Source organism: Sphaerisporangium aureirubrum, assembly GCF_042658925.1.
Lineage (GTDB): Bacteria > Actinomycetota > Actinomycetes > Streptosporangiales > Streptosporangiaceae > Sphaerisporangium > Sphaerisporangium aureirubrum.
In genome coordinates this window covers 56725-144036 of sequence record NZ_JBHSRF010000014.1, presented here as the reverse complement: position 1 = coordinate 144036, position 87312 = coordinate 56725, and the positions used below count along the sequence as shown (strand labels likewise).

At 70.8% G+C, this 87312-nt stretch carries 77 protein-coding genes, 1 tRNA gene, 3 pseudogenes and 1 riboswitch (1 of these 82 only partly in view); of the genes and pseudogenes, 35 read left to right on the top strand and 46 right to left on the bottom strand.

The window, feature by feature from the left end; translation table 11 throughout:
- From ACFP1K_RS13425 to hppD, 13 genes are all read right to left on the bottom strand, one after another.
- A partial coding sequence (locus ACFP1K_RS13425) for an amino acid adenylation domain-containing protein (protein ID WP_380751556.1) occupies positions 1-6025 on the bottom strand: 6025 nt, incomplete at its 3' end.
- 47 nt (positions 6026-6072) lie between these two features.
- The gene (locus ACFP1K_RS13420) at positions 6073-6300 is read right to left on the bottom strand and encodes a hypothetical protein (RefSeq protein WP_380751550.1); all 228 of its coding nucleotides are present in this window, start codon (positions 6298-6300) and stop codon (positions 6073-6075) included.
- Positions 6297-8174 (bottom strand): HAD-IIIC family phosphatase, encoded by a 1878-nt coding sequence (locus ACFP1K_RS13415; RefSeq protein WP_380751547.1) that lies wholly within the window; start codon positions 8172-8174, stop codon positions 6297-6299. Before ACFP1K_RS13415 ends, ACFP1K_RS13420 begins: the two co-directional genes overlap by 4 nt.
- A gap of 49 nt (positions 8175-8223) precedes the next feature.
- A complete protein-coding gene (locus ACFP1K_RS13410) occupies positions 8224-10317 on the bottom strand; it encodes an ABC transporter ATP-binding protein (protein ID WP_380751544.1) in 2094 nt (697 codons plus the stop codon).
- A gap of 34 nt (positions 10318-10351) precedes the next feature.
- Positions 10352-10576: an MbtH family protein gene (locus ACFP1K_RS13405; RefSeq protein WP_380751536.1), complete on the bottom strand. Its 225-nt coding sequence runs from the start codon at positions 10574-10576 to the stop codon at positions 10352-10354.
- A gap of 111 nt (positions 10577-10687) precedes the next feature.
- A complete protein-coding gene (dpgD, locus tag ACFP1K_RS13400) occupies positions 10688-11479 on the bottom strand; it encodes an enoyl-CoA-hydratase DpgD (protein WP_380751529.1) in 792 nt (263 codons plus the stop codon).
- The gene (dpgC, locus tag ACFP1K_RS13395) at positions 11476-12792 is read right to left on the bottom strand and encodes a (3,5-dihydroxyphenyl)acetyl-CoA 1,2-dioxygenase DpgC (protein WP_380751524.1); all 1317 of its coding nucleotides are present in this window, start codon (positions 12790-12792) and stop codon (positions 11476-11478) included. Before dpgC ends, dpgD begins: the two co-directional genes overlap by 4 nt.
- Entirely contained in the window at positions 12789-13469 is a 681-nt protein-coding gene (gene dpgB, locus ACFP1K_RS13390) for an enoyl-CoA-hydratase DpgB (RefSeq protein WP_380751521.1), read from the bottom strand. Before dpgB ends, dpgC begins: the two co-directional genes overlap by 4 nt.
- A gap of 23 nt (positions 13470-13492) precedes the next feature.
- Positions 13493-14626 carry a 3,5-dihydroxyphenylacetyl-CoA synthase DpgA gene (dpgA, locus tag ACFP1K_RS13385; protein ID WP_380751518.1) on the bottom strand — a complete coding sequence of 378 codons (1134 nt, stop codon included), beginning with the start codon at positions 14624-14626 and terminating at the stop codon, positions 13493-13495.
- Between the two features lie 72 nt (positions 14627-14698).
- A complete protein-coding gene (locus ACFP1K_RS13380) occupies positions 14699-17116 on the bottom strand; it encodes an aminotransferase class I/II-fold pyridoxal phosphate-dependent enzyme (protein WP_380751515.1) in 2418 nt (805 codons plus the stop codon).
- A 215-nt stretch (positions 17117-17331) separates the two neighbouring features.
- Positions 17332-18141, bottom strand: coding sequence for an alpha/beta fold hydrolase (locus ACFP1K_RS13375; RefSeq protein ID WP_380751512.1), 810 nt, complete (start codon positions 18139-18141; stop codon positions 17332-17334).
- 120 nt (positions 18142-18261) lie between these two features.
- A complete protein-coding gene (locus tag ACFP1K_RS13370) occupies positions 18262-19209 on the bottom strand; it encodes a ParB N-terminal domain-containing protein (protein ID WP_380751509.1) in 948 nt (315 codons plus the stop codon).
- Positions 19210-19525: 316 nt separating this feature from the next.
- A complete protein-coding gene (hppD, locus tag ACFP1K_RS13365; protein WP_380751507.1) occupies positions 19526-20605 on the bottom strand; it encodes a 4-hydroxyphenylpyruvate dioxygenase in 1080 nt (359 codons plus the stop codon).
- Here hppD and ACFP1K_RS13360 point away from each other — a divergent pair.
- Positions 20598-20747 carry a hypothetical protein gene (locus ACFP1K_RS13360; RefSeq protein WP_380751504.1) on the top strand — a complete coding sequence of 50 codons (150 nt, stop codon included), beginning with the start codon at positions 20598-20600 and terminating at the stop codon, positions 20745-20747. The genes hppD and ACFP1K_RS13360 overlap by 8 nt on opposite strands.
- A 22-nt stretch (positions 20748-20769) precedes the next feature.
- Here the strand turns inward: ACFP1K_RS13360 and ACFP1K_RS13355 are convergent, their stop codons facing one another.
- From ACFP1K_RS13355 to ACFP1K_RS13330, 6 genes are all read right to left on the bottom strand, one after another.
- Positions 20770-21717, bottom strand: a complete 948-nt coding sequence (locus tag ACFP1K_RS13355; RefSeq protein WP_380751501.1) for a streptomycin biosynthesis protein — start codon at positions 21715-21717, stop codon at positions 20770-20772.
- A 278-nt stretch (positions 21718-21995) separates the two neighbouring features.
- A complete protein-coding gene (locus tag ACFP1K_RS13350) occupies positions 21996-22754 on the bottom strand; it encodes an AfsR/SARP family transcriptional regulator (protein ID WP_380751499.1) in 759 nt (252 codons plus the stop codon).
- A 257-nt stretch (positions 22755-23011) separates the two neighbouring features.
- Entirely contained in the window at positions 23012-24214 is a 1203-nt protein-coding gene (locus tag ACFP1K_RS13345; RefSeq protein ID WP_380751496.1) for an ABC transporter permease, read from the bottom strand.
- Positions 24211-25014, bottom strand: a complete 804-nt coding sequence (locus ACFP1K_RS13340) for an ABC transporter ATP-binding protein (RefSeq protein WP_380751493.1) — start codon at positions 25012-25014, stop codon at positions 24211-24213. Before ACFP1K_RS13340 ends, ACFP1K_RS13345 begins: the two co-directional genes overlap by 4 nt.
- Positions 25011-26171 carry an efflux RND transporter periplasmic adaptor subunit gene (locus ACFP1K_RS13335; protein WP_380751491.1) on the bottom strand — a complete coding sequence of 387 codons (1161 nt, stop codon included), beginning with the start codon at positions 26169-26171 and terminating at the stop codon, positions 25011-25013. Before ACFP1K_RS13335 ends, ACFP1K_RS13340 begins: the two co-directional genes overlap by 4 nt.
- A 421-nt stretch (positions 26172-26592) precedes the next feature.
- Positions 26593-29022 carry a glycoside hydrolase family 3 N-terminal domain-containing protein gene (locus ACFP1K_RS13330; RefSeq protein WP_380751488.1) on the bottom strand — a complete coding sequence of 810 codons (2430 nt, stop codon included), beginning with the start codon at positions 29020-29022 and terminating at the stop codon, positions 26593-26595.
- Between the two features lie 387 nt (positions 29023-29409).
- On the opposite strand from ACFP1K_RS13330, the gene ACFP1K_RS13325 reads away from it, so the two are divergent.
- The 4 genes from ACFP1K_RS13325 to ACFP1K_RS13310 are packed head-to-tail and all read left to right on the top strand — an operon-like array spanning position 29410 to position 33319.
- Positions 29410-30714 (top strand): extracellular solute-binding protein, encoded by a 1305-nt coding sequence (locus ACFP1K_RS13325; RefSeq protein WP_380751485.1) that lies wholly within the window; start codon positions 29410-29412, stop codon positions 30712-30714.
- Entirely contained in the window at positions 30711-31646 is a 936-nt protein-coding gene (locus ACFP1K_RS13320; protein ID WP_380751482.1) for a carbohydrate ABC transporter permease, read from the top strand. The genes ACFP1K_RS13325 and ACFP1K_RS13320 overlap by 4 nt, the downstream gene beginning before the upstream one ends.
- A 4-nt stretch (positions 31647-31650) precedes the next feature.
- A complete protein-coding gene (locus ACFP1K_RS13315) occupies positions 31651-32541 on the top strand; it encodes a carbohydrate ABC transporter permease (protein WP_380751479.1) in 891 nt (296 codons plus the stop codon).
- A gap of 49 nt (positions 32542-32590) precedes the next feature.
- Positions 32591-33319 (top strand): phytanoyl-CoA dioxygenase family protein, encoded by a 729-nt coding sequence (locus ACFP1K_RS13310; RefSeq protein ID WP_380751476.1) that lies wholly within the window; start codon positions 32591-32593, stop codon positions 33317-33319.
- Positions 33320-33359: 40 nt separating this feature from the next.
- Here ACFP1K_RS13310 and ACFP1K_RS13305 read toward each other — a convergent pair whose 3' ends face one another.
- Positions 33360-34067: an HAD family hydrolase gene (locus ACFP1K_RS13305; RefSeq protein ID WP_380751473.1), complete on the bottom strand. Its 708-nt coding sequence runs from the start codon at positions 34065-34067 to the stop codon at positions 33360-33362.
- Positions 34068-34374: 307 nt separating this feature from the next.
- On the opposite strand from ACFP1K_RS13305, the gene ACFP1K_RS13300 reads away from it, so the two are divergent.
- The 4 genes from ACFP1K_RS13300 (at position 34375) to ACFP1K_RS13285 (ending at position 40985) form a co-directional block, all read left to right on the top strand.
- Complete coding sequence (locus tag ACFP1K_RS13300) at positions 34375-34737, top strand: CU044_2847 family protein (RefSeq protein WP_380751470.1); 363 nt, start codon at positions 34375-34377, stop codon at positions 34735-34737.
- Between the two features lie 61 nt (positions 34738-34798).
- Entirely contained in the window at positions 34799-38413 is a 3615-nt protein-coding gene (locus ACFP1K_RS13295; protein WP_380751467.1) for a trypsin-like peptidase domain-containing protein, read from the top strand.
- Between the two features lie 28 nt (positions 38414-38441).
- Complete coding sequence (locus ACFP1K_RS13290) at positions 38442-40103, top strand: hypothetical protein (RefSeq protein ID WP_380751464.1); 1662 nt, start codon at positions 38442-38444, stop codon at positions 40101-40103.
- A 63-nt stretch (positions 40104-40166) separates the two neighbouring features.
- Entirely contained in the window at positions 40167-40985 is an 819-nt protein-coding gene (locus ACFP1K_RS13285) for a sulfotransferase (RefSeq protein WP_380751461.1), read from the top strand.
- A gap of 12 nt (positions 40986-40997) precedes the next feature.
- Here the strand turns inward: ACFP1K_RS13285 and ACFP1K_RS13280 are convergent, their stop codons facing one another.
- Both ACFP1K_RS13280 and ACFP1K_RS13275 read right to left on the bottom strand, forming a co-directional pair.
- Complete coding sequence (locus ACFP1K_RS13280; RefSeq protein ID WP_380751458.1) at positions 40998-42539, bottom strand: WD40 repeat domain-containing protein; 1542 nt, start codon at positions 42537-42539, stop codon at positions 40998-41000.
- A gap of 319 nt (positions 42540-42858) precedes the next feature.
- Complete coding sequence (locus ACFP1K_RS13275; RefSeq protein WP_380751455.1) at positions 42859-43812, bottom strand: helix-turn-helix transcriptional regulator; 954 nt, start codon at positions 43810-43812, stop codon at positions 42859-42861.
- Positions 43813-43874: 62 nt separating this feature from the next.
- Here ACFP1K_RS13275 and ACFP1K_RS13270 point away from each other — a divergent pair, with 62 nt between their 5' ends.
- Positions 43875-44447: a DinB family protein gene (locus ACFP1K_RS13270; protein ID WP_380751452.1), complete on the top strand. Its 573-nt coding sequence runs from the start codon at positions 43875-43877 to the stop codon at positions 44445-44447.
- A 1-nt stretch (position 44448) separates the two neighbouring features.
- On the top strand, positions 44449-44886 hold the full coding sequence (locus ACFP1K_RS13265) for a VOC family protein (protein WP_380751449.1): 438 nt from the start codon (positions 44449-44451) through the stop codon (positions 44884-44886).
- Here the strand turns inward: ACFP1K_RS13265 and ACFP1K_RS13260 are convergent.
- From ACFP1K_RS13260 to ACFP1K_RS13240, 5 genes are all read right to left on the bottom strand, one after another.
- A complete protein-coding gene (locus ACFP1K_RS13260) occupies positions 44784-45431 on the bottom strand; it encodes a hypothetical protein (RefSeq protein WP_380751446.1) in 648 nt (215 codons plus the stop codon). The two genes, ACFP1K_RS13265 and ACFP1K_RS13260, sit on opposite strands and share 103 nt — an antisense overlap.
- Complete coding sequence (locus ACFP1K_RS13255) at positions 45380-45592, bottom strand: hypothetical protein (RefSeq protein WP_380751443.1); 213 nt, start codon at positions 45590-45592, stop codon at positions 45380-45382. The genes ACFP1K_RS13260 and ACFP1K_RS13255 overlap by 52 nt, the downstream gene beginning before the upstream one ends.
- The gene (locus ACFP1K_RS13250; RefSeq protein WP_380751440.1) at positions 45577-45942 is read right to left on the bottom strand and encodes a hypothetical protein; all 366 of its coding nucleotides are present in this window, start codon (positions 45940-45942) and stop codon (positions 45577-45579) included. Before ACFP1K_RS13250 ends, ACFP1K_RS13255 begins: the two co-directional genes overlap by 16 nt.
- A 372-nt stretch (positions 45943-46314) precedes the next feature.
- Entirely contained in the window at positions 46315-46491 is a 177-nt protein-coding gene (locus tag ACFP1K_RS13245) for a hypothetical protein (protein ID WP_380751437.1), read from the bottom strand.
- Between the two features lie 106 nt (positions 46492-46597).
- Positions 46598-47293 carry a TetR/AcrR family transcriptional regulator gene (locus ACFP1K_RS13240; RefSeq protein ID WP_380751434.1) on the bottom strand — a complete coding sequence of 232 codons (696 nt, stop codon included), beginning with the start codon at positions 47291-47293 and terminating at the stop codon, positions 46598-46600.
- 88 nt (positions 47294-47381) lie between these two features.
- Between ACFP1K_RS13240 and ACFP1K_RS13235 the strand changes: the two genes are divergently transcribed.
- The 6 genes from ACFP1K_RS13235 to ACFP1K_RS13210 all read left to right on the top strand — a co-directional run bounded on the left by ACFP1K_RS13235 (position 47382) and on the right by ACFP1K_RS13210 (position 52788).
- Positions 47382-48245, top strand: a complete 864-nt coding sequence (locus ACFP1K_RS13235) for an SDR family oxidoreductase (RefSeq protein WP_380751431.1) — start codon at positions 47382-47384, stop codon at positions 48243-48245.
- Positions 48246-48384: 139 nt separating this feature from the next.
- Complete coding sequence (locus tag ACFP1K_RS13230) at positions 48385-48699, top strand: mycothiol transferase (protein ID WP_380751428.1); 315 nt, start codon at positions 48385-48387, stop codon at positions 48697-48699.
- Between the two features lie 131 nt (positions 48700-48830).
- The gene (locus tag ACFP1K_RS13225; RefSeq protein ID WP_380751425.1) at positions 48831-49907 is read left to right on the top strand and encodes a low temperature requirement protein A; all 1077 of its coding nucleotides are present in this window, start codon (positions 48831-48833) and stop codon (positions 49905-49907) included.
- A gap of 135 nt (positions 49908-50042) precedes the next feature.
- Positions 50043-50966, top strand: coding sequence for a CPBP family intramembrane glutamic endopeptidase (locus tag ACFP1K_RS13220; RefSeq protein ID WP_380751422.1), 924 nt, complete (start codon positions 50043-50045; stop codon positions 50964-50966).
- Positions 50918-52162: a sensor histidine kinase gene (locus ACFP1K_RS13215; RefSeq protein ID WP_380751419.1), complete on the top strand. Its 1245-nt coding sequence runs from the start codon at positions 50918-50920 to the stop codon at positions 52160-52162. Before ACFP1K_RS13220 ends, ACFP1K_RS13215 begins: the two co-directional genes overlap by 49 nt.
- Positions 52150-52788 (top strand): LuxR C-terminal-related transcriptional regulator, encoded by a 639-nt coding sequence (locus ACFP1K_RS13210; RefSeq protein WP_380751416.1) that lies wholly within the window; start codon positions 52150-52152, stop codon positions 52786-52788. Before ACFP1K_RS13215 ends, ACFP1K_RS13210 begins: the two co-directional genes overlap by 13 nt.
- A gap of 11 nt (positions 52789-52799) precedes the next feature.
- On the opposite strand, the gene ACFP1K_RS13205 is transcribed toward ACFP1K_RS13210, so the two are convergent.
- On the bottom strand, positions 52800-53351 hold the full coding sequence (locus ACFP1K_RS13205) for a hypothetical protein (RefSeq protein WP_380751413.1): 552 nt from the start codon (positions 53349-53351) through the stop codon (positions 52800-52802).
- A 21-nt stretch (positions 53352-53372) separates the two neighbouring features.
- Positions 53373-54539 (bottom strand): integrase core domain-containing protein, encoded by a 1167-nt coding sequence (locus ACFP1K_RS13200; RefSeq protein WP_380751410.1) that lies wholly within the window; start codon positions 54537-54539, stop codon positions 53373-53375.
- 694 nt (positions 54540-55233) lie between these two features.
- Here ACFP1K_RS13200 and ACFP1K_RS13195 point away from each other — a divergent pair.
- Positions 55234-55731, top strand: a complete 498-nt coding sequence (locus ACFP1K_RS13195; RefSeq protein ID WP_380751407.1) for a SigE family RNA polymerase sigma factor — start codon at positions 55234-55236, stop codon at positions 55729-55731.
- Positions 55728-57038 (top strand): TolB family protein, encoded by a 1311-nt coding sequence (locus ACFP1K_RS13190; RefSeq protein WP_380751404.1) that lies wholly within the window; start codon positions 55728-55730, stop codon positions 57036-57038. Before ACFP1K_RS13195 ends, ACFP1K_RS13190 begins: the two co-directional genes overlap by 4 nt.
- 507 nt (positions 57039-57545) lie before the next feature.
- On the opposite strand, the gene ACFP1K_RS13185 is transcribed toward ACFP1K_RS13190, so the two are convergent.
- The 5 genes from ACFP1K_RS13185 to ACFP1K_RS13165 are packed head-to-tail and all read right to left on the bottom strand — an operon-like array spanning position 57546 to position 61014.
- Entirely contained in the window at positions 57546-59120 is a 1575-nt protein-coding gene (locus ACFP1K_RS13185; RefSeq protein ID WP_380751401.1) for a glycosyltransferase family 39 protein, read from the bottom strand.
- Positions 59092-59709 (bottom strand): ABC-2 transporter permease, encoded by a 618-nt coding sequence (locus tag ACFP1K_RS13180; protein ID WP_380751398.1) that lies wholly within the window; start codon positions 59707-59709, stop codon positions 59092-59094. The genes ACFP1K_RS13185 and ACFP1K_RS13180 overlap by 29 nt, the downstream gene beginning before the upstream one ends.
- Positions 59706-60119: a hypothetical protein gene (locus tag ACFP1K_RS13175; RefSeq protein ID WP_380751395.1), complete on the bottom strand. Its 414-nt coding sequence runs from the start codon at positions 60117-60119 to the stop codon at positions 59706-59708. Before ACFP1K_RS13175 ends, ACFP1K_RS13180 begins: the two co-directional genes overlap by 4 nt.
- A 3-nt stretch (positions 60120-60122) precedes the next feature.
- Complete coding sequence (locus tag ACFP1K_RS13170) at positions 60123-60608, bottom strand: ATP-binding cassette domain-containing protein (protein WP_380751392.1); 486 nt, start codon at positions 60606-60608, stop codon at positions 60123-60125.
- A 4-nt stretch (positions 60609-60612) separates the two neighbouring features.
- Positions 60613-61014: a GntR family transcriptional regulator gene (locus ACFP1K_RS13165; RefSeq protein WP_380751389.1), complete on the bottom strand. Its 402-nt coding sequence runs from the start codon at positions 61012-61014 to the stop codon at positions 60613-60615.
- A gap of 340 nt (positions 61015-61354) precedes the next feature.
- On the opposite strand from ACFP1K_RS13165, the gene ACFP1K_RS13160 reads away from it, so the two are divergent.
- The gene (locus ACFP1K_RS13160; RefSeq protein WP_380751386.1) at positions 61355-61615 is read left to right on the top strand and encodes a hypothetical protein; all 261 of its coding nucleotides are present in this window, start codon (positions 61355-61357) and stop codon (positions 61613-61615) included.
- A gap of 111 nt (positions 61616-61726) precedes the next feature.
- A pseudogene (locus tag ACFP1K_RS13155) lies at positions 61727-61831 on the top strand (hypothetical protein); the annotation flags it as partial.
- A 207-nt stretch (positions 61832-62038) separates the two neighbouring features.
- On the opposite strand, the pseudogene ACFP1K_RS13150 reads toward ACFP1K_RS13155, so the two are convergent.
- Positions 62039-62248, bottom strand: a pseudogene (locus ACFP1K_RS13150) (HsdM family class I SAM-dependent methyltransferase); the annotation flags it as partial.
- Positions 62249-62398: 150 nt separating this feature from the next.
- On the opposite strand from ACFP1K_RS13150, the gene ACFP1K_RS13145 reads away from it, so the two are divergent.
- Entirely contained in the window at positions 62399-62875 is a 477-nt protein-coding gene (locus tag ACFP1K_RS13145; protein WP_380751383.1) for a tyrosine-type recombinase/integrase, read from the top strand.
- Positions 62875-63500, top strand: a pseudogene (locus ACFP1K_RS13140) (site-specific integrase). Before ACFP1K_RS13145 ends, ACFP1K_RS13140 begins: the two are co-directional and overlap by 1 nt.
- A 330-nt stretch (positions 63501-63830) precedes the next feature.
- On the opposite strand, the gene ACFP1K_RS13135 reads toward ACFP1K_RS13140, so the two are convergent.
- The 3 genes from ACFP1K_RS13135 to ACFP1K_RS13125 form a co-directional block, all read right to left on the bottom strand.
- A tRNA-Lys gene (locus tag ACFP1K_RS13135) sits at positions 63831-63904 on the bottom strand.
- Between the two features lie 59 nt (positions 63905-63963).
- On the bottom strand, positions 63964-64404 hold the full coding sequence (locus ACFP1K_RS13130) for a hypothetical protein (protein WP_380751380.1): 441 nt from the start codon (positions 64402-64404) through the stop codon (positions 63964-63966).
- 460 nt (positions 64405-64864) lie between these two features.
- Positions 64865-65027: riboswitch (cyclic di-AMP (ydaO/yuaA leader) on the bottom strand.
- Positions 65028-65231: 204 nt separating this feature from the next.
- Positions 65232-65777 carry a TetR/AcrR family transcriptional regulator gene (locus ACFP1K_RS13125; RefSeq protein WP_380751377.1) on the bottom strand — a complete coding sequence of 182 codons (546 nt, stop codon included), beginning with the start codon at positions 65775-65777 and terminating at the stop codon, positions 65232-65234.
- A gap of 109 nt (positions 65778-65886) precedes the next feature.
- On the opposite strand from ACFP1K_RS13125, the gene ACFP1K_RS13120 reads away from it, so the two are divergent.
- On the top strand, positions 65887-66729 hold the full coding sequence (locus ACFP1K_RS13120; RefSeq protein ID WP_380751374.1) for an SDR family NAD(P)-dependent oxidoreductase: 843 nt from the start codon (positions 65887-65889) through the stop codon (positions 66727-66729).
- A gap of 1342 nt (positions 66730-68071) precedes the next feature.
- Here ACFP1K_RS13120 and ACFP1K_RS13115 read toward each other — a convergent pair.
- On the bottom strand, positions 68072-68470 hold the full coding sequence (locus ACFP1K_RS13115; RefSeq protein WP_380751371.1) for an OsmC family protein: 399 nt from the start codon (positions 68468-68470) through the stop codon (positions 68072-68074).
- Between the two features lie 30 nt (positions 68471-68500).
- A complete protein-coding gene (locus tag ACFP1K_RS13110) occupies positions 68501-68776 on the bottom strand; it encodes a hypothetical protein (protein WP_380751367.1) in 276 nt (91 codons plus the stop codon).
- Positions 68777-68926: 150 nt separating this feature from the next.
- Here ACFP1K_RS13110 and ACFP1K_RS13105 point away from each other — a divergent pair, with 150 nt between their 5' ends.
- Positions 68927-69304 (top strand): phage holin family protein, encoded by a 378-nt coding sequence (locus ACFP1K_RS13105; protein WP_380751364.1) that lies wholly within the window; start codon positions 68927-68929, stop codon positions 69302-69304.
- 19 nt (positions 69305-69323) lie between these two features.
- On the opposite strand, the gene ACFP1K_RS13100 is transcribed toward ACFP1K_RS13105, so the two are convergent.
- Entirely contained in the window at positions 69324-70334 is a 1011-nt protein-coding gene (locus tag ACFP1K_RS13100; RefSeq protein WP_380751361.1) for a LacI family DNA-binding transcriptional regulator, read from the bottom strand.
- Positions 70335-70544: 210 nt separating this feature from the next.
- Here ACFP1K_RS13100 and ACFP1K_RS13095 point away from each other — a divergent pair, with 210 nt between their 5' ends.
- Both ACFP1K_RS13095 and ACFP1K_RS13090 read left to right on the top strand, forming a co-directional pair.
- Positions 70545-71474, top strand: coding sequence for an amidohydrolase family protein (locus ACFP1K_RS13095; RefSeq protein WP_380751358.1), 930 nt, complete (start codon positions 70545-70547; stop codon positions 71472-71474).
- Positions 71471-71980, top strand: coding sequence for a cysteine dioxygenase (locus ACFP1K_RS13090; protein ID WP_380751356.1), 510 nt, complete (start codon positions 71471-71473; stop codon positions 71978-71980). Before ACFP1K_RS13095 ends, ACFP1K_RS13090 begins: the two co-directional genes overlap by 4 nt.
- Positions 71981-72085: 105 nt before the next feature.
- Here the strand turns inward: ACFP1K_RS13090 and ACFP1K_RS13085 are convergent, their stop codons facing one another.
- Both ACFP1K_RS13085 and ACFP1K_RS13080 read right to left on the bottom strand, forming a co-directional pair.
- Positions 72086-73297 carry a CynX/NimT family MFS transporter gene (locus ACFP1K_RS13085; protein WP_380751353.1) on the bottom strand — a complete coding sequence of 404 codons (1212 nt, stop codon included), beginning with the start codon at positions 73295-73297 and terminating at the stop codon, positions 72086-72088.
- Positions 73298-73430: 133 nt separating this feature from the next.
- Positions 73431-75782 (bottom strand): thiamine pyrophosphate-dependent enzyme, encoded by a 2352-nt coding sequence (locus tag ACFP1K_RS13080; protein ID WP_380751350.1) that lies wholly within the window; start codon positions 75780-75782, stop codon positions 73431-73433.
- A 540-nt stretch (positions 75783-76322) separates the two neighbouring features.
- Between ACFP1K_RS13080 and ACFP1K_RS13075 the strand changes: the two genes are divergently transcribed.
- The 5 genes from ACFP1K_RS13075 to ACFP1K_RS13055 all read left to right on the top strand — a co-directional run bounded on the left by ACFP1K_RS13075 (position 76323) and on the right by ACFP1K_RS13055 (position 82182).
- Complete coding sequence (locus ACFP1K_RS13075; RefSeq protein WP_380751347.1) at positions 76323-77108, top strand: IclR family transcriptional regulator domain-containing protein; 786 nt, start codon at positions 76323-76325, stop codon at positions 77106-77108.
- 64 nt (positions 77109-77172) lie between these two features.
- The gene (locus tag ACFP1K_RS13070) at positions 77173-78189 is read left to right on the top strand and encodes a LacI family DNA-binding transcriptional regulator (protein WP_380751344.1); all 1017 of its coding nucleotides are present in this window, start codon (positions 77173-77175) and stop codon (positions 78187-78189) included.
- Positions 78190-78254: 65 nt separating this feature from the next.
- Positions 78255-79223, top strand: coding sequence for a zinc-binding dehydrogenase (locus ACFP1K_RS13065; RefSeq protein WP_380751341.1), 969 nt, complete (start codon positions 78255-78257; stop codon positions 79221-79223).
- Positions 79224-79845: 622 nt separating this feature from the next.
- The gene (locus ACFP1K_RS13060) at positions 79846-79989 is read left to right on the top strand and encodes a hypothetical protein (protein ID WP_380751338.1); all 144 of its coding nucleotides are present in this window, start codon (positions 79846-79848) and stop codon (positions 79987-79989) included.
- 132 nt (positions 79990-80121) lie between these two features.
- Positions 80122-82182 (top strand): ABC transporter ATP-binding protein, encoded by a 2061-nt coding sequence (locus ACFP1K_RS13055; protein ID WP_380751335.1) that lies wholly within the window; start codon positions 80122-80124, stop codon positions 82180-82182.
- Between the two features lie 28 nt (positions 82183-82210).
- Here ACFP1K_RS13055 and ACFP1K_RS13050 read toward each other — a convergent pair whose 3' ends face one another.
- Positions 82211-82636, bottom strand: a complete 426-nt coding sequence (locus ACFP1K_RS13050; RefSeq protein WP_380751332.1) for a MerR family transcriptional regulator — start codon at positions 82634-82636, stop codon at positions 82211-82213.
- Between the two features lie 81 nt (positions 82637-82717).
- Between ACFP1K_RS13050 and ACFP1K_RS13045 the strand changes: the two genes are divergently transcribed.
- On the top strand, positions 82718-83650 hold the full coding sequence (locus ACFP1K_RS13045; protein WP_380751330.1) for an aldo/keto reductase: 933 nt from the start codon (positions 82718-82720) through the stop codon (positions 83648-83650).
- Positions 83651-83761: 111 nt separating this feature from the next.
- Here ACFP1K_RS13045 and ACFP1K_RS13040 read toward each other — a convergent pair whose 3' ends face one another.
- A complete protein-coding gene (locus ACFP1K_RS13040) occupies positions 83762-84418 on the bottom strand; it encodes a TetR family transcriptional regulator (RefSeq protein WP_380751327.1) in 657 nt (218 codons plus the stop codon).
- Between the two features lie 72 nt (positions 84419-84490).
- Between ACFP1K_RS13040 and ACFP1K_RS13035 the strand changes: the two genes are divergently transcribed.
- Positions 84491-85819: a GH1 family beta-glucosidase gene (locus tag ACFP1K_RS13035; RefSeq protein WP_380751324.1), complete on the top strand. Its 1329-nt coding sequence runs from the start codon at positions 84491-84493 to the stop codon at positions 85817-85819.
- Positions 85820-85831: 12 nt separating this feature from the next.
- Here the strand turns inward: ACFP1K_RS13035 and ACFP1K_RS13030 are convergent, their stop codons facing one another.
- Positions 85832-86728 carry a coiled-coil domain-containing protein gene (locus ACFP1K_RS13030; RefSeq protein WP_380751321.1) on the bottom strand — a complete coding sequence of 299 codons (897 nt, stop codon included), beginning with the start codon at positions 86726-86728 and terminating at the stop codon, positions 85832-85834.
- Positions 86729-87119: 391 nt separating this feature from the next.
- On the opposite strand from ACFP1K_RS13030, the gene ACFP1K_RS13025 reads away from it, so the two are divergent.
- Positions 87120-87312, top strand: the 5' end (the start) of a protein-coding gene (locus ACFP1K_RS13025; RefSeq protein ID WP_380751318.1) for an aldehyde dehydrogenase. The gene runs 1244 nt beyond the window's last position; 193 of the gene's 1437 nt are visible here — the first part of the coding sequence; it begins with the start codon at positions 87120-87122; its stop codon lies beyond the right edge, outside the window.

Here is an 87312-nt window from a genome sequence, read left to right as displayed (position 1 = left end):
CCCGCAACTCCCCCACATCCAGCCCCACACCCACCCCCGCCAGGGCACCCCCCCGCTCCAAGCCCGGCCCCGCCGGGACGCCGCCCTGCTCCACGTGCACATCCCCCTCATCCCGGCGCCGAGACGGCGGGACGTGGTGCGGCGAATCCGGCGCCGTCGTACGGCGGCCCGCCGGAACCACATACGCGACGAGACGCTTGACGCCGGAGTGGTCCTCACGAGGAACCACGGCGGCCTGCGCGACGCCGGGATGCGAGGCCAGCACGGCCTCGATCTCCCCCAGTTCGATGCGGAAGCCGCGGATCTTGACCTGTTCGTCGGCCCGGCCGGCGAACAACAACTCACCGTCGGAAGTCCAGCGAACGAGATCCCCGGTCCGATACATCCGTCCACCGGACGGACACGCCACAAACCGCTCGGCGGTCAACCCAGGACGTCCGGCGTACCCACGCGCCAGCCCATCCCCGGACACATAAAGCTCCCCCACCACCCCAGGAGGAACAGGACACAGAAAGTCGTCCAGAACATAGACGCGGGTGTTCCAGATCGGCCCCCCGATGGCAACCGAGGTACGCCCGGAAAGAGGCGACAACGCCTGAGTCATGGTCGCGCAGACAGTGGTCTCGGTAGGCCCATAGGCGTTGAACATCCGCCGCCCCCCGGCCCACCTCTCGACAAGCTCCGGCGGACAAGCCTCCCCAGCCACCACCAGCGACACGAGGTGACCAGGCAACTCCTCGACCTGCGCCAGCACCGACGGCGGCAACGTCACATGTGTAATGCCAAAGTCGACGAGCAGATCCTCCACCCGCCCGAACGGCGGCATCCGATCAGCAGGAGCAAGAACAAGCGTCGCCCCACCCAGCAACGCCATACAAATCTCCGACACCGCAGCGTCAAACCCCAACGCCGCGAACTGCAACACCCGAGCCCCCAACCCCACCCCAAACCGCTCAACCTGCGCCCCAGCCAACCCCCCAAGACCCGCATGCGACACCACAACACCCTTGGGAACCCCCGTCGAACCAGACGTATAGATCACATACGCCGCCAACGCAGAATGCAGAACCACCCCATCAAGATCCGGAGAACACCGCGACACTTCCGCCACCACCACCGGGTCATCCCAAACAACCCGAACAACACCCTCAGGCAGAACCCCAGCGGTACCAGCCGTACAAACCACCAGCACCGGAGCCGCATCCCCCACCACGAACCCGATCCGCTCAGCCGGATACGACGGATCCAGCGGCACGAACGCCGCCCCCACCTTGACCACCCCGAGCAGCACCGCGACAAGCTCGGCCGACCGCCCCATCACCACCCCGACCCGATCCCCGGCCCGCACCCCCCGCCCCGCCAACCACCGCGCCACCCGCCCCGCCCGCTCGGACAACTCCCGATAAGTCCAGGTACCGTCCTCCGCCACCACCGCCACCGCGTCAGGAGTACGCCCCGCCACCTCGGCCACAAGCTCGCCCAACGTGGCACCCGAAACCGCCCGAGCGGTGTCGTTCCACGTCTCGACGACCGTCCGCCTCTCCCCTTCGCCCAGCAGCTCCAGCCGCCCCACCCGCAGATCCGGATCGGCGGCGACCTGCTCCAGCACCCGGCGCAGCCGCTCCAGCAGCAGCACGACGGTCGAGTGGTCGAACAGATCGGTGGCGTACTGAACGACACCACCGATCCCGGCAGGCGCCCCACCCGCGTCCCGCCGTTCGCTCAGATCAACGGACAGATCGAACCGAGCGGGAACCACCTCGGCAGGCAGATCGGCCTCGTCGAGCGCGGTGACATCCAGCCCCGGAAGCTCCCACCGCGGCCCGGGAACGTTCTGCAGCACCAGCATGACCTGGAACAACGGATGCCGAGCCAACGACCGCGCCGGACTCAGCTCATCCACCAACCGCTCAAACGGCACATCCTGCCGCGCAAACGCCGCAAGATCCGCCTCACGCACCCGCGACAACAACTCACCGAACGACGGATCCCCACCCACATCCGTCCGCAGCACCAAGGTGTTGATGAAGAACCCAGCCAGATCCTCCAGCGCCCGATCCCCACGCCCGGCGACCGCCGTACCCACCGGAATATCGGTCCCCGCCCCAAGCCGCGACAACAGCGCCGCCAGCGCGGCCTGCACGACCATGAACGTCGTGGCCCCACCCCGCCGCGCGACCGTCACCAGCCCCGCATGCACTTCCGCCGAAAGCTCGAACGGCACCGTCCCACCCCGGAACGAAGCGACGGCAGGCCTACTCCGATCCGCCGGCAACGCCAACTGATCCGGCATCCCCGCGAGCGCGTCCCGCCAGAACGCCAACTGCCCGCTGAGCAGGCTCGCAGGATCGTCCGCCTCCCCAAGCACCTCCCGCTGCCACACCGCGTAGTCCGCGTACCGCACCGGCAACGGCTCCCATTCCGGCGCCTCCCCCCGGCACCTGGCCCCGTACGCCACCCGCAGATCCCGCGCCAGCACCCCCTTCGACCACCCGTCCACCGCGATGTGATGCACCACCATCACAAGCACGTACTCACCCTCACCCACCACCACCAGCTCAGCCCGCCACGGCAACTCCCGCGCCAGATCGAACCCCTCCCCGGCCACCCCGGCCAGCACCACTCCCAAATCGAGACCCCGACGATCCTGGCGCAGGTGGGGGTGGGCGGAAGGGCCGGTGAGGATCTGCTGGTGGGGGGTGCCGTCGATGTGGGGGTAGATGGTGCGGAGGGGTTCGTGGCGGTCGGCGAGGTCGGCGAGGGCGGCCTGTAGGGCTGGGATGTTCAGGGGGCCGGTGAGGTTCAGGACGATGGGGACGTTGTAGGCGGCGGTGGTGTCTGTCTCCTCCAGCTGGTTGAGGAACCACATGCGTCGCTGGCCGAAGGAGAGGGGGGAGCCGCCGTCGGGGTGGGGGGCGGGGGTCACGGGGGGACGGACGGGGGCGCCCTGGAGGGTGTCGATCAGGTGGGCGAGGGCGGCGGCGGTGGGGGTGCGGAAGATGTCGCGGATGGTCAGTTCGGTGGTGAGGGCCGAGCGGACGCGGGAGGTCAGGCGGGTGGCCAGCAGGGAGTCGCCGCCGAGGGTGAAGAAGGATTCCTCGGCGCCTACGCGGTCCAGGCCGAGGACTTCGGCGAACAGGCCGCACAGGACGTCCTCAAGCGGGGTGGCGGGGCCGCGGCCGGTGCCGCCGAAGTCGGGGGCGGGCAGGGCGGCGCGGTCCAGCTTGCCGTTGGCGGTGACGGGGAGGGCGGGAAGGACCACCACGGCGGAGGGGACCATGTACTCGGGGAGGGTGCGGGCGGCGTACTCGCGCAGGGTGCGGGGGTCCGCGGGCCCGGCCGACGGGACGGGCTCGCGGGCCGTGTCCGTGGCCGTGGACGACGGGACTACGTAGGCGACGAGGCGTTTGACGCCGGGCTGGTCCTCTCGGGCCAGGACGGCCACCCGGGCGACGGATTCGTGGGTGGCGAGGGTGGCCTCGATCTCGGACAGCTCGATGCGGAAGCCGCGGAGTTTCACCTGGTGGTCCGTGCGGCCTATGTAGAGGAGGTCGCCTTCGGGGGTCCAGCGGGTGAGGTCGCCGGTGCGGTACATGCGGCCACCGAAGGGGGAGGCCACGAAGCGGTCCGCGGTCAGGGCGGGGCGGGACGCGTAGCCGTGGGCCAGCTGAATGCCGGACAGGTACAGCTCGCCGGTCACGCCGGGGGGGACGGGGCGGAGGTAGGCGTCCAGGACGTGGACCTGGGTGTTCCAGACGGGGCGGCCGATGGGGGTGGCCGACGGGGACGGCGTGCAGGTCCAGGAGGTCACGTCCACGGCCGCCTCGGTGGGGCCGTACAGGTTGGAGAGGGTGGCGGGGAGGAGGCGGTGGAAATCGGTCACCAGGTCGGGGGGAAGGGCTTCGCCGCTGCAGACCACGTGGCGGAGGGTGGGGCAGTCGCCGGGGCGGAGTTCGCCGAGGAACGAGCCCAGCATGGAGGGGACGAAGTGCATGACGGTCACGGCGTGGCGCTCCACGGCCTCGACCAGGTAGGCCGGGTCGCGGTGGCCGCCGGGGCGGGCCATGACCAGGCCGGCGCCCACCAGGGACGGCCAGAAGAACTCCCACACCGAGACGTCGAAGCCGGACGGGGTCTTCTGCAGGACGCGGTCCCCGGCCGTCAGGCGGAACTCGTGCTGCATCCACAGCAGGCGGTTCACGATCGCGGCGTGGCTGATCACGGTGCCTTTGGGACGGCCGGTGGAACCTGAGGTGTAGATCATGTACGCGGGCAGCCCGGACGGGAGGTCGAGGTCCAAAGGGGCCTCGGAGCAGGAGGCGACGGCCGCGACGGTCTGAGGGGACGACCACAGTTCCTCGGTGCAGACGACGGGCGGGGACGCGTCGGTGAGGATGTACTCGATGCGGTCGGCGGGGTACTCGGGGTCGACAGGCACGTACGACGCGCCGGCCTTCAGCACGCCCCACAGCACGACCATCAGGTCGGCCGACCGTTCCATCAGGACGGCGACCCGGCCGCCGGGGAGCACACCCTGGTCGCGGAACCAGCGCGCCGCCTGGTTGGACCGGGCGTCGAGCCGGGCGTAGGTCAGCGAGGTGTGCTCGTCGAGGACGGCCACGGCGGACGGAGTGCGTTCCACCTGGGCGCGGAACAACGCGGGCAGGGTCGTGGACGGCACGGGGGCCGCGGTGTCGTTCCACGTGGACAGGACCTGGGTGAGCCCGGCGGGGTCCAGCACGTCCAGGTGCCCGACCGGCGCGCGGGGCGCGGCGACGGCGGCGGCGAGGAACGTGGCGAAGGCCCGCTGGTGGGCGGTGAGGTCGTCGGGGGAGGACACGTCGCCGTCGAAGTCGATCCGCATCCGGCCGTCGCCCGAGCCGCCGCGCACGGTGATCATCAGGTCCTCGACGGGCGGCACGGACAGGTCGTGCGCCACCGCCCGGGACCCGGCGAAGTCCAGGTCGCGATCGAAGGTGACCACGTTGACCAGCGGCCCGAAGTGCCGCTTCCCGGCGGGCCAGTCGAGCTCCCTGCGCAGCTCCTCGCCGCGGTACCGCTGGTGCCGGGCGATTCCGCGCAGCTCGTCGCGCACCCGCCGCGCCAGGGTCAGGATGTCCTCGGACGGGTCCACCCGCAGCCGCATCGGCACGATGTTGGCGGTCGTCGCGGGGGTGCGCCCGGCGAGGGCGGTGACCCGCCCGGTGACCACGACGCTGAACACGACGTCGCGCACGCCGGCCGTGCGGGCGAAGTACGCCCCGGCCGCGGCGAGCACCACGTTGGGCCATCCGATGTCGGCGGTGCCCGCGGCCTCCCGCACCCGCCGGGCGTCCGGCTCGGCGAGGTGGGTGGTGCTCCGGCGGAACGTGGCGCCCGCGGCGCCGCCGACGGGCAGGCTCACCGGGTCGGGCCGGTCGGCGAACCGCGCCGTCCAGTGGTCGCGGTCCGCCAGGTGCGCCGGGGACCCGAGGTAGGCGTCCTGCTCGGCCAGCAGCTCCTCGACCGTGCCGAACCGGGCGGCGGAGCATTCGGTGCCGCGGGCAAGGGCCGTGTACAGGTCCGCCACCCGCCGCCCGAAGATGGACCAGCCGTAGGCGTCGGTCACGACGTGGTTGTACCGCTGGTACCAGAACCACCGATCGGCCGAGATCTTGAACAGCGCCTGCGCGAACAGCGGGTACGCCAGCGGGTCGGCCGGGCGCGACATCTCCTCGCGCATCCAGGCGAGCGCCTCCTCCTCGGGCCGGTCGGCGCCGGTGAGGTCGAGCACCGGCAGCGGCCAGCCGGCCGGCTCGGCGACCTGCCAGGGCCCGTCCGTCTCCTCCACGACGCGGAGGTTCAGCGACTCGGTCTCCGCGACGGCCCGCCGCAGCGCCTCCTCGAACAGCACCGGGTCGACGGGGCCGTCGATCTCCAGGTACTCGCCGGAGTTGTAGACCGGGCTGGGGTCACCGATGCGCTGGGCGAGCCAGATGTCGTACTGCGCCGCGGACAGCCGGAAACGACGGTTGCGCTGAGCCATGCGAGCCCCTCACTACAACAGGTACGTGCGTGCGTTGCGGTCCGGCGTCAGCCGGTCGTCGCCAGCCGGTAGATGGATTGCAGGTCCGGCGCGTCGAGCAGGTCGATGACGCTGATGTTCCGTCCGGTCCGTGCTTCGAGGACGGTGACGAGCCACAGCAGGTGCAGGGAGTCCCAGCCGGGGATGTCGTCCAGCACGCGGCCGGCGTCGGAGACGGTCAGCGGCAGGGAGAGTTCGTCCCTGACCAGGGCGATGAAGTCTTCGATGGTGTTCACGCGGGGTCACCTTCGGGGGTCTGCAGGCGGATGTGCGCCGGCGGGGGCGCGATGTCCGCCAGCCCGTGCCGGTAGGTCGCCGTGTCCCCGCCCGGGCCGACGGGCGCGAAGCCGTTGCGCGGGTAGAAGTCCGCGACGCGCCGGTTCTTAGGGGTCGCGCGGTAGGTGCCGAGCACGGCGGCGGCGCCGGTGTCGCGGGCGTGCCGCAGGAGCCAGTTCAGGCAGGACTCCTCGATGGAGCGGGAGAAGACCCGGCAGCTGAGCAGGAAGTTGTCGATGCGCAGCAGGTCGCCGTCCCGGCGGGCCAGCACCGCGCCGACCAGGCCGTGGTCGCCGAACCTGTCGCCGGCGCGCACGGCGAGCGGCAGGGCGGACGTGTCCCCGGTGAGCTCCAGCACGTCCCTCGGCTGCAGGCGGTGCCCGGTGAGGTTGAACTGGTTGGTGCGCAGGGTGAGCTGGGACACCCGGGCCGCGTCGGCCTCGGTGACCGGCTCGATCCTGACGTGGATGCCGAGTTCGCGCAGGTAGTCCTTCGTGGAGGCGAAGCCGTCGAGGAAGCTGAGGCGCGCGGCCTCGTCCCGGTAGCGGCGGGTCCTGGCGCGGTCGTCGGCGGTGACCTCGCGCGCGTCGAACCATCCGTCGCGCAGCAGGGCGCGGACGTGCCAGGCCGGGTCGGCGTCCAGGTCGACGACGGCCACGCCGGGGTGCTCGCGGCGCACCAGTTCGCGTTCGAAGGCGCTGTCGTCCACGAACACGAAGCTGTCGGGGGCCAGCCCGAGGTTCTCGGCCAGCCGCGCGATGTTGTCGTGCTTGGGCTGCCAGTTGGCGACGATCCGCACGAAGTCCGGCTCGCCGAGCGCCATGCGGGGGTGCTCGCGCAGCGCCTGGTCCACCAGGGCGCGTTCGTTCTTGCTGACCACGGCGAGCAGCACGCCTTGAGCGCCGAGCTGCTTGACGACCCGCTGGAAGGCCAGGAACGCCTCGCCGCGGCGGCCGTCGCCGATCTCGATGCCCTCGACGCCGTCGTCGCCGAGCACGCCGCCCCACAGGGTGCCGTCCAGGTCGAGCACCAGGCACTTCTTGGTGCGCCCGGTGAGCTGCCTGGCCAGGTGGCCCACGTCGGCGGCGTACGCGGCGAGCAGGTCGCCGGTGAGGTGCATCTTGGCGTAGACGCTGAGCCGGTCGTCGGCCACCTGGACGCCCTCGGCGACGATCGGGTCCAGGTCCAGCACGACCACCGAGGGGTGGTGCTCGGCGATGCGCAGCAGCCGGGTGTTGGCCTCGCGCCAGGCGACGCCGAGCGCGGCCCTTGAACGGTGGTCCACCAGCTGGGCGGCGTACCGGCGCGGCAGCGGCATGGTGTTGAGGACCAGCGTGCCGCGGCCGGCCTCGTCGAAGCGCGCGGCCAGCCGTTCGATCAGCTCGACGCGGCCGGCGGCGGCGCGCCGCACGTCGTCCGGCCGCCACGGCACCGGGACCTCGTCGAACACGACGTTCGGGTCCAGGACGCACAGGACGAGGCCGGGGCGGGCCCGGTGCAGCTCGCTGCCGGGGTCGAGCAGGTCGAAGACGTAATTGCCGAAGTCGGTGGGCACCGGCCGGAGCACCAGGCCGTGCCGGGCGAACTGCGCGGCCAGCGCGGGGATCAGCGGCGCGAGGGTGCCGTGCCCGGTGACGCCGACCGTGACGGACGGCAGCGCCGGGTGCTCGCGGGCGATCTCGCCGGGGTCGAGCCGGGCGAGGAGCCGCCCGGCCCGGTCCAGTTCCGGCCCGGTGAGCCGGTCCACGAGCCCGCCGGCCCTGGGGTACTCCGCGATGAGACGTCCTGACTCGGCCAGTGCGCGCAGCTCGGCCGCCGCGTCCTGCGCGGACACGTTCATGGTCCTCGCGCCCTTCTCGTCCGTTCGGGGGGTGACGGCCTGGTCACATGCCGGGGGGCAACGCCGCGCCGCCAAGGATCTGCAGCGGAGGGGGGCCGGGCGGCAGCCCGTGGTCGTCCGGCGACCCGGGGGGCGGGCCGGGCGGGCGGCCGTAGGACACGCCGGGGCCGTCCGGCAGCGGGGGCAGGTCGGCGCCGTTCCGCGGCGGGCCGCCGTTGAGCTGGAGCACCGGCTCGGCGGGGACGGGCCGTCCCGTGGCGAACTGGGTGCGGTACAGCTCGGCGTAGAGGCCGTTCATGGCGAGCAGTTCGTCGTGCACGCCCTGCTCCCTGATCTCGCCGTTCTCGATGACGAGGATCAGGTCGGCCTCCCGGATCGTGGACAGCCGGTGCGCGATCACCAGGGATGTGCGCCCGGCGAGCGCGGTCTTCAGCGCGCGCTGCACGGCCGCCTCGGACTCGGAGTCCAGGTGGGCGGTGGCCTCGTCCAGCACGACCACCGAGGGGGCCTTCAGCAGCAGCCGGGCCAGCGCGATGCGCTGCTTCTCGCCGCCGGACAGCCGGTAGCCGCGGTCGCCGACGACGGTGTCGAAGCCGTCGGGCAGCGAGGAGATCAGCTCCCAGATCTGCGCGCCCTTGCACGCCTCGACCAGGTCGTCCTCGGTGGCGCCGGGGCGGGCGTACATCAGGTTGCCGCGGATGGTGTCGTGGAACAGGTGGGCGTCCTGGGTGACCATGCCGATGGTCTCGCGCAGCGAGTCCAGGGTCAGGTCGCGCACGTCGACGCCGCCGATCCGCACGGTCCCGGAGTTCGGGTCGTACAGCCGGGGCACCAGGTGGGTGATGGTCGTCTTGCCGGCGCCGGACGGGCCGACCAGGGCGGTGAGCTTCCCGGCGGGGGCGCGGAACGACAGGTCCCGCAGCGTCCAGGCGTTGTCCCGGCGCTCCTGGGACGGCAGCGCGATCGCCTCCAGGGAGGCGAGCGAGACGTCGCGGGCGGCGGGGTAGCGGAAGGTGACGCGTTCGAACTCGACCTCGGGGGCGATGCCGTTCTTGGAGGGCCGGTCGGGCAGCGCGACGGCGCCCGGCTTCTCGGCGATGAGCGGCTTGAGGTCCAGCACCTCGAAGAGGCGGTCGAAGCTGACCAGGGCGGTCATCACGTTGGCCTGCACGCTGGACAGCTGGTTGATCGGCCCGAACAGCCGGGTGAGCAGGGCGGCGAGGGCCACCAGCGTGCCGATGGCGAACGCGCCGTTGACGGCGAGCGTGCCGCCGATGCCGTACACCACCGCGGTGGCGATGGACGCGAGGAAGGTCAGGGTGACGAGCAGCATCTTGGTGTAGACGTTGAGCACGATGCCGATGTCCCGCACCCGGCCCGCCTGGTTGCGGAACAGCGCGGCCTCGGAGGCCGGGCGGCCGTACAACTTGGCCAGCAGGGCGCCCGCGACGTTGAAGCGCTCGTGCATGAGCTGGCCCATCTCGGCGTTCAGCTCCATGGACTCGCGCATGAGCCGCTGCATCCGCCGCCCGATGATGCGGCCGGGCAGGATGAACAGCGGCAGTGCGAGCAGGGCGAACAGAGTGATCACCCAGGACAGGTAGAACATCGTGCCGAGCACCAGCGCCAGGGCGAGCGCGCTGGACACGACCGTGGAGAGCAGCGTGGTGAGGGCCTGCTGGGCGCTGACCACGTCGGTGTTGAGGCGGCTGACCAGCGCGCCGGTCTGCGCCCGGGTGAAGAACGCCAGCGGCTGCCGCTGCACGTGCTCGAAGACCTCGGTGCGCAGGTCGTAGATCATGCCCTCGCCGATGCGGCCGGAGAGCCTGCTCTGGAGGTACTGCGCCAGCAGCTCGAGCACGGCGAGGCCCGCCACGGCCCCCGCGACGGCGGCGACGACCCCCACCTGGCGGGGCATGATGCCCTCGTCGATGAGGATCTTCAGCAGCATGGGGCTCGCCACGGTGATCGTCGCTTCGGTCACGGTGACGAGCATGAGGAATCCGATGATCACGCGGTACGGCCGTGTGTAGGGCAGGACCCGCTTCACCGTGCCGGACTTGATCTTCTGGCGGGCCGACCCTGATTCCTCGCCGATCCCGTGTATCACGAACTGCGGGCCCGAGCCTCCGATCATGACGCGGAACCTCCTTAAGTCTCGTCAGACCGGATTATTGGGCCCGCTCGAACTGCGCCATTTCCTCGATGAGGCTCTTCGGCCGCATGTCGGTCCAGTTCTCCTCGATGAAGTCGAGGCACTCCTTGCGTGTGGCCTCGCCGAACACGGTTTCCCAGCCGGCGGGGACGTCGGCGAAAGCGGGCCAGAGGGAATATTGGCCCTCATCGTTGATGAGCGCGAAAAAGGTACCGTCTTCATTGTCGAACGGGTTGGCCATGTTCGCTCCTCGGGGGTTGTTTCGAAAAACATAACCCCTATGGCGAAACGCCGTAAGGCCGTCCAGCCGACCATTTCCCGCACCTGGACACGGCCCGGGAAAATCGCCGCGTCAACCGTCGATCCACACCGGATCCCGCTTTTCCACGAACGCTCGTGGACCCTCCGTGGCGTCACTGCTGTACATACGCCGCTCTTCCCACACATAACGGGTGGAAAATGCCCTTTCCAATGGCATATCGACCGAGGCGAGCGCCGCCTCCTTGATGGCGCGCACCGACAACGGGGCGGCGCGCACCAGGTCGCGGGCCCATTCGGCGACGCATTCGTCGAGCCGCTCGACCGGCACCACTTCGTTCACCAGCCCGTGGTGCAGAGCGGTGCGCGCGTCCATCCGCCGGCCGGTGAGCAGGTAGCCCATCGCGGTGCGCAGAGGCAGCTGCCGGGCGAGCCTGAACACCCCGCCCGCGCCGGGGACCAGCCCGAGCGTGGCCTCGGGCAGGCCGAAGACGGCCTGCTCGGAGGCGACGATGACGTCGCAGGCCAGCGCCAGCTCGAAGCCGCCGCCGAGCGCGTAGCCGTGGACCCGCGCGATCACGGGCTTGGACAGCGAGAAGCGCTCGGTGAGCCGGGGCCAGCCGGGCTGGTCCCGGCTGCCGAACGTGGTGGGCGGGGCGCCCGCGGTGTTGAGCCGCACCCGTTCCTTCAGGTCCTGGCCGACGGAGAACGCGCGGTCCCCGGCGCCGGTGAGCACCACCACCCGGACCTCGCCGTCCTCCTCCACCAGGTCCCAGACGGCGGCGAGCTCCTCGTGCGTGCGCGTGTCCATCGCGTTCAGCACCTCGGGCCGGTGCAGCGTGACGTGGGCGACGTGGCCCTCGCGCTCGTACCCGACCCTGTTCACGCGCCGCCACCGAAACGGCCGGCCTTCTCGATCACGTCCTCCGCGTACAGCCTCAGCACCTGCTGGAGCGCGAACTCGGCCATGTAGGCGCGGAACGCCTCGACGGGTTCCTCGGCGAGGTTCAGCATGCGCCGGTTGGGCACGACCGCGGGGCCCTTCAGCGCCTCGGCGGCCCGCTCGGCCGCCGCGCCGACCTCGGCGGGCTCCACGACCTCGTCCACCAGCAGCCTGGCGTCCGGCTCGGCGGCCTGGATCCGGCGCCCGCCGAGCACGACCTGGCGCGCGAGCCGGGGCCCCGCGACACGGCCGAGCCGGAGGTTGGACGCCCCGGGCACGATGCCCTCCTTGGCGGCGGGCAGGCTGAGGTAGGCGTCGGAGGCGGCGACCACGTGGTCGAAGACGAGCAGCAGCTGCGCGCCGCCGCCGATGGCGAAGGTGTCCACGGCGGCCACCCACGGCTTCTCCACGGTGCGCGCCCGCCACGAGCCCTCCTCGCCGGTGAGCACGCCGCGCACCAGCTTGGCGATGTAGCCGAGCTCGCGGCGCAGCAGGAAGCCCACCAGGGAGATGTCCCCGGCGTGCAGGCTCTTGAGGTTGATCCCGGCGCTGAACACCCGCCTGCCCTTGTAACGGGGGTGGGTCATCTCGCCGCCGCGCAGCACCCCGGCCCGCACCGACGGGTCGAGCAGCGCGAGGTCCACGGCGGTCTCCATGTCGTCGACCTGGCGCTCGTCCTCGGCGTTCAGGCAGTCGTCGCGGACCATCGTCAGGTGGGCCACGCCGTCGCGGCGCTCCAGCCGCACCGACCCGGTCTCGATCAGGCCGGTGCCGGTGAACCTCGGCAGCAGGCGCAGCGCCCGGGGCGTCGGCCGGAGCATGGCGTCGAGCAGGTGCGGGCCGGCGACCGGGGAGCGCAGCACGCCCCGCAGGAAGATGCCCTGGTCGATCTCGTGGCCCTCCTTGGCGGCCTGGGGCCTGGCCCGGTCCTCGGCCAGGCGGTCCGCGGCCGGGACCAGGCCGGGGAACTCCCCGGCCGCGGCCTCGGCCAGCTCGCCGATCCGGAGGAAGGCGGTACGGCCGTCGGTGAGCCGGTCGTAGACCTCGTCGGCGTACCGGTCCATGAAGCGGGTCCGCAGGTCCCTGGCCGCGTCCAGCGCCGCCGCGGCCTCGGCGCGCTGCTCGTGGGTGCGCGCGGAGGGCTCGGGCAGCGCGGCGAGCAGTTCGTCGACGCCCGCGGCGGCGTCGGCCAGCGAGGCCAGGGCCTTGCCCAGGTCCGCGGGCGCGACGCCGCCGGGGCCGGTGCCTGGTCTCACGACGCGGCTCTGGCGGGGGTCTGGCGCAGCGCGCGGTCGCAGGCCGCGAGGTGCGCGCCGAGGGCGTTCTCGAAGCTGGTGACGGCCGCCTCGTGCATCAGCTGCCGCCGGATGGCCAGCTCGCGGCCGGACAGGGCGGCGGCGGCCTCGGTGGCCACCACGAGCGCCTTGGCGGGGTCGTCCGTCACCTCGTGCACCAGGCCCATGGCCTGGGCCTCGCCCGCGCCGATCGGATGGCCGAACAGCACCGCGCGGCGCACCGGCGCGATCCCGGCCTGGGCGGTGAGCCGGTAGGCCGCCATGCCGGGCCAGGTGGCCCCGCCGTCGACCGAGACCAGCAGCCGGGTGTCCGGGGTGACGATCCGCAGGTCGGTGGTGAGCAGGACGTCCAGGGCGAGCCCGCCGACGTCGCCCTCCGCCGTCGCGACGGTCGTCATGCCGAGGCGTTCCAGCCGCCGCACCGCCCGCTCCCACTTGGTCACCAGGGCGACGTCCGCGTCCGCGGTCCACGACCCGGCGGGGGCGCCGGACAGCATCACCGGCAGGACTCCCACGCCGCCGAGCGCGTCGGCCCGCGCGCAGACGGCCTCGACCGCCCGCACCGCCGCGAGCGACAACGGCTCGGTGCCGTCGATCCGCAGGACGAGCTCCTCGCCGTCCACACCGTTCACGGACATCTCGTTCGCCTCCTCGGCCGCGGTCACCACTGGACCAGCGCGGTCTCTAGCGTGGAACCGGGTCCCATCGTCATCAGCACGCCGTAGTCGCCCGGCCTGGTCACGCCCTCGTCGAGCAGCCGCTCGTAGGAGAACAGGAAGGAGCCGCTCGACACGTTGCCGTAGTCGCGCAGGACCCCGATGGTGTGCCGCACGTCGTGGCGGCTGAGGCCGAGGTTGACCACCACGGCGTCGATGACCTTCTTGCCTCCCGAGTGGACGAGCCACTGGCTGATGTCGCTCCGGTAGAGCCCGGTCCCGGCGAGCAGCCGGTCGACGACGATCTCGGCGTGCGCCCCCACCACGTAGGGGATCTGCGGGTCGAGGAAGAAGCTGAAGCGGCCGAGGTCGCGGTCCCAGTCGTACCGCATGGCGTCGACGGCGTCGGGGATGATGCAGCTGGCGAACTTCAGCACCCGCGGGCCGTCCTTCCCGGCGGGCGGCCCCGGTGGGGTGCCGTCGTCGGCGACCAGCGCGACGGCCGCCGAGCCGTCGCCGAACAGGCTGTTCACCACCGCCGTGCGCATCGTGGAGTCCATGGCGTACGCCGAGGAGCACGCCTCGGAGCACAGCACGACGGCCAGCTCGCCCGGGTTGGCGACCGACCAGCCGGCCACGACGTTGAGGGCGTTGAGCCCGGCGTTGCAGCCCATGCCGACGATGTCGGAACGGCTGCAGTGCCGGTCGATGCCGAGTTCCTTGATGATCAGGGCGCTGAGACCGGGGGTGAGGAACCCGGTCGAGGTGACGCAGCACAGATGGCGCAGGTCGGACAGGGAGGCGTCCGTGCGCTTCAGGCAGGCCTCCAGCGCGCGGATCCCCACCTCGACGGCCTGGGACTTGTGCCTGTCCAGCAGGTCGCCCTGCGCCTCGGGCAGGCGCCTGCCCCCGGCGTCCCGGCCGGGCAGCACCAGGTGCCGCCGGTCGATCGCGCTGTTGAGGAACACCGACCGCACCCTGGGGTCGGTGATGGCGAAGGCGTCCAGCACCTCCTGCTGCGTGTACGACGTGCCCGGGACCGCGGTCCCCACGCCGACGATCCGCGCCCTTACGGCCGGGGCCGCCCGTTCCGCCACGGACTGCGCCGCGATCACGGGCCGTTCCATATGGATGGTCACCGGAAAGTCCACCCCCACATTCGCCGCTTACTGCGAATGAGTCGTTTGATGTCCAGCTCGGTCATTTCCTGTTCACCTTTTCGGGTCCGTGTTCTCCGACTCGACGAATCGAGCCAGCCGTGTGACACCCTCCTCGATGTCGTGTGGGGTGAGGTAGCTGATGGAGAGCCTGATCTCCTGTTCTCCACCGCCGTGCGGGTAGAAGTACGACATCGGCGTCCAGATGACGCCGAATTCCTCGGCGGAACGGATGAGGGCCGCGTTGTCGGCCGGGAAGCCGACGCGCAGTCTGAGGAAGAAGCCGCCGCTCGGGGCGTTCCAGGTGACGCCGAGCCGCTCGCGGGTCTCCGGCGGGAACACCTCGGCGAGACGGTCCAGGGTGGCCCGCATGGCGGCGCCGTAGTGCTTGGCGGTCCGGCGGTTGAGGTCGGCGACGCCGCCGGCGGAGCCGAGCAGCGCGCCCGCCACCGCGGCCTGGCCGAGCGGGGAGGTGTTCACCGTGATCATGCTCTTGATCTTGGACAGCTCGTCGGCGAGCAGGCCCGTGCGGCCGTCCGGGGTGACGACCTCCTGGTCGGCGACGACGTAGCCGACCCTGGCGCCGGGGAAGACGGTCTTGGAGAACGAGCCGAGCTGGACCACCCGGCGCTCGGTGTCGAGGCTCTTCAGGGTCGGCAGCTGGACACCGGGGCTGACCAGCCGGTACGGGCTGTCCTCCATGATCAGGAGGTCGTGACGGGACGCCAGGGCGAGCAGGTCCAGCCTGGCCCGCAGGGACATCGTGACGCCCGAGGGGTTGGAGTGGTCGGGCACGACGTAGATCATGCGGGGGCGCCTGCCGCGGGCGAGCTCGGCGCGCAGGGCGGCCTCGGCGTCCTGGGCGGACAGGCCGTCCTCGCGTTCGCGGACCGGCACCACGCCGACGTCGAGCAGCCGCGCGGCGCCGGTGATCCCGACGTAGCAGGGGGTGGACAGCAGCAGCACGTCCTCGGGCCCGGCCATGACCGCCCGCAGTACCAGGAACATGGCCTCCTGGGCGCCGACGGTGACCACGATCGACTCCGGCGGCACGTCCACGCCCTCGTCCGCCCGCAGCGCGCCGGCGATGACGCCGCGGATCCGGCCCGCGGTCGGGCCGTACTGGAACATGGCGTCCCGGATGCGCGCGGGGCTCTCGCCCTGGTCGGTCAGGTGGCCGAGGTAGCGGCGGATGTGGCCGAAGATCTGCTCGACGTCGAAGAACCCGTCGTAGGGACGGCCGGGCGCGAACGAGACGGCCTCGGGGTAGCGCGCGGTCACCTCGTTGAGGAAGTTCATGGTGTCCATGACCGGGTCGGCGACCCCCGAGTGCAGGTCCGCCAGGCGCAGCGCGGGCCCCGCGGCGCGCGTGCGCGGCTCCCGCGCGGCGCGCACCAGCTCGGGCCGGACGCCGGTGACCGAGGCGGTGCCGGTGAGGGCCATCGCGTCGGCCAGTTCCTCGGTGAGCAGGTCGAGCACCCGGCGCACGCCGGCCCGGCCGTGCACCGCCAGGCCGTGCAGCACGGGGCGGCCGACCAGGACCGCCGAGGCGCCGAGGGCGAGGGCGGCGAGCACGTCGCTCCCCCGGCGCACCCCGCCGTCCAGCAGCACCGGGCAGGCGCCGTCCACGGCGGCGACGACCTCGGGCAGCGCGTCCAGCGTCGCCGGGGCGGCGTCGAGCTGGCGGCCCCCGTGGTTGGAGACGACGACGCCGTCCACCCCGGCCGCGGCCGCGCGGGCGGCGTCCTCGGCGGTGAGGATGCCTTTGAGCAGGATCGGCAGCCGGGTGACCGAACGCAGCCACGCCACGACGTCCCAGTCGAGCGAGGGGTCGAACTCGGCGGCGGCGTGCGCGGCCGGCCGGGCGTAGCCGGGGCCGCCGGGCCCGGCGGGTCCGAGGTTGACGGGTTCGACGCCGGGCGGCAGCCGGAAGTCGTTGCGGGTGTCGCGCAGCCTGCGGCCGAGGCGCGGCGCGTCACAGGTGAGGACCACGGCCTCGAACCCGGCGCGTTCGGCGCGCTCCACCAGGCGGCGGCTGAGGTCCCTGTCCCTGAAGCAATACAGCTGGAGCCACAGCGGGGCCCCGGCCGCCGCGGCGAGGTCCTCGAAGGTGTGCCCGGCGAAGGTGCTGACGACGACCGGGGTCGCCGTCTCACCCGCGGCCCGGACGGTGGCGAGCTCGCCTTCGGGATCCGCCACCGTCTGGTAGCCCATCGGCGCGACCGCGAACGGCGCGCCCCAGGTGCGGCCGAGGATCTCGGTGGCGAGCAGGGGTTCGGCGGCGCCGGTCAGCACCGAGGGCCGCAGCCGTACGCGGTCGAACGCCCCGGTGTTGGCGGCGAGGGCGCGTTCCTCGCCCGCGCCGCCCTCGATGTAGTCCCAGACCGGGGCGTCCAGCCTTTCCCTGGCCAGTCGCGCGTAGTCGCCGAGCGTCAATGCTCCCGGTTCCGCCACCAGGATCGGGTCGCTCATCTGGCCTCACAGTGCCGGACGTTTATTGGCGCCTCATTGTTGGCCGGGCCCTGTCTGTCCAGCAACAGGAATCGGCTCCATTGAGGCGCCAGCGGAAATCCAGCGGAGAAAACAGAGAAATCCCCATCCAGGGGAAAAACATGAGACCCGTTCGGCCGTACCGGGAAATGCGAGCCTAATTCGTATTCATCGGGGCGGCCCGGCGGAAACCGCGATCATCGCCCGCCGCCCCGGAAGAACCCGATGATGGCCGCGTTCACCGTGTGCGGATCCTCGATGTGGCCGAAGTGCCCGCACTCGGCGATCTCGCGGAACTTCGCGCCGGGGATGGCGTCGGCCACCTCGCGGCACAGGTGCGGCGGGGTCAGCATGTCCTCGCCGAAGGCCAGCACCAGCGTGGGGGTGGTGATCCGCCGGTAGTCCTCCCGCCGGTCCGGGATGCGCTCCAGCTCCAGTTGCGAGCGGCTCGGCTCGGAGCTCTCGACGGACATCTCGAAAAGGTCCAGCCAGTTGCGCACGCCCTGCTCGTCGCGCTGGGTGCGCCGGGAGAACCCCGTGTACACACGCATCGCGGCCTCGAACCGGGGCGGCAGCTTGACGCCCCGGTCCAGCATCGCCAGCTCACCCTCGGTGTGGGCGGCGCTCAACGCGTCCGTCCTGCCTCTGGTGGCCATCAGCACCGCCTGGGACACCAGGCCGGGCCTGGCCACCAGCAACTCCTGCACCACGATCGCGCCCATGGAGAAGCCCACGACGCGGCACGGCCCGGCGCCGAGGTCCTCGATCAGCGCGGCCACGTCCCCCACCATGTCGCCGAGGGCGAATCCCTCCTCGCACCGGTCCGTGGGAGGCACGCCCCTGTTGTCGACGGTGACCGCGCGGAAACCCGCCGCGACCAGCGCCGGCACCTGGTGCGCCCGGAAAATGGACCCGCGCGCCCCGGTGCCGGGGATCAGCACCACCGGCTCACCGGTTCCGTACTCCGCGGTATTCAAGTCGATCCCGTTGATCCTGCGAACCGCCATCCGTCATCCCTCCACGATCATCAGCGGCGAAACCTCGCCGAAACCTCAAGTTCAGCATCCTGATGAGCGTCGGGGCGAGTGTCAGGACCGAGCCGCCGAGGAGGGATGCGGATGCGTACGTCAGACGACCTCCCTGTCGCATTCGATCCGGTCGGCGAACTCCTCCCAGATCCGGCTGCACTCCAGGGCGAGCCGCGCCACGGTGCTGCTGCGGTGCGCGGGGATGCCCTCGGCCAGCCGTTCCCAGTTGTTCGCCTCGGGGGTGTGGGACAGCAGCAGCCTGAGCAGGGCCCGGCCGCCCGCGGAGTTGCGGAAGTCGGGGTCCTGCTGGAGCCGCTGCACCAGCAGGGACCGCGCGTCGGACGGCTCCCCCTGCCGCTTCTGCGGCGCCGGCTGCGGCTCGGTCTCCGCGCGGGCGCGCCTGCCCCGGTCGGGGATGGGGCTCACGCCCCGGCTCAGCCGGTTGCGGACGTCGCGGGCCGTCTCCGGGGATATCCCGGCGAGCTGCGCCACCTGCCGCAGCGACAGCTCGGGCTGCCGCTCGATGAACTCGGCGGCGACCCTGCGGCCCTCGGTGCCGTCCACCGGCCAGGCCCGGCCGTCGCGCCCGAGCCGCACCTGGCCCCTGGCCGCCGGGCCGCCGACCTTCGCGCGCAGCCCGGCGACGGTCCGGGCGGAGATCCCGGCGATCGAGGCGATCACCCGGTCCGACCAGTGCGGGTGCGTGCCGACGATCCGCGCCGCCGCGGCCGTGCGCTCCCGCAGGGTCAGCGGCAGGCCATGCCCGATGTTCAGGGTGACCGCGAGCACGAACGCGTCGTCCTCGGAGCCGTCGAAGAACCGGGCCTCGATCGTCTGCCGGCCGCGCTCCCTGGCCGCGGCCACCCGGTGCCGTCCGTCGATCACGCGCATCGTGGGCCGGTGCACGACGATCGGGGGGAGCCTGCTCTCGGTCACGACGAGGAGGCGCAGGTGTTCCGGATCCTCGCCGCCGATTCTCGGCGAATCGGCTGTGGACAGGGAGGCGATGGCGACCGGCATCGCCTCGGTCTCCTCATGAAGGGTCAACGACTGAAGATCAATGGTCATGACGTGATTCACCCGTTCACTGACTCTCAGCGGTGATCATTAAAAAGATCATCAGGGTGCAGGTCTCGCTCACGCACCGTGAACGAACAATGCAGCGCCCCGACACAGCGGCGGCCCGTGGTGTCGGGCCGGAGATGGCGGCCGACGTGTGGGACGGCCGCCGCGTGATCGGGACCAGTGCTGACCGCGAGGGTGTCACCCTGCCACGCCAGCCCGGGATTCCGGTGTGGGTGGGCCGTGCGGAGCCGCATGGGCTCCGGCTCACGGCCTTCGTCGTCGCGTCAGGTCGACGACCTCAGGTCCGGCGGGCCTGTCCGGAGGAGTCGCCCTGCCGCTCGACCGCCTCGTACAGCGCCTTGATGTTGTTGCTGCCGAACGTCCGGGCCCCCCGCCGGTCGATCAGCTCGTAGAACAGGGTCCGCCGGGGGTGGTCGGACTCGGTGAAGATCTGGAGCATGACGCCCCAGTGGTCGCGGTCGGCGAGGATGTTCAGCTCCCGCAGGGTCGCGAGCGGCACACCCACCGCGCCGAGGCGGCCGTCGAGCGCGTCGTAGTAGCTCGGCGGCGTCACCAGGAAGCGCACCCCGGCGGCCGAGACGCTGCGCACCGACTCGGTGATGTCGCCGGTGCGGAACGCGACGTGCTGCACGCCGGCCCCGCCGTGCGCCTTGAGGAAGCCGTCGATCTGGCCCGGGTCGCGGGTCGTGTCCGGCTCGATGAGGGTGAACGTCACGGTGCCCGACGCGTTCGCCACCACCTTGGAGTCCATGGCCTGCCTGCCGACCTGGATGCGCTCCTCGAAGGTCTGGGTGAAGCCGAAGACCTCGAGATATTGGCGGACGGTCTTCTCCAGCTCCCCGGCGGGCACCAGGACCGCGAGGTGGTCGACGGCCTCCAGCAGGCCGCCGGGCGGCGCCGCGGCGCCGGTCTCGCCGACGACGCCCGGCGCGAACGGCGTGCCGGGCGCGTCGCGCGAGGTGAACCGGAGCTCCACGTCGCCGAAGCCGTGCACCGAGGCGAACGTGGCGGCGGCGCCCCGCGGCCCGTGGGCGGCGGGCGGGGCCACCGGGTGCGCGCCGCGCTCGACGGCCTCGGTGAAGGCGGCACGGGCGTCGGCGACGGCCACTCCGATGACGGCGACCCCGTCGCCGTGCCGCCGGACGTACTCGGCGGCGCGGTGGCCGGGGTCTGTCGCCTCGGTGACCAGAATGGCGATGTCCCGCTGGCGCAACAGTGTCGAGCGGCACCCGGTCAGTCCGGTCTCCGGGCCCCCGCGCCCGTGCACCGTGAAGCCGTACGCCTCGCACAGGTGGACGGCGGTGCGCTCGCCGTCCTCGACGTATAACTCAAGATGGTCGATCGAGGTGATGTCCATTGCATTGCCCTCCCTGGACACGTTCTGTGTGGTGGAGCGTTCGTGCATGGCGGTGAGTCAACTGATCGATGCGATGCCCTCGGGCGTCCAACCGGCCGATACCGGCACTTGGACGGCGGCGCTCGACGTCGCGCCGGGGTGACGAAGGCATCACGTAGGGGCCCCTACGCCGTGCTGGCGATCCTCCCGTCGACCTGCGTGGCGAACTCCGCCCATATCTCGGCGCACCCCCGCGCGAGCTGGGCCACGGCGCCCCGGCAGTGCGGCGGGACGCTCTCGATGAGGCTCTCCCACTCGTCGGTCCTGATCATGTGGATGTTCAGGAGCCGCAGCAGGTCCCGGCCGGTGACGCTGAGGCGCAGCGCGGGGTCGGCCTTCAGCCGCTGCACGACCGCGGCGCGGTCCTGACGGCGCCCGCGCCCGGCCGCGAGGTCCACCGGACCGGACTGCCCGTCCGGGGCCGTGCCCCCGGGCCAGCCGGGCTCCGCGCCGGCCGGGGATTCGGCCCGCCGCAACCGGTTGCGCAGGCTCCTGACCGTCTCGGGGGACACGCCCGCCGCACGGGCGATCTGGCGCAGCGACAGCTCCGGCTTCTCGACGATCAGCTCGGTGGCGATGCGCCGCCCCTCGGCCCCGTTGATCGGGCGCACCTTGCCGTCCCGGCCGACCCGGACGTCCCCTTCGCCCGGATCACCGAACATCTTCCTGCGGATCTCGGCGACGGTGCCCGGGGAGACTCCCACGGTCGCGGCGAGCCGCCGGGCCGACCACTGCGGATGGGTGCGGATGATGCGCTCGGCCGCCCGCTTCCTGTCCGCGAGGGACAGCGGCAGCCCGTGCACGGCGTTCGACTGAACCGCCAGCACGAAGGCGTCCTCCGGGGCGCCTTCGAAGAACTTCGCCGCGATGGTCCTGCGGCCCTGGAGCTTGGCCACCTCCAGCCGGTGCACACCGTCAATGACCTGCATAGTTGCTCGATGCACGATGATCGGCGGGAATTCCTCCCCCATCGCCGCCAGTGCCTCCACGTGTTCTGGATCCGCGCCGGACGTCCGCGGCGAGCCGACGACCGACAGGGCACTGACCGGTACTTCCACCACCTGATGGTCCATGGTTCTCCTGCCCCCCCATATGTCATGGTCCTCATGGTTCTGATGGCCCAGATCGCACCGCCGCAATGATCCCGGCGGCAACATTCCCCTTATCAACGAACTCCCCAATCGACCGCCCCGAGGGTGTGGAGCTGCTAAATTCATCTTCTCCTAACCCCAGGTTTTGACTGGGCCACCAAGAGACTGCCAACACTCGGGCGATGATACTTGGACGACGTGTGAGGAACGTAATCATTCAGCTGGCATCTCACTGGCATTTCGCTGGAGTCTCGCTGGAGCTAATGCGGCAGCATGATCCTCGTCGACGGCACCTGTCCCAAGATGGCCTTTTGCAGTTCACGGAGATCGGGACCGGGCTCGATGCCGAGCTCGTCGTGGAGCCTGCGCCGCAGAACGGAGTAGTTGTGCAGGGCGTCCGCCTGCCTGCCGGACCGGTAGAGCACCAGCATGAGCTGGGCTCGTAAAAGCTCGTGGAACGGGTTCGCCGAAACGAGTTTCTGCAACTCAGGAATGATCTGGCGATGGTTGCCCAGCTCGATTTCGGCGTTGAACAATTCTTCGTAGACCGCTATCCTCTCGCCCTCCAGGAAGCGGGCCTCCTGCCTGATCAACTCACCTGGAATTCCGGAGAGAGCGTTTCCACGCCAAAACGCGAGCGCCCCTCTGAGTGCTTCCACGGCGGTACCCAAAGAATGCTTCGCGAGCTCGCGCGCCTCCGCGGCCCGCTGCCGGAACACCTCAAGATCGACGGCACCCGGGTCAACACTCAGCACGTAGCCGTCCGAACCCGTCTGCAACTCCACACCCCGGACGGGCCGCAGCAGCCGACGGAGCCGGTACACGTACGACTGCAAGGTGGTCTGCGCGGCGGCCGGCGGCCGTCCGTCCCAGATGTAGCGGATCAGATGGTCACTCGGCACCTCGTTGTTGGCGTCGAGCAGGAGCGTCGCCAGGACCACCCTCTGTTTCGGCGCGGTGATCGGAATCCTCCGGGCCGAAAATCTCACCTCAAGATTGCCAAGCACATAAAAGTACACGGTGGCCGTTCCCCTCTCACGTATGAACGCAGGCGCCCGGGCCTCCTCCTGGGGCGCCGGGCGTGAACGGTGATCCTCATTACTGAGGCCCGGATTGTCGCATCCGGTCATGCCCGTAATCCAGACACGGACTTCCGCGCGACCCCGTGAACGATCGTGTCCCGAGACATCCACCCGCCCCCCGTAGATAGATGAACTTCCGTTCGGTGCGCACCGGTTCCCGCGACCGGCCGCTGCAGCCGGTCGCGGGACCGGGGTCAGACGGTGCGCAGGGCCTCGGTCGGCGCCATCCGCGCGGCGCGGATCGCGGGCAGCAGCCCGGCGATCGCCCCGATCAGGATGGCCACGACCAGTCCCCCGCCCCAGGCCAGGCCCGGGACCACGATCGCCCAGCCCTTCACCGTGGCGTACACGGCGGTGGCCGCCGCCCCGATGACCACCCCGAGCACGCCGCCGACGCACGACAGCAGGACCGCCTCGGACAGGAACTGGATGCGGATGTGCCCCTTGGTCGCGCCGAGCGCCCGGCGCAGCCCGATCTCCGAGCGGCGCTCCAGCACCGAGATGATCATCGTGTTGGCCACGCCGATCCCGCCGACCAGCAGCGCCACCGCGCCGAGGCCGAGGAACAGGCCGTTCAGCGCCGACTGGGCCGCGGCCCGCGCCACCAGCGCGGCCGACGGCTGGCTCACCGTGACCTGGTTGGGGTTGCGCGGGTTCGCGGTGGCCGCCAGCACCCCGTGCACCGCGCCGACCTGCTCGGTGTCGGAGCGGACGTACACGACGGACGGGTGGCCGTTGAACCCCAGGTACTTCTCCGCCGCCGCGTAGCCGACCAGCACGGAGTTGTCGATCTCGGGGGCCAGCGCGGCCGGCCGCAGGATCCCGTTGACGTAGAACCACTGGCCGCCGACCCAGAGCCGCTGCCCGGGGAAGATGCGGTCGATACCGAGCCGCCGGGCCGCCGCCGAGCCGAGCACGACGACCGGCTGCCCCGCCGTGGCGGCGTCCAGGAACCTGCCGCGCGCGACGCTGGTGCTCACCGCGGCGGGGAGGCCGAGGCTGCTCGCCGCCACGGTAAGTCCGTTGGTGTTGATCGCCGGGATCAGCGGGCTGCGGTACACCCTGGCCTTGGTGGAGCCGGTCGACTGCACCTCCGTCACCGGGCCGATCCGGGAGATCATCCCGGGGGCCTCCTTGGGCAGCTCCGCGGTGTCGCCGAACAGCGTGGTGCCCTTGGAGACGGTCAGCAGGTTGGTGCCCAGCCGGTCGATCTCGGCGAGCAGGCCCGCCTGCGACGACGCGGACAGGCCCAGCACCGCCACCATGGCCGCCACGCCGATGGCGATGCCGAGCGCGGACAGCGCGGCGCGCATCCGGCGGCTGCGCAGCCCGACGCTGGCCACCCGGGCCAGGTCGGACGGCCGGAGCCGGTACGTCATCGTCATGGTGCCGCTCATCGGTGCTCCCTCATGTCGGCCGCCCAGCCGGGCGCAACCTCGGGGTCGAGCAGCCCCGCGGTGTCCTGGGCGACGTCGGTGACGACCTTGCCGTCGAGCACCTCGATGCGGCGGGGCAGCCGCGCGGCCAGCTCCCGGTCGTGGGTGATGACGATGATGGTCGCGCCGCCGTTGTGCAGCTCCCTGAGCAGGGCGAAGATGGCGGCGGCCGAGTTGCTGTCCAGGTTTCCGGTCGGCTCGTCCGCCAGCACGATGTCCGGCGAGCCGATCAGGGCGCGGGCGATCGCCACCCGCTGCCGTTCGCCGCCCGACAGCTGGGGCGGGCGGTGGTCCATCCGGTGGGACAGGCCCACCTTCGTCAGTGCCTCGGCCGCCGCCTCGCGGCGGTCGGCGCGGCTGATCCCCGAGTACAGCAGCCCGTCGGCGACGTTCTCCAGCGCGCTGTTGTACTCGGCCAGGAAGAACTGCTGGAACACGAAGCCGATGCGGCTGGCCCGCAGCTCGGCCAGCTCACGGTCCGACATCAGCGCGACGTCGGACTCCACGATGCGCACGCTGCCCTTGGTGGGCCGGTCCAGGGTGCCCATCACGTGCAGCAGGGTCGACTTGCCGGAACCCGACGGCCCCACGATCGCCACCAGCTCGCCGCGGCGGATGGTGAAGCTGACGTCGTTCAGCGCCTTGACCGGTGTCGCGCCCGGGTAGACCTTCCACACGTGCTCCAGTTCCAGGACACGCTCGCGCGTGTCCGGCGGCCCGGCGGCCTGGACGTGTCCCATCGTCTGCACGTCCCCGCTCATGCCGCGGGCACCACGATCTTCTGCCCCGCGGTCACGCCCGCGCCCTCGATCTCGACCATGCCCGCGCTGTCGTCGAACAGCCCGAGCGTCACCGGGTACAGCTTGTGGGTGTTGTCGGGCTGCACGACCTCGATCGCGTACCCGCCGCCGGCCAGGGCCAGCAGCGCGTTCACCGGCACAGCGAGGACGTCGTCGGCGCTGGCGCTGACGATGGCCACCTGCACCGGGGCCTGGTCCAGGCGCCCGGTGTCGCGCGGCCGCGACAGCTTGATGCGGACGTCGACGGTGGGCGAGCCCGAGGTCGCCTTCTTGGCCACCGTGCCGATGGAGGCGACCCGGCCGGGGGTCTCCTTGAGGGTCGGCAACGTCACCGTCACCTTGTCCCCCACCTTGATCCCGCTGACCTGCGAGGTCTCCAGCGCGACGGTCACGTGCCGGTCGGTCGAGCTGGCCTCCATGATCGGACCGGACGGCGCGGTGGCGCCGTAGGAGGCGTTCACCTTGGTGACCCTGATCTGCTTGGCGGGCAGGAACACCGCCTGGCCGAGCTCCAGGCCGCCGGTCCTGCTCAGGCCGAACTTCTTCTGCAGCTTCAGCATCGCGTAGTAGGTGGACCAGCCGAAGTACTGCGACTTCGGGTCCAGGTCGTCCTTGTCCGCGTAGCCGAGCGCGACCAGCGCCGCGTTGAGCTGCCGCACGTCCGCGCCCTTCATGGTGCGCCACAGCGACCGGTACGCCGGGACGGCCGCGCCGCGCAAAAGGATGACGGGCTTGCCGTCCACCCGGTACAGCACCCGGCCCTGCCCGATCACCTGCCCGACGGCCGGCAACCTGGTGATCGTCCCGCTGGCGCGGTTGACCACCTCGTACAGGCCCGCGTAGCCGAGGGTGCCGTTCACCCGTGTCTGCGCGGTCAGCTTCTTCTGCTCAACGGCCGCCAGCGCCGTGGGGGCGGTGTTGGTGCTCTCGCCCGTGCCGGTCTTGTCACCGCCGCCACCGGCCATGGTGCTCGCCACGAAGCCGCCGCCGGCGGCCACCACCACGAGGACAAGCCCGCCGACGACGGCACGGCCCCGGCGCCGGCGCCGTATCCGCGGCGGTCGCGGCACGTCACGGTTCGTCTGTTCTTCTCTCACCTGAGTGGGAATGGTGGACATCACTCAGCACCTCCTGGTCAGTTCGCTCCTGGGCGCGGAACTCACGCGGGCCGCGTCTCCGGCTTCAATTCGGTGGAACAGGTCGTTTCGCGGACGGCGCGGGGGACACGGAGGGCACATCGGGAAACGGCTCGGCGATCGCCGGTCACCGCCTGAATTCCCGAGCGCCGTTCTGGCGCTTTTTCTCGCATCGCGTCTCCATCCACGCGGAATCTCCGCTTGGAGACCGTTCTACGGGAGTGACGGTTTCGGAAGAGTATCGCCGCCTGAGAGGACGTCCCGGCCCCGCCGATTAGCGGCACGGTGGAACGCCGGGCGCTCCCCGGAAGTGCTTCCCAAAGAGCCCACAGAGCGCACAGTGCCCATAACACGCAAAAAGCCCGGCCGCCGATAACGGCGGCCGGGCTTTTTCACGGGCAATTCACCCGGCGGCGCTCACCTCCACGGGAGTGCTGAGCCGACGGTCGTGTCCCGCCTCGCGCAGCGGGCCGGTCAGCCGTACGGTGCCGCGGCAGGGCAGATCGGTCGCCGAGGTGCCGACGAGCACCTCGACGTCCCCGGGCTCGACGACGCGCCGCAGGTCCCGGCCGGCGAAGGCCGTGCGGTCGGTGTGCACCTGGAAGCGCACGTCCTTGCCCTCCCCCGGCTCCAGGTGGACCCGGGCGAAGCCGGTGAGCTGCCGCACCGGCCGGGTGACCTGGGCGAGCACGTCGTGCAGGTACAGCTGGACGACCTCGTCCCCGGCGCGGGCGCCGGTGTTGCGCACCGTGACCGTCACGGTGAACTCGCCGTCGGTCGGGACTTCGGTGTCGCTGATCCGCAGATCGCCGACCTCGAAGGTGGTGTAGGAGGTGCCGTAGCCGAACGGGAACAGCGGGGTCGGGTCGAGGTTGCTGATGCCGTGGCTGTTGGCCCCGAGCGGCGGCTGAAGGTAGGTGCCCGGCTGGCCGCCCGGCCCGCGCGGAATCTGCACGGGCAGCCTGCCCCCGGGCTGCACCCGCCCGGACAGCACGCCCGCCACCGCCGACGCGCCCTCCTGGCCCGGCATGAACGCCTGGACGAGCCCGGCGGCCGAGGCGTGCGCCTCGCCGAGCGCGTACGGGCGGCCGGAGACGACCACCACGACGACCGGAGTGCCGGTGGCCGCGAGCTCGGCCAGCAGCTCCGCCTGTACCCCCGGCAGGCGAAGATCGTCGGCGTCGCAGCCCTCACCCGAGGTGCCGTGGCCGAACAGCCCCGCGAGGTCGCCCACGACGGCCACGCACAGGTCGGCCGCGCGGGCGGCGTCCGCGGCGGCAGCGAAGCCCGAGCGGTCGTGCTCGCGGACGTCGCAGCCCTTCGCGTAGGTGATCTCGGAGTCGGGCAGCTCCGCCCGCAGCGCGGCGAGCACGCTGGGCGCGTCCACGCCGAGCCCGAGGTCGGGGTAGCGGGGCAGCACGTGGTTGGGGAAGGCGTAGCACCCCATCAGGGTGCGCGGGTCGTCGGCGACCGGCCCGACGACGGCGACGCGGCGCGGCGCCTCCCGGCCCTCCCCGAGCAGCGGCAGCGCGGTGCCCGCGTCGAGCAGGATGACCGAGCGCTCGGCCATCTCGCGGGCCAGGGCGCGGTTGGACGGCGAGTTCAGGTCCGTGCCGCCGGCCTCGGCCACCGAGCCCTCGGGCGTCCAGTCCGGGTCGAGCAGGCCGAGCTCCACCTTCTGGGCGAGCAGGCGGCGCGCCGCGCGGTCCACCAGGGACTCGGGCACCTCCCCCGCGCGCACCCGCTCGACCAGGTGCGGGCCGAAGCCGAGGGTGTCGGGCAGCTCGACGTCGACCCCCGCGGCGAGCGCCTGGACGCCGGCGTCGTCGGTGTCCCGGGCGACCCCGTGCATCGTCGCGAGGAACGGGACGGCCCAGTAGTCGGACACGACGGTCCCGGTGAAGCCCCACTCGCCGCGCAGCACCTCGGTCAGCAGCCAGGAGTCGGCCACGGCCGGGACGCCGTCCACGTCGGAGTAGGAGTTCATCACCGAGCGGGTGCCGCCCAGCACGACGGCCGTCTCGAACGGCGGCAGGATCATGTCGATCAGCTCGCGGCGGCCCATCGGGACGGGGCCGTGGTTGCGGGCCGCGCGGGAGGCGGAGTACCCGGCGAAGTGCTTGAGGGTCGCGACGACCCCGGCGCTCTCCAGGCCGTGCACGTACGCCGAGCCGAGCATGGAGACGAGATAGGGATCCTCGCCCATGGTCTCCTCGACCCGGCCCCAGCGGTAGTCGCGCACGACGTCCAGCACCGGGGACAGGCCCTGGTGCGCCCCGACGGCGCGCATGTCACGCCCGATGGCGGCGGCCATGCGCTCCACCAGCTCGGGGTCGAACGTCGCGCCCCAGGCGATGGCGGCGGGGTAGACGGTCGCGCCGTACGTGGTGAAACCGGTCAGGCACTCCTCGTGCACCAGCGCGGGGATGCCGAGCCGGGACGCCTCGACGACCTGACGCTGCAACCGCACCACCTCGGCCGCGCCCTCGGCCGCGGTCAGCGGCACGCTGCCGAAGACCCGGGTCAGGTGGCCGAGCCCGTGACGGATCGACTCCTCGAAAGGCACCGTACCCGAGGCCGCGAAGACGTCCTGCATCGGGGCGACGTTCAGCGCGCCCGGGTCCTCCTCGTCGGGGCCGGCGGGGTCTTCGACCTGGCCGGACTCGGCGGACTGCATGTCGTTGCCGACCCACCGGCTGCCGAGCTGGGCGACCTTCTCCTCAAGGGTCATCTCCTCAAGGAGTGCTTCGACCCTGTCGGCCACGGGTAGGGCCGGGTCCTGCCACGGGCGGAGGATCCCGTCCGCCGCGGGTGTCCGATCTAGAGCCGTCATCTTGCTGCACTCCTTACGTGAACGTCCCAGCCACGATTTCCGAAACATTTCGGTGCCGTTGAGCGACCCGAGCGCGACCTTCTCTCCATCACAAGAGTGTCCGGGGGTCTGTGCAAAAGTACCCCTACCTGCACATCGGGCGCGCCCGGCGCAGGAGGGCTCATAGGCCTTGACACGCCAACTGCCGAAACCTAGATTGCGTGCCGCGCGGTCATGTCGCAAATGTTTCGACAAACCAACTCAGGGAGGACCGGACAGCGGCATCGGGTACTTGGCCCTGGACCGCCGGCCACCGTGATCGAGCCGCGGCCAGCCCCCGGCATTTGGAGTACGGAGATAAGCGTGGAGCCCAGGACAACCTCTCGCCGCAACTTCCTCGCCCTATCCATGGGTGTCCCACTGGGAGCCGCGCTCGCCGCGTGCGGCACCTCCGGCCCGAGCACCGGTGGCGCCAGCAGCGGCACCGGCGGCAGCGCCGGCGCCAAGGCCACCTACTGGTACATCACGGGTCAGCCGCAGGAAGGCATCCGCGGCAACACCCTGAAGCGGTTCAACACGGCGAACCCCAACACGAAGATCGCGGCGACGACCTTCCAGAACGACGCCTACAAGACGAAGATCAAGACGGCGATCGGCGCGGGCCAGGCCCCCACCATCATCTTCGGCTGGGGCGGCGGCACGCTGCGCAGCTACGTGCAGGCCAACCAGGTCGAGGACCTCACCTCGTGGTTCGACTCGAACCCCGCGGTCAAGGACCGCCTGTTCGACTCGGCGTTCGGCGCCGCGACCATCGACGGCAAGATCTACGCCATGCCGTGCGAGGCCGTCCAGCCGATCATCTTCTACTACGACAAGCGGGCCTTCGAGAAGATCGGGGCCGAGCCGCCGCAGTCGTGGGGCGACATCATGGACCTGGTGCCCAAGTTCAACGCCAAGGGCATCGCGCCGTTCTCGCTCGGCGGTCAGTCGCGCTGGACCAACATGATGTGGCTGGAGTTCCTGTTCGACCGCATCGGCGGCCCCGAGGTGTTCCAGGCCGTGTTCGACGGCGAGAAGAACGCCTGGTCCAACCCCGCCTCCATCGACGGCCTCACCAAGGTGCAGGAGCTCGTCAAGGCCAACGGCTTCATCAAGGGCTTCTCCTCCATCACCGCCGACTCCAACGCCGACCAGGCGCTGCTGTACACCGGCAAGGCGGCCATGATGGTGCACGGCAGCTGGACCTACGGCGGCATGGCGCAGGACGGCGGCGACTTCGTCTCCGGCGGCCACCTCGGGTACATGAACTTCCCGCCGGTCGACGGCGGCAAGGGCGACCCGAGCAACACCGTCGGCAACCCCGGCCAGTACCTCTCCATCTCCTCCAAGGCCACCCCGGAGGCCAAGGAGATCGCCAAGAAGTACTTCGCCACCGCCATCCTCGACCAGGCCGAGACCAAGGAGTGGATCGACACCGGCTCGGTGCCGATCGTCAAGGGTGTCGAGAGCTCCTACGCCACCGTGAAGGACGCGGCGTGGCAGCAGTTCCTCTACGGCATCGCCAGCAACGCCAAGACGTTCGCCCAGTCGTGGGACCAGGCCCTCAGCCCGACGGCGGCCGAGGTGCTCCTCGACAACATCTCCAAGCTGTTCCAGCTGTCGATCTCTCCGCAACAGTTCGCCGACAACATGAACGCGGTCATCGGCAAGTGAGCACAACGCTCGCGCCCTCCGCCACGCGGAGGGCGCCGGCGGCCACCACGCGAGGCCGTCGCAGCGTCGGCCTCGCGTGGCTGGCCGTGCCGGCGCTCCTGTTCTTCATCGGGTTCGGCGTCATCCCGCTGTTCGGCGTACTGGCGCTCAGCTTCGCCACGTGGGACGGCATCGGCGACATCACGTTCTCCGGCTTCACCAGCTGGAGCGCCGTCCTCGCCGACCCGGGCCTCCCGCACGCCCTCTGGGTGACGTTCCTGGTGATCGCCCTGTCATGGGTGGTGCAGACTCCCGCGAGCATCCTGCTCGGCGTGTTCCTGGCCGGCGCCCAGCGCTACCGGGCCGTGCTCTCGGTGCTGTACTTCATCCCTCTGCTGCTCAGCTCGGCCGCCATCGCCATCACCTACAAGGCGCTGCTGGACCCGAACTTCGGGCTCGGCGCCGGGCTCAACATCCCGTTCCTCGTGCAGGACTGGCTGGGCGACCCCGTTCTCGCGTTCGGCGTCGTCATCTTCGTGGTGTCCTGGCAGTTCATCCCGTTCCACTCGCTCATCTACCAGGGCGGGGTCCGGCAGATCCCGCGCTCGATGTTCGAGGCCGCCGAGATGGACGGCGCGGGGCGGATACGCCGGTTCTTCAGCATCACGCTGCCGCAGCTCAAGTACACCATCATCACGTCCTCGACCCTCATGATCGCCGGATCGCTGACCTTCTTCGACCTGATCTTCGTGCTGACCGCGGGCGGCCCGGCGGACGCGACCCGGGTGCTCGCCGTGGACATGTGGAAACGGGGATGGCAGGCCAGCCTCATGGGCCCGGCCAGCGCGATCGCCCTGATCCTCGTCCTCGTCGGTCTCGCGGTGGCGCTGTTGCTGCGCCGAGTCGGCGGCGGCGCCGCCAACGCCGGCGCCAGCCAGCAGGAAGGGGTCTGACACCATGGCGACCACCACCGCGGCCCGGCCACGGCGTGCCAAGCACGCGACCTCCCGGGACAACCGCACCGTCGCGAGCCACCCCAACTGGGTCGCCGGCGTGACCGCTGTGCTCTGGCTGCTGATCGTGATCGTGCCCATCTACTGGATCGTGATCACCAGCTTCAAGACGCAGAGCAACTACTACGCGACCAACCCGCTGGCCCCGCCCGGCGAGCCGACGCTGGACAACTACCGGCTGGTCATCGAGTCGGACTTCATCCAGTACTTCATCAACAGCCTGATCGTCACCGTCGGGGCGGTGATCCCCGCGGTCGCGGTGTCCTTCATGGCGGCATACGCGATCGTGCGGAGCAGCGGCAGGAGCCGTTTCCTGCGGTCGGTGAACTCGCTGTTCCTGATGGGCCTCGCCATCCCGCTCCAGGCGACGATCATCCCGGTCTACCTGATCATCATCAAGTTGCAGCTGTACGACAGCCTGACGGGGATGATCCTGCCGTCCATCGCCTTCGCGATCCCGCTGTCGGTGCTCGTGCTGTCCAACTTCCTCAGGGACGTGCCGAAGGAGCTGTTCGAGTCGATGCGCCTCGACGGCGCGACCGAGCAGAGCATGCTGTGGCGCCTCGCGCTGCCGCTGACCCGCCCCGCCGTGATCACCGTCATCATCTACAACGCGCTGCAGATCTGGAACGGCTTCCTGCTGCCTCTGATCCTCACCCAGGACCCGAGCAAGCGCACCCTGCCGCTGGCGTTGTGGACCTTCCAGGGCCAGTACAGCATCAACGTGCCGGCCGTCCTCGCCTCCGTCGTCCTCACCACCCTGCCCATCCTCCTGCTCTACATCGTCGGCCGCCGCCAGATCCTCAGCGGGCTGACCGCCGGTTTCAGCAGATGACGGTGCGTGGGACATACCGAGGTGGACGACACCCGTGCGGGAGGCTGGCATGGTCGATTCATCCTCGGTCGCGTTCTACCAGGAGAACGGATATCTGCTGATAAAAGGCCTGCTCACCGGGCAGGAAGCCGACGCCTACCGGGCGGAGTGCCACAAGGTGCTCGCCCGGCTGGCGCCCGGTGACCCCACCTGGGGCAGCGCCCGGCGGCTGACCGCCACCCGCACCGAGCTGAGGCACTGCCACGACGCCCAGTTCCACTCGGCCGCCTTCAGCCGCCTCATGCTGGACCCGCGCTTCACCGGGGCCGCCACCGCACTGCTCGGCAGGCCCGACCTCCAGCTCCACCACACCAAGATCTTCGTGAAACCCCCGGAGAAGGGCTCCCCGTTCCCCCTCCACCAGGACGCGGCCCACTTCCCCCACACGAAGCACACCGTCACCGCCGCGATCTTCCATTTCGACGACGCCCCCGAGGAAAAAGGCTGCGTCCGCGTCATCCCCGGCAGCCACCGGCGAGGCCCTCTCCCGCACGTCGAGGAGGGCGGCTGGCACCTCCCGATCACCGAGTGGCCGCTGGACGCCGCCACCCCGGTGGAGGCCGAGGCCGGCGACGCGTTGTTCATCAATTACCTGACGGTCCACGGTTCCGGCGTGAACACCTCCGCGGAGCCCCGCACCACCTTCCTGATCCAGTTCCGCGCCCCGGACGACCACCCCGCCGACGACGTCCACCACTCACGGGGTCAGGGCATGATGCTCCACGGCACCGCCTCCTGAGCCGCCCCTTTCGCATGACGAGGGCACACCGGCAACCACCTCAGGCCGGGAGATCACCCTTCCAGCCGGAAGGCCCCTCTCCCCGGCCCAGGAGATGACGCACGACCTGCTCCGCGAGCTGGTCCGGATCCCGCACGATCCCGCTCGCCCCCGCCTCCACCAGCGCGTCCTCCGAATGGAACCCCCACGTCACCCCCAGGCTGCACACCCCCGCCGCCCGCCCGGCCAGCATGTCGTCGGGCCCGTCCCCCACGAAGACCGCGCGCCCCGGCGCCACCCCGAGCATCCGCAACGCCGCCCGCACCCCGTCGGGAGCGGGCCTGGGCCGCTGCACGTCCTCGTGCGCGATGACCGTGTCCACCACCCCCGCGAGCTCCGGAGGCAGGAGCATGCCGATCCGCCGCCGCGCCTGCGCCGTCACCACCGCGACGGACGCGTGCGCGGCCGCCAGCCCCGCGACGGCCGCCACCACCCGCGCGAACACCACCATCTCCGCCAGCGAGGCCCGCAACGCGTCGTCGAACCCACGCTCGTAGACCAGATCGGCGTCCACCACCCCGAGCCGCCTGAGCGCCTCCGGCGGCGACCCCCCGGCGCACGCCCGGCACTCGTCGGCCGAGACCCTCCGGCCCAGCGCGGCACCGGCGACGACCGCGATGGCGGCATCGGTGGCCGGGAGAGAGTTGATGATCACACCGTCGAGGTCCAAGAGAACCGCGTAATCGCGCAGATCGACGTCCGACGCCACAACTCTCCGAAGCGAGATCGATTCCCGAAGAACTCCAGTGTCATCTCCCCCACCCCCGCACGCAAGCCGCGTCGGCCCCGGTTGACCTGGACTCCGGTCCAGCCCTCACCGCAGCTCCCCGCAGACCTCAGCGAAGCCCCACCTGACCGGCCCGCAACCTGATCCCCTGAGCCGGCCGGGCCCCGTGCGACCTCAGCCGGACGAAACCGGCGGCGAACCACGTCCCGGTGCGGCCGGTGACAACCACGCCGTGATCACACACGTCTCAGAAACGGTTACGCGGTGCGGCGGCAGGAAGGGGCGAACGGTGATCGTGCAGACCATTCCCGTCCGGGTGGGCGATGTCACGCTCGACCTGGAGGTGTCGCAGAAGGCGGGTTCCGAGCCCCTGTCCCGTCTCGGCGACGCGGCGCACGCCGCCCACGACGCGTTCGTGCGCGCCCAGGACGCCATATTGGAGGTGGCGGCCTCCACCGCGGCGACGATGACGGCCGCCAGGTCGAGGGGCGCGGCACCCACCGTCATGGAGGTCGAGTTCGGGCTGAAGTTCTCGACGACGGGCAGCGTCGTCATCGCCGGAGTCTCCGGCGAAGCCACGATCACGGTCAAGATGACCTACGACAGCGCGAAATCCCCTTCGCCCGGCGCGGCCGCCCCCACGACGGCCTAGGAAGGCATAGGTGGAACCGTTCCCGTCGTCGTCACCGCCCATCCCGGGGTTTCTGGGGCGGGTGCTCAATTCCGACGGTGTCTCCGGCGGAACCTGCTTTCAGGTCGCACCGGGCATATTGGTCACCGCCTTCCATGTCCTGGCGCAGCTGGACCACGGCGAGCCAGGGAATGTGGTCGAGGTCGACACGCTCGAACCCGGGGCCCAGGCCGCCGAACTCGCACGAGTCATCGCCACCGATCCGGTCCGGGATCTCGCGGTCCTGCATCGCCTCGGCCCGCTCCCGGGCGTGGTGGAGGGTTTCGCCCTCTCCTTCGCCGAGCCGCTCGGGACCCCATGTCATGTCGTCGGCGACGTGCGGGTGCCGGACTCGGTCGACTACGGCTACCTGACCGCCACCGGCACCTGGACGGGATCCACGCGGCGTAACCACGTCTCCATGGGACAGTTCCGATCACCGGATGTCCTGCCCGGGATGAGCGGCGCACCGCTCCTGCGCAATTCCGACGGAGCCGTCATCGGGGTGGCCAGCCACCGCTACCAAAGCTCCGCCGAGTTGCGGGGCATGGCGTGGATGGCCTGCACCGAACATGTCATCGAGCTCCTGGGCCGTCTGCCCGGCGTCGCCGTGGAACCGCAGTTCGTCCTGAGGGACGGAGAGGCCACCGTCCTGCATGTCGTGACGGCGCTCAGGGCACTGCCCGGCACGGACCAGGCGGCGGGTTCGTCACCGGCCTGGGTGAAAGAGGCCGCCAGAGAGGCGGCCTCCATCCTGATCGCCCTGCACCGTGCGCGCCGGCCGGACGCGCTGATGGGCCTGATCGACCGCCTGGCCGCGGAGACCGCGCTGCCGGGCGAGCGCGGAGACGCGGGCAGGCAGGAATTCCTCGCCCGGATCCGCGTGTGCGGCCTCGACCCCCGCGCGCTTCTCCCGGGCCTGCCGTCGCACCAGGAGGCGCTGAACGAATGGACGTCCCCGCTGGGGGACCGGGGACACGAGACATGGGACGCCGCCGCCATGATCGCGGATTTCACCGGTGTCCTGCTGCGCCACCTCGACGGCACGCTGTTCGCGCGCACCTCCCGCATGTGCCGGGAGCGGCTGAAAGGAGCGCTGACAGCGGACGGCTCGCTGGCCACGTCGCGCTTCCTGCTGGAACTCGCCGCACATCTCCCACGACGCCCGGGACCCCCCGAAATCTACCGGCCGCCTGTACGCGCCCGGCGGTCTCTCGGGCAGGGCGAGGAGGACACCGGTCGCCGTGAGGCCCCGAGTCCGTACCAGCAAGTGATCAGTTCGACCGCGCGGCGAATGTGTGTGGTTCCGCCCGCCGATCCTCCCTTCACCGGCCGCGACGGTCTCGTCTCCGAGGTCGCCGGCGCGATACGCGAGGCGATGACCGCCAGAGGCAGCGTCATCGCGTTCCTGTCGGGACAACCCCGGGTGGGAACCAGCGAAGTGGCGCGTGAGGTGACCAGAAGCCTCACCGCGTCGTTCCCCGGCGGCGCCTACTACGTCGACCTGCACGGCCTCAGCCCCGAGCCGAAGCGCCGCACGCCACGCACGGTCGTCCGTATTCTCACCGAGGCACTGGGCCTCGACGTCGGCGGCGACGCGCTCGACGAGGCCGAGGCGCTCGACCGCTTCTTCGACCAGCTCGCCGGACGCGGCGTTCTGCTGCTGCTCGACAACGCGCGGAACGCCGAGCACGTCGCGCTCCTGGCCCGGCGCGCGCCTTCCTGCGCGCTCGTCATCACGTGCCGTGACGGTTTCCAGAACTATTCCGACCCAGGACTCGCCTTCCGGGTGCCGCAACTGGAACGCCCCTTCTCCATCGAACTCCTGACGGCGCACTGCCGCCAGGAGCCGCCCGGCAACGCGGACCTCGACGCGATCGCGGCGCTGTGCGGCGACGTCCCGCTCGCGCTGCGGATGATCGGCGCGCGCCTGGCCACCCCGGACGTGACCCCGCGCGAAATGCGGAAGGCGCTGGAACGCGAAACCAAGCGGCTGGCCTTCATGGAGCCGAAGGGTGCCACCCGTCTGGATCTCATGGACCCCGGCGAACTAGGCATCAGGGCCGCGATCAGGCTGAGCTACGACCTGCTGGAAGAAAGAGCCCGTCGCTCGCTGCGGCTGATCCCGGCCTTCCCCGGGGAGGTGGTCGACGCCGATTCACTCGGGCACTGCACCGAGTACGACCTGTTCGAGCAGGAACTCATCCTCCTCCGGCTCGCCGACCACAATCTGGCGGCACACCGCCACGACAGATCGCCGGCCGGCTTCAGCCTGCTGGAACTGATCCGGGTGTTCGCGGCGGAGCGGCTGGCGGAGGAGGAGGACCGGGACCAGCTGAAGGGATTCCGGTCACGGGCACTCCGGTATCTGCTCGACCGTCTGATCGAGATCAATGACCAGTCGGTGGAGGCCGAGGTGAGCGGAGAGCTCGACCCGGCCGTCTTCCACGAGGCCGAGCGGCTCGCCGAGGAACTGGACCAGCTCGACGTCGCCACCGCGTTCGCGACGAACCTCTGGACGCTGTACTCCTCCCGCCGCGAGCTGGACGGCATCGTCGCCGTCAACGCCGTCCGGGTCGACCTGTACCTCCGGCGCGGCGATCCGGCGGGCGCCGCGCGAGCCGCTCTCGGCAACGCCGCCGGCCTGCGTCACCTCAAGGCCTGGCAGCACGCGGAGACAGCCTGCTATGAGACCCTTCGGATCGCCCACGAACACGACCTGCCCACGTTCCGCGCCAAGGCGCTGTTCGAGCTGAACGTGCTCCGAGGTCGGCTCGAACGCTGGGAGGAGAGCCTGGATCCCGGCGACCGGGCCGCCGACCTCTTCCTTGACCTCGGCAGGGACGGAGACGCCGCGTCGGCGCTGCTCAACAACGCCCGGTTCGCCGCGCGAATGGGCGATCACGGCAAGTCGGCGGAATGGGCCGAGCGGGCCGCGAAGGTGGCCGATCGGATCGGTGACCGCGACAAACGTGCCCACGCGGCGTTCCAGATGAGCGCGGCGTACTCCCAGCTGGAGGACTTCGGCAACGCCTCGCGGGCAAGCCTCCTGGCCGAACGGCTGAGCGAGGAACTGCGGTACTGGTGGAACGCGTCCATAGGCGCCCAAGACGCGGCGAACGTCGCCTTGGCGCAGGGCGACACCGGCACCGCGGAGGCCGCGCTGACCCGCGCGGCCGCCCACCTCGAACACGGGCCGGAACTGCTCGCCCGCCGGGTCCAGGTCCTCATCGAGCTCAGCGCCGTGCAGGTCCAGCGCGACGAACTCACCCACGCGGCCGAGACCCTGACGCGAGCCGTGAACGACGGCGACGACACCGTCCCCCCTCTCCTTCGATGGGAGGCGGCGGTCCGGGCCACGATCCTGCACGCCTACCTGCGCGAAGATCCACCGATCACGGCAACCTCACACGACGCCGGCCAGGACTCCGATCCCTTCTTGGCGGAAATGCTCGACGAGCTGGAAAGCTGGCGATCGGGCGAATCGACCGACACGCACGCATGGAGCCGCTTCGCCGAACTTCTGACCGCACACGCGCGCCACCACGCCAAAAACCCGGATTTCTGGTTCTACACGGAACTCGGCGAAGACCCCGAGCCCCGTGGCAGGCAACTCGATCTGCGAAGCCCTCACCCCGGCCCAATAGATGCGGGGTAGGGACGGCGCATCGGCGGAGGAGGATTCTGTGCTCGATCGGCTGTCCAGTGGAGTGCGGCGGATGCTCCGGGCGGCGGTGCCGGACGCGGTCCGCAGTGGGGTGAGTGTGGCGCGTGGGGCCGCGGCTCTGCGGCAGGCGCAGGCCGTCAAGGATCCCGCCAAGCTCGATCACGCCGTCGAGTTGCTGCGCCGGGGAATCCGGGAGCTGCCCGACGACCACCCGGCGCAGACGATCTACCAATCCGAGCTCGGTGCCGCGCTGCTCACCCGGTACGAGCGCTCCGGCCGTGACGACGATCTCGACGAGGCCGTAGCCGCGCTCCGGCTGGCCGCCTCCACCACCCGCCACGCCGAACGGCTGGAGTACGCGGCGAACCTCGGCACGGCCCTGCGTACCCGGTTCGAGCGGCTCGGGCGGATGGCGGACCTCGACGAGGCGATCACGGTCATGCGCGCGACGCTGGACGCCGTGCCGAGGGAGTACCGCCACCGGGCGGCGATGTCGACGAATCTCGGCAACGCCCTGCTGGACAGGTTCGAGCGTCTCGGGCAGCCGCCCGACCTCGACGCCGCGATCGAGGCCGGCCGGGAGGCCGTCGACCTCACCCCGGACCGGGCTCCGGAAATGCCGCGCCACCTGTCCAACGCGGCGAACATCCACACGACCCGGTTTCAGCGGTTCGGCGCCGCCGCCGACCTGGACGAGGCCGTCCGGCTGCTGCGGACGGCCGTCGACGCCACGCCGCTCAGCCATCCCTCCCGGGCCGTGTACATGGCCAATCTGGCGACGGCGCTGAGCATCCGGTCGTCGGAACGCGCGGACCAGGCCGACCTCGCCGACGCGGTCGCGGCGAACCGGGGGGCGGTCGAGGCGGCCCCCGCCGATCACCCCGACCGCCCGGGGATGCTCGCCGCGTTGTCGAGGTCGCTGATCCTCCAGTACGAACACACCGGGGCGGCGCCGGACCTGGAGGAGGCGGTGAGCGCGGCGCGGGCCGCGGCGGACGCGTCGCCGGCCGCTCACCCGGCCCGCGCGCGCGTCCTGACGGCACTCTCCGCCGCGCTCTGGCTCCGTTTCACTCGATCCGGAGCCCAGGACGACCTGGAGGGCGCCCTCACGGCCTCCCGGGAGTCGGTCGACACCACCCCCGACGATCATCAGGCGCTGGCCCCCCGGCTGTTCCAGCTGGGACTGTCGCTGAACACGCGGTTCGACCACACAGGCGAACGCCCGGACGCCGACCAGGCGATCGCGGCCTGGCGCCGCGCCGCGTCGGCGCCCGCGGCGGCGGCGGAGTCCCGCCTCCAGGCCGCACGCGCGGCGGGCGGGCTGACCGCCCAGCTGGGCGACGGCTGGCCGGACGCGGCCGGCGCGTACCGCGAGGCCGTCGCCCTGTTACCCCTCCTGGCGTGGCAGGGCCTCCACCGTCCCGACCAGGAACGCCGCCTGGCCCGCCACGACGATCTGGTGTCCGACGCCGCCGCCTGCGCCCTCGCCGCGGACACGCCGGCGCTCGCCGTGGAGATGCTGGAACAGGGCAGAGCCGTCCTGTGGTCCCGGCAGCTGGAGATCCGCTCGGACCTGACCCTGCTGAGCGAGGCCGCCCCCGCCCTGGCCGCCCGCCTCGCCCAGGTCCGCGGCCTGATCGACACTCCGCCGACCAGACTCCGTCCCCCAGGTCGCGGCTGATCGAAGGACCACCTCGCCCCGCGGACGATGTTCCCCCGCGTCCGCCGCATGTAGAGAGGGGAGATGACGACACCGCACACGCCGTTGCTCATCCTCGCCGCCGGCCAGCGCTGCGGGAGCACGCTCCTGCAACGGCTGCTGACCTCCCACCCGGGCGTCCTCATCTGGGGCGAGAGCGGCGGCCGGCTCGGCCGCATCCTGGAAGCCGCGGAAGGCCTGCTGTACTGGTCGCAGGAGTACGGTGGCGAAGCCCGCACAGAGTTCTCCCAGCACGCCCACCAGGGCTGGATGGCCAACCTCACCCCCGACCGCGACCTGATCCTGCACGCCCTCCACCGCTTCATCGACACCCTGTACATCACCCCCGCCACCGACCTCGGCCGCCCCGTCTGGGGCTTAAAGGAGGTGCGCTACACCCTGGCCGACGCCCGCCGCCTGCAGTCCCTCTACCCTGGCCTGGCCGTCATCCTGCTGATCCGCGACCCCCGGGCCATCCTGAGAAGCCTGGACGAATGGGAACGAAACACCGGCGGCCGCTGGACACGCGAGCTGACCGAGGACGCCATCCACAACTGGCAACGCGTCGCGGAAGACTTCCTGGCCCCACCCGACCCCGACCTCCCGGTCCTCCGCCTCCGCTACGAGGACCTCCTCGCCGACCCCACCGGCACCAGCGACACCATCGCCAAACACACCGGCCTGAACAGCGAGTCCTTCGACCCCGACGTCCTCACCACCCGCGTCTACGCGGGCGAGGACTACGCCCGCCTCCCCCGCGACCTCCGCGACTGGCCCACCCTGCCCGCGTCCTTACGCCGGTTGCTCGACCCCCTGCGGATCAGGTCGCTCATCCACGCGTGCGGCTACCCGGCCCCGGAATAGCGGTCACGCCGCTCACCTCGGAGTCGGCTCCGCGGGCGGCACCAGGCTCCACACGCGTGCCGTGTGGTCGCGGCTGCCGGAGACCACGATGGGCGCGCCGTCCAGCGTGCCCGGCGCGAGCGATCCCACGCTGTCGGTGTGACCGACGAAGGGACCGCCGATCTGTGTGGCGGTGTAGGGGTCGAAGACGCGGACGACCATGTCCCCGCCCGCGGAGACGATCAGCGGACGGCCCTCGATCTCGACCACCGCCACGACGTCGACGTTCGAGCGGTGGCCGGTGAAGGGCCGGCCGAGTTCGGTGCGCGTGCGCAGATCCCAGACCCGTACCGTGTGGTCGCTCCACCCCGCTGACACCGCGACGGGACGGCCGTCCACCTGCCCGACCGCGACGCACACCAGCACGCCGTCTCCCGTCGGGATCGGGTCGCCGATCTGCGTGTGCGTGCGGGGATCCCACACCCGGACGGTGCCGTCCCAGGCACCCGAGACGATGACCGGACGGCCGTCGACCTGGGTGAGCAGCGCCGATTCGACACGGTCGGTATGACCGGTGAAGGGGGTCCCCACCTGGCTGCCGGTCCGCAGGTCCCACAGGCGGATCGTCCGGTCGCCGCTGGCGGAGATCACGACGGGACGGCCGTCCAGCGTCGCCACCTGGACCGAGTAGACCCAGTCCGAATGCCCCAGCAGGGGCCGTCCGACGCGGCTTCCGGTACGCAGGTCCCACACGCGGATCGTCGTGTCCACACCGCCGGAGACCACGACGGGGCGGCCGTCCATCTGCCCCACCGCCAAGGCCAGGGCTCCGCTGCCGTTGCCGGACAGGGGCCGGCCGATCTGCCGGCGGGTGCGCAGATCCCAGACCCGGACCATCGCGTCCCCGCCGCCGGAGACGGCGACGGGACGGCCGTCGATCTCGCCGAGCGCCACCGACTCCACCTCGCCGGCGTGACCGAGGAACGGCTCCCCGATGGCCGTACCGAACGCCGGCGGACGCGTCGCGGGGGCCGGCGCCTGCGTGCTCTGTATCCAGGCGAACACCGCCATGAGACCCGCGATGGTGCCCGCGACGACGGCGACCACCGTCGGCAGGCGCCGCCGCACCCCGGTGGATGACGCTCCCGCGCTCTTGATGTACACGACACCGGTCAGCACCACGGCCAGGACCGCCGCCGCGACGCCGAACACGATGTTGGTCGCCTCGGTGACCAGGTTGGTCACCACGCCGGACGCGACGGTGAGGACCGGTATGACCAGCCACGGCGGGACCGGGCGACGGGCGACGGGAGCCGGCTGCGTCTGCGGCTGGAGACGGGTGAAGGTGACGACCTCGTCCGGGAGGTTCACCGCGTCCACCCGCCAGCCCGCCGCGAGCCAGGCACCGGCCTGGCGGTTGTGGCGGTGGTTGGCCCACCAGGTGCGGTGGACGTAGGCGCTGTTGGGCAGGCCGGACACGGCTTCAGCGATGGCGGTGAAGCTCAGGCGTATGGTGCTCTGGCTGACGGGAACAGCCGCCAGGAGTTCCGTGATCGGCTGATATTTGGTGCGCATGAACCCGCGCCATTCTTCGCCGGCGAGGCGGCGTGCGGCGCTTCAGCCTCGCCGGCCCTGGACCTTGGAGAACGTTCAGTTCTCGACGATGATCGTCCCTTCGGTCGCCGAGGCGGGCGACGCGAAGAATACGGACAGGGAGAAGAGAGTGGCAATGGTGATTGCCAGCGCGACGATGGCCTTTCTCATGGCATATGAGGCTAACAGTCGAAAGTACGGCCCGTCTGTAGCGTCATCATCGAGATAAAGGCCGGACATTTTCCGGGCATGTCCTAAATGAGCTATACGGCGAACCATTCACCCGGCGTTCCAAGTAAGGTCAGCCGGTCATCGCCGCGAGGCGGCGCGCGAGCCGGGCGATGGCCTCGCGCAGCTCCGGAGGATCCAGCACCTCCAGCTCGAAGTTCAGCCGGGCCACGTGGACGGCGAGCCAGTCCAGGTTCTCGCCGCCGACGTTGAGCACGCACCAGCCGTCGTGGTCGTCCTCGACGCGGCCCACCTGGGGCGGCACCAGTTCTCGTATCCGGTCGGGGTGGGCGTGCACCCGGATCCTGGCGAGATACCGGTACGGGGCCTCGGTCACGGAACGCTGGACGTAGGCGACCGGGTCCGGATGTTCCCTCGGCCGGAAGCGCCAGGTCGTGGCCGTCGCCTCGCGCATCCGGTCCAGGCGGAAGGTGCGCCAGTCGTCGCGGCCGGTGTCCCAGGCCATCAGGTACCAGCGGCGGGCGGTGGCGACCATCCGCACCGGCTCCACCGTGCGTTCGCGCTCCTCGCCGTCGCGGGCGGCGTAGCGGAACCGCACGCGCACGGCGTCGCGGCAGGCCCGTGCGAGCGTCACCAGCAGCTCCGGGTCGATCTCGATGCCGGGGCCGACCAGGGTCTCGGTGGCGCCGTGCACGGCCCGCACCTCGGCGCGCAGCCGGGGAGGCATCACCTGGTCGAGCTTCGCCAGCGCGCGCAGCGCCGCCTCCCCCGCCCCGGCGACCGTGCCGCCCGCCGCCAGCCGCAGGGACACCGCGGTCGCGATCGCCTCCTCGTCGTCGAGGAGCAGCGGGGGCAGCCGGGTGCCCGCGCCGAGGTGGTAGCCGCCGCCGACGCCCGCGGTCGCGTGCACGGGGTAGCCGAGCGCGCGCAGCCGCTCCACGTCGCGGCGCACCGAACGGTCGGTGACCCCCAGTTCGGCGGCGAGCTCGGCGGCGGTCCAGGACGGCCGGCGCTGCAGCAGCGCCAGCAGCCGCAGCACCCGCTCGGTCGTCGCCTCGACGGTCACGGGCTCATCGTTCCACAGATCTAGGAACGTATCTGTCCGCTATAGGCGCCAAGATGAAGACCATGAACGACCAGAACTGGAACTCTCTGCTCCGGGATCAGATCGCCTGGCACTGGACCAATCAATTGCGCGATCGCCTCGACGGGCTCACCGACGACGAGTACTTCTGGGAGCCGGCGCCCGGCAGCTGGAACGTGCGCCCGCGCGGCACCGGCACCGCGCAGGTGCAGGCCGGAGCCGGCGCGATGACCATCGACTTCGCGATGCCGATGCCCGAGCCGCCGCCGTTCACGACGATCGCCTGGCGACTCGGCCACGTGATCGTCGGCGTCCTCGCGATGCGCAACGCCGCCCACTTCGACCGCAAGCCCACCGACTACCAGTCGTTCGAGTACGCTCCGACCGCGACCGCGGCGCTGGCCCAGCTCGACGCCGAGTACGCCACGTGGATGGCCGGAGTCGAGTCCCTCGGCGACACCGGCTTGGCCCGTCCGTGTGGGGAGGCGGAGGGACCGTACGCCGACCATCCCCTGGCGGCACTGGTGCTCCACATCAACCGCGAACTCATCCACCACCTGGCCGAGGTATGCCTGCTCCGCGACCTCCACCTGCACACCCGACGGAAGGCGAGCTGACATGACCCGCGAGATCCAGATGACCTTCGACTGCGCCGACCCCGCCAGGCTCTCGGCCTTCTGGGCCGAGGCCCTCGGCTACCGGCTGCAGGACCCGCCCGGCGGCTTCGAGTCCTGGGACCAGGCCCTGGAGGCGTTCGGCATCCCCCCCGAGAACCGCAACGACGCCTCGGCGGTGATCGACCCCGAGGGCTCCGGCCCGCGGCTGTTCTTCCAGCGGGTCCCCGAGCCCAAGCAGACCAAGAACCGCCTGCACCTCGACGTGCGTGCCGCCCCCGGCCTCAGCGGCGACGAACGGATGGAAGCCCTGGAGAAAGAAGCCGCCCGGCTCATCTCCTACGGCGCCACCCGCCTCCAGCGGCACGAGCCCGCTCCCCCGCTCGAGGCCGGGCACATCATCATGGCCGATCCGGAAGGCAACGAGTTCTGCCTCGACTGATGAAGTACGCACCTGGCAACGTGCCGCAGAGCCGGGTGACCGACTCCCTGCCGGACGGGGTGGGCGGGTCCCGATCCAGGGCGTGGTAGGCGGCGGCCCGCAGCCGACCGAAGCGGGGCCAGCCCGGCCACCATCGCCTCCACCGAGGGGGCGTCCAGTGCCGCCAGCAGCGGCCAGGTGGCCGTGGCGAATCCGTCCCGGGCGTAACCCGCCGCCCAGGTGTCACCGTCCGGCAGACCGCCGAGCGTACGGACCAGTTCGTGCGCGCGCAGTGCGGTGACCAGTTCCCAGAGCACGAGGTCGTCCACGGCCTCGGCGTAGTCCAGGAGCCGTTCGGGGGCCGGCAGCAGAGCGGTGATCGGGCCGGGATCGCCCCTGCTGCCGCCGACGGCCAGTAGTTCCAGGATCTCGTCGATCATGGCGGGTGGGCCGGCGCAGACCTCCTTGCCCGTCTGGCCGACCAGCATGGCGCTGTTCTCCGCGACCTCGGCCATCACGCGCGGGGCGACGCGGATCCGGTCGTACGGACGGCCCAGCGCCACCACGCGTGCGCCACCCCGGCGGGCACCACCAGGTAGCGCAGCGGGGACGGCCGGAACTCATGGGTGATCTCCCTGTGCAGCGTGGGCGAGCCTTCCCGGCAGTCGATGAACCGGATCACCGCCCGCTGATCGGCCGGTCCCACGAAGGTCAGCCGGTCCCCCACTGCTGGTGGATGCCGTACGCGTCCGTGGAGTACGGAGCCGTGCCGTGATCGATCACCTGCAACGGCGCCGGGTCGGTGAGTGCGGCGTAGCCGACCGTGTCACCCGACCACACCACCAGATGGCGCCGCCAGCCCAGCCCGTCGATGCCGTCGATCGGTTCCCAGTCGGGGCCCTGCTGCACCGCGGTGAGCTGCTTCCTGAACATGAGGGTGGAGGCGATCCCGTCGGCGAACACCACGTCCTGGGTGGTCGGGTACTCGTGATCCACCAGGCCCAGGGTCTCGCTCTGCATCGCGCTCAGCAGCTCGTGGAACCGTTCCGAGGCCGGGTACGGATTGGGCCGCGCCACCGGGAGCTCCTCGTCCCGCGCGGTATCCGTGCGCGACCTGTCCAGGGGGCCCGAGAAACGTCAGACGGTCTTCGAGACCCAGGTGGAATCCGTACTGGCCGTGCGCGAAGGGCCGGTCGCCGTGGAAGACGATGTGCACCAGGTGCGTGGTCGGAAAAGGCACGACGGACGACCCGCCGCCATTATCGATCGATTGGGTTGGCGACCATTCCAATCCGGCGATACCAGTCGACGACATCATCGGCCCCTCATGAATTCTTCGTTTGTCTGCCCGAACGATTTCGCCTCTGCCCGGCCCGAGGGGTCTTTTCCACTCGGAACCGGGCAGACGTCTCCCGCCGGTTCGCCCCGGCGTTCTCCCGACGCGGCCGTCTACCGCCCGACCACGGAGCGCGGCAGCCCGAGCGCCCGATCCCCCGGCGCCGCCGAGGTGTCGACGCGAGCGACCAGACGGATCGCCGCCGACTCGAACTCGTTGAGATCCGGAGTGGCCGCCCTGTCGTAAAGCGACCCGAAGAACTCCTTGGCCTGTTCCTTTCTGAGGGGCATTCTCTACTTCCCTTCGGAGAGCCACGCCATCGCGCCTACGGACCCCGAGCCCGGATTTATGAAGTGGAATGTGCTGTAAATATGGCTAAATGCGGAAAGATAGCCGTCACCGGTCCAGCCACTCGGACAGCAGGGCGCGCTCGCCGCCGGTGAGCATCGGCAGCGCCGGGACGAGGGCCCGGAACGTGACGGCGGCCGCGATCACGTCGTCCGCGGGAAGGGCCGGCGTTTCGGTGAGGATCGATCGCGCGACCGCCTCGTACATCGCGTCCGCGAGGCCCGGGTCCCGGTGTTCCGGCGGGGTGGCGAGCAAGGCGAGGACGGCGCCGGTGCCGGCGGCGTGGATGAGTTCGACGGCGCGTCTTTCCGGGACACGGAGCCGGCCGGCCGCCGCGACGCGGTGCACCCGGGCGCGCAGGACCTCCTGGCCGGCGGCCGCCGCCGGTGAACGAGCGCCGCGGGCGGGGTCGGCGAGGAGGCCGAACAGCGCCGCGTTGGCGAGACCGAAGCCGATGTGCGTGTCCCACCCCGCCCGGAGATCCGCGACCGGGTCGCCGGCGTCCCCGGTGAGTGCCTTCCCGGCGACGTAGGTGGCGAATACGTGTTCGGCGACGGCGTCGAGCAGCGCGTCCTTGTCCTCGAAGAACCGGTAGATGGTCGGCGCCTGCATGCCGGCCGCCTGCGCGACCGCGCGGGTGGTGACCGCGCTCGCGCCCTGCTCACGCAGGAGCTGCGCCGCGCACTCCACGATCTTCGCGCGCGTCTTGTGCCTGCCGTCGCCGTCCGGCCTAGCGTCTGCCATGTTTCCAACGATAACGCATCTGTGCTATCTCTGTTGCTAACGCTGATAGCGTCCAATAGGTTCCATCGTTAGCAAAGAGAGGGCGAACATGATCATCATCACCGGCGGCACCGGCCTGCTCGGCTCCCAGATCGTCGACCGGCTGCTCGACCGGGTCCCCGCGGACCAGGTCGGCGTCAGCGTCCGCGACACGGCCCGCGCCGCGAACCTGGCCGCACGCGGCGTACGCGTGCGGCGCGGCGACTTCACCGACCCCGGCTCCCTCGCCGGCGCGTTCGAGGGCGCATCGCAGGTGCTCATCGTCTCGACCGACCGGACGGGCGAGGAGGCGGTCGCCCAGCACGTCGCGGCCATCGACGCCGCTCGCGACGCCGGCGCTAAGCGCATCCTCTACACCAGCCACCAGGCCGCCGCCGAGGATTCGGTCTTCGCGCCGATGCCCGACCACGCCGCCACCGAGCACTACCTGTCGAAGACCGGCACACCCTTCACCGCCCTGCGCAACGGGTTCTACGCCGGCACCGTCCGGCACCTGCTCGGCCGCGCCCTCGAAACCGGCGAGCTCGTCGCGCCGGCCGACGGCCCCGTCTCCTGGACCACACACGCCGACCTGGCCGAGGCCGCTGCGACGATCCTCGCCGACGAGGGCCGCTTCGACGGCCCGACCCCGCCGCTGACCGCACCGGACGCGCTCGACCTGGCGGACATCGCCGCCATCGTCACCGAACTCACCGGCCGCCCCATCCGCCGCGTCGTGGCCGACGACGCGGCGTGGACGCCCACCATGATCGGGCACGGCGTACCCGCGGACCAGGCGAACATGCTGCTCGGCATGTTCCACGCGTCCCGCCGCGGAGAGTTCTCCACCACCGGCCCCGACCTCGAAACCCTCCTCCGGCACCCGGCCACCCCGATCCGTTCGATCCTGGAGGAACTCACCGTCCGGCCCTGACGCACCGGCGCCCGGGAATGTCGGCGCCGTCCGCTAGCGTGCGGCGCGCTCCGGTCGGCGAGACGACCGGCACGCGTCTCGATCCTCGCGAGGCCTCGCGGCGGCTCTTGGCGCCCTGATCGGCAAGGGAGTGGGCCCGGTGGACGACAGCGAGAAGAACGCGTTACTGATGTTCCTAGAGGCGCAGCGCGCCAGCGTGCTGGCGATCGTCGACGGGCTCGACGACAAGGCCCTGACCACCGCCGTCCTGCCCTCGGGATGGACACCGCTGGGCGAGGTCCTCGCCGCCACACCGCTGTCGGCGCCCCCGCGGGGACATCACCCCCCTCCGCTCGGGGACGAGATCACCGACCTGCGCCGGATCGTCCTGCACATGATCGAGGAGACCGCACGTCACGCCGGCCACCTCGCACGTGAGCTGCTCGACGGAAAGACGGGGCTGGGCCCTCGCTAGCCTCCCCGGGTCAGGTGTGATCGGTGGGCGGCCGTAACCTCATGTCCCTAATATGCCGACTGTCACAAGATCCCGACCCTCGCGAGGCTGGAAGGACCGACATGGCGGCCGCCTCAGGACCCGTGGCGCGGGTGAGCACGCTTGAGCTCTTCTTCGACCTGGTCTTCGTGTTCACCGCGACCCAGTTGACCGCTGTGCTGGCCGACCACCTGACCTGGACCGGCGTCGCCGAGGTCGTGCTCATGCTGACCATGATCATGTGGATGTACGGCGGGTACGCCTGGCTGGCCAACGCGATCGTCCCGAACAGCACGTCCCGCCGGGCCCTCATGCTGGTCGGGATGGGCGGCTTCCTCGTGATCGCGCTGGCCGTCCCGGACGCCTTCGCCTCGACCGGAGTGGCATTCGGACTCGGGTACTTCACGGCCATCGCCGTCCACACCGCGCTGTTCGGGTTCGCCGGCGGCCCCGAGATATTCCGGGCGTTCCGGACGCTGGCCCCGCTGAACCTCGTCAGCGCGACGCTCGTCCTCGCCGGCGGGTTCGCCCCGGACGGCTGGCGCTGGGGCCTGTGGCTCCTGGCCGTCGCGGTCCAGCGGGCCGCGCCGTACATCGACCCGATCGACAAGTTCACCATCGCGCCGTCACATTTCGTGGAGCGCCACGGCCTGATCATCATCATCGCGCTCGGCGAGTCACTGGTGGCCATCGGGGCCGGGGCGGAAGGCGTGGAGCTGAACCTGCCGGTGGTGCTGGTCGCCCTGCTCGGCCTGTCGCTCGCGTACCTGATGTGGTGGGTCTACTTCGGCGGCGACGACACCCGGGCCGAGTCCGCCCTCGACGCGGTAGAGCCACGTCAGCGGGTCCGCGCCGCCTTCAACGCCTACGGCCTGGCCTACCTCGGGCTCCTGGCCGGCATCGTCGCGGTCGCGGCCGGCATCAAGAAAGCAGTCGGCCACGCCACCACCCACCTGGAGCTCCCCCAAGCGGCATTCCTGGCCGGAGGCCTGGCCCTGTACCTGTCAGCCGACGTGGCGTTCCGGCGCGTCCTCCGCATCGAACGAGTCCACTACCGAGCGGTGGCCGCGGTAGCGGCCCTGGCCACCATCCCGCTGGGAATCTTCCACGCACTCGCCCAGCTCACCGCACTGGTCGCCGTACTGTCCGGAATGCTCTACCTGGAGTCCCGCGCCGACGCGAGACGGTAGTCGCGTCTTGGACGCTCCGCTCCGGCGAGGACGGCGGGGCGCTTCGCGCTGGCCGGCTGGTACAGCAGGCTGTAGTCCGAACTCGGTGGCGGCCTGTATATCGCGCGATGTCCGCGGCGCGGAAACATTTCAGGCGTGCCCCCAGACAAGAGCAGACCCGTTCGGACATTTCTCCGCCGGCATCCTTTGACCGGATTCTTTCTCCTCGCTTACGGCCTCAGCTGGCTGGCCTGGCTGCCGTACATGCTTTCCGAGGACGGGCTGGCGGTTTTTCGCTTCCGCTACCCGTCGGTGCTCGGCACGTCGCAATTCCTGGGCGTCATGCCGGGGGCGTATCTCGGCCCCATCTTCTCCGCGTACCTGATGACCCGGCTTCTCGAAGGGCGGCCGGGAGTCCGGCGGTGGCTGCGCGCGTTCCTCAGGTGGCGGGCCGGCGCGCGGTGGTACCTGCTCGCCCTCGCCGGGGTGCCCGCGATCATGGTGACGGCGACGTTCGCGCTGCCGGGGGCGGCCGGCGCGCTGAGCCTGCCCGCGGCACCCGCCGTTCTGGCGTTCCTGCCGATGCTTCTCGTGCAACTCGTCACCACGGGACTGGCGGAGGAACCAGGGTGGCGGGAATACGCTCTTCCCCGCGTACAGCAACGGTACGGCCCCATGGCCGGCGCGCTCATTCTCGGGCCGCTCTGGGCCGGGTGGCACCTCCCGCTGTTCCTCACCGGCTGGAGAATGGGCGCATCCGCGCTCGGGACGGTGGTGGAGTTCCTTCTCTTCACCCTGGTGCTCAACATCGTGGTCACCTGGCTGTTCAACAGCACGCGGGAAAGCCTTCCGGTCGTCATGCTGTTCCATGCCAACATCAACAATTTCGGCTCCGTGCTGTGGCCGGCGTTCTTTCCCGCGATCCCTGTGCTGGACAGCAGGTACCTGGTCGGGTTGATCGGCTTCGGCGCTCTCGCCCTGGTGATCGTCGTCGCGACGCGCGGCAGACTGGGCTATCGAAGGATGGAGACATGCGCGAACGCTGGGCAGAGGTACGGCGCGGCGGCCGATATCTGTTGATCGGCCTGCCGACGGCGGTGGCGACGATGCTCGTCCTGCCGGTTCTGGCCGTCTGCGCGCTCCCGGCGGTGGCGTGCGGGCTCAGATCGACGGTGTTCTACCGGATCCCGGCAGGCCTGCGACGGTGGGCCGAATGGCACCGGCGCCGCGCCGCCGCGTCACTGGGCATTTCCATTCCCGCACGCCCGGCGGTCCCGCTCCCGTCCCAAGGAGTTCGTACGCGGTGGCGGCTGTTGCTGGACGACGCGGAGACCGCGCGGGACCTGCGCTGGACGCTGTGGCAGGTGGCGATCGGCGTCCCTCTGGGGCTCTTGGCGCTGGCCTGCGTGGGCGGAGCCGTGTTCCCCCTGGTGGGGGCACCGTTGTGGTGGGTGTTCCCGGCCGAGGAGCCGCAACGGTTCATCGGCGTTCCTGTGACCGGGTGGAGTGGCGCACTGGCCATGGGCGCGACGCAGGCCGTCGTCGCCGGGGCGGTGTCGTGGTGGGCCGTACCGTGGCTCGCACGCCGGCATGCGCGCGGTTGCCTGGCGGTGCTGGCGCCGTCGGCCGAGGAACGGCTGACCGACCGGATCGGCGAGCTGGCGCAGAGCCGGGCCGGCGTGCTGGACGCGCACGCCGCGGAGCTGCGCCGCATCGAACGTGACCTGCATGACGGCACGCAGGCCAGGCTCGTCGCCATCGCGATGCGGCTGGGCCTGGCCAGGGAGTCGCTCCCCGGCGGAGCGGACGCGCTGGCCAGGTTGCTCAAGGAGGCCCACGAGGGTGCGGAGGAGGCCATGACCGAGCTCCGCGACGTCGTCCGCACGATCTATCCGCCGATCCTCGCCGACCGGGGGCTGGCGGGCGCGGTATCGGCGCTGGCCGCGCGGGCGGGGATCCCCGTCGAGGTGGAGCTCGGCGAGCTCGGCAGGCTGCCCGCGGCGGTCGAGACCTGCACCTACTTCATCGTCGCCGAAGCGCTCACCAACGCCGCCAAGCACAGCGGCGCCGGCCGGGTGCTGGTCAGGGTGGCACGGCGCGACGACCGGTTGCTGATCGAGGTGACCGACGACGGCAGAGGCGGGGCGGACGAGAGTTCGGGCACCGGCCTCGCCGGCGTCCGCCACCGGGCGGCGGCCCTCGATGGGACCGTACTGGTGTCCAGCCCGCCCAGCGGGCCCACCACCATCACCGCGGAGCTACCGTGCGCGTCGTGATCGCCGAGGACAACGTCCTGCTCGCGTCGGGCCTGGAACTTCTTCTGGGCAGCAGGAACATCGAAGTCACGGCCCTCGTCACCGACGTGCCCGGACTGCTGGACGCCGTGGAACGGCACCGGCCGACCATTGTGATAGCCGACGTGCGGCTGCCCCCGTCATTTCGCGACGAGGGAATCAAGGCGGCGCTGGAGCTCCGGCGGCGGCACCCCGGCCTGCCCGTACTGGTGCTGTCGCAATACGTGGAGAAGGTGTACGCCCGCGAACTGCTCTCCGACGGCACCGGCGGCGTCGGCTACTTGCTCAAGGACCGGGTGAGCCGGGTGGGCGAGTTCATCGACGACCTGCGCCGGATCGCCGGGGGCGGCACCGTCATCGATCCCGAGGTCGTCGCCCAGCTCATGGGTACAGGCACCGTCTGCTCACTGAGCGATCGAGAACGCCAAGTGCTGGCACTGATGGCGGGGGGACTCGGCAACACCGAGATCGGCGAACGCCTGTTCATCACGGACAACGCCGTGCACAAGCACATCGGCAACATCTTCGGCAAGCTCGGACTGCCGTCGACCCACACCGGCCATCGCCGCGTCCTGGCCGTGCTCGCCTACCTCGACGAGGGCCGGTGAGCTTCGGCGCCTCACCAGAGCGAGAAGAAGCTGCGTAGCGGGTGGGGATGGTACGAGTCGAACAACGCGAAGTTGATGAAGGGGGTGGACGCCACCGCGAGCAGGGCGAAGGCGCGGTTGAGCTCGGTCATCGATCGCAGACGACGGCGATTGCCCTCGGTGTCGGTGGCCGCGTCAGCGGACGCGTTCTCCGCCCCGGAGACGGACGGGCCGGCCGGGGATTCGCCGCGTGAGAGCAGCTTGCCGACCAAGGCCGCGGCGCCGGTGAGAACCGTGCCGGCGACGAGCACGTCCTTGGCGGTCACCATGAACTTCGCGTCCCTGCCCAGGGACCGGCCGTACAGAGTTCTTCGCTCACTCAGCCATCCCGCCGCGATGGCGGCGTTGACGAGCAGGTCGTACATGGAGTCGCTCATGCCGGGCCGGACGCCGGTGGCCGTCTCGGCGGGCTCACCGGCGGCTTCGGGCCGTTCGCCGTTGCGGGCGAACTCAGGTCTGCCGAACGCGGCGGCCGCCAAGCCGAGGCGGCCCACCGAAGCGGTCGCGGTCTGCGCGATCGTCATTGTCCTCACCGCCGGTTTCCGTCAGGTGAACAGCCGGAAGATCGCTCCAGGCCGGTAAGAGCGCAGGACTTTGAAGTTCACGCTGGGAGTGAGACCGATCGCACCGGCCGCGAAAGCTCGGTTCAGCCTCTTCATCACCGTGAACCAGCGGTAGTAGCGTTTCCCGCGCCGGGACGCGCCGGAGGCGAGATTGCCCTCCGCGTCCAGCGGCAGCCCCTGTGGGAACTCATGCTTCACGAGCTGACCGGCCGCGACGGTCGCGATGTTCGTGAGCGCGGATCCGATGACGGCGAGATCCTTCAGCCTGACCGCGTCATCGGTCGCCTGATCAAGGTGGCGTTGCGTCCTCAGGGTGTGCTGCTCGATGAGCCAGCCCCCCGCGAGCATCGTGTTCGCCGCGACATCGTACCTGCTCCACAGTCCCCTGCCCCCGGCGTGCCCTGCCTCGCTGGCTCGCAGTCCTTCACGACCGCCGACGAGCGCGGCGGCAGCGCCCAACTGATGGATGGACGCCGCGGAAGTCGTGAGCAACCGTCGGTGTACGTTCAGGTCGGCGACTGTGGCCGGATCTGTGGTTGGGTCCGGGCTGGCGCGTAGTGGAGCCACCTGGTCCAGGGCTTGATGGGGTCTGTGCTGGTTGTAGAACTCCTCATACTCGCGCAGGGCATGCCGTAGGTGGCGTTCGTTCCAGAGCAAGCAGCAGTCCAGGAGCTCGCGGCGGCACGACTGCACCCACCGTTCCATGACCGAGTCCATCCGCGGGATACAGATACCGGTAAGCACCGTGTGGATGCCGGAGTCGGCGAGGATCTCCTCCATGAGGGCCGGGAACTTCCCGTCCCGGTCCCTGATCAGATAGCGAGCCCGGCAGCCGGCGTCCTCCAGGTCCATCACGAGATTCCTGATCGCCTGGATGACCCGGGTGGCGGTCGGCTGGGCAGTGGTGCCCAGCACACGGACCCGCCTGGTGGCGTGCTCGCTGACAGCCAGAATGTATTGCCGCTGCCCGTTCAGGATGACGGTCTCGATGAAGTCGCAGGCCGGCAGCGCGTCGGCTTGGGAACACAGGAAATCGGCCCACGTAGTGGATGCCCGCGCCGGGGAGGGATCCACGCCTTCCTGCTTGAGGATCTCCCAAATGGTGGAAGGCGCGATCTTGATGCCGAGAGTGGTGAGCTCGCCGTGCACTCGCCTGTAACCCCACGAGGGATTCTCCCGGACCAACCGCAGAATGAGCACACGGATGGAGCGCACGGTGGGCGGGCGCCCCTGCCGCTTGGGCCGGCAGGTACGGGCGTGACGCCGCTTCAGCAGATCGCGGTGCCAGCGAAGGACCGTATCCGGACGCACGAGCAGGCGCAGTCGGCGTAGGACCTGGCGGGGCAGAGATGCCAGGAGCGCGGCGAGGAAGGCGCGATCCTCCGGAGCGAACCTCACTTCGGTCTCCGCGCCGAGCTGTCTTTCAAGAATGGTGATCTAGTGGCGCAGAGCAAGAATTTCGACGTCCTTGTCCCTATCCCCCATCGGCAGCAGCCGCAGCGCGGCAAAGGCGTTCGTGACGGTCAGATAGGCCAGGCGAAGGAGCACAAGTGATCATCCTGCCTCACTCGGTCCCCGCTCAGATGGCTGGAGATCGCGTCACGCCAAGCGAAACCCTACAAGGCTATGACCTGGCCAGATGGCAATATCGGCAGGCGCAGTGTGCGCATCGTGGGCGCCCCCATCCACCCACACCCCTTCGCAGCCTGCCTGGCCTCCGGCGGAGGCTTATCGTTCAATTCCGGCCGGGGCAATCCACAAGACCCCGAGAAAGCATTCGCCGAGTGATGCAACATCTTCGTCCCTTCGGCCGTCTGGAACGTGACTACCGAAGGGACTACAAGTGGATGACGAACCCGGCTTCGACAACTTCGTGGCCGAGCAGACGGACGCGCTGCTCCGCTACGGATACGTCCTGACGGGAAACCCACATGACGCCGCCGACCTGGTCCAGGAAGCACTGGTACGGCTGTGCAGCGCCTGGCCGAGGGTGAGACGCAAGGACAGCCCGCACAGCTACGTCCGAACCACGATGGCGCGGTTACACATCAGCGTCTGGCGGCGGCACAGGCGTGAACACCTCATCGGAGAGCCGCCGGACCGGGTTCACCACGAAGTCTTCCCTCTCGATGAGGACCAGGGTCTCTGGGAAGAGCTGGCCGCGCTGCCCCGCAGACAGCGTGCCGTGCTGGTGCTGCGCTACTACGAACAGCTCAGCGACGCCGAGATCGCCAAGGTGCTCGGCATCTCTTCCGGAACCGTGCGCAGCCAGGCCTTCCGGGGCCTGGACAAGCTGCGTTCCTCCCTCGTCTCCTCACCGATCCACAGGAGCATGCGATGACCGATCTGGAAGACAAACTGAGCCGTGTCCTTTCTGGGGCGGCGCATCGTGCGCCGCAGGCGCCGGCCGGGCTGCTCGCGACGGTCAAGACGCGCCATCGCCAGCGGCGGGCCCGGACCGCCGCCGTGCACGCGGCCGCGGCCGTGGTCCTGGTGGCAGGCGGGGTGGGCGTGGCGGTGAGGGCCCTGGGCGCGGCGGCCGAGCCGCACCCAGCGGTAAGCACGACCGGCGACGCCGAGCCGCCGGCGGACAAGATTCCGCCGCCCGTCGAGAAGGTGTGGCCGCAGGCTGTACACAAAATCCCGGCCAAGCTGCCCGATGGCCGCGCGTACTACCCGCAGCTACTCCTCGACGATCGCACGCTACTGGTCATGACGGGCGTGAGTGACGGAAAGCGTCAGTTCCTGTGGAGCTACGACCTGCGCACTGGCCAGCCCAGGCAGATCGCCGAGATCCCCCCGACCAAGGGATCGGCGATCTTCGCCGACGGTGTCGCCGCCGGTAGCGGCAGCATCGTCTGGTGGGCGTCCTATAAGGAGGCGGGCGGCCCGCGGGTCGCCCGGATCTGGACGGTGCCGGCCGCTGGCGGCCAGCCTCGGCCGGTGACCGACGTCCCCCTCGGAAACGTCATGAAGCAGGGGCACATCAACGGGCTGACGGTGACGAGTTCGGACGTGGTCTTCGCCTACGAGAAAGGCGGGGTTTACCGGGTACCCCTGAGCGGGGGCTCGCCGCAGCCGGTGAAGGGCGCCGAGCAGCACCACATCCTGCAATGGCCATGGGTGGGCATCCACCAAGGAAAGGCGATCTTCCGCGAGCTGCTCAACGTCGAGACCGGTGAGCGGCGCGACGCCGTGGTCAAGGCCGACGAGGAGGTCAGGTGCGGCGTCGACCGGTGCACGGGCGTGGCCGTGCGATACAAGACCGTCAAGGTCAAACGCCCCCGCGACAGCTCCGGCAAGGAGATCAAGTGCGGCACTCGCCGGTGCCCGGACACGGTGCAGACCCAGACCATCCTGCGTAGGTTCGTCCGCGACCGAGACGGTTCTCACGAGCGCCACCTGCCAAGCACCTTCCAGCAAGGCGACGACGCCAGCCTGGAGCGCTTCTTCAAGGTTACGTTGAGGGGACCGGGAAACCAGGCCGTCCTGACGCTCTACGACGCCGACACTGGCAGGTCTGCCGATCTCGGCGTACGGCCGGATGCGAAAGGAACCATGGCGATCCCCGACGGCGGCCTCGACCGGCTGATGACCTACCCGATCAAGAACGAGATGTACGTCCTGGACCTGGCCGCGATCAAGTAGGGCGGCACTGAGCCGCGGCCGTGTCCGTCATAGGACCGGCCGTGCCTGCGGATGCCAAGGCTGGTCAAAGTGGCACGTCTACACCTTCATCGCCGACAAACCGGTCGAGACGCTGAAGGGGAAGATCAAGGCACTGACCCAGAAGTTGTCACATCTCGACTACAAGAGGGGGCGCATGGTGAGCGCGCGAGGGATCTGCTCCGGACGGCAGCTTTGATCCTCTCCGAGCCAGGACGGTTCCCCGCGGGAGTGAGGTCGTGCAAGCGTGCTGTAGAAGCGCGCTGGACAGTATCTTCAAGCTGTCCCCGTCCGACGTTGAAGGTGTTAGGGCGACTGAGGCCCGTGTGATCGCGGGCGCTGAAACGGTGGTCGGTCTCGACCAGTGACCCGGCCAGCCGCTGCGTGGCGGCAGCTCGAAGCAGGTGACAGTGACTGTCTCGGCGGGAGCCGTGCCAGTGAACGCAGTCGAGATGCCGATGGCTTCACCAGGCCTGCGGGCGTGGTGTGTCAGCTGATGGTGCGCAGAGCGGGCCAGATCGTCGTCCACGGGGCACGGGTGCTGGTGCATACCGTGACCGGTCTGCCCTGTTCGCCGTTGTCGATGCCAAGCTGGTTGTCGATATGGGCGACATCCCGGCAGCCGGCGAAGTACTGGGCCCAACTGGCCGGTCGCCAATCCCCGACGTGGACGACAGTGGTGCGGGCGGCGGGTGGAGGTCCCCAGCTCCAGTAGGAATTGTGACCCGAGTAGACCGGCGGCAGTCCTTGGCCGAGGAGAACGAGGGCGCTGGCCTCGCTGTAGTCATTGGTCAGGATCACCGCGTGGTCGCGCTGCTCCGGGGGCAGGGCGGACACGACCTGCGCCACGGTGGCGACGAACTGCGGCCAGCCGATCTGATTGGCCACGTCGGGCACGGTGGCGGGCAAGGTGGTCCTGGCGTAGTCGGCGACCGGCAGGACTGGCAGGGTCAGCAACGCGATCAACCCGCCGGAGGTGATGGCCGCCGCGGCGAACCCCGCGGTCTTGAGCAGTCGATGGCCCCGGGCGATCCACCCGTCCAGGACGATCCCGCCGGCCGCCATGAACAGAGAAGCGCTGCCGATCACGTAGTACGTCTTGCCGCCGCTGACGAGGTCCAGGGCCAGCGCCACGAGGGCCGCGACCCCGAGTGGTCGCCACGGCGCGGCCGCCCGCGACCCCAGCACCCAGACCAGGCCGGCGATGCTCACGGGGAACAGCAAGGGACCGGTGAACAGCCACAGGAATGGCAAGACCTGGGCCCGGTTCGTCGCGGCGTACCCGGCGATCTGCGAGGCCATGGTCAGCTGCGGCCAGCCGTGTACGGCCTGCCAGGCCAGATTCGGTGCCCACCCGATGGCCGCGATGGCGGCCGCGGCCCATGCCCACCGCGAGCGCACGACTTCCCAGCGCCGGCACAGCAGCACCCCGACGGCGAGGCCCGCGGCGAGAAACAGCAGTGTGTCCTTGTTCTCCAGCCCAATGCCCGCACCCACCCCCACTGCCACCCATAGCCGCCGGTCGCCGCCGGCGAGCACCCGAACGAGCAACCCCAGCACCGCCGCCCATACCAACAGGTCCAGCTCCGTGGTGGTGTTCAGATGCCCGGCCGCGAGGTAGCCCGAGACGCCGGCCGTCAGCGCGGCCAGCACCTGCGCCCGGCGGGAGCCGCCCAGGTCACGGGCGACGAACCCCACGATGACCACAACGAAAGCCATCTCCAGCGCCGGCAGGATCCGTGTGGCCGTCGGCGAGACGCCAAGGAGCGCGGCCCACGCCGCCGACAGCAACGGGGTTAACGGGGGCTGATCCACGTACCCGAACGCCGGATGTCGCCCGGCCGCGATGAAGTAGAGCTCGTCGCCGTGGAAGCCGTACGCCCCCGACAGGCTGAGCAGTCCGGCGAGCATCAGCCCGGCAGTCAGCCACACGGGCCACGGCACCGTCCACCATCGGGAGGCAACCAGCGTGACGTGCAGGCCGACGGGCGGATGCGGAAGCGACAAGACTTCCACGTCCGGCGGCGGTGCCATGTCAGGCGCCTTGCCGTTGCCGGGAAGCATGCGACGCCAGGGTGGCGGACGCTGCGATCGCGGCGCCGCCGGCCACCCAGAACAGGGCCAGCCAGTCCCGGATCGACTCGATGTCCAGGTGGAGTCGGACAACGCCGGCCAGGAGCAGCGCCACCGGCATGGTGGTGGCTAGGAGGTTGATTCGGGTGTAGCCGAATCTGATCAGCAACGGGAGTTGAATCGAGATGTTGACTGCGAACAGCGCCCAGCACAGGGTCAACAGCGTTGCCACACTTCTGCCGAACGGTATGCCTTGGGCCTGCGCGAGGAGAGCAGCCAGAGCGGTACCGGCGATGGCGACGACGAAAAAGCTCATCAGGGCCCAGGCGTAGTGCCCGAGCAGCACCGTTCGGCGCGGCAGGGGCAGCACGGCGTACAGGGTCTGCAGGTCCGCCTTGTCACCGACGACGAACGGCTGCGCGGTGAGAATCGGCGCGAGCACCAGCGCGAGCGTCGGTACGAGAACCACGGGGTTGCGGGAGTCGATCAGGACGATCGCTCCGAACACCAGCAGGCCCGGGATCCGATACGGCGCAATGGTACGCAGGTGGAGCAGCGTCATCCGGGCGACGGCGGTCATGCGAACTCCTCCCGTCGGCCGTTGGGCACGGTCGCCGCTGAGTTCCTCGACGACACTCCGATGTGGACGGCGATCTCCTCGAGGGTGGGAACCTCGACCAGGACGCCCCCGCCGAGAAGGTCGGCCTCCTCGGTGCGGACCAGCGCCTGCGCCGTGGTGGACGACCGCTTGACGCCGATCAGCTCTACGCCGACAAGGTCGATCAGCTCGTCCGGACCGGCCCGCACCACCCGGTAGCCGTCCAGGATCTCGTCCTTGCGGCCCGTCCGGACGACCCGACCACCATGGATGAGCGTCACGAAGTCGCCGATGCGGTCCAGGTCCGTGGTGACGTGCGTGGAGAACAGGACACTGTGCCCCTCGTCAAGAAGGAAGTCCCCGATGATACCGACGAGCTCGTCCCGAGCCACGGGTCAAGACCGCTTCGGCTCGTCGAAGACAAGGAGCCGCGCCCGGTGCGACAGCGCCACCGCGATCATCAGCTTCATCCCCATGCCGCGGGAGATTTCTTTGACCTTCGCCCGCGGGTCCAGGCCGAACTCCGCGAGCAACTGTCGATATCGGACGCTGTCCCAACGGTCATAGAAGGGCCGCAGCGTCCGTTCGACCTCAGCCAGCCGCCAATCGCCCACGAGATAGGTGTGATCGAGCACCACCCCGACGTCCTGGCGCAGCGCCGCCGGTCCGGGCACCCGATGGCCCAACAGCTCGATCTCTCCCGTCTCGATCCCGCGCATGCCCAGCAGGCAACGAATCGTCGTCGTCTTGCCGGCACCATTGGCACCGATCAGGCCCATGACGTAGCCGGTCGGCAGCTCGAAGCTCACATCACGCAACGCGAAGCCGTTGCCCACCGCGCAGCCCACTCCACGCAGGGCGAACGCGAGATCGCCGTTCACTGATTCATCCCTCCTGAGCTGAGGCGTACTCATGCCCGGCCTGGAGCAAGCCGTCCAGGATCTGAATAAGACCGTCACGATCCAGGCGAGCCAACAAGGCGGCGTCTAAGGCGGCCTGCAGACCGTCCTCCACCCGGCGCAGCAGCTGCTCGCGTACCAGGGCCGAGTCCAGCGGCAGAACATAGGCGCCCTTGCCGGGGACCGTGACGATGAACCCCTCCGCAGCCAACTCCGCGTAGGCGCGGGTCGTGGTTATAACGCTGATCCGCAGATCACGAGCAAGGACCCGTACAGACGGCAGAGCGCTGCCCTGTACGAGCTCCCCCGACAGGATGGCCGCACCGACCTGTTCCTTGATCTGTTGATATAGGGGCACGCCACCGCTATTGGACAACACCACCCGCACGACGACCTCCGTTCGCCTATATCTGTACATAGCGACTATATACAGCCAGTACGGTAGTTGCACAAGGACCCAGGAGTCGGGGGCCGACCGGCCGGGATGTCGGGCACGTGAGCGGGCACGCCGTGCCCGCCAGACCTTCCCGGTTAAGCCGGCCGACTACTAGGAGGGCTATTGCGCCGGGTAATGCGCTACCAAGCGGTGAGCTGCTCGGGTCCGGGTCGCTGGTCCGGGCCGCAGACCTCGAACAGCCCCAGCTGGTCCGTGGCCGGCTCGTGCCCGTGCAGCTTCAGGCACCGCTTGCAGGTGACCTCTCCTCGGTCGGGGTGCGCGGCGGGCGGCGGTGGCGAAGCCGCGGCGCAGGCTGTGCCCGGTCCAGCGGCCTTCCAGCTTGGCGGCGGTGGCGATGCGGGTGACGACGTCGGAGCTCATCCGCCCGTCCGGGTCGCCGATCAGGCGCCCGCCCCGGGTCAGCGGCGGGTTGATGCGGCCGCGCCGGTCGATGCGCACCAGCAGCGGCCCGGAGGTTCGCCCGGCCTCGGCGAGCGTGGCCACCAGGGCGCGGACGGCCCGCACCGGGCAGGTGGCCGGGTTGGCGCCGTAGGGCACGGCGGTCTCACCAGGTTGGAGCCTTAGCGACTCAGGTGCCGCGAAGTACGGCGCGGATGCACGACGCGGAGCTTTCCACGAGCAGCAAGTAGCCAAGGCGCTCGAGCTGTGGCTGGCGAGCCGCTCCGACCACTTCCACCTCCTTCACGACCTAGATGGGTTTCATCAGGTGCAAGGAGGCGGCCTGGACCCGTTCAGCCTGGGCACCTCCAACATCGACCACCTGGTGCTGACCGGCGACACGTGGCTCATCATCGACGCGAAGGGATGCGGCGCGGGAACGCTGGGGCTCGACCCCAAGGGCAAGGGCGTCCTCGTCAAGACAGACGGCACCGTGGTGCCACAGAAGTGGCTCGATGCTGGGCGAGCCTACTCTCGCGGCGGCGTTATCTACCGCCTCACCGATGCGACCGCCGCGGGCCTTCAGGAGGTTCGCGGAGGCGATGAGCATGCCGCCCGACCCGCAGGTCGGGTCGTACACCGACTCGAAGCCCTTGGGGTCCAGGACCTCGACGATCAGCTCGACGACCTCGCGCGGGGTGAAGAACTGGCCGGCTCGGATACCGGACCCATCGGAGAACCGCTTCAGCAGGTACTCGTACGCCCCACCGAGCACGTCGTGGGACATATTGCCCTCGTGCATCTTCGGGGTGCGGTCCATCGCCTGCATTACCGCCGCCAACACCTCACCCGACAGCACCTCTTCGGAGGTCCAGGTCATGGATCCGAACAGGCGGGAGAACTTGTCGGGGTTGGCAGTCTCGCCCGCAAACGCAAAGTGGCCGACAACACCCGCCGCAGCTACGAAAGCCATATCCGGCTGTACCTGATCCCGCACCTGGGCCGCATCCCCATCGACCAGCTCACCGTCACCCACTTCACCGACCTGTTCGACGCCATCGAAGAAACCAACGACATCATCCGCCAGGCCCGCACCAGCGCCGACCCCGCGCTCCGCGCCACGATCAAAGGACGGCGCGTGGTCGGCCCCACCTCCCTGCACCGCATCCGCGCCACCGCCCGGCACGCCCTCAACATCGCCATCAAGCAAGACCGGCTGATCGACTTCAACCCCGCCGCCGTCGTCGAACTCCCACCCGCCAGCAAACCCCGGCCCCTGGTATGGACCCCGAACGCGTCCACCACTGGACCACCCAGCACACCCACCACCAGGCCCAAGCCCGCCGACGCACCGCCGGGCACCGGGCCGGTGTCATCGACATCTACATCTCCACCCCACGCCCCTGCCCGGTGATGATCTGGACACCCGAGCACACCGCCGCCTTCCTCACCTACGCCGCACGACACCGCCTCTACGCCCTGTACCGCCTGATCGCACTACGCGGACTCCGCCGCGGCGAAGCCTGCGGCCTGCGCATCGCCGACCTGGACCTGGACCACGCCACCGCCGCCATCCGCTGGCAGATCACCCAACTCGGCTGGGAAACCGCCCAAGGCACCCCCAAAACCGACGCCTCCAACCGCACCATCGCCCTGGACACCGAAACCGTCACCGCCCTGCACACCCACCTGGACCGCCACCAACACAAACGCCAGATCACCGGGAACATCTGGACCGAGACCGGGCTGGTGTTCACCACCCCGACCGGCACACCCCTGCACCCAGCCCGGGTAACCGAGCAGTTCCACTGGCTGAGCTACCAAGCCGGCCTGCCCCCATCCGGCTGCACGACCTGCGGCACGGCGCCGCCTCCATGATGCTCGCCGCCGGAATCGACATCGAAATCGTCAAAGAAACCCTCGGCCACACCTCCTCCGCCTTCACCCGCGACACCTACATCACCGTCTACCCCGACATCGCCCACACCGCCGCCCAAACCACCGCCGCCCTACTCCCCCACCCCACCACCACAACCTGAACCCCCAGGCACCAACACCCCGGCTGCGCCCCCTGTACAACAGGACGCAGCCGGGATTCCCTCTTCACCCGCCACCACCCCGATCAACGTCACGCCGAACACCGACCAGACCGCCACCCGACTCCGCCTGCCACCACTGCCGCAACTACTACACCCCTACATGCCGGAGCAGCAGACGTCACCGACCGTAACCAGTCAGGGAAGATCGTCGATCATGCAATCGACACGACGCCGACACAAGAGCACACAACGAGCCCACACAGGCACCAAAACACCACTGGGCACCCTCCACATCGTGGAGAATGCCCAGGTCAACGGTGTACTGCTGGGTGCGCCGCCAGGGACTCGAACCCCGGACCCGCTGATTAAGAGTCAGCTGCTCTAACCAACTGAGCTAGCGGCGCATCGGCTACGGCGACTTTAGCAGTAGTGGCGGGGGTGCGCACATCGGTGGGGGTGGGGGTCAGTTGGTGGGGGTGGGGGCGGGGTTTTGGTCGTACTTGCTCCAGGCGCCGGCGCTGAAGGGGACGGGGCGGTTTTTCTTGCCGGGGCCGTCGCCCCACTTGGTGATGACGTAGCTGATCTCGATGTGGCCGGCGTCGAAGCCCTGGACCATCAGGGTGGAGTCGTTGAAGGTGCCGCCGGTCAGCTCGGCGAACGTCTTGGCGTCCATGTCGAGCATGACGCCGCTGTCGGAGGGGATGCCGGGGCCGCGGTCGCCGATGAAGAAGGGGGCTTCCTTGTCCTTGTAGACGACGTAGCCCTCGGTGCCCAGCGGCCAGCTGGGGCTCGCGAAGAGGCCCTTCTGCATCGGCTTGCCGATGGCGGGGAGGCCGGTGTCACCGGCGCGGCCGGAGGCGTCGTCCCAGAAGTAGGAAGCGGTGGTGGAACCCTGGAGCAGCATCGGGGGAACGATGCGGGTGGATACGCCGGGAGGCGGGAGCTTCTGGGCGTGGGCCGCCACGGCGTTCGCGCAGAAGACGGTGCTGAAAGCAAAGGCCGCTCCGGCGGCACCACAGGCCATTCGTTTCTTCGAGGACATACAGAAAAAAGTCATGGGGTATGAGGATCTTTCATCAGAAGACACGGAGCCACGGGCCGGTGCGGTTGGGGACACCGGTTCGGGATAGGGACAGCGCTCTCAGACCCGACGTTTGTGGGTCGGCCTGAGATGCGGCACGAAGGCGCGTTGTCACGTAAGGCCGGTTAGCGGTGGCCGATCGCCACCACGTCACACTGCTGGCGATATCTGTTCGCCTGGTGGACGGCTGCTATAAGCCGATATTTCCGCCGCTTCTGACGGCGAGATCCGGGGTCAGGTCACCCGGGTGGTGAGCTTGGGGGGAGTGGGGTGCTCCACTCGGGTCTCCTCTCCGATCACGTCTACCGGGTTAGCTGACGGGTTCGGGCTAGAGAGTCGCCCTACCGCGGACGTGTTCCACGTCCCGCGGATTCACCCCAGGTAATGATTGGGTCCCCGGTTCCCTCGGGCCCTGCGGGCCGGTTGGGATTCGACGCCGGGTGGCCGCCTTCCGACTGAAGACCAGGTCACCACCCGATGTGGGTAAAACCTTACCCTCTAAGTCAGGACAAAGCAAACGAAGTCACTACAAAGCATTATAAGATCTACCTATCAACCACAAACCCCTATAAAACAGGCATTTTCTGTCACTCGGACTACAGCTCCCAGGGTGTGGCACGGCCCCCCAATCCCGTGTCGATCACCGGACGTCACCGCCGCCCGACCCCGTTCAGCAATGTGTCGACCACGAGGTCCGCGGCCTGCGGCGGCTCCAGGTCCGGGAAGCGATGGGCCGCGCTGTCTACGAGGTCGTCCAGGACGGCGCGGGCCCAGGGGACGGGCACGCCGGCCCGCAGGAAGCCCTCGTCGGACACCCGCTGGACGAACGCGTCCAGCCGACGGCTCAGTTCCTCGCGGCGCGAGTTCGCCGCCGGCTCGGCGCTCATCAGGCGGCGGGTGTCCAGCGGCCACTGACGGCTGACCGGGATGATGCCCTCGACGTAGCGGTGCAGGGCCACCGGCACCGGAGCCTCGGTTAGGCGGGCCTCGTCGAGGACCCGCTCGGAGGAGTCGAGCTTCGTCGCGAAGACGGCGGCGAGGAGGGCCTCCCGGGTGGCGAAACGCCGGTAGACGGTGCGCCGGTCCACCCCCGCCTCCGCGGCGATCGTCGCGATGCTCGTCGCCGGGTCCTCGGCCAGCAGGCGGGCCCCGGTACGCAGCACCGCGTCCAGGTTGCGGGCGGCGTCAGCTCTCATGTCGCCTCCGGGTGAAGATAAAGCTTCCCAGTGGTGGGGAAATAAGCGTCACTACCGCCACGTTAGTGTGACAGTTAGCGCGACTCTCTTGAGGCGAAGGAAGCGGATCATGTCCAAGAACTGGCTCATCACCGGCAGCTCGCAAGGGCTCGGACGGCGGCTCGCCGAGGTCGTGCTCGGCCGCGGCGGGCGGGTGGTCGCGGCGTCCCGGCGGCCCGAGCTGCTGGACGACCTCGGTCGTCAACACGGTGACCGTCTCCTCTCGGTGGCGCTCGACGTCACCGACGCCGAGGCGGCGCGCGCGGTGGTCGCGGCGGGCGTCCAGAGGTTCGGATCACTCGACGTCGTGGTGAACAACGCAGGCTACGCCACGACGGCTTCCGCGGAGGAGTTCCCGGAGGACGAGTTCCGCGCCCAGATCGAGGCCAACTTCTTCGGCGCCGTGAACGTGACCAAGGCGGCACTCCCGGTCCTGCGCCGACAGCGCTCCGGCCACATCGTCCAGATCTCCTCCGTCGGCGGGCGCGTAGGCGGCACCCCCGGCCTCAGCGCCTACCAGGCCGCCAAGTTCGCCCTCGCGGGCTACTCGGAGGCGCTCGCGAACGAGGTGGCACCCCTCGGCATCAAGGTCACGATCGTCGAGCCCGGCGGCATCCGTACCGGCTGGGCGGCCGGCGCGTCGAACGCCGCCGCGACCGTGGGACCCGACTACCAGGAGACCGTCGGCGAGCGGCTGCGCTGGATCGCGGGCTACGTCGGCAACGAGCTGGGAGACCCCGTCCGCATGGCGGAGGTCATCGCCGACGTCACAGAGGCCGGAGACCCACCACGGAGACTGCTTCTCGGCTCGGACGCGGTAGACATCACCCTGCGCGTCGAGGCGGATCGAACCGCCGAAACCGAGAAGTGGGCCGAGATCAGCCGCTCCACCGACTTCACCCCCACCGCCTGACCCGTCCCCACACCAGGCCGGCGCCCCAGCCGCCCCGATCCCGACGCGCACGTCCCGGAAATGGGTGCGGGCCCGCCAATGGGCCGATCCCGGGAGCTCTGCCGTCCACCCAGGCCGTGGCCGACGTCGGGCCCTGACGTGAACTCGAGCCCTGACGTGAACTCGAGCCCGGACATGGGTCGGGGCCGGGCAGTCCCCCGCCTGCCCGGCCCCGGTTTTCACGGTCCTGCGCCGATGTCTTCCCCCAAAAACATCGGGCGGTCCCGCAGTACGGACGCGGTCCCCCACCGCGCCCTTGTGGCAGAAAGCTCCTTGTGCGCTCTGGTTTCGAGCGCTGGTGCATCCCCCTTGACCTGCCTTAACACTACATACCGGGGCCTGAGGCGCTCGTCATCGGAGGGTATAGATTCCGTCTAACTCGCGGGGGATCGCCAGGTAGGCCGGGACCGCCGATTGGGTGGTCTATTCGCGGGTTCCGACCAGAACTCGCCCACGAGCCCCGCCGTTCCTCCCCCGGCGGTACGGCCTTCACCCGCGCCCAATGATCCCGTTCCCACCGCACCCGAGATGATCCCGTCCACGCGAGGACCGGTTCGAAGAACGGGTGACCCGCCGCAAGACGGCGCCGAATTCGCCGTACCACGTCCCGCCGTACCGGCGCCGGTTCGAACACCCTCTCCGGAAGGACGGGGGCGAGCGCCGCGACAGGCGCTTCCGCCCCCGTCCGACGTCCCCGGGCTACCGTGGACGTCACCGCCCTGGGCGACACGTCCACCCCGTGGGCGTTGCCGGCCCACTCGTCGTCGTGGGGTGCGATGGTGTCACCCGCTGTGGTGACGGGCCTCGGTGTCCGTGATCACGAGCCATCCTCGATCACCGTCATCTATCGATGGTAGGAGGAGAGCGCGTTCACGTTGCATACCAAGACCTGCGGAGAGCCCGGCAGACTCGGGGGGTGCGGGGGTGTCCTCCGCACAAGAACAGCCCTTGCGGCTTTCCGCGCGAAGCGCACCCACTGCAGGGACCATCTCCAGGGGCGAACGGCCAGGTCTCGCCCTGGCCCAGCAGCACGAGGTCGTGACCGGTCGGCAGCGCTCGCCCCCGACCACCGCCATCCTTCGACGAGGCAGGAGGAGAGTGCGTTTCACGTTGCATGCCAAGACCTGCAGGGAGACCGGCAGGGTCGGGGGTGCGGGGGTGTCCCCCGCATAAGAACAGCCCTTGCGGCTTTCCGCGCGAAGCGCGCTCACCGCAAGGACCATCTCCAGAGGCGAACGGCTGGGTCTCGCCCTGGCCGCGCTCGCCCAGCAGCAGGGCCGCGGCCCCGGTGGTCGGCGCGTGGTTAGGGCTCGAAGGTTACGTGGACGGGGGTGCCCTTTTGGAGGGTGTTGCTGACTGTGCAGTAGTTGGCGTGGACTCGGGTGGCTACGTTGCGGAAGACTTCTTCGGCTTTTTCGTCGTTTTCGGGGAGTTGTACCTCGTAGGTGATGGTCACCGGGCCGAGGAGGTTGGGGGTGCCTTTTTCGGCTTCTATGGTCATGGAGAGCTTGGCGAGGCGGTGGCCGCGTTTGGCTGTCAAGGGCTCTACGCTGACGATGTTGCAGCCGCCTACGGCGGCGAGGAGGAGTTCTACGGGGGTGAAGACACCTTCGGTGTCGCCGCTGCCGATGGGTACCTCTGCGCCGCGGCTGTTGCGGGCTACGAAGCCGTCGTCTGTTCGTTCCACGTTGACCGATGCCATAGGGCAGAGCCTAGGGCCGGGCGGGGACGCTCAGGCGTCGGGGTGCTTGGAGAGGTAGTCGATGTAGACGGGGCGCAAGGCCTCGCCCAGTTCGCCCTCGCCGGCGCCCATGGCGTCGCTCAGCAGGGCGGAGACGCGGCTGAGGTCCCTGGCGGCCTCCTCCGAGTGGCCGCTGGCGGCTTCGGCGGCGGGGATGACCTTGAGTAGCTCCCATAGGAAGCCCAGGTCGCCGTGCGCCACGGCGTAGCGCACGGCCCGGTCGTGCAGTTCCTTGGGCGACAGTGCCTGCAATTCGTCCTGGTCCATTAAGGATCACCCCTCTTTCACCCCTTTCCCCGTGCTCTGAGGGATATGCAGATCAGTCGGCCCGGCGCCGGGACGCAGGAGGAGGTTTCCGGCTTCCACCTGCCCTTCCGCCCTACCGATCATCGGGTGCCGCGTGCCACCATCAGGGGCGTGAAGATCATTGTCAAGATCCTTATCGTCGCGGGAGCGCTGTGGGCGGCCACACGCCTGATCCCGGGGATCACCGTCAGCGGTGACACCACGGCGAAGACGGCCGCAACACTGCTCGCCGTCGCCCTCATCTTCGGCGTGGTGAACGCCGTCCTGAAGCCGATCATCAAAACCCTCGGCTGCGCGTTCTACGTCCTCACCCTGGGCCTGTTCGCCCTGATCGTGAACGCGCTGCTCCTCCTGCTCACCAGCTGGATCGCCGAGGAGATCGATCTGCCGTTCCACGTGGACGGCTTCTGGCCCGCCTTCTGGGGCGCGCTGCTGGTCGGCCTGATCACCTGGGTGCTCGACATGCTCCTCGGCCTGAACGAGGACTGAGAAAAAAAGGGGAAAGGGACTAGCGGGGCGGGCCCACCGAGCCCCGTTCGCGCAGGGCGGGCTCCTGGATGATCCGGCGCCTGCGGGTGCGCCCGTCGGCCGCCGCCACCACCAGGCGTACGGCGGCCCGGACGATGCCGTCGATGTCCCAGTCCACGGTGGTCAGGGCGGGGGTGAGCAGGCCGGACATCGGGTGGTCGTCGTATCCCATGACGGAGATGTCGCCCGGCACGTCCAGGCCGAGCTCGCCCGCCGCCGCGTACACGCCGTAGGCGATGGAGTCGGAGAAGCAGAAGGCCGCGGTGGGCCGGGCGGCCGAGCTCAGCAGGGCGCACGCGGCCTCGGTGGTGGCGGCCAGGCCCTGCGGGGCGGGCACCACGTCGATGCGCAGGCCGAGCCGCTCGGCCTCGGCGGTCACGTGCACGTCAGCGGGCCGGTCGGGTGTGCTGGGCCGGGTCGAGGTGAGCACGGCGACGTGGCGGTGACCGCTCTCCCGTAGGTATTCCAGGGCCATCGTCACGCCCCGGCGGTTGTCGAAGACCACCTCGCCCGCAGTGCGCGCACCGGTCAGCGCGTCGCCGATCGCCACCACGGGCAGCGTCTCGGCCAGGTCTGCCCACAGCGCGGCGGCCGGGTCGACCGGCTGGACGATCATGCCGTCCACCCGCTGGTCGCGCAGCTGGTGGGCGAGGGTGCGCTCCCTCGCCGGGTCGCCGGCGGCGTCGAGGATCAGCGCGTAGCGGTCCTTGTCGCGCAGCGCGCGTCCGATGCCGACCGCGAGGGACTGCTGCCAGAGGTCCTCCAGCGACCCGCACAGCAGGCCGATCATGCCGGTACGGCCGCTGGCCAGGGCGCGTGCGATGGGGTCGGCCTCGTAGCCGAGCTCGGCGGCGGCCTGGCGTACCCGCTCGATGGTCTCCTCGGAGACCTGCATGCCGCGCAACGCATACGAGACAGCCGCCGGCGAGAGGCCGGTCGCCTGAGCCACCTCGCGGATGGTCGCCCGCTTGCGCGGCTGGGAGCGCGGCACCGCCCCAGCTTATGCCCAATCACCGCGCCTGAAAGGCATCCGTTATCTCAGCCAGTGGGCAGCCGGTTGACGCGGAGGCGGGTGAAGCGGTTCACTGAAACGTATCAGTGAACCGTTTCACCTGCCCGGATGAACGCCTCACCGGCCCAGATCTAAAGCCTACTAACCGAGTAGGTTTTACAGGGTACACTGGAGGCGAGGAGGTGACCAATGGCCACGGACGTACACCAGCACATCTGGACGCCCGGCTTCGTCGCGGCGCTGCGCGAACGCGACACCCCGCCCTTCCTGGACGGCTGGACGCTCCACCTGGACGGCGAGGAGCCGTACCGCACCGACCCGCGCGACCACGACGTCGAGCGCCGCCTCGCGCTCGACCCGGACCTCGACCTGGCCCTGGTCTCCCTGTCCAGCCCGCTCGGGGTGGAGCACCTGCCGCCCGCCGAGGCCTGGCCCCTGCTGGACGCCTACCACGACGGCGCCCTGGCCCTCCCCGCCCCCTTCGGCGCGTGGGCCGGCACCTGCGTCACCGAGATCGCCCCCGCGAGGACCGCCGCCGCACTGGACCGCGGCTTCGCCGGGCTCCAGCTCCCCGCCACCGCCGTCCAGGACGCCGCCGGCCTGGCCCGCGTCGCCCCGCTGCTGGACCTGCTGGAGGAGCGCGACCTGCCGCTGTTCGTCCACCCCGGCCCCGCGAAGGCCCCCGGCACCCCCGCCTGGTGGGCCGCGGTCGTGCCGTACGTCCAGCAGATGCACGCCGCCTGGTACGCCTTCCAAGCCTTCGGCCGCCCCCGCCACCCCCGGCTGCGCGTGTGCTTCGCGCTGCTGGCCGGCCTCGCGCCGCTGCACACCGAACGCTTCATCGCCAGAGGCGGCTCGACCAGAGGAGTCGTCGACCCCGACGTGTTCCTGGAGACCTCGTCGTACGGCCACCAGGCCATCGACGCGATCACCAGGGTGACCGGCATCGAGGTCGTCGTGCTCGGCTCGGACCGCCCGTACGCGTCACCCGCCGAAACCCTGCTCGGTACGGCCGCCGAGCAACAGATGCGGTGTACCAACCCGGCCCGCCTCCTCGGCGCGGCCGGGACCCCCGCCACCACATCCGTTTCTGCCAAAGAAGGAGCCGAACCCCGATGAGCTGGGAGTCATTGCCCGACCGATTCCTGGACCCGCGTGAGCTGCGCGACCTCGTTGACGACCTCGCCGCCCAGCCGGAGCTGTGGGCGCACCAGGTCGCGTTCGGGGAGCACGGCGAGGCGCGCCACTACGCCTCGCTCTACCGCGACTCGTACGTGGACGTCTGGCTGATCTGCTGGCGCCCCGAGGACGACACCGGCTGGCACGACCACGACGTCTCCTCCGGCGCGGTCCGGGTCGTCGCCGGCGCGCTGAAGGAGTCCAACCCGCGGATCGGCGGCGCGCACCTGGAGACGCTGCTCCCCGAGGGCAAGACCATGTCCTTCGGGCCCGAGCACATCCACCGCATCAACGGCCACGCGGAGACCAGCGTGTCCATCCACGCCTATTCGCCCCCGCTGTGGCGCCTCGGCCAGTACTCGATCTCCGACGACGGTGTCATGCGCCGCGCGTCGGTCAGCTACGCCGACGAGCTGCGCCAGGCCCCGCAGGAGGCGCTCGTCTAGCCCTTCGCGGGGTTCCCCGGCTCGGGGCTCAGTGGGGGACGGCGCCCGGGGGCGCCGGGGACACATGGGTCCCGAGCCAGGGAGTGATGAGCCACGCCGAGGATGTTAGGGGGCACCGGGGGTGGGGTTCTCGGTGACACGCGTGGCGGCGGGGTGGCCGGATCCGGCCACCGGGCGGGCGGCGAGCAGGCCGAGGAACAGCTGGCCGGCGCAGGCGGCCAGGCCGATGAGCAGCGGTACCGTCCAGTCGCCGGAGATCTCGTGCACCAGGCCGATGGCCAGGGGGCCGAGGGCTGCGATCACGTAACCCGCCGACTGGGCCACGGCGGACAGCGCGGTCACCGAAGCGGGGCCGGGGGCGCGCAGCGTGATGATGAGCAGGACGAGGGCCAGCGAGGCGCCCTGCCCGACGCCGAGCACGATCATCCACAGCCAGGGGACGGTGGTGGGGGCGAGCAGCACGCCGAGGTACCCCGCGACGGTCAGCCCGGCGGCGGCCACGACGTGCGGCACCTGCGAGGCGACGCGCCCGGCGTGCACGGGCACGGTGAGCGTGGCGGCGATCTGGGCGAGGTTGGTGAGGGCGAGCAGGTATCCGGCCTCGTCGGCGGGCAGCCCGGCGTCCCGGAAGATCGTCGGCAGCCAGGCCAGCATGATGTAGAAGGTCAGCGACTGCACGCCCATGAAGCCGGTGATGTACCAGGTCGAGCGGCGCCGCAGCAGCATGGCGTACGGCCGCGGCGCGTCCTGCGCGTGGACGGACGGCCGGCGCAGCGCCTGCGGGGTCCACAGGAGGGCCGCCAGCAGGGCCAGCGCGGCGGCGGACACCGCCGCGGGGCGCCAGCCGTGCTCCTGCGCGATCGGCACCATGACGGCCGAGGCGCCGGCCGCGCCCACGACCAGGCCGGACACGTAGACGCCGGTGTACACGCCGACGCGGTGGGGGAAGTGCTGCTTGACCACGCCGGGCATGGTCACGTTCATGATGGCGATGGCGGTGCCCGCGACGGCCGAGCCCGCGTACAGCGCGATCACCCCGCCGCTCACGCGCAGCGCCACGCCCGCGGCGAGGACGAGCAGGCCGACCAGCAGGGTGCGGTCCAGCCCGATCCGGCTCGCCAGCGCGGGCGCGAGCGGGCCCGCCAGGCCGAGGCACAGCACCATGATCGTGGTGACCGCCCCGCCCGCCGCCGCGCCGAGCCCGAGATCGCCCATGATGTCGCCGAGCAGCGGCGACACCCCCGCCAGCGCCGGACGCAGGTTGAGCGACGCCAGCACGAACCCGGCGGCCAGCACCCCCCAGCCGCACAGTCGCAATCCCCGCGCCCTCCGGGAGAAGCGACCGGTAGGTGAGGGTTCGGGGGTGGAGGTGGTGCCGTTCACAGGGCCCGGAGCCTACCTCCGGGCTCCGGACGGGCATCCGGCGGGATGGCCCTCACCTACGGCCGCCTCACGAGTCAGGGCCGACAGAGATGTCCAGAAGGAGAGGTTCGTCCCGCGCCCACAGGGCGGGGACCACCTCGTCGAAGACGGCGATCAGCGACGCGTGGGTGTCGACGCGGCGCGCGGGGCAGCCGAGGGAGCGCGCGAGGGCCGCCAGGTCGATGCCGGTGTATCCCGGCCACGGCGCCCTGCCGTCGTGGTGCGCGGGGCCGGGCGGGGAGCCGTCCTCGGACGCGGCCTGGGTACCGGCCTGAGGTGGAGGGCCGGCTGGTGTTCCGTCCTGGGATGCGGGGGCGGCCTGGGTGCCGTCCCGAGGTGAAGGGTGGGACTGGGTGCGGTCCCGAGGTGAAGGGTGGGACTGGGTGCGGTCCCGAGGTGAAGGGTGGGACTGGGTGCCGTCCTGAGGTGAAAGGTCGGACTGGGTGCGGTCCTGAGGTGGGCCGGCTGGGGTGAGGACGAGGAACAGGGTGCCGACGCGGTGGCGGGAGGCGGTCCACAGGGCCTGGGCCGCCGAGAGGGTGGCGGCGGGGTCGAGGAGGGCGACCACGGGGCGGTCGGGGCGGGCCAGGCGCAGGCCGATCGCGGCGGGGAGGGCGAAGCCGGGGCCCGAGGTGGCGGCGGAGAGAAGGCCGAGGGGGCGGCGGGCGGGGACGAGGCGGTGCAGGCACGGGCGGACGGCGGGGGCCTCCTCGACCAGGATCGCCTCGGGGGCGAGCCGCGCCGCGAGCTCCCCCAGCACGTGCGCGACCCGCAGCGGCTCCCCTTCGGCCGGGGCCGCGGGCGGCGCGGGACGAACCACCGGGGCGAGCGTCTCCCCCGGCCGTTGCGGCAGCGTCGCGGCGAGCCGCTCGCACACCCCCGCGGGCGGGGCGAGCAACGCCAGCGTGGCGGGCCCGCGATGCACCTCGGCCGGATCGTCGCTCACCACCGCGACCGTCGCCCGCTCCGGCACCAACGGCCCCAGATCGGCCGTCCTGAAAGCAGGCGCACCCACCGCCAGCACGACGTCATGCCCGTCGAGCACGGCCCGCCGCCCGCCGCCCCGCGACGCCCCGGGCCCGTACGAGGCCGCCCGCAGACCGTTCGGCTCACCGGACGAGACCTCCCGCACGTCATCCGGCCCACCGGACAATGACTCACGCACGTCATCCAGCTCACCGGACAGAATCTCGTGCACGCCATCCGGCTCACCAGACAAGGACTCGTGCACGCCATCCGGCTCACCAGACAAGGACTCGTGCACGCCATCCGGCTCACCAGACAAGGACTCGTGCACGCCATCCGGCTCACCGGACAGGATCTCGTGCACGCCATCCGGCCCACCGGACAAGGTCTCCCGCACCTCATCCGACTCACCGGACGAGGTCTCCCGCGCGTCGTCCGGCTCACCGGACAGGGTCTCCCGCGAATCCCTCGCTGCACCGGACGAGGGCGCCCGTGACCCGTTCCCGGCGGGTTCCGGCGGGACCCCTCCGTCGGCGCCCAGAACTCCGGCGAAGCGCGGGTGGTCCTGCGGGAAACCCGCCTGGGTGCCGGACGGCTCCTGCCAGACGGGGCAGCGGAGGCGTTCGGCTAGGGCGGACAGGGCGGACCAGGCGCGTTCGGTGGCGGTGTGGGCGCCGGCGACCAGGACGGGGGAGCGGGCGGCGGCGAGGAGGGCGGCCAGAGGGGCGACGTCCTCGGTGGAGACGCGGCAGGGGCGGCGTACCTCCATGGAGGCGGGGATGTCGGTCTCGTACGGCTCGTCCCAGCCGTCCGGAGGGATGAGGACGGCGGCGGGGCCCCGGCCGGTGACGGCCTCCAGGGCGGCCCTGGCGACGGCGCGGGGAACGTCGCGGGCGCGTGCCGGGCGGGCGGACCACACCAGGTGGTCCCCGGCGGACTCCAGCGCGGGATGCCCGAGGGACGGCCGGGCGGCCACGACCACCAGGGGCGCGCGGCCGGCGCGGGCCGCCGCGAGGGAGCCGAGCCCGGCGGGAGTGCTCAGCAGTACCAGCGCGGGCCGGTCGTACCCGAGCGCCCAGCCGGTGGCCATGCCGACGACGACCCCTTCGTTCGCCCCCGTGACGAGCGTGAGGTCGCCGGGGAGCCCGGCGAGCGGATGCGTCCCAGCCGCTCCGAGCCCGCCGGAGCCGACTACCGGCCCGGACCCGCCGGGGACGGCGACCGGCCCGGACCCGCCGGGGACGGCGACCGGCCCGGACCCGGTGGAGCCGAGGACCGGCCCGGACCCGCCCGAGACGGTGACCCCCGCCGTTCCGGGCCTGCCGGAGGCGGCTCCGGCCATGGGTCCGCCCGCATCACAGAAGACGGTGGTGATCCCGGCCCGTCGCACCGCGTCGAAGACGGCGTCCCGCACGTCCCCACGCGTCTCCCCCGCGCCTTCCCCAAAGCCCCCGGCCCTCGGTAGGTGCCCGCTCACCGTTCCTCCCCCGGCGCGACCCGGCCGCGGGTGGGCGGGACCGCCGGGACGGGCCGGAAACCGGGGTGGAGCAGGGGCGGAAGAGAGGTGGAGCGACGCATGAGCACTCCAAGAAAGATCGTGTTCGGCATACGAACGGAAGTTCTTTACCTGAACATTATTTCGTGCAAGCTACGCCCCCGACCGGATGGAGTCAACGCTCTGACACCGAGGCGATATGTGGCACGGTTGACCACTCACCAATCGCCCATTAGCGTCCAATCAACGACGAATGTTCGCCAATCGAACAAATACCGCCAGCCCGAGGCGCCCCCGCTCACGGACGCCGCGACCTCCACCGGCGCCGACGGGTGACAGGCCCTCACCCACCCCCTTCCCCCCGAAAACGCCTTCCCTGGTGTCGAGGGGTTGCGGACTCTACGGACACTGATATAACGGTCACCCGCGATATGACGGTCTCCCGCGAAGAGGGGGGAAATGGCCGAAGAATTCGTGCAATCGCTGGCTCGGGGGCTTGCGGTCATCAAGGCTTTCGATGCCGACTCGCCGGAGTTGACGCTCAGTGAGGTGGCCAGGGCCACCGGGCTGACCAGGGCGGCCGCTCGCCGGTTCCTGCTGACGCTGGTCGAGCTCGGGTACGTCCGCACGGACGGGCGGCTCTTCGCCCTGTCGCCTCGGGTGCTGGAGCTCGGGTTCGCCTATCTCTCGGGGCTCACGCTGCCGGAGGTCGCCTTGCCGCACCTGGAGCAGCTGGTCGCGGAGGTGCACGAGTCGGCGTCGGTGTCGGTGCTGGACGCGCCGGACATCGTGTACGTCGCCCGGGTGCCGACGACGCGCATCATGCGGGTGACGATCAGCATCGGGACCCGGTTCCCCGCGCACTCCGCCTCGATGGGCCGGGTGCTGCTGGCGTGGCTGGCGCCCGCCGAGCTGGAGGCGTACTACGCGCGCGCCACGCTGGAACGCTTCACCTCCCGCACGGTCACCTCCCGCGCCCGGCTGGACGCCGAGCTGGCCAGGGTGCGCGGCCAGGGCTGGGCCCTGGTGGACCAGGAGCTGGAGGAAGGGCTGCGCTCGATCGCCGCCCCCATCCGCGACCGCGCGGGCACGGTGGTGGCGGCGGTGAACGTCTCCACCCACGCCAGCCGCACCACCGTCGAGTCCGCCCGCCGGGACCTGCTGCCGCCCCTGCTGGCCACCGCCGCCCGCATCGAGGCCGACCTGCGGGCCACCGGCCACCACCTCCCCCTTCCCGCCACCTGACCTCCCCACCGTCCGGCACTGACAACGTTGTCTAGCCGCGGCGGAATAGGCGATGATGCTCCCCGTGGCAGTCACCAGGCCCACCATGAACGACGTCGCCGCCTCGGCGGGTGTCGCGCTGAAGACCGTGTCGCGCGTGGTCAACAACGAGCCCGGGGTGAACTCCGCCACCGCCGAGCGGGTCAGGCAGGCCATCGAGCGGCTCGGCTACCGCCGCAACGACGGCGCCCGCGTGCTGCGCCGGGGCCGCACCGCCAGCATCGGGCTGATCATCGAGGACGTCGCCGACCCGTTCTACTCCGGCCTCAGCCGGGCGGTCGAGGACGTCGCGCGCCGCAACGACACCCTGGTGTTCACCGGCTCCTCCGCCGAGGACCCCGAGCGGGAGCGCGAGCTGGTGCTGGCGTTCTGCGCCAGGCGGGTGGACGGCCTGGTCATCGTGCCCGCCGGGTCCGACCACACCTACCTCGTCCCCGAGTTGGCGGCGGGCATCCGCGCCGTCTTCGCCGACCGCCCACCCGGCGCCGGCCTCGACGCCGACACCGTCCTGTGCGACAACACCGGCGGCGCGCGCTCCGGCGTCGAACACCTCATCGCCCACGGCCACCGCCGCGTCGCGTTCCTCGGCGACAGCCCCGGCATCTTCACCGCCGGGGAGCGCCTGGCCGGTTACCGCCAGGCCCTCCAGGCGGCCTCCCTCCCCTACGACGAGTCGCTCGTCGCCATGGGCACCCCCGGCCACGCCCGCGTCGCCGCCGCCCTCACCCGCCTGCTGGCCCTGCCCGATCCCCCCACCGCCCTGCTCACCGGCAACGGCCGCACCACGATGACCGCCCTGCGGGCCATCAACTCCATGGCCGCCCCCTCCCCCCTCGCCATCGTCGGCTTCGACGACTTCGAGCTGGCCGACCTGCTCACCCCCGCCGTCACCGTCATCGCCCAGGACCCCGTCCGCCTCGGCCGCACCGCCGCCGAACTCCTCTTCCACCGCCTCTCCGGCGCCGGCGGCCCGGCCGAACGCGTCCAGCTCCCCACCCGCCTCATCCCCCGCGGTTCCGGCGAACTCCCGCCGGGCAGTTGACCTCAACCAAGGTTCAGGTCGCAGACTGCACCTCGACAGGCCGTGGAACGGGAGGAGTGGTCGGCATGCGGGTGGCACAGGTGGAGCGGTTCGGGGGGCCTGAGGTGCTGGTCACGCGGGAGGTGCCCGATCCGGTGGCGGAGGCGGGGCAGGTCGTGGTCGAGGTGGTGGCGGCGGACACGTTGTTCGTGGAGACGCGGATACGGCAGGGGATGGCGCGGGCCTTCTTCCCGGTGGAGCCGCCGTACGTGCCGGGGGGCGCGGTGGCGGGGCGGGTGCGGTCGGCGGGGGCGCGGGTGGATCCGGGGTGGGTCGGGCGGGAGGTGGCCGCGTTCACCGAGGGCGGCGGGTACGCCGAGCAGGCGGTGGTGCCGGTCGAGGCGCTCGTCCCGGTCGTGGCGGGGCTGGCGGCGGCGGACGCCGTGGCGCTGATGCACGACGGGGTGACGGCGCTCGGGGTGTTCGACGCGGCCGAGGTCAAGCCCGGCGAGTGGGTGCTGGTCACGGCGGCGGCGGGCGGGATGGGCGTGCTGCTGGTCCAGCTGGCGCACGCCGCCGGGGCGCGGGTCGTCGCGGCGGCGCGCGGGGGGAGCAAGCTCGACCTGGCCCGCAGGCTCGGGGCCGGCACGGTGGTCGACTACACCGGCCCCGGCTGGGCGGAGCACGTGCGGGTGGCGACCGGCGGCGCGGGACCCGACGTGGTCTTCGACGGCGCGGGCGGCGAGATCGGCCGGGCGGCGTTCCAGATCACCGCGGACGGCGGCCGGTTCTCCGCCCACGGCGCCGCCGCCGGCGGTTTCGCCCCCGTGGACCCGGACGCGGCGGCGCGCCGCCGCGTCACCGTCCGCGGCATCCAGGACGTCCAGTACGCCCTCGCCGAACGCACGACCCTCGCCGGACGCGCGCTGGCGGAGGCCGCCGCCGGCCGCATCAGGCCGGTCGTGGGCCGCACCTACCCCCTGGACCGCGCCGCCGACGCGCACACCGCGATCGAGTCCCGCGCGGTGGCGGGCAAGACCCTCCTGCTGATGTGAGGCAGGGCGGTCCTCCCCGTCCCAAATGAACGGCGCCTCGCCGTACACGACATCGGCTCACGTCTCGGGCGCCCTCGAAGTATCACGCAAACGATCGGGCTTATTACGGAGTGCGGCCAAGGCCCTCACGACGGTCCGCCCGACCCCCGGAAATGGTCTTTTCTCCGGCCTTGTCCCCGCGCCAGTGAAGCCGCCCGTCAAGACGGGCTCGCGTTATCGGGGGCGGTACTCATCTGCTCTAACCGCGAATACCACCTTCCGTAAATATGATCACATTGGTTACTCTTCTGGGATCACGCCCCACGCGCGGCGGCACGCCGGGCAGGGGCCCGACCGGGCATGGCACGTTCCCCAGCGGGCCGTCATGCCCGCCGGTGCCGGACGGTCCGGCGATGGGAGAGCGAAAGTGCGGCGAGGGCGGATCCGCGTCACCCCCCCGCTCGGCGAGCGATGCGGCGGAAGGTGCCGGTCGCTGACCAGATTACGGCTCGACCGATATATACGCGCAGTGATCAATACTGGCGAGATCCCCCGGTCGCCGTCACGGAAGGTAAGATCCGATGAACACCGCCCTCCCGGGCATCCTCCGGGCCGGGGAGGCACCTCACATCGGGAGAATCTGATGGAAACACTCGACCTGGAGGATCTGCACCTCGAACTGCTGCTCATCGCCGCGCTGCACGACGAGGCGGAGCGGCTCACCTCGCTCTCGGGGCCGTCCCACGGCCCGGGGAATCGATGGGAGATCGACCGGCGCGGAGAGTGAGGCAGTGAATACCCCGTGAACATCTCCAGCGTCCGGCCTTAGGCGCCAATTGCGATAATTGCCGGTTTCAACTTGACGGAGCCTCTTTACCGGGTGCTTTAAACTGTCGGTGACGCCGGTCACACTGCCTGCATGGCTGACCTGCCCCAGGAAACCTCAGGCCCGGACGGGGCCACTCCGGTGGACGCTCCCGGCACCCCGCCGCCCCTGCCGTCACCGCCCGCCGCGCCGCCTCTCCCCCCGGCCGCCCTCTCGCCCCCGCTGACACCGCCCCTCGACCCGGACGGCGACGACCCCGCGGCCGACCTCGGCGAGGCCACCCTCAGCGACTGGCAGGCCCACCTGGAGACGATGACCGGCGTCGGCTTCCTGACCATCGCCCGCAGGCTCCCGGCGCTCATCACCCAGGCCGTGCGCATGGCCTGGATGGCCAGCCCGCGGGACACCTTCGCCACCATCTCCCTGAGCATGCTCGGCGGCGTGTTCACCGCCTTCGGGCTGCTCGCCACGACCGCCGTGCTCCAGGCCCTGTTCGCGGCCGGCCCCACCCCCGAGCGCGTGCGGGCCGCGCTGCCCGCGCTGCTGCTGGTCGGCGCCGCCGCGACGCTGCGCACCACGCTCCAGGCCGGCGCCGGGTGGGCCCAGGCTCGCCTGGAGCCACAGGTGTCCCGGATCGCCGAGCGGCAGCTCTACGAGCTGACCAGCCAGGTCGACCTCATCCGCTTCGACGACCCCGACTTCCACGACTCGCTCCAGCGGGCCCGCATGCGCGGCGTCTCGATGGTGGACAGCGTGGTCGACTCCGCCATCAACGTGATGACCGCGCTGATCGGCATCGTCGCGGCGGCGGGCGTGCTCGGCATCCTGCACCCGGTGCTGCTGCCGCTGCTGGTGCTCGCCGTCATCCCCGACGCCTGGGCGGCCGTGCGGGCGGCCCGCATGCGGTACACCACGATGTACTCCCTGATCCCGGTCCGCCGCCGCAAGTGGATCCTGGCCGACCTGATGGCCGACAAGGACACCGCGGCCGAGGTGCGCTCGTTCACCATGCGCGGCTTCCTGATCCGCCTGTACGACCGGGTGGCGGGTGCCGAGCAGACCGTCGTGCTGCGGATGGCCAGGCAGCAGACCGTCGCGCGGATCGTCGGCGAGGCCCTCGGCGGGGTCGGCACCGCCATCGTCTACGTCGCGCTCGGCCTGCTGCTCGCCGTCGGCTCGGTGGCGCTGGCCGTGGCCGGCACGGCCGTGCTGGCGATCCGCACCGGGCAGAGCTCGCTGGCCACCCTCATGTACTCCACCAACCGGCTGTACGAGGAGGGGCTCTACTTCACCGACTTCCTGGACTTCTGCGCGCGGGCCCGCGAGCTCATCAGCCACGGCCCCACGGCGGGCGCGCCGTCGTCGTTCCGGCGCATCGACGTGGAGGACGTGACGTTCCACTACCCCGGCAAGGACGAGCCCGTGCTGGACCACGTGTCGATCCACCTCGACCGGGGCGAGGTGGTCGCGCTGGTCGGGGAGAACGGCTCGGGCAAGACGACCCTGTCCAAGATCCTCGCCGGCCTGTACAAACCGGAGAGCGGGCGGGTCCGGTGGGACGACACCGACATCGCCGGCGTCGACCCCGAGTACCTCCGGCGCCACATCGCGGTCATCGCCCAGGACCACACCCGGTGGCCGCTCACCGTGCGGGAGAACATCGCGATGGGCCTGGACAAGGGCGAGGACGCGCTGCGCGCCGCCGCCGAGGTGGCCGGCGCGGACGCGGTCGTCGCCGAGATGCCCCACGGCTACCAGACCCTGCTCGACCGGCGCTTCAAGGACGGCCAGGAGCCCTCGGGCGGCCAGTGGCAGCGCATCGCCGTGGCCCGGGGCTTCTACCGCGACGCCCCGCTGCTCATCTGCGACGAGCCCACCGCCGCGCTCGACGCCCGCGCCGAGCACGCCCTGTTCGAACGCGTCCGCGACCACGCCGGCGGCCGCACCGTCCTGCTCATCACCCACCGCCTGGCCAGCGTCCGCTACGCCGACCGCATCTACGTCCTGGACCACGGCCGCGTCACCGAGCAGGGCACCCACGACGACCTGATGCGCCACGGCGGCATCTACGCCGACCTCTACAGCCTCCAGGCCGCCGCCTACCACCCCGCCGGCGACCCCGCGGACGCCGCCGGCCGCGACCTGGTGCCCTGAGCCCCTGCCGTGCGGCGGTGCGGGCGCCTCAGGCGTCCGCGTCGTCGTGCAGGCGGGCCGTGTCCGGGGCGCAGGTGGTCGCCAGGTCGTTCAGGGCCAGCACGTCGCGGTAGTACCTGATCTTGAACTGTATGGCCGACTGCTTCTCGCGCAGCGAGGCGATCTGGGCCTCGACCGTGCGGTCGTGCTCCTCCAGCACGGCGATGCGGTCCTCGACGGTGTGGTCCCCGGCGCGGACCAGCTTCGCGAAGCGCAACATCTCGGCGATGGGCATGCCGGTGCCGCGCAGGCAGCGCAGCATGCCGAGCCAGCCGATGTCGTCGTCGGTGAACCGCCGCTGGCCCGCGGCGTTGCGCTCGATGGGCGTAAGGAGGCCGATGCGCTCGTAGTACCGCAGAGTGTCCAGGCTGAAGCCGGTCTCCTCCGCGGCCTGTGCGGGTGTGTAGACGCTCACGCCCCGAATCATGACACCTGGAGCGTGCTCCAGGTCAATGTCCTTGACCTGGAGCACGCTCCAGCGTGCAGGGTGTGCCACATGACACCCATCGCACTCGGAACCATTCCCTTCGGAACCACCGTGGACGAGGCGACGTCGTTCGCCATCCTCGACCGTTTCGCCGAGGCGGGCGGCACCATGATCGACACGTCGAACAACTACCCGTTCTGGCACGAGGGCGCCACCGGGCAGGAGAGCGAGACCACGGTCGGCGCGTGGCTGGCCGCCCGGCCCGGCATGCGGGAGCGTGTGGTGCTGAGCACCAAGTGCGGCGCCCGCCCGTCGGTGCCCGGCGACCGCACCCTGGACCGGCCCGAGGGCCTGTCCGCGCCGGTGATCCGCGCGGCCGTCGAGGGCAGCCTGCACCGGCTCGGCACCACCCACGTGGACGTGTACTGGGCCCACATCGAGGACCGCGCCACCCCGCTGGAGGAGCAGGTGGACGCGATGGCGGGCCTGGTCGAGCAAGGCAAGGTCCGGGAGCTCGGCGCGTCCAACCACCCCACCTGGCGGGTGGAGCGCGCCCGTGGCATCGCGCGGGCCGCCGGGCGGCCGGGGTACTCCCTGCTCCAGCTGCGGCACTCCTACCTGCGCCCCCGGCCGGGCGTGCGGCTGCCCGAGGGAGGGCACGTGCAGGCGTCGGAGGAGACGTTCGACTACCTGCGCCGGGAGGGCCTGCGGCTGTGGGCGTACACCACGCTGCTGGCCGGCGCCTACACCCGCGCGGACCGCCCGATCCCGCCCACGTACGACCACCCGGGCACCGAGCGGCGCCTCGCCGCGCTGCGCGGGGTCGCCGCGGACCTCGGCGCCACGCCGAACCAGGTCGTGCTCGCCTGGCTGGCCGCCCAGGGCGTCGTCCCGATCGTCGGCGTCAGCACCCTCGCGCAGCTCGAGGAGGCCGTCGCCGCCGCGGACGTCAAGCTGGACGACGAACTGCGATCCCGCCTGGACGACCCCGCGCTCGCCTGAGCCGCAGGGCGGTCTCACCGGCGCGCACACCGGCGGTGAGCCGCCCGGCGAGAACCACGGCCGGTGGGCCGCCCGGCGAGAGCGAGGGTCGTGGTGACCGGGAGGCGGCCGTCAGCCCGCGGGCAGGTGGTCCGCGAGGTAGCGGCGGAGCAGTCTTTTGCACTCGGCGATCAGATCGGGGTCGCCACCGGGGCGGGTGCGAAAGGCCAGCTTGAGGACGGCGTCGGCCGCCTCCACGGCCACGATCAGGGCCCGGTCCAGGCCGGGCCCCGTCGGCGCGCCCAGCAGGTCGACGACGAGTTCGCGGAGACGGTCGGCCACGATGACGTTGTTCTCCAGCGCGGCGTCCAGCAACCGGTTGGTGCCCTCGATGGGCGGGCCGCCGGGGGTCTGGAAGATCTCGCCGAAGTCGACGATGGCGAAGCCGGGGGTGGTGCGCTTCATCGCCACGAACTCGTCGACGGCCAGCTCGACGGCCTCGGTCCAGTCCGCGATGCCGGCCGCTCCGAAGCGCGCGGTCAGCCGGGCCAGGAACGCGTCGAGGTTGCGTAGCGCCAGCGCGCGGACCAGCCCCTGCTTGTCGGGGAAGAACTGGTAGAACGTGCCGATCGGGACCTCGGCCCGGCGGGCCACCTCTTTGGTGGTCAGCGCCTCGTATCCGACCTCGTCCAGGAGCCGGGCGCATTCGTCCAGCATTCGCTCGACTCGCTCCAGGCTGCGGCGCTGGGCGGGGCGGCGGCGGAGCGTCCCTGCGGAGACGTTGCTCATGCCTCCATCATCCTCCCAACCCCGAGGCGCGCGGCCTAACCTGAGAATTACTCATATAGCCGGAGGGGCGGAATGTTTCTTTGGGGTACGGCCACCGCGTCCTACCAGATCGAAGGCGCGGTGACCGCGGGCGGCCGGGGGCCGTCCGTCTGGGACACCTTCGCCCACGAACCCGGCCGGGTGCGCGACGGGCACACCGGTGACGTCGCCTGCGACCACTACCACCGCTGGCAGGAGGACGTCGAGCTGATGGACGGGCTCGGGGTCGGCTCCTACCGATTCTCCATCGCCTGGCCGAGGATCCAGCCGGACGGCGTGGGCGCGCCCAGCCAGGAGGGACTCGACTTCTACGACCGGCTGGTGGACGGCCTGTGCGCGCGGGGCATCGTGCCCGCGGCGACGCTGTTCCACTGGGATCTGCCCCAGGCGCTCCAGGACCGGGGCGGGTGGATGGCCCGGGACACCGCGGCGCGGCTGGCCGACTACGCCGCGATCGTGGCGGAGCGCCTGGCGGACCGGGTGCCGCTGTGGATCACCCTCAACGAGCCCTTCGTCCACATGGCCCTCGGCCACGCCTTCGGCGCGCACGCGCCCGGCCAGGCCCTCATGCTGGACGCGCTGCCGGTCGGCCACCACCAGCTGCTCGGCCACGGCCTCGCCGCACAGGCACTGCGGGCGCACGGCGCCGAGCGGGTGCTGATCACCAACAACTGCACCCCGGTGTGGGCGGCGTCCGAGTCGGACCAGGACGTGCGGGCCGCCGAGGCGTACGACACCGTTCACAACAGATTGTTCAACGATCCCGTACTTCTTGGGAAATATCCCGATCTGTCGGCGTACGGGGTGACGAACCTGGATGTCGTCCAGGACGGCGACCTGTCGATCATCGCCCAGCCCCTGGACGGCCTCGGCGTCAACTACTACAACCCCACCCGCGTCGCCGCCCCCGCCGGACCCGCCGAGCTGCCGTTCGAGGACGTCGGCATCACCGGCCACCCCACCACCTCCTTCGGCTGGCCCGTGGTCCCCGACGGCCTGCGCGAGCTGCTGACCAGCCTCAGGGCCCGGTACGGCGACGCGCTCCCCCCGGTCTACGTCACCGAGAACGGCTGCTCCCAGCCCGACGACCTCGCCGCGGACGGCACCGTCGACGACCAGGACCGCATCACCTACCTGGACGGCCACATCGGCGCTGTGCGCGCCGCGATGGACCAGGGCGTCGACGTGCGCGGCTACTACGTCTGGTCCCTGCTGGACAACTTCGAGTGGGCCGAGGGCTACACCCAGCGCTTCGGCCTGGTCCACGTGGACTTCGCCACCCAGGAACGCACCCCCAAGGCGTCCTACCACTGGCTCCGCGACCGCCTCGCCGCGCACCCGGAGCCGTGGCCCGCGTCCTAGGACGGCGCCGGGTCAGAACACCGACACGTGCACGTGGTCGTAGTGGTTGGCGGTGGTGCCGCCGCGGTCGGACATGGTGCGCCAGCCGGCGCCGGTGCGGATGTCGTAGTAGCGCTGGCGCCAGATGATGTACATGATGCCCATGGCCCGGCCGTTGTCGATGCACCACTGGGCCAGGGCGTCGCCGCGCGCCTGGGCGGCGGCGTCGGGCAGCTGGCCGCCGGTGCTCATCATGAAGTCGCAGGCGCGGCCCTTGCCGTGCTCGCCCGGGTCCCCGGCGCGCAGGCAGCCCACGCCGAACGGCATGGGGAAGTTCTGCATGATGGTGTTGCGGATGGCGACCATGCGGGAGGTCAGGCCCGAACCGGCGTCGGGGGCCTGGAAGCCGAACTTGCGCAGCAGCGCCTCGACGTTCTTCTTCTTGGCCTGGAGGTCCTTGATCTCGTCCCGGAGGTCGGCGATCTTGGCGTCGGCTTCCTTCTTGGCGGACTTGGAGTCCTTGATCAGCGTGCCGATGCGCTTGATCCGCTGGTTCTTCTCCTCGGCGAGATAGGTGACCGTGGCCACCTGGCCGAGGATGGCGTCCGGGTCACCGCTGTAGGTGAAGACCCGGGGACCGTCCACCGCGCCGGACATGTAGGAGTTGCTGTAGAACTGCGCGACCTCCTGCTGGGCGTCGGCCAGGTCGGACCTCAGGTCGCCGACGCGCTTGCCGGCCTTCTTGGCGGCCTCTTTGGCGTCCTCAAGGCTCTGGATCTGCCCGCGGTAGGCCTTCTGCAGGTCGGAGGCCTGCTTGGTGAGGCGGTTCAGCTTGGCCTGCGGGCTGGGCTCGGCTCCGGCGGGAACGGCGAGCACGAAGAACAGCCCGAGCAGCCCCACCGCCAGTGCGGCCATCCGGCCTGATCGCATCAGCCCTCCCCCACTACGGAACGCCCCGAAACTATAAGAGGTGATCTTCGGAGCCGCCACACGATCGGAAGAACCTATACACCGTTACGCGAACTATCTACCACTTGGCGTAGCCGCCCGAGGCCGGTTTCCGCAGAATTGGGCCCACCAGACTTACCGGGCATCGGACGACGGCTGCGGAACATCGCCGGTCGAACGGCCCGGCGGCGGAGCCCGATCCTATCGAGGAGGATGCTCCCTGGTCTCCCGCTCTTGCCATCCGGGACAGAACATGGTTCTGTCACAGCGAACCGGAGCGACGCTCCCGGCGCCCGCCCGGACCGGCAAGACTGGACAAGCAAGCACTCGGTCACGACAAAGGACCCGGCCCGCCGACCAGGAGGCACGACACATGCTTCAGCACGACCGTCTTTTCATCGGGGGCGACTGGGTGGCGCCCGCGGGCACGGCGACGATCGACGTCGTCTCGCCGCACACCGAGGAACTGGTCGGCCGGGTGCCCGACGGCACCCCCGCCGACATGGACCGCGCGGTGGCCGCCGCGCGCGAGGCGTTCGACAACGGGCCGTGGCCGCGGATGACCA

Coding starts and splice junctions, on each gene's coding strand:
- ACFP1K_RS13045 (WP_380751330.1), top strand. CDS start 82,718: ATGACACCCATCGCACTCGGAACCATTCCCTTCGGAACCACCGTGGAC.
- ACFP1K_RS13240 (WP_380751434.1), bottom strand. CDS start 47,293: ATGGCAGACGCTAGGCCGGACGGCGACGGCAGGCACAAGACGCGCGCG.
- ACFP1K_RS13130 (WP_380751380.1), bottom strand. CDS start 64,404: ATGCTGCTCCAGGGTTCCACCACCGCTTCCTACTTCTGGGACGACGCC.
- ACFP1K_RS13375 (WP_380751512.1), bottom strand. CDS start 18,141: ATGGCGGTTCGCAGGATCAACGGGATCGACTTGAATACCGCGGAGTAC.
- ACFP1K_RS13185 (WP_380751401.1), bottom strand. CDS start 59,120: ATGCTTCCCGGCAACGGCAAGGCGCCTGACATGGCACCGCCGCCGGAC.
- dpgB (WP_380751521.1), bottom strand. CDS start 13,469: ATGTCCGTGAACGGTGTGGACGGCGAGGAGCTCGTCCTGCGGATCGAC.
- ACFP1K_RS13060 (WP_380751338.1), top strand. CDS start 79,846: ATGGAAACACTCGACCTGGAGGATCTGCACCTCGAACTGCTGCTCATC.
- ACFP1K_RS13040 (WP_380751327.1), bottom strand. CDS start 84,418: ATGAGCAACGTCTCCGCAGGGACGCTCCGCCGCCGCCCCGCCCAGCGC.
- ACFP1K_RS13090 (WP_380751356.1), top strand. CDS start 71,471: ATGAGCTGGGAGTCATTGCCCGACCGATTCCTGGACCCGCGTGAGCTG.
- ACFP1K_RS13245 (WP_380751437.1), bottom strand. CDS start 46,491: ATGCCCCTCAGAAAGGAACAGGCCAAGGAGTTCTTCGGGTCGCTTTAC.
- ACFP1K_RS13180 (WP_380751398.1), bottom strand. CDS start 59,709: ATGACCGCCGTCGCCCGGATGACGCTGCTCCACCTGCGTACCATTGCG.
- ACFP1K_RS13115 (WP_380751371.1), bottom strand. CDS start 68,470: ATGGCATCGGTCAACGTGGAACGAACAGACGACGGCTTCGTAGCCCGC.
- ACFP1K_RS13310 (WP_380751476.1), top strand. CDS start 32,591: ATGGTCGATTCATCCTCGGTCGCGTTCTACCAGGAGAACGGATATCTG.
- ACFP1K_RS13095 (WP_380751358.1), top strand. CDS start 70,545: ATGGCCACGGACGTACACCAGCACATCTGGACGCCCGGCTTCGTCGCG.
- ACFP1K_RS13030 (WP_380751321.1), bottom strand. CDS start 86,728: ATGCGATCAGGCCGGATGGCCGCACTGGCGGTGGGGCTGCTCGGGCTG.
- ACFP1K_RS13125 (WP_380751377.1), bottom strand. CDS start 65,777: ATGAGAGCTGACGCCGCCCGCAACCTGGACGCGGTGCTGCGTACCGGG.
- ACFP1K_RS13190 (WP_380751404.1), top strand. CDS start 55,728: ATGACCGATCTGGAAGACAAACTGAGCCGTGTCCTTTCTGGGGCGGCG.
- ACFP1K_RS13340 (WP_380751493.1), bottom strand. CDS start 25,014: ATGAGCGGGGACGTGCAGACGATGGGACACGTCCAGGCCGCCGGGCCG.
- ACFP1K_RS13355 (WP_380751501.1), bottom strand. CDS start 21,717: ATGGACCATCAGGTGGTGGAAGTACCGGTCAGTGCCCTGTCGGTCGTC.
- ACFP1K_RS13410 (WP_380751544.1), bottom strand. CDS start 10,317: ATGATCGGAGGCTCGGGCCCGCAGTTCGTGATACACGGGATCGGCGAG.
- ACFP1K_RS13325 (WP_380751485.1), top strand. CDS start 29,410: ATGGGTGTCCCACTGGGAGCCGCGCTCGCCGCGTGCGGCACCTCCGGC.
- ACFP1K_RS13120 (WP_380751374.1), top strand. CDS start 65,887: ATGTCCAAGAACTGGCTCATCACCGGCAGCTCGCAAGGGCTCGGACGG.
- ACFP1K_RS13315 (WP_380751479.1), top strand. CDS start 31,651: ATGGCGACCACCACCGCGGCCCGGCCACGGCGTGCCAAGCACGCGACC.
- ACFP1K_RS13405 (WP_380751536.1), bottom strand. CDS start 10,576: ATGGCCAACCCGTTCGACAATGAAGACGGTACCTTTTTCGCGCTCATC.
- ACFP1K_RS13380 (WP_380751515.1), bottom strand. CDS start 17,116: ATGAGCGACCCGATCCTGGTGGCGGAACCGGGAGCATTGACGCTCGGC.
- ACFP1K_RS13110 (WP_380751367.1), bottom strand. CDS start 68,776: ATGGACCAGGACGAATTGCAGGCACTGTCGCCCAAGGAACTGCACGAC.
- ACFP1K_RS13035 (WP_380751324.1), top strand. CDS start 84,491: ATGTTTCTTTGGGGTACGGCCACCGCGTCCTACCAGATCGAAGGCGCG.
- ACFP1K_RS13285 (WP_380751461.1), top strand. CDS start 40,167: ATGACGACACCGCACACGCCGTTGCTCATCCTCGCCGCCGGCCAGCGC.
- ACFP1K_RS13205 (WP_380751413.1), bottom strand. CDS start 53,351: ATGACGATCGCGCAGACCGCGACCGCTTCGGTGGGCCGCCTCGGCTTG.
- ACFP1K_RS13235 (WP_380751431.1), top strand. CDS start 47,382: ATGATCATCATCACCGGCGGCACCGGCCTGCTCGGCTCCCAGATCGTC.
- ACFP1K_RS13345 (WP_380751496.1), bottom strand. CDS start 24,214: ATGAGCGGCACCATGACGATGACGTACCGGCTCCGGCCGTCCGACCTG.
- ACFP1K_RS13215 (WP_380751419.1), top strand. CDS start 50,918: ATGCGCGAACGCTGGGCAGAGGTACGGCGCGGCGGCCGATATCTGTTG.
- ACFP1K_RS13065 (WP_380751341.1), top strand. CDS start 78,255: ATGCGGGTGGCACAGGTGGAGCGGTTCGGGGGGCCTGAGGTGCTGGTC.
- ACFP1K_RS13055 (WP_380751335.1), top strand. CDS start 80,122: ATGGCTGACCTGCCCCAGGAAACCTCAGGCCCGGACGGGGCCACTCCG.
- ACFP1K_RS13330 (WP_380751488.1), bottom strand. CDS start 29,022: ATGACGGCTCTAGATCGGACACCCGCGGCGGACGGGATCCTCCGCCCG.
- ACFP1K_RS13280 (WP_380751458.1), bottom strand. CDS start 42,539: ATGCGCACCAAATATCAGCCGATCACGGAACTCCTGGCGGCTGTTCCC.
- ACFP1K_RS13075 (WP_380751347.1), top strand. CDS start 76,323: ATGGCCGAAGAATTCGTGCAATCGCTGGCTCGGGGGCTTGCGGTCATC.
- ACFP1K_RS13265 (WP_380751449.1), top strand. CDS start 44,449: ATGACCCGCGAGATCCAGATGACCTTCGACTGCGCCGACCCCGCCAGG.
- ACFP1K_RS13270 (WP_380751452.1), top strand. CDS start 43,875: ATGAACGACCAGAACTGGAACTCTCTGCTCCGGGATCAGATCGCCTGG.
- ACFP1K_RS13360 (WP_380751504.1), top strand. CDS start 20,598: ATGTCCATTGCATTGCCCTCCCTGGACACGTTCTGTGTGGTGGAGCGT.
- ACFP1K_RS13335 (WP_380751491.1), bottom strand. CDS start 26,171: ATGTCCACCATTCCCACTCAGGTGAGAGAAGAACAGACGAACCGTGAC.
- hppD (WP_380751507.1), bottom strand. CDS start 20,605: ATGGACATCACCTCGATCGACCATCTTGAGTTATACGTCGAGGACGGC.